The organism is Marinomonas sp. G8-14, assembly GCF_055808935.1.
Genome location: NZ_CM147891.1, coordinates 2093914 through 2206572, shown reverse-complemented (window position 1 = coordinate 2206572; position 112659 = coordinate 2093914). Strand labels below are relative to the sequence as shown.

128 protein-coding genes and 2 pseudogenes (1 of these 130 only partly in view) are annotated in these 112659 nt (G+C 42.8%); 81 read left to right on the top strand and 49 right to left on the bottom strand.

Going from position 1 to position 112659, the window contains the following annotated elements; all coding sequences use genetic code 11:
- Window positions 1–437 carry the final stretch of a UvrD-helicase domain-containing protein gene (locus tag AC0L6V_RS11380; RefSeq protein WP_265218609.1) on the top strand. It extends 1525 nt beyond the left edge of the window, so 437 of the gene's 1962 nt are visible here — the last part of the coding sequence; its start codon lies off the left edge, out of view; the stop codon is at window positions 435–437.
- Between the two features lie 28 nt (window positions 438–465).
- Here the strand turns inward: AC0L6V_RS11380 and AC0L6V_RS11375 are convergent, their stop codons facing one another.
- From AC0L6V_RS11375 to AC0L6V_RS11365, 3 genes are all read right to left on the bottom strand, one after another.
- Window positions 466–735 carry a hypothetical protein gene (locus AC0L6V_RS11375; RefSeq protein ID WP_265218610.1) on the bottom strand — a complete coding sequence of 90 codons (270 nt, stop codon included), beginning with the start codon at window positions 733–735 and terminating at the stop codon, window positions 466–468.
- A 601-nt stretch (window positions 736–1336) separates the two neighbouring features.
- Window positions 1337–2230 carry a DEAD/DEAH box helicase gene (locus AC0L6V_RS11370; RefSeq protein WP_265218611.1) on the bottom strand — a complete coding sequence of 298 codons (894 nt, stop codon included), beginning with the start codon at window positions 2228–2230 and terminating at the stop codon, window positions 1337–1339.
- A complete protein-coding gene (locus AC0L6V_RS11365) occupies window positions 2227–2727 on the bottom strand; it encodes a hypothetical protein (RefSeq protein WP_265218612.1) in 501 nt (166 codons plus the stop codon). The genes AC0L6V_RS11370 and AC0L6V_RS11365 overlap by 4 nt, the downstream gene beginning before the upstream one ends.
- Window positions 2728–2818: 91 nt before the next feature.
- On the opposite strand from AC0L6V_RS11365, the gene AC0L6V_RS11360 reads away from it, so the two are divergent.
- On the top strand, window positions 2819–3028 hold the full coding sequence (locus tag AC0L6V_RS11360) for a helix-turn-helix domain-containing protein (protein WP_265218613.1): 210 nt from the start codon (window positions 2819–2821) through the stop codon (window positions 3026–3028).
- A gap of 223 nt (window positions 3029–3251) precedes the next feature.
- Here AC0L6V_RS11360 and AC0L6V_RS11355 read toward each other — a convergent pair whose 3' ends face one another.
- The 4 genes from AC0L6V_RS11355 to AC0L6V_RS11340 form a co-directional block, all read right to left on the bottom strand.
- Complete coding sequence (locus AC0L6V_RS11355) at window positions 3252–5144, bottom strand: UvrD-helicase domain-containing protein (protein ID WP_265218615.1); 1893 nt, start codon at window positions 5142–5144, stop codon at window positions 3252–3254.
- A gap of 8 nt (window positions 5145–5152) precedes the next feature.
- Window positions 5153–5620, bottom strand: a complete 468-nt coding sequence (locus AC0L6V_RS11350; protein WP_418139036.1) for a hypothetical protein — start codon at window positions 5618–5620, stop codon at window positions 5153–5155.
- Entirely contained in the window at window positions 5601–7106 is a 1506-nt protein-coding gene (locus tag AC0L6V_RS11345) for an ATP-dependent nuclease (protein WP_418139035.1), read from the bottom strand. The genes AC0L6V_RS11350 and AC0L6V_RS11345 overlap by 20 nt, the downstream gene beginning before the upstream one ends.
- A gap of 515 nt (window positions 7107–7621) precedes the next feature.
- Window positions 7622–8434: a hypothetical protein gene (locus AC0L6V_RS11340; protein WP_265218619.1), complete on the bottom strand. Its 813-nt coding sequence runs from the start codon at window positions 8432–8434 to the stop codon at window positions 7622–7624.
- A gap of 617 nt (window positions 8435–9051) precedes the next feature.
- On the opposite strand from AC0L6V_RS11340, the gene AC0L6V_RS11335 reads away from it, so the two are divergent.
- The 3 genes from AC0L6V_RS11335 to AC0L6V_RS11325 all read left to right on the top strand — a co-directional run bounded on the left by AC0L6V_RS11335 (window position 9052) and on the right by AC0L6V_RS11325 (window position 10007).
- The gene (locus AC0L6V_RS11335; RefSeq protein WP_265218620.1) at window positions 9052–9204 is read left to right on the top strand and encodes a hypothetical protein; all 153 of its coding nucleotides are present in this window, start codon (window positions 9052–9054) and stop codon (window positions 9202–9204) included.
- A gap of 54 nt (window positions 9205–9258) precedes the next feature.
- The gene (locus AC0L6V_RS11330; protein WP_265218622.1) at window positions 9259–9696 is read left to right on the top strand and encodes an MbcA/ParS/Xre antitoxin family protein; all 438 of its coding nucleotides are present in this window, start codon (window positions 9259–9261) and stop codon (window positions 9694–9696) included.
- 65 nt (window positions 9697–9761) lie between these two features.
- A complete protein-coding gene (locus AC0L6V_RS11325; RefSeq protein WP_265218623.1) occupies window positions 9762–10007 on the top strand; it encodes a hypothetical protein in 246 nt (81 codons plus the stop codon).
- Between the two features lie 40 nt (window positions 10008–10047).
- On the opposite strand, the gene AC0L6V_RS11320 is transcribed toward AC0L6V_RS11325, so the two are convergent.
- On the bottom strand, window positions 10048–10644 hold the full coding sequence (locus AC0L6V_RS11320; RefSeq protein WP_265218624.1) for a hypothetical protein: 597 nt from the start codon (window positions 10642–10644) through the stop codon (window positions 10048–10050).
- Between the two features lie 178 nt (window positions 10645–10822).
- On the opposite strand from AC0L6V_RS11320, the gene umuD reads away from it, so the two are divergent.
- The 6 genes from umuD (at window position 10823) to AC0L6V_RS11290 (ending at window position 14021) form a co-directional block, all read left to right on the top strand.
- Entirely contained in the window at window positions 10823–11269 is a 447-nt protein-coding gene (gene umuD, locus AC0L6V_RS11315) for a translesion error-prone DNA polymerase V autoproteolytic subunit (RefSeq protein ID WP_100637257.1), read from the top strand.
- On the top strand, window positions 11269–12477 hold the full coding sequence (gene umuC / locus AC0L6V_RS11310) for a translesion error-prone DNA polymerase V subunit UmuC (RefSeq protein ID WP_428981168.1): 1209 nt from the start codon (window positions 11269–11271) through the stop codon (window positions 12475–12477). Before umuD ends, umuC begins: the two co-directional genes overlap by 1 nt.
- Entirely contained in the window at window positions 12474–12539 is a 66-nt protein-coding gene (locus tag AC0L6V_RS11305) for a DUF4113 domain-containing protein (protein ID WP_428981177.1), read from the top strand. Before umuC ends, AC0L6V_RS11305 begins: the two co-directional genes overlap by 4 nt.
- Window positions 12540–12608: 69 nt before the next feature.
- Window positions 12609–13031 carry a hypothetical protein gene (locus tag AC0L6V_RS11300; RefSeq protein WP_265218625.1) on the top strand — a complete coding sequence of 141 codons (423 nt, stop codon included), beginning with the start codon at window positions 12609–12611 and terminating at the stop codon, window positions 13029–13031.
- Between the two features lie 262 nt (window positions 13032–13293).
- Window positions 13294–13551 carry a type II toxin-antitoxin system prevent-host-death family antitoxin gene (locus AC0L6V_RS11295; RefSeq protein WP_265218626.1) on the top strand — a complete coding sequence of 86 codons (258 nt, stop codon included), beginning with the start codon at window positions 13294–13296 and terminating at the stop codon, window positions 13549–13551.
- Window positions 13552–13637: 86 nt separating this feature from the next.
- Window positions 13638–14021 carry an MbcA/ParS/Xre antitoxin family protein gene (locus tag AC0L6V_RS11290; RefSeq protein ID WP_265218628.1) on the top strand — a complete coding sequence of 128 codons (384 nt, stop codon included), beginning with the start codon at window positions 13638–13640 and terminating at the stop codon, window positions 14019–14021.
- Between the two features lie 121 nt (window positions 14022–14142).
- On the opposite strand, the gene AC0L6V_RS11285 is transcribed toward AC0L6V_RS11290, so the two are convergent.
- The 6 genes from AC0L6V_RS11285 to AC0L6V_RS11260 form a co-directional block, all read right to left on the bottom strand.
- Entirely contained in the window at window positions 14143–14397 is a 255-nt protein-coding gene (locus tag AC0L6V_RS11285) for a hypothetical protein (protein ID WP_265218629.1), read from the bottom strand.
- A gap of 187 nt (window positions 14398–14584) precedes the next feature.
- On the bottom strand, window positions 14585–14779 hold the full coding sequence (locus AC0L6V_RS11280) for a hypothetical protein (RefSeq protein ID WP_409419817.1): 195 nt from the start codon (window positions 14777–14779) through the stop codon (window positions 14585–14587).
- A gap of 193 nt (window positions 14780–14972) precedes the next feature.
- A complete protein-coding gene (locus AC0L6V_RS11275) occupies window positions 14973–15305 on the bottom strand; it encodes a hypothetical protein (protein WP_265218631.1) in 333 nt (110 codons plus the stop codon).
- A gap of 9 nt (window positions 15306–15314) precedes the next feature.
- Window positions 15315–15647, bottom strand: coding sequence for a hypothetical protein (locus AC0L6V_RS11270; RefSeq protein WP_265218632.1), 333 nt, complete (start codon window positions 15645–15647; stop codon window positions 15315–15317).
- A 110-nt stretch (window positions 15648–15757) separates the two neighbouring features.
- Complete coding sequence (locus AC0L6V_RS11265; RefSeq protein WP_418139034.1) at window positions 15758–16225, bottom strand: hypothetical protein; 468 nt, start codon at window positions 16223–16225, stop codon at window positions 15758–15760.
- Window positions 16226–16266: 41 nt separating this feature from the next.
- Window positions 16267–17337, bottom strand: coding sequence for a DUF6765 family protein (locus tag AC0L6V_RS11260; protein WP_265218634.1), 1071 nt, complete (start codon window positions 17335–17337; stop codon window positions 16267–16269).
- 152 nt (window positions 17338–17489) lie between these two features.
- On the opposite strand from AC0L6V_RS11260, the gene AC0L6V_RS11255 reads away from it, so the two are divergent.
- Window positions 17490–17555, top strand: coding sequence for a DUF4113 domain-containing protein (locus tag AC0L6V_RS11255; protein WP_409419861.1), 66 nt, complete (start codon window positions 17490–17492; stop codon window positions 17553–17555).
- Window positions 17556–18105: 550 nt separating this feature from the next.
- Window positions 18106–18489, top strand: a complete 384-nt coding sequence (locus AC0L6V_RS11250) for an MbcA/ParS/Xre antitoxin family protein (protein WP_265218635.1) — start codon at window positions 18106–18108, stop codon at window positions 18487–18489.
- A gap of 174 nt (window positions 18490–18663) precedes the next feature.
- Here the strand turns inward: AC0L6V_RS11250 and AC0L6V_RS11245 are convergent, their stop codons facing one another.
- The 4 genes from AC0L6V_RS11245 to AC0L6V_RS11230 are packed head-to-tail and all read right to left on the bottom strand — an operon-like array spanning window position 18664 to window position 23707.
- Complete coding sequence (locus AC0L6V_RS11245) at window positions 18664–20031, bottom strand: site-specific integrase (RefSeq protein WP_265218636.1); 1368 nt, start codon at window positions 20029–20031, stop codon at window positions 18664–18666.
- Window positions 20031–20558 carry a hypothetical protein gene (locus tag AC0L6V_RS11240; protein WP_265218638.1) on the bottom strand — a complete coding sequence of 176 codons (528 nt, stop codon included), beginning with the start codon at window positions 20556–20558 and terminating at the stop codon, window positions 20031–20033. Before AC0L6V_RS11240 ends, AC0L6V_RS11245 begins: the two co-directional genes overlap by 1 nt.
- A 10-nt stretch (window positions 20559–20568) precedes the next feature.
- A complete protein-coding gene (locus AC0L6V_RS11235; protein ID WP_409419815.1) occupies window positions 20569–22545 on the bottom strand; it encodes a site-specific integrase in 1977 nt (658 codons plus the stop codon).
- A 1-nt stretch (window position 22546) separates the two neighbouring features.
- The gene (locus tag AC0L6V_RS11230; RefSeq protein ID WP_418139032.1) at window positions 22547–23707 is read right to left on the bottom strand and encodes a hypothetical protein; all 1161 of its coding nucleotides are present in this window, start codon (window positions 23705–23707) and stop codon (window positions 22547–22549) included.
- A gap of 1122 nt (window positions 23708–24829) precedes the next feature.
- Between AC0L6V_RS11230 and AC0L6V_RS11225 the strand changes: the two genes are divergently transcribed.
- Together AC0L6V_RS11225 and AC0L6V_RS11220 are read left to right on the top strand one after the other, a co-directional pair.
- Complete coding sequence (locus AC0L6V_RS11225) at window positions 24830–25711, top strand: helix-hairpin-helix domain-containing protein (protein ID WP_418139031.1); 882 nt, start codon at window positions 24830–24832, stop codon at window positions 25709–25711.
- Complete coding sequence (locus AC0L6V_RS11220; protein ID WP_265218645.1) at window positions 25712–25948, top strand: YheU family protein; 237 nt, start codon at window positions 25712–25714, stop codon at window positions 25946–25948.
- A 23-nt stretch (window positions 25949–25971) separates the two neighbouring features.
- Here AC0L6V_RS11220 and cysE read toward each other — a convergent pair whose 3' ends face one another.
- A complete protein-coding gene (cysE, locus tag AC0L6V_RS11215; protein ID WP_265219394.1) occupies window positions 25972–26787 on the bottom strand; it encodes a serine O-acetyltransferase in 816 nt (271 codons plus the stop codon).
- Between the two features lie 116 nt (window positions 26788–26903).
- Between cysE and AC0L6V_RS11210 the strand changes: the two genes are divergently transcribed.
- Entirely contained in the window at window positions 26904–27227 is a 324-nt protein-coding gene (locus AC0L6V_RS11210; RefSeq protein ID WP_418139030.1) for a hypothetical protein, read from the top strand.
- A 75-nt stretch (window positions 27228–27302) separates the two neighbouring features.
- Here AC0L6V_RS11210 and mnmC read toward each other — a convergent pair whose 3' ends face one another.
- Window positions 27303–29315 (bottom strand): bifunctional tRNA (5-methylaminomethyl-2-thiouridine)(34)-methyltransferase MnmC2/FAD-dependent 5-carboxymethylaminomethyl-2-thiouridine(34) oxidoreductase MnmC1, encoded by a 2013-nt coding sequence (mnmC, locus tag AC0L6V_RS11205; protein WP_265218647.1) that lies wholly within the window; start codon window positions 29313–29315, stop codon window positions 27303–27305.
- Window positions 29305–29856 (bottom strand): peptidylprolyl isomerase, encoded by a 552-nt coding sequence (locus tag AC0L6V_RS11200; protein ID WP_265218648.1) that lies wholly within the window; start codon window positions 29854–29856, stop codon window positions 29305–29307. The genes mnmC and AC0L6V_RS11200 overlap by 11 nt, the downstream gene beginning before the upstream one ends.
- Window positions 29857–29947: 91 nt before the next feature.
- Here AC0L6V_RS11200 and AC0L6V_RS11195 point away from each other — a divergent pair, with 91 nt between their 5' ends.
- Window positions 29948–30163 (top strand): Rdx family protein, encoded by a 216-nt coding sequence (locus AC0L6V_RS11195; protein ID WP_428981169.1) that lies wholly within the window; start codon window positions 29948–29950, stop codon window positions 30161–30163.
- 155 nt (window positions 30164–30318) lie between these two features.
- On the opposite strand, the gene AC0L6V_RS11190 is transcribed toward AC0L6V_RS11195, so the two are convergent.
- Window positions 30319–30624 (bottom strand): YciI family protein, encoded by a 306-nt coding sequence (locus tag AC0L6V_RS11190; RefSeq protein WP_265218649.1) that lies wholly within the window; start codon window positions 30622–30624, stop codon window positions 30319–30321.
- 2 nt (window positions 30625–30626) lie between these two features.
- Window positions 30627–31163 (bottom strand): septation protein A, encoded by a 537-nt coding sequence (locus tag AC0L6V_RS11185; RefSeq protein ID WP_409419813.1) that lies wholly within the window; start codon window positions 31161–31163, stop codon window positions 30627–30629.
- Window positions 31164–31246: 83 nt separating this feature from the next.
- Between AC0L6V_RS11185 and AC0L6V_RS11180 the strand changes: the two genes are divergently transcribed.
- The 7 genes from AC0L6V_RS11180 to AC0L6V_RS11150 all read left to right on the top strand — a co-directional run bounded on the left by AC0L6V_RS11180 (window position 31247) and on the right by AC0L6V_RS11150 (window position 36645).
- Window positions 31247–32098: a PHP domain-containing protein gene (locus AC0L6V_RS11180; RefSeq protein WP_409419812.1), complete on the top strand. Its 852-nt coding sequence runs from the start codon at window positions 31247–31249 to the stop codon at window positions 32096–32098.
- A 136-nt stretch (window positions 32099–32234) separates the two neighbouring features.
- Window positions 32235–32855 (top strand): L-threonylcarbamoyladenylate synthase, encoded by a 621-nt coding sequence (locus tag AC0L6V_RS11175; RefSeq protein WP_111605355.1) that lies wholly within the window; start codon window positions 32235–32237, stop codon window positions 32853–32855.
- Window positions 32856–32969: 114 nt separating this feature from the next.
- Window positions 32970–33869 carry a 23S rRNA pseudouridine(2605) synthase RluB gene (gene rluB / locus AC0L6V_RS11170; protein ID WP_111605354.1) on the top strand — a complete coding sequence of 300 codons (900 nt, stop codon included), beginning with the start codon at window positions 32970–32972 and terminating at the stop codon, window positions 33867–33869.
- A 29-nt stretch (window positions 33870–33898) separates the two neighbouring features.
- The gene (locus AC0L6V_RS11165) at window positions 33899–34354 is read left to right on the top strand and encodes a DUF1499 domain-containing protein (protein WP_265218654.1); all 456 of its coding nucleotides are present in this window, start codon (window positions 33899–33901) and stop codon (window positions 34352–34354) included.
- 49 nt (window positions 34355–34403) lie between these two features.
- Window positions 34404–35123 (top strand): response regulator, encoded by a 720-nt coding sequence (locus AC0L6V_RS11160; RefSeq protein ID WP_418139028.1) that lies wholly within the window; start codon window positions 34404–34406, stop codon window positions 35121–35123.
- A gap of 6 nt (window positions 35124–35129) precedes the next feature.
- Window positions 35130–36362 carry a histidine kinase dimerization/phospho-acceptor domain-containing protein gene (locus AC0L6V_RS11155; protein WP_418139027.1) on the top strand — a complete coding sequence of 411 codons (1233 nt, stop codon included), beginning with the start codon at window positions 35130–35132 and terminating at the stop codon, window positions 36360–36362.
- A 4-nt stretch (window positions 36363–36366) separates the two neighbouring features.
- Window positions 36367–36645, top strand: coding sequence for an ATP-binding protein (locus AC0L6V_RS11150; protein WP_418139026.1), 279 nt, complete (start codon window positions 36367–36369; stop codon window positions 36643–36645).
- A gap of 102 nt (window positions 36646–36747) precedes the next feature.
- Here AC0L6V_RS11150 and AC0L6V_RS11145 read toward each other — a convergent pair whose 3' ends face one another.
- Together AC0L6V_RS11145 and argF are read right to left on the bottom strand one after the other, a co-directional pair.
- Window positions 36748–37674, bottom strand: a complete 927-nt coding sequence (locus tag AC0L6V_RS11145) for a LysR family transcriptional regulator (RefSeq protein ID WP_321160334.1) — start codon at window positions 37672–37674, stop codon at window positions 36748–36750.
- 81 nt (window positions 37675–37755) lie between these two features.
- Window positions 37756–38661, bottom strand: a complete 906-nt coding sequence (gene argF / locus AC0L6V_RS11140) for an ornithine carbamoyltransferase (protein WP_409419809.1) — start codon at window positions 38659–38661, stop codon at window positions 37756–37758.
- A 242-nt stretch (window positions 38662–38903) separates the two neighbouring features.
- Here argF and grxD point away from each other — a divergent pair, with 242 nt between their 5' ends.
- Together grxD and AC0L6V_RS11130 are read left to right on the top strand one after the other, a co-directional pair.
- Window positions 38904–39233: a Grx4 family monothiol glutaredoxin gene (gene grxD, locus AC0L6V_RS11135; protein WP_111605349.1), complete on the top strand. Its 330-nt coding sequence runs from the start codon at window positions 38904–38906 to the stop codon at window positions 39231–39233.
- 87 nt (window positions 39234–39320) lie between these two features.
- A complete protein-coding gene (locus tag AC0L6V_RS11130) occupies window positions 39321–39944 on the top strand; it encodes a peroxiredoxin (protein ID WP_265218658.1) in 624 nt (207 codons plus the stop codon).
- Between the two features lie 68 nt (window positions 39945–40012).
- Here AC0L6V_RS11130 and gloA2 read toward each other — a convergent pair whose 3' ends face one another.
- The 4 genes from gloA2 to AC0L6V_RS11110 form a co-directional block, all read right to left on the bottom strand.
- Complete coding sequence (gene gloA2 / locus AC0L6V_RS11125; protein WP_265218659.1) at window positions 40013–40402, bottom strand: SMU1112c/YaeR family gloxylase I-like metalloprotein; 390 nt, start codon at window positions 40400–40402, stop codon at window positions 40013–40015.
- Window positions 40403–40424: 22 nt separating this feature from the next.
- A complete protein-coding gene (locus tag AC0L6V_RS11120) occupies window positions 40425–41378 on the bottom strand; it encodes a LysR family transcriptional regulator (protein ID WP_111605346.1) in 954 nt (317 codons plus the stop codon).
- 96 nt (window positions 41379–41474) lie between these two features.
- Window positions 41475–41897 carry a LysR substrate-binding domain-containing protein gene (locus tag AC0L6V_RS11115; protein ID WP_265218661.1) on the bottom strand — a complete coding sequence of 141 codons (423 nt, stop codon included), beginning with the start codon at window positions 41895–41897 and terminating at the stop codon, window positions 41475–41477.
- Window positions 41878–42333, bottom strand: coding sequence for a LysR family transcriptional regulator (locus AC0L6V_RS11110; RefSeq protein WP_418139025.1), 456 nt, complete (start codon window positions 42331–42333; stop codon window positions 41878–41880). The genes AC0L6V_RS11115 and AC0L6V_RS11110 overlap by 20 nt, the downstream gene beginning before the upstream one ends.
- Window positions 42334–42613: 280 nt before the next feature.
- Between AC0L6V_RS11110 and AC0L6V_RS11105 the strand changes: the two genes are divergently transcribed.
- The 14 genes from AC0L6V_RS11105 (at window position 42614) to AC0L6V_RS11040 (ending at window position 57052) form a co-directional block, all read left to right on the top strand.
- Complete coding sequence (locus AC0L6V_RS11105) at window positions 42614–43216, top strand: DUF6198 family protein (protein ID WP_265218663.1); 603 nt, start codon at window positions 42614–42616, stop codon at window positions 43214–43216.
- A 308-nt stretch (window positions 43217–43524) separates the two neighbouring features.
- The gene (locus AC0L6V_RS11100; RefSeq protein WP_265218664.1) at window positions 43525–44409 is read left to right on the top strand and encodes a GGDEF domain-containing response regulator; all 885 of its coding nucleotides are present in this window, start codon (window positions 43525–43527) and stop codon (window positions 44407–44409) included.
- On the top strand, window positions 44406–44678 hold the full coding sequence (locus AC0L6V_RS11095; protein ID WP_418139024.1) for a hypothetical protein: 273 nt from the start codon (window positions 44406–44408) through the stop codon (window positions 44676–44678). Before AC0L6V_RS11100 ends, AC0L6V_RS11095 begins: the two co-directional genes overlap by 4 nt.
- 4 nt (window positions 44679–44682) lie before the next feature.
- Window positions 44683–45309, top strand: coding sequence for an EAL domain-containing protein (locus AC0L6V_RS11090; protein ID WP_265218666.1), 627 nt, complete (start codon window positions 44683–44685; stop codon window positions 45307–45309).
- A 50-nt stretch (window positions 45310–45359) separates the two neighbouring features.
- A complete protein-coding gene (locus AC0L6V_RS11085) occupies window positions 45360–48086 on the top strand; it encodes a hybrid sensor histidine kinase/response regulator (RefSeq protein WP_265218667.1) in 2727 nt (908 codons plus the stop codon).
- A 174-nt stretch (window positions 48087–48260) separates the two neighbouring features.
- Entirely contained in the window at window positions 48261–50045 is a 1785-nt protein-coding gene (locus AC0L6V_RS11080; protein WP_265218668.1) for an ATP-binding protein, read from the top strand.
- A 42-nt stretch (window positions 50046–50087) separates the two neighbouring features.
- Window positions 50088–51422, top strand: a complete 1335-nt coding sequence (locus tag AC0L6V_RS11075; RefSeq protein WP_409419807.1) for a cobyrinate a,c-diamide synthase — start codon at window positions 50088–50090, stop codon at window positions 51420–51422.
- A 6-nt stretch (window positions 51423–51428) separates the two neighbouring features.
- Window positions 51429–52610, top strand: a complete 1182-nt coding sequence (locus AC0L6V_RS11070) for a cobalt-precorrin-5B (C(1))-methyltransferase (RefSeq protein WP_418139023.1) — start codon at window positions 51429–51431, stop codon at window positions 52608–52610.
- The gene (locus tag AC0L6V_RS11065; RefSeq protein ID WP_265218671.1) at window positions 52561–53349 is read left to right on the top strand and encodes a precorrin-6A/cobalt-precorrin-6A reductase; all 789 of its coding nucleotides are present in this window, start codon (window positions 52561–52563) and stop codon (window positions 53347–53349) included. The genes AC0L6V_RS11070 and AC0L6V_RS11065 overlap by 50 nt, the downstream gene beginning before the upstream one ends.
- The gene (locus AC0L6V_RS11060; protein ID WP_265218672.1) at window positions 53346–54011 is read left to right on the top strand and encodes a precorrin-8X methylmutase; all 666 of its coding nucleotides are present in this window, start codon (window positions 53346–53348) and stop codon (window positions 54009–54011) included. Before AC0L6V_RS11065 ends, AC0L6V_RS11060 begins: the two co-directional genes overlap by 4 nt.
- Window positions 54012–54164: 153 nt before the next feature.
- On the top strand, window positions 54165–55283 hold the full coding sequence (cbiE, locus tag AC0L6V_RS11055) for a precorrin-6y C5,15-methyltransferase (decarboxylating) subunit CbiE (protein ID WP_418139022.1): 1119 nt from the start codon (window positions 54165–54167) through the stop codon (window positions 55281–55283).
- Window positions 55252–55527, top strand: a complete 276-nt coding sequence (locus tag AC0L6V_RS11050) for a hypothetical protein (RefSeq protein ID WP_418139021.1) — start codon at window positions 55252–55254, stop codon at window positions 55525–55527. The genes cbiE and AC0L6V_RS11050 overlap by 32 nt, the downstream gene beginning before the upstream one ends.
- Window positions 55524–56264 carry a precorrin-2 C(20)-methyltransferase gene (gene cobI, locus AC0L6V_RS11045; protein WP_265218674.1) on the top strand — a complete coding sequence of 247 codons (741 nt, stop codon included), beginning with the start codon at window positions 55524–55526 and terminating at the stop codon, window positions 56262–56264. Before AC0L6V_RS11050 ends, cobI begins: the two co-directional genes overlap by 4 nt.
- Window positions 56261–57052, top strand: coding sequence for a cobalamin biosynthesis protein (locus AC0L6V_RS11040; RefSeq protein ID WP_418139020.1), 792 nt, complete (start codon window positions 56261–56263; stop codon window positions 57050–57052). The genes cobI and AC0L6V_RS11040 overlap by 4 nt, the downstream gene beginning before the upstream one ends.
- A 60-nt stretch (window positions 57053–57112) precedes the next feature.
- On the opposite strand, the gene AC0L6V_RS11035 is transcribed toward AC0L6V_RS11040, so the two are convergent.
- The gene (locus AC0L6V_RS11035) at window positions 57113–59203 is read right to left on the bottom strand and encodes a TonB-dependent siderophore receptor (RefSeq protein ID WP_321160303.1); all 2091 of its coding nucleotides are present in this window, start codon (window positions 59201–59203) and stop codon (window positions 57113–57115) included.
- A gap of 482 nt (window positions 59204–59685) precedes the next feature.
- On the opposite strand from AC0L6V_RS11035, the gene AC0L6V_RS11030 reads away from it, so the two are divergent.
- Window positions 59686–61437 carry an AMP-binding protein gene (locus tag AC0L6V_RS11030; RefSeq protein WP_265218676.1) on the top strand — a complete coding sequence of 584 codons (1752 nt, stop codon included), beginning with the start codon at window positions 59686–59688 and terminating at the stop codon, window positions 61435–61437.
- A 38-nt stretch (window positions 61438–61475) separates the two neighbouring features.
- Window positions 61476–62372 carry a bile acid:sodium symporter family protein gene (locus tag AC0L6V_RS11025; protein ID WP_265218677.1) on the top strand — a complete coding sequence of 299 codons (897 nt, stop codon included), beginning with the start codon at window positions 61476–61478 and terminating at the stop codon, window positions 62370–62372.
- 76 nt (window positions 62373–62448) lie between these two features.
- Here the strand turns inward: AC0L6V_RS11025 and AC0L6V_RS11020 are convergent, their stop codons facing one another.
- From AC0L6V_RS11020 to yiaY, 3 genes are all read right to left on the bottom strand, one after another.
- Window positions 62449–64035 carry an ankyrin repeat domain-containing protein gene (locus tag AC0L6V_RS11020; RefSeq protein ID WP_409419804.1) on the bottom strand — a complete coding sequence of 529 codons (1587 nt, stop codon included), beginning with the start codon at window positions 64033–64035 and terminating at the stop codon, window positions 62449–62451.
- 119 nt (window positions 64036–64154) lie between these two features.
- On the bottom strand, window positions 64155–66341 hold the full coding sequence (locus AC0L6V_RS11015; protein WP_265218681.1) for an OsmC domain/YcaO domain-containing protein: 2187 nt from the start codon (window positions 66339–66341) through the stop codon (window positions 64155–64157).
- 300 nt (window positions 66342–66641) lie between these two features.
- A complete protein-coding gene (gene yiaY, locus AC0L6V_RS11010; protein WP_265218683.1) occupies window positions 66642–67790 on the bottom strand; it encodes an L-threonine dehydrogenase in 1149 nt (382 codons plus the stop codon).
- A 420-nt stretch (window positions 67791–68210) separates the two neighbouring features.
- On the opposite strand from yiaY, the gene AC0L6V_RS11005 reads away from it, so the two are divergent.
- The 7 genes from AC0L6V_RS11005 to AC0L6V_RS10975 all read left to right on the top strand — a co-directional run bounded on the left by AC0L6V_RS11005 (window position 68211) and on the right by AC0L6V_RS10975 (window position 74960).
- Window positions 68211–68999: a nucleoside-specific channel-forming Tsx family protein gene (locus AC0L6V_RS11005; protein WP_265218684.1), complete on the top strand. Its 789-nt coding sequence runs from the start codon at window positions 68211–68213 to the stop codon at window positions 68997–68999.
- Window positions 69000–69273: 274 nt separating this feature from the next.
- On the top strand, window positions 69274–70281 hold the full coding sequence (locus AC0L6V_RS11000) for a substrate-binding domain-containing protein (protein ID WP_409419803.1): 1008 nt from the start codon (window positions 69274–69276) through the stop codon (window positions 70279–70281).
- A 29-nt stretch (window positions 70282–70310) separates the two neighbouring features.
- The gene (locus AC0L6V_RS10995) at window positions 70311–71318 is read left to right on the top strand and encodes an ABC transporter substrate-binding protein (protein ID WP_265218686.1); all 1008 of its coding nucleotides are present in this window, start codon (window positions 70311–70313) and stop codon (window positions 71316–71318) included.
- Window positions 71319–71400: 82 nt separating this feature from the next.
- Window positions 71401–72213, top strand: a complete 813-nt coding sequence (locus tag AC0L6V_RS10990) for an ABC transporter permease (protein ID WP_265218687.1) — start codon at window positions 71401–71403, stop codon at window positions 72211–72213.
- Between the two features lies 1 nt (window position 72214).
- Entirely contained in the window at window positions 72215–73003 is a 789-nt protein-coding gene (locus AC0L6V_RS10985; RefSeq protein ID WP_265218688.1) for an ABC transporter permease, read from the top strand.
- Window positions 73004–73047: 44 nt separating this feature from the next.
- Window positions 73048–74142, top strand: a complete 1095-nt coding sequence (locus AC0L6V_RS10980) for an ABC transporter ATP-binding protein (protein WP_409419802.1) — start codon at window positions 73048–73050, stop codon at window positions 74140–74142.
- The gene (locus AC0L6V_RS10975) at window positions 74136–74960 is read left to right on the top strand and encodes a phosphodiesterase (protein WP_265218689.1); all 825 of its coding nucleotides are present in this window, start codon (window positions 74136–74138) and stop codon (window positions 74958–74960) included. Before AC0L6V_RS10980 ends, AC0L6V_RS10975 begins: the two co-directional genes overlap by 7 nt.
- Window positions 74961–75039: 79 nt before the next feature.
- Here the strand turns inward: AC0L6V_RS10975 and AC0L6V_RS10970 are convergent, their stop codons facing one another.
- Together AC0L6V_RS10970 and AC0L6V_RS10965 are read right to left on the bottom strand one after the other, a co-directional pair.
- Window positions 75040–75891, bottom strand: coding sequence for an alkene reductase (locus AC0L6V_RS10970; RefSeq protein WP_265218690.1), 852 nt, complete (start codon window positions 75889–75891; stop codon window positions 75040–75042).
- The gene (locus AC0L6V_RS10965; protein ID WP_265218691.1) at window positions 75891–76163 is read right to left on the bottom strand and encodes an oxidoreductase; all 273 of its coding nucleotides are present in this window, start codon (window positions 76161–76163) and stop codon (window positions 75891–75893) included. The genes AC0L6V_RS10970 and AC0L6V_RS10965 overlap by 1 nt, the downstream gene beginning before the upstream one ends.
- Before the next feature lie 113 nt (window positions 76164–76276).
- Between AC0L6V_RS10965 and AC0L6V_RS10960 the strand changes: the two genes are divergently transcribed.
- The gene (locus AC0L6V_RS10960) at window positions 76277–77194 is read left to right on the top strand and encodes a LysR family transcriptional regulator (protein ID WP_409419800.1); all 918 of its coding nucleotides are present in this window, start codon (window positions 76277–76279) and stop codon (window positions 77192–77194) included.
- Between the two features lie 130 nt (window positions 77195–77324).
- Here AC0L6V_RS10960 and zntR read toward each other — a convergent pair whose 3' ends face one another.
- The 9 genes and pseudogenes from zntR to AC0L6V_RS10915 form a co-directional block, all read right to left on the bottom strand.
- A complete protein-coding gene (zntR, locus tag AC0L6V_RS10955; protein WP_265218694.1) occupies window positions 77325–77642 on the bottom strand; it encodes a Zn(2+)-responsive transcriptional regulator in 318 nt (105 codons plus the stop codon).
- A 193-nt stretch (window positions 77643–77835) separates the two neighbouring features.
- On the bottom strand, window positions 77836–78381 hold the full coding sequence (locus AC0L6V_RS10950; RefSeq protein ID WP_418139019.1) for an HAD family hydrolase: 546 nt from the start codon (window positions 78379–78381) through the stop codon (window positions 77836–77838).
- A gap of 53 nt (window positions 78382–78434) precedes the next feature.
- Window positions 78435–78959, bottom strand: a complete 525-nt coding sequence (locus AC0L6V_RS10945) for a hypothetical protein (RefSeq protein ID WP_265218697.1) — start codon at window positions 78957–78959, stop codon at window positions 78435–78437.
- A gap of 29 nt (window positions 78960–78988) precedes the next feature.
- Entirely contained in the window at window positions 78989–79231 is a 243-nt protein-coding gene (locus AC0L6V_RS10940; RefSeq protein ID WP_265218698.1) for a hypothetical protein, read from the bottom strand.
- Between the two features lie 134 nt (window positions 79232–79365).
- Complete coding sequence (locus tag AC0L6V_RS10935; RefSeq protein ID WP_409419796.1) at window positions 79366–81084, bottom strand: putative 2-aminoethylphosphonate ABC transporter permease subunit; 1719 nt, start codon at window positions 81082–81084, stop codon at window positions 79366–79368.
- An 84-nt stretch (window positions 81085–81168) separates the two neighbouring features.
- Window positions 81169–81828: an ATP-binding cassette domain-containing protein gene (locus AC0L6V_RS10930; RefSeq protein WP_418139018.1), complete on the bottom strand. Its 660-nt coding sequence runs from the start codon at window positions 81826–81828 to the stop codon at window positions 81169–81171.
- A 55-nt stretch (window positions 81829–81883) separates the two neighbouring features.
- Window positions 81884–82171, bottom strand: a pseudogene (locus AC0L6V_RS10925) (ATP-binding cassette domain-containing protein); the annotation flags it as partial.
- Window positions 82172–82299: 128 nt separating this feature from the next.
- Window positions 82300–83328, bottom strand: coding sequence for a putative 2-aminoethylphosphonate ABC transporter substrate-binding protein (locus AC0L6V_RS10920; RefSeq protein ID WP_265218699.1), 1029 nt, complete (start codon window positions 83326–83328; stop codon window positions 82300–82302).
- A gap of 183 nt (window positions 83329–83511) precedes the next feature.
- Window positions 83512–84219: a UTRA domain-containing protein gene (locus AC0L6V_RS10915; protein ID WP_265218700.1), complete on the bottom strand. Its 708-nt coding sequence runs from the start codon at window positions 84217–84219 to the stop codon at window positions 83512–83514.
- Window positions 84220–84460: 241 nt separating this feature from the next.
- Between AC0L6V_RS10915 and AC0L6V_RS10910 the strand changes: the two genes are divergently transcribed.
- The 4 genes from AC0L6V_RS10910 to trhA all read left to right on the top strand — a co-directional run bounded on the left by AC0L6V_RS10910 (window position 84461) and on the right by trhA (window position 87235).
- On the top strand, window positions 84461–85228 hold the full coding sequence (locus AC0L6V_RS10910; RefSeq protein WP_265218701.1) for an undecaprenyl-diphosphate phosphatase: 768 nt from the start codon (window positions 84461–84463) through the stop codon (window positions 85226–85228).
- A 140-nt stretch (window positions 85229–85368) separates the two neighbouring features.
- Complete coding sequence (locus AC0L6V_RS10905) at window positions 85369–85833, top strand: hypothetical protein (protein ID WP_418139017.1); 465 nt, start codon at window positions 85369–85371, stop codon at window positions 85831–85833.
- 46 nt (window positions 85834–85879) lie between these two features.
- Window positions 85880–86464, top strand: a complete 585-nt coding sequence (locus tag AC0L6V_RS10900; RefSeq protein ID WP_418139016.1) for an amidohydrolase family protein — start codon at window positions 85880–85882, stop codon at window positions 86462–86464.
- Window positions 86465–86575: 111 nt separating this feature from the next.
- Entirely contained in the window at window positions 86576–87235 is a 660-nt protein-coding gene (gene trhA / locus AC0L6V_RS10895; protein WP_409419793.1) for a PAQR family membrane homeostasis protein TrhA, read from the top strand.
- A gap of 33 nt (window positions 87236–87268) precedes the next feature.
- Here trhA and AC0L6V_RS10890 read toward each other — a convergent pair whose 3' ends face one another.
- Window positions 87269–87667, bottom strand: a complete 399-nt coding sequence (locus AC0L6V_RS10890) for a helix-turn-helix domain-containing protein (protein WP_265218705.1) — start codon at window positions 87665–87667, stop codon at window positions 87269–87271.
- Window positions 87668–87898: 231 nt separating this feature from the next.
- Here AC0L6V_RS10890 and AC0L6V_RS10885 point away from each other — a divergent pair, with 231 nt between their 5' ends.
- The 4 genes from AC0L6V_RS10885 (at window position 87899) to AC0L6V_RS10870 (ending at window position 91162) form a co-directional block, all read left to right on the top strand.
- A complete protein-coding gene (locus tag AC0L6V_RS10885; protein ID WP_409419792.1) occupies window positions 87899–88999 on the top strand; it encodes an EAL domain-containing protein in 1101 nt (366 codons plus the stop codon).
- A gap of 95 nt (window positions 89000–89094) precedes the next feature.
- Window positions 89095–90030: a HAMP domain-containing methyl-accepting chemotaxis protein gene (locus AC0L6V_RS10880; RefSeq protein WP_265218708.1), complete on the top strand. Its 936-nt coding sequence runs from the start codon at window positions 89095–89097 to the stop codon at window positions 90028–90030.
- Window position 90031: 1 nt separating this feature from the next.
- Window positions 90032–90715 (top strand): methyl-accepting chemotaxis protein, encoded by a 684-nt coding sequence (locus tag AC0L6V_RS10875; protein WP_265218710.1) that lies wholly within the window; start codon window positions 90032–90034, stop codon window positions 90713–90715.
- Between the two features lie 153 nt (window positions 90716–90868).
- Entirely contained in the window at window positions 90869–91162 is a 294-nt protein-coding gene (locus tag AC0L6V_RS10870) for a YkgJ family cysteine cluster protein (protein ID WP_409419790.1), read from the top strand.
- Window positions 91163–91195: 33 nt separating this feature from the next.
- On the opposite strand, the gene AC0L6V_RS10865 is transcribed toward AC0L6V_RS10870, so the two are convergent.
- On the bottom strand, window positions 91196–91573 hold the full coding sequence (locus tag AC0L6V_RS10865) for a VOC family protein (protein WP_265218712.1): 378 nt from the start codon (window positions 91571–91573) through the stop codon (window positions 91196–91198).
- A 90-nt stretch (window positions 91574–91663) separates the two neighbouring features.
- On the opposite strand from AC0L6V_RS10865, the gene AC0L6V_RS10860 reads away from it, so the two are divergent.
- Window positions 91664–92017 (top strand): thioredoxin family protein, encoded by a 354-nt coding sequence (locus tag AC0L6V_RS10860; RefSeq protein WP_265218713.1) that lies wholly within the window; start codon window positions 91664–91666, stop codon window positions 92015–92017.
- Here the strand turns inward: AC0L6V_RS10860 and AC0L6V_RS10855 are convergent.
- Window positions 92007–92273: a hypothetical protein gene (locus AC0L6V_RS10855; protein ID WP_265218714.1), complete on the bottom strand. Its 267-nt coding sequence runs from the start codon at window positions 92271–92273 to the stop codon at window positions 92007–92009. The genes AC0L6V_RS10860 and AC0L6V_RS10855 overlap by 11 nt on opposite strands.
- A gap of 132 nt (window positions 92274–92405) precedes the next feature.
- On the opposite strand from AC0L6V_RS10855, the gene AC0L6V_RS10850 reads away from it, so the two are divergent.
- Together AC0L6V_RS10850 and AC0L6V_RS10845 are read left to right on the top strand one after the other, a co-directional pair.
- The gene (locus AC0L6V_RS10850; protein WP_418139015.1) at window positions 92406–92552 is read left to right on the top strand and encodes a hypothetical protein; all 147 of its coding nucleotides are present in this window, start codon (window positions 92406–92408) and stop codon (window positions 92550–92552) included.
- 62 nt (window positions 92553–92614) lie between these two features.
- Entirely contained in the window at window positions 92615–93379 is a 765-nt protein-coding gene (locus tag AC0L6V_RS10845; protein ID WP_418139087.1) for an N-acetylmuramoyl-L-alanine amidase-like domain-containing protein, read from the top strand.
- A gap of 2 nt (window positions 93380–93381) precedes the next feature.
- Here AC0L6V_RS10845 and AC0L6V_RS10840 read toward each other — a convergent pair whose 3' ends face one another.
- Window positions 93382–93789 (bottom strand): DUF2721 domain-containing protein, encoded by a 408-nt coding sequence (locus AC0L6V_RS10840; RefSeq protein WP_265218717.1) that lies wholly within the window; start codon window positions 93787–93789, stop codon window positions 93382–93384.
- A 205-nt stretch (window positions 93790–93994) separates the two neighbouring features.
- Between AC0L6V_RS10840 and paeA the strand changes: the two genes are divergently transcribed.
- From paeA to AC0L6V_RS10755, 17 genes are all read left to right on the top strand, one after another.
- Window positions 93995–95272, top strand: a complete 1278-nt coding sequence (paeA, locus tag AC0L6V_RS10835; RefSeq protein WP_265218719.1) for a polyamine export protein PaeA — start codon at window positions 93995–93997, stop codon at window positions 95270–95272.
- A 39-nt stretch (window positions 95273–95311) separates the two neighbouring features.
- Window positions 95312–95908 carry a glutathione S-transferase N-terminal domain-containing protein gene (locus tag AC0L6V_RS10830; RefSeq protein WP_265218720.1) on the top strand — a complete coding sequence of 199 codons (597 nt, stop codon included), beginning with the start codon at window positions 95312–95314 and terminating at the stop codon, window positions 95906–95908.
- A gap of 202 nt (window positions 95909–96110) precedes the next feature.
- The gene (locus AC0L6V_RS10825) at window positions 96111–96251 is read left to right on the top strand and encodes a hypothetical protein (RefSeq protein WP_265218721.1); all 141 of its coding nucleotides are present in this window, start codon (window positions 96111–96113) and stop codon (window positions 96249–96251) included.
- Window positions 96252–96653: 402 nt separating this feature from the next.
- Entirely contained in the window at window positions 96654–96959 is a 306-nt protein-coding gene (locus AC0L6V_RS10820) for a hypothetical protein (RefSeq protein WP_409419789.1), read from the top strand.
- A gap of 17 nt (window positions 96960–96976) precedes the next feature.
- Window positions 96977–97351 (top strand): hypothetical protein, encoded by a 375-nt coding sequence (locus AC0L6V_RS10815; RefSeq protein WP_265218723.1) that lies wholly within the window; start codon window positions 96977–96979, stop codon window positions 97349–97351.
- A 2-nt stretch (window positions 97352–97353) separates the two neighbouring features.
- On the top strand, window positions 97354–97740 hold the full coding sequence (locus AC0L6V_RS10810) for a hypothetical protein (RefSeq protein ID WP_265218725.1): 387 nt from the start codon (window positions 97354–97356) through the stop codon (window positions 97738–97740).
- Between the two features lie 156 nt (window positions 97741–97896).
- A complete protein-coding gene (locus tag AC0L6V_RS10805) occupies window positions 97897–99480 on the top strand; it encodes an ABC-F family ATPase (RefSeq protein ID WP_265218726.1) in 1584 nt (527 codons plus the stop codon).
- A gap of 134 nt (window positions 99481–99614) precedes the next feature.
- Window positions 99615–100016, top strand: coding sequence for an MmcQ/YjbR family DNA-binding protein (locus AC0L6V_RS10800; protein ID WP_265219400.1), 402 nt, complete (start codon window positions 99615–99617; stop codon window positions 100014–100016).
- 155 nt (window positions 100017–100171) lie between these two features.
- A complete protein-coding gene (locus tag AC0L6V_RS10795) occupies window positions 100172–100360 on the top strand; it encodes a twin-arginine translocation signal domain-containing protein (protein WP_418139014.1) in 189 nt (62 codons plus the stop codon).
- Window positions 100347–102074 (top strand): PhoX family protein, encoded by a 1728-nt coding sequence (locus AC0L6V_RS10790; RefSeq protein WP_265218728.1) that lies wholly within the window; start codon window positions 100347–100349, stop codon window positions 102072–102074. Before AC0L6V_RS10795 ends, AC0L6V_RS10790 begins: the two co-directional genes overlap by 14 nt.
- Window positions 102075–102322: 248 nt before the next feature.
- Window positions 102323–104734 carry a putative bifunctional diguanylate cyclase/phosphodiesterase gene (locus tag AC0L6V_RS10785; RefSeq protein ID WP_409419787.1) on the top strand — a complete coding sequence of 804 codons (2412 nt, stop codon included), beginning with the start codon at window positions 102323–102325 and terminating at the stop codon, window positions 104732–104734.
- Between the two features lie 125 nt (window positions 104735–104859).
- Window positions 104860–105273, top strand: a complete 414-nt coding sequence (locus tag AC0L6V_RS10780) for a VOC family protein (protein WP_265218731.1) — start codon at window positions 104860–104862, stop codon at window positions 105271–105273.
- Window positions 105270–106205 carry a 2-hydroxyacid dehydrogenase gene (locus AC0L6V_RS10775; protein WP_265218732.1) on the top strand — a complete coding sequence of 312 codons (936 nt, stop codon included), beginning with the start codon at window positions 105270–105272 and terminating at the stop codon, window positions 106203–106205. Before AC0L6V_RS10780 ends, AC0L6V_RS10775 begins: the two co-directional genes overlap by 4 nt.
- A 39-nt stretch (window positions 106206–106244) precedes the next feature.
- Window positions 106245–106595 carry a 5-carboxymethyl-2-hydroxymuconate Delta-isomerase gene (locus AC0L6V_RS10770; protein ID WP_265218733.1) on the top strand — a complete coding sequence of 117 codons (351 nt, stop codon included), beginning with the start codon at window positions 106245–106247 and terminating at the stop codon, window positions 106593–106595.
- 109 nt (window positions 106596–106704) lie between these two features.
- The gene (locus tag AC0L6V_RS10765) at window positions 106705–107625 is read left to right on the top strand and encodes a phospholipase A (protein ID WP_265218735.1); all 921 of its coding nucleotides are present in this window, start codon (window positions 106705–106707) and stop codon (window positions 107623–107625) included.
- A gap of 184 nt (window positions 107626–107809) precedes the next feature.
- Complete coding sequence (locus AC0L6V_RS10760; RefSeq protein WP_265218736.1) at window positions 107810–108325, top strand: phosphatase PAP2 family protein; 516 nt, start codon at window positions 107810–107812, stop codon at window positions 108323–108325.
- Complete coding sequence (locus AC0L6V_RS10755; protein WP_265218738.1) at window positions 108322–109419, top strand: MJ1255/VC2487 family glycosyltransferase; 1098 nt, start codon at window positions 108322–108324, stop codon at window positions 109417–109419. The genes AC0L6V_RS10760 and AC0L6V_RS10755 overlap by 4 nt, the downstream gene beginning before the upstream one ends.
- A gap of 74 nt (window positions 109420–109493) precedes the next feature.
- On the opposite strand, the gene AC0L6V_RS10750 is transcribed toward AC0L6V_RS10755, so the two are convergent.
- On the bottom strand, window positions 109494–110417 hold the full coding sequence (locus tag AC0L6V_RS10750) for a dienelactone hydrolase family protein (protein ID WP_265218739.1): 924 nt from the start codon (window positions 110415–110417) through the stop codon (window positions 109494–109496).
- A 273-nt stretch (window positions 110418–110690) separates the two neighbouring features.
- Here AC0L6V_RS10750 and folM point away from each other — a divergent pair, with 273 nt between their 5' ends.
- From folM to AC0L6V_RS10735, 3 genes and pseudogenes are all read left to right on the top strand, one after another.
- Window positions 110691–111413, top strand: coding sequence for a dihydromonapterin reductase (folM, locus tag AC0L6V_RS10745; RefSeq protein WP_265218740.1), 723 nt, complete (start codon window positions 110691–110693; stop codon window positions 111411–111413).
- Window positions 111414–111485: 72 nt separating this feature from the next.
- Window positions 111486–112168: pseudogene (folE, locus tag AC0L6V_RS10740) on the top strand (GTP cyclohydrolase I FolE).
- A gap of 162 nt (window positions 112169–112330) precedes the next feature.
- The gene (locus AC0L6V_RS10735) at window positions 112331–112606 is read left to right on the top strand and encodes a hypothetical protein (RefSeq protein ID WP_111605288.1); all 276 of its coding nucleotides are present in this window, start codon (window positions 112331–112333) and stop codon (window positions 112604–112606) included.
- Window positions 112607–112659: the final 53 nt, after the last annotated feature.

Genomic DNA, 112659 nt, shown 5'->3' with positions numbered 1-112659 from the left:
AAGAAGAGTCTAAGCAAAATAGGTTACGCCGTGGCTTATGTGTACTATTCTCCTCACCTTGGAATCAGTTACAAAAGTACCGCTCATATCTCGCTGGACGCTCAATGCTTGCAACTCATCAGGTAGTCAAGGGCTCTGAATTTTCCCATGTAATGGTTGTGATGGATGATAAGTTGGCGGGAAGTCACATGTTTTCGTATGACAAAATTTTTGGTGGCGTGGAACTCAGTAAGAGCGATACCAAAAACATAGAAGAAGGTAAAGAAACGACCATAGATCGAACTCTTCGCCTGCTTTACGTTACCTGTAGTAGAGCTGAGGAGTCACTTGCTCTTGTGCTTTGGTCCTCAAACCCAAAGACATCCATTGAACGAATCAAGAGCAGTGGTTGGTTCGAAGATAGAGAAATTGAGGCAATAAAGCTGCACGAGTCTTAGTTTAAACAAAGCTTTTCTTTAGAATTGTTTATTCAATATATTTCTTTTCTCTCAGCCAATACAAAGTTTCATCTTGTAGAGAATTACTATAATCTTCGAATGAGCAAATATGTGTAAGTGAGTTAATAAGGGTTTTATTCTTACTATCAAGTTTAATTGCGATGTCTAGCATGCTAACGCTATAAGAGCTGTTGCATGCAGATGCTAAAGCTTGAGCAATTAAACTACTTGAATCACTATGTGGCTGCTCAACTAAAACTAACTTAATTTTTTCAAAAAGTTCCTGCATTGTATTCATTAGTCTTCCTCTTAGAGAATTAATTTTGTTTATTAATTAAACAATAGTAAAAGAATTAAAAATCACAAGGAAATATTGAAATGGACTTCCATTTATTTATAAAGATAGAATTTTTGTCCTGTAAGAGTCTTTACAGAAAGCCATTTTAACAGAATATGAAGCTTCTGATGCTATGTCGTGAAGCCTATCAAACGAATGTGTATGGCTTGATGACGTTGTTTTCATCGTAATAAAGTTGTTTTTTTCTGAGCCTCGAGCGAGTGTATTTGCGTCCGCGTTCTTTACTAAAGCCTGCTCTTCGAGAACTTTTATTCTCATCGAATCTTCAGGTAGGTCCTGGTTAATTCGTTCTGAATATTCAATTAGCTTTGGTTCAGCAAACGCAATCATGGAGCAGGGTTCATCTATTTTTTTGTTTATTCGTAGAATCCGTCCAAGCACTTGGCGAAAGTAAAGCTCTGTTCTCACATTGCTCAGATAAGCGCAGACCTGTAAACGTGGGATGTCTGTGCCTTCACTTACCATGCCAATAGATACAATCCAGTCAATCTCTGAACTTTGAAAGTCTCTGATGTTTTCGTGAGCATCAATTTGATCATAACTAACTACGATAGAGCCTCTCGTTAAAGTTAGTGATAATAAACTGAGATATCCGCCGCGCTTGATCAATAGATGATGCAACAACTAAACCTGCGGCACGAGTGTGTTTTTCTCTAATTCTAATCAGTTCCTCATGGGCATAGGTCATTAGCTGAGTTAGTGAGTCTTGATGAGTCAGTAGTTCGCTATATTTTAGTTTTTCAGCCTCAATTGCCTGGCGAATACTACTAAATTTATGTGTTTTAGAATCCTCCTTAACATCAATCGAGCTATTATCGAGCAATATTAAATTAGGTCTCCTACAAACCTTATCTCTAACTGCATCGCCTAACCCATATACAAAGTCTGTATCAAGCTCTTGAGGCTCTCCAGAATAGCTCTGAAGCGCTATTTTTGTACTGTCTGACCGCCAAGGAGTACCACTCAAAGTTAGAGTCAGGGGATTGCCTTCTGATATTAAAGAAACTAACAGCTGTCCCCATTGATTAGACGTGCTACTTATACCAGAAGCACAGTGATGAATTTCATCAGAGATTATTAGAACACGGTAGTTCTTAATGACATGTGCAAGTTCTTGGTAGGCGTATTGGATTCCTTGATAGGTAATAACCAAGCCCTTTGCGCCTATTCGGCCGTCAAAGCGATCATTCAATATATTGCTGAAGGTTTCTTGAATGCTGTTTTGTATGCTTACAGAGGGGGCGAAGCAAAGAACGAAATCAATGTGGTCAGCATCTAATAAGCTTTTTGCTAACGATGCAGAAAATCTTGTTTTTCCGGCACCTGGTGCAGCAACACACATAAAGTTTTGCTGGCCTTTTAGATAGACTTCTAACGCTTTAGATAAACAGTTTTTTTGCCAAGTTCTTAGTGAGAGATCTTGCATTTTATTCATGAGAGCGCATGCAATATGTTTTGAGTGCTGGTTAGTAAGCCATTCAATGTTATTGCTCGCTTTTTTGCTTCATTTTTCTTAGATGTCAATAAATCAAGTTGAGTGGGCAATATAGATTTCATCTCTTCATAGCCTTGGGCTTCTGCAATGCATAGTTCAAGTTCATACTCAAGTTCAGCCTTCCGCTTAAAGAGCATTTCTTTCTCACTCGCTACAACGGTAATGGGTATAGTTTTTTGATTCTTGGTTTCCTGCAAAATTTTCGCTTTGGCATAATGAGTACTCTTAGCACTCTTTGAGGCAACGACTAATACACCTGATTTAACTAAACGATGAATTTTCAGATAAATAGCATGTCGTGCTTTTTTCATTTCAATAGGGTTGTTCTCGCCGTATTTTTCAACATAGTGTTTGAGTACGTCATTTATAGTGGCTTTTTTTTGTACAGTTGTCTGGAAGAACTCCTCGACAACGTGAGCGATGGGCTTAGATCTCAAAATAACTATCTCGATTTGTAAAAATACGGATTATAGTCCGTGGAGATATAGTCCGCAATTAGCGATTGTATTTCATTTTTGAGATATAAAAATGAGAAACATAGCAAAAGAGGTTGGAGAGCTAATTCGGAGTCAGCGCAAAGCGCGAGGTATCTCTCAAGAAGCTTTAGCGGCAAAATCTAAGATAGACCGCAGTTATATGGGACGAATAGAGCGAGGCGAAGTGAATGTTACGTTAAAAGCTCTGTGGGACATTGCTGCATCGATGGATATTTCGACGAAACTACTGATCCCCGATTGAGAATTCAGCTGTTGCCTTTGATGTTCTGTATTAGTCTCGACTTGATCTGATCTTTCAGTTTCGATGAATAGGTTTGGACTTCATCGGACAGACAGCTATGAGCGAAGAACTGACGGTTGGAATAACTCGTTTTTGGACATAAATGAGTTAAAGCTTTCGCTTAATTAATAGTTAACGAAATAGCAAAGGTATTATAAAACCTCAAATGGGGTGACTAAATTTACTATGCCACTCCACTTGGTGGGATCGCATACTCCTGAACACCAGCGGCCGTCAACAACTCATAAAAATCTGCGACTTTGGTTCGTTGCCCTCTTTGCTGACAATAGGAAAAAATAGCCCTTTGTTTAGCGCGAGACAGTGCTACAAAAAATGTCGATAGTCCTTCCGTATCACCTTGCTTATAGGACCACCAAGCGTTGTCGTCTATCCCCATGAAAATGGTTGTATCGAATTCAAGCCCCTTGCTTTTATGAATAGTCATAAGAGGAATATGGTTCGTGCCTTCAAACTCATCTAGCAAACCTGCCCAAGAGTTCTGAGTATCAACACAGTTTGTAAAAAATTCTTCGAGTGCTGCCAGGTTTATTTCAAGTAAATTTCCTGTAGCGTAACGAGAAAAGGAGCTGCGAAGATCGTCTGAGTTAATAAATTTTATGGTTCGCTCAAACACATCGCGACCATTTTCCCATGTCAGAGGCTGTTGTATTAACATCCGTAGTGTAGAAATGAACTTTGTTAGCTCGCGTTCAACCTGTCGTAGTGCTTTTTCATCTTCCTGGTTCGTATTACGAAGAATTCGAATATCTGATGATAGTTGATTCCACGCTTGTGCATTTCGACGGACAAGTCCCAGCCTTAGCAGAGTAGAGAACAAAATGGTCAGTTCTTCAGCAAGCAAATCTTGTAATGTAGTTTGACCTATTTTCACACTCTCATTTCGTAAGCTCAGTCCATGTTGAGCGAGATAATAAGATAGTTGTTGTTCATAATCTTCTGGTTTTTGACGTACCAGAATAGCGTAGTTTCTTGGATTCAGTGACCTACCTAGCAAGTCATTTGCTATCCACTCAGCCAAATGAGCAGCCTCCTGATTTATATTGTAACTACAACAAATCCAAGCGGCATCACCAGAAATTAAATTGATATTACTTGTCTGAACCTCTCTCACTTCATGGTCAATAGCTTGTGCAATAACATGTTGTATCCTTACCAATTCAGGTGAAGAGCGGTGATTAAGGAGCAAAGAATGTCGATGTGCCGAAAAGTCAGACTCAAATTGATGAAACACATTACCTTTAGCTCCGGCCCAACCCATTATTCTTTGTTTGTAATCTCCTACTGCTGTTACCTCAGCCTCACTTGATTTAAAAACAGAAGATAGAAAATCATATTGAGCAAACGTGGTATCTTGAAACTCATCCACAAACACAATAGGGTATGATGCTCTAATAGATCTTCGAACATGATCGTTAGTGCGAACGATATATTCAGCAAGTCTATTTAGCGCCGGAAATGACACTCTGGAAGCACCGTCGGGGTAGTTTATTTGCTGACTCAACCAAAAATTTAAAAATTCCTCCTCCAACCATGACAATTTGGGATTACCTATACGCACACTTCCGATAAACTGATTCATGTTTTGGAGTCTTTGCGTAAAGCTATAGATACCTACTACGTTCCAAAAATTATTTCTGAAACTACTAATAAGCTGCTTCTCTTGCTGAAAAGATGGAAAAGAGATTTCATATCGCTTTGATGGGCGATGATGTTCAGGCAAGGCCATGCGAAATCGATCTACTAAATTCTTAGTGAATGCGTCAAAAGTCATCGAAATAAAACGATTGCTGAGTTCTTCTGAACAACGCTCTTTCACTCTATCTGAGAGATTTTTTGCGGCATCAGTCTTGAATGAAATGGCCAGAATTTTTTTGTTTGATGGACATAGGCCAGTCTCAAGCAGATATGCAGCCTTTTGCGCTAAAAACTCTGTCTTTCCGGCTCCAGGGCCAGCGATAATGCTTGTGGACTCTCGTTGCCTTAGTGCTTGCCAAGCATTTGGCTCAAGATCGTCGATCCCCTTCGGCTGCCAGTGGTCAGGTCGAATAAACTTCACCTTGCCTCCTAGTTTTGAAGGGTTGTGTGAATAAATTGAACTAAAGCTCGTAGCTCTTCTGGCGCGTTTTGAGCCAACTGATCTGGCGGAATAGAGCCAAGCACTCGAATATGCGTACTTGGTTTTCCTCTTCCTAAGAACAGATATCTGTACCAGCGCAAGTTAAGTACATCATCCGAGTATAAGTCAGGGTGCCCTTCATCTCCCATAACAGCATTGCCTGGATCACCACGCATAGATGGTCCATTAGAACTTTCATCTGGGGCAACTCGATATTGGTCAGGAAAAGCCTTCAACATTGAATAGTCAATGTCTAACGGGCTTGAAAAATAAACTTTGTGCCACCTGAGCCATTGAACCCATTGATCAATGTTATTCCAATCTGAAACCGGATCATTATCAAATGCAGCAAGGTTATGTTGGTACCCTAACGGATTGAGGTTTTGCCCAAATATCTCACTTGGGTCGGTTCCCATACTCTATCAATTTGGCAACTGCATTCTTAATTCTTCCCCAGCCACCGCCGTGCCGGCCCCAATCCAGATCGAGTAATGTGATAAAAGGGATCTGTAAGTCTGTTAGCAAACGCCACATGTGGTTTACATGGCGGCCCCCTAATGGAACCATGGCGACAAAAGATTTATCAATTGGTATGCCCATAGCTTCTGATATAGCAGGAAGAATTACCTCCTCGGAAGCCCCCTCCCCGAGAACCACGACCCTAGCGAAATACAACTCTGGATAGGCTCTCACCGCTTGCTGGATGTACTTTGCAGCTTCATTCTCTTCTTCGGGTAAAGTCAGTTGACGAACAACAGTGGTTTTTGATTCTGTTGCTAACCTGAAGTGCCTTACTTGCGTTGGTTGGATTCTGGCGAGAATGCTCGGCGAATGGCTAGATAGTACTGCTTGTGCTCTCAAGCCATGCACTAGGCTGCTGATCTGGCTTATGATTCGAGATAGATAGTATGGGGCTAGGTTATTCTCCGGCTCCTCAAGCGCCAAAATAGTCAACGAGGGCAAGTGCAAGTCTGCACCAAGAAAATCTTCACTCTCTGGTTGGGCTAAGATCTCGGTTTCAACATCGAGAGTGGCTGAAGTCATGGCGATGTGAAACAGCGAACTTTGGCCATCACTTAGCTCACCGATGCTCCGATCCCGACCACTTTCATCTGGGTGCAGCAGTACCTCTACCTTACGAATAAATTCTTCAAAGCGGAGGTCGACCGGACGAAATTTCGGTGTACTATCAGTTCCAGCAGAGTGCAGCTCCTGCCAACGCTCTGTGAGCTTTCCGGTAACTGTACTGATCGCATTTTCACCTTCAAAAGATTCGTTCAGCTCTGTGGCCTTTTGAGTAAAAGATGACCGAACTTGTTCCGACCAGTTAATAGCCTTCCAAAGTCGACTTTTCAGAAAGACCGATACCTGAGAAACTGCTGACCGTGTAGCAGGTACGTAAATCAACTGGATTCGAGAGCGATCCGCCGGACGTACATTATGAAAATCAGCGTTGCCTGGCTCACCCCATGTAGTAACCGCGCGGAACTGGGTAGTAATATAGCCATCTATTGAGCCATCATCTTCCCATTCTGCATCCAAGCGCAAACGGCATTTCAATTTGCCACCTTCATCTGTCACGCTCATATGGTGAAAGAAGTCTGGTATCACAGAGTGATCTTCGCCATCATCATCCAATTCAGGGAATGCGATGATGGCCTCCAGCGTGAGAGTTCGACGACGTGGAATTTCCTCTTCTGAAGATGGAATATGGAAGTCCTGACGACGAATTGCCCGCTGTTCGTTGGATATGCCGAACATTCGCTGCAAGGCCTGCATCAAGACCGTTTTCCCAGCACCATTTGCTCCGACCAAGGTGGTTAGATCGGGATCGACAGCTATGCTCTGACTCTCTGGTCCGAAGCTTCTAAAGTTATGTAGATTTATTCTCTCGATATGCACAGCAGGTCTCCTCTCCTAAATACCCTCAGATTAGATGGGGCTTCTATTGCAAACTTTCAACTGACAAAGCACGGCCATGTGATCGCGTCTCGGTTACTGGATCAAAAACGGCCACCTTGGGGGGGCCGTAATAAAAGCAACGTTGAAGTCGCTTCTAAGCAGTGTTATCAGGTGAGTTATGCCCCTGACAGCTGTTTCCAGACTTTACGATAGTCATCTCCAGACATCGAAGCACTGACGTCGTATGCCAAGGTGGGAGCAGGCAAAGTCATCACACTAGCTCTCCCTTAATGGCTTTATCTAGAATTGACGGCATCAACTCCTCTAGCTCAAATGAAGCGAACAGGGGCACCACTTTCTTCTCGCTAAATATTAGAAAAAGTAGGGCAAACTGCCTAACGTGGTTTGAGAGGTTATGCGTTGCTGGCACAGTTGCCAACTGTCAGATTAGATTGAGTATTGTTAATCGAACCTGACAGATAAAGTTAAGACTTATTCAGTTTATGGGAAGATGATTACGTAGCTAACATCAGTTTCACCTTTAGAAATGTAAGCTTTCTATCATCATTTTTACAGAACTTAAATTTGCCCTTAGTAACGGTATTGAATCTTTCAAAGTAGTAATCGAAAAGCGGATCATATCTACCCGAATGAATCCAAGTATAGAACTTTGGCAGTTCATAGCCTAATTCTCTACCAAAGTTTGAACTACTTTTCACATCAGAACCAGCTTCTAAATCAACGATGTTCATTGATTGTAGATTGGTCTTAATTTCTTCTATCGTAGGTAGGAGTGATTCTTTATACGAATCAGCCAGATGCAAAAGTTCAGCATCAGTCACTTTTGCTTCAAATATCATAATCAGGTCATCAATCTCACTATTATAATACTCATTATCCAACCGCATTTCTGATTCAGTTCTTAGAACATAGAGCTGTTCTAACGGATCGGATTTAGCCTCAATGATCTGTTTTGAAAGGGCTGTCTGATACTCTTCAAACAAGCTCTGAACCTTTTCAGCAATCACTTCAAGATAGTCATAGCGAGTTGTGAGAAATTTCAATAACTCACTTATGTAGATATTCAGAGTTAAATCTTCTTCACCAATTTCTCTACTGTATAAGTGAACTGTTAAATCAGCATTGTTTAAGTGGCTCTTGAACGGCCAACTAGCAAAGCGTCTCGAGTTAGATTGATTCAACGAGACGGGGTGAGCACCGAAGCTGGCTCTTAGCGTCTTAAAGTAGGTGTTGTCATCTTCATGTTCAAATAGACGCTTAACAAAACTCTTCTTCTCACCCTTGAAGGGTTCTGTTTGTTCATTCACAAAAACTCTATGAAGTTGGGTTACTGACGCTGAGACTAGGTCAATAGATGATATGAGGGAATAGACCTGCATACACTTTACGTCTATGTTGGAATCAAACTCCGGCGCATTCTCTAAGTGTCGCACTGAAACACTGATCCAATCCATACAAGAGCAAACGAGGTTAAAGAGGTTCTTGCCGCCTTTGTCTTTGTAAATCTGATAAACGAACTTTGAGTTAGAATTAACTAAATCTCTAAAATTTGAGATTTTGTCGTCGCTTACGATACCTTTCATTTTAACCACACATATTAATTCTAGAATTGATGTAAGTTACCATCAATAAAAGGACAATTCATTAGTTATGTCTGGACTTCCCAGGCTTTATTTACTAGACACCTCTTAATGTTAAACATCTAGGAACAACCAATGAAATTAGATTTTTTTATAAAATTGGTCTACATTATTGTAGGTTAAGACTATTTTTTAATAGTATTTGTAGTGTCCGCCGTATAGGAAACTGAGATAAGGACTGGAAGTAGGGTTCTACAAAAACTAACATAAACCTACCGAAACGGTAGATACCGCTTATGGATGGAAAATTGCCATTGTTTATAATTTATTCAAGGATTGAAAAGATGACTACTCATAATTACTTTTGTCTAAAGCTTCTTCTTGCTGTTAAATCAATCACTTTTGAGGATATTTCTAAAATTCCTTTAGAGAAGCAGCATCTGATGGCTGAAAGAATTGAAGAGCTGCAAGACTATTTGGAGTCTCAATTTTATTAAAGTCAGTGGTCTAGTGTGTTCAATATGATTAAAAGAATAGCTGATGGATGGCCCATGAAATCGCCTGTAATTATGAAAAATTTTTCACTTGATACTATCAACAATGTATTTCCCAATGTAGATATTATGTCGCCAATTGGGTATTTTTCGATTGTTCGATCGAGGGTTAGTGGTGATCAATTGAAGGCGATTACAGATTTTATAGGGGAAAAAGAGTTGATTGCTCGATCAATCGGTACCACTTCAAATTTAAGTAAGCGTTATCAAACCAAACGCTTATCTTCTGCTGCGACGGACAATCTGATTGACCTGCTACGAGTTTATATCCAAGCTGCAAAAATTTATGAATCAATAGATTTGGCAAAAGAATGGATGCGTTCGTCTATTCCTGCCCTTGGAGGGGAGATTCCAGTGAACATGATCGATTCTCACTCTGGTCGTGAAGTTGTGCGCCAAGTGCTTCGACGAATGGAATTTGGAGAGTATATGTGACGAAGAGGTTGACTCGTCAATAATGCTTACTTCTCCCACGTTAAATCTGCAATTGATAAGTTCCTTTGCCCAAGGTCCCCAAGAAACCTATCCAAGACGACGAAAAGCTCAAACTCATTAACGATGTCGCCAAATCCTTAGGCATAACCGAAAGCATCGCCGTCGTATCCGCCACCGACATCATGGCCATGATCCAAACCATCCGAAACTACCAACAACAACTCGCCAGAATCCAAACCAACCCCGCATGGGTCGACCAAACCATCGAACGCGTCAAAAACGCCACAGGCCGACACTTCGGAGAGGGTTAGAACAGGGAAGAAAAAGGGGCGAAAGCCCCTTGGTGGGTTATTATGTACGTGTTGTGAAGAGTTCTCTTAGAAACTCTTCCTCAATTTTAATAATTTCAAGCCTTTTTTCTATGACATCTTTGAATTCTAAGCGTTTTTTATCAAATAATGTCATGTCTTGCGCTAACTTTAGTGTTAGCAAGCCGTGTGTTTTTTGAGTTGTATAAAGGGTTGTTAGTTTTAAAAAATCATACTGGAAGCTATCAAAGCAATACTGTAGTTTTTGGTGGTTATCATCGAATTCGTTTGTATTCTGAATTTTGGTCGTATCGTTATTGAAAACAGCGATTTTTATTATGATTGACATCAGCTCACGATGCGTATTTCGATATTGCTTAATGCTATCGCTTTTATCTTGCGCTTTTATTTGATCCATCCACACAGTTCTTGCTCTGAAGGCAAGTGCTAATAAACCTATTGTCCCAGCACCTGCCAGCATTCCACCTATATCGGCAAAGGTCACTTTGCTTGTGTCCCAGTATTTGATGTATGCCAAGGTGAAAATCGACCCTACAAACACGCCTGTCAAAATGGCTCCAACAAACTCGACTTGGTCTTTAGCTGCTTTCTTTATTGTGTTCTTGGCTGTCTTGAACATGGCGTCTTCCGTGTGTAAATAGTTGATCTCGCTACTTTACCCTAACGTTCGTCATTCCTGAAATCCCACCTCATTTTTGGTCGCAAAACCGGAAATCCTACCTGTTACAAAAATTCACTTGGTCATTCCCGCTGTCTAAAACTATACTGTATATCTATACAGTATTTTGGTGTTAATCATGCGTGTGACTTATCTTGGTGTGTCTGAGTCGGCGGCGTTTATCGCGGCCAATAGTGTGCGAATCCCTTTGTATGTGGATTCGGTGTCGGCGGGGTTTCCTTCGCCTGCTCAGGACTTTGTTGAAAAATCTTTAGACTTAAATGAGTTTTGTGTGGCGCATCCGAACGCGACGTTTTATGTGCGTGCTCAGGGTGATTCGATGATTGAGGCGGGCATTCATTCGGGTGATGTGTTGGTGGTGGATCGTTCGTTAACCGCGCGTCATGGGGATATTGTAATTGCTTGTATTCATGGGGAAATGACGGTGAAGACGTTGGAGCTGAAGCCCAATGTGTTGCTTCGCCCGAAGAATAAAGCCTACAAAGCGATTCATATTACCGAAGAGTCCGAATTGGAAATCTTCGGTGTGGTGACGGGCGTGGTTCGTAAGTACGAGCGCGGTTGATGAAGACGGTTTTTGCCTTGGTTGATTGCAATAATTTCTACGCCAGTTGCGAGAAGTTGTTTCGTCCCGATTTAAAACACACGCCTGTCGTAGTTCTGTCAAATAACGATGGCTGTATTGTTGCGCGTTCCAAAGAGGTGAAGGCGCTGGGCATTAAGATGGGCGTGCCGATGTTTCAGGTTCAGGACGAGATAAGAAAGCACGGCATTGTGTGCTTTTCGTCGAATTATGCTTTGTATGCGGATATGTCGAATCGGGTAATGACCATCTTAGAAGAGGAAGCGCCACGGCTGGAAGTGTATTCCATCGATGAAGCTTTTATGGATTTAACCGGTGTGGATCATGTGACGGATTTGCTGGCATTCGGCCAACAAGTAAAGGCCAAGGTCGATCAGTGGACGGGCATTACTGTTGGTGTCGGCATTGCGCCAACCAAAACATTAGCGAAGTTGGCTAACCATGCGGCTAAGAAATATCCAGCCACGGGATCCGTGGTGGATTTGATGTACCCAGACAGGCAAAAGCGTTTATTAGCGTTGGTTGACGTGAGTGACGTTTGGGGTGTTGGCCGTCGCACCACGGCAAAGCTAAAGAAGAGAGGAATCAACACTGCATTGGATCTGGCGAATGCTGACCCTAAATCGATTCGAAGCGAGTTTTCTGTGGTATTGGAGCGAACCATTCGAGAGTTGAATGGGGTGTCGTGTTTGGATTTGGAATTGGTCAGGCCAACAAAGCAGCAAATCATTTGCAGTCGCTCATTTGGCCATAAAGTGACAGACAAGCGCGAACTACGGGAAGCAATTGCCAAGTACACAACCAGAGCCGCCGAGAAATTACGCGGTGAAAAACGCTTTTGTCGCGTGGTGAGTGTGTTTGTTCGTACCAGTCCATTCATTCCAAACGAACCGCAGTATTCGAAAACTCTGTCTGCAGAACTGCCTAACCCAACCGACGACACGCGAGACTTATTAGAAGTGGCCGACGTGCTGTTTCGTCGCATCTATCGCTCAGGTTATCGCTACGCCAAAGGCGGTGTAATGTTGGCGGATTTTTATGAACATGGCGCTTTTCAGCAAGATTTATTCCAAGCAGATAATACAAAAATCAACTCAAAAGCATTAATGAGTGTCGTGGACAAAATCAACCACAGCGGCCTCGGCAAGGTTTTTTTGCCTCTCAAGGCGTGTCACCACAATGGTCAATGAAAAGAGAACACTTATCACCAGCGTATACGACCAGGTGGGATGAGTTACCGAAAGTGTATTGACTCGAAATGTAGAAAATGGAAATCAGCGACGAATTAAAAATTTAAATGATAGTGATGGCGGGGTGTTCCATGAATGATGAAGGTACCAATAAAAATGCCAGTAAAGAGTCAGCAGGCAAGATAATAGCAACGGTTGTATTATGGCTAGAGGAACAATGTACACAAGAGCGTTGGGACTTATCAGATGAACAGATGTGTGTTCTTCTAGGTGGTATTACGGTTTCAACTTGGAATCAATGGAAAGAGACCGCACAGATTAATGACAGCCTTCAAGTAGACCAAGACACTATTGATATACTGGCGATGCTGGTAAGTATATACAAGATGATTCACCTAAGTTCACCACCTGGCTTTAAGTATGATTTTTTCAAAAGGCCAATACATCATCCGACATTTAATGGCAAATCAGCCAGGGAGTTTATGCTAGAGAACCCTTCACTTGACGATTTCCTCAAGGTAAGAAATTATTTTCAAAGCAGAGTGTTGTTATAAAAATCTTGATCTAGTCTTGAGTGAGTCTAAAGTTGCGCCTGTTGCTGAAGTGTCGTCTTACTTCTAGCGAAAAGTGCCCAATTATAAGAAAACATATAATTTATAAGAAAAAATATAATTGCATATAATTGGAATACTAGAACAATGATGAGTCATTTTTTGTGGTTTTTTTAGGTGTTCATACTTTGGAGGTCTAGTAAAGTATGGGAAGTTCAGACTGTACTTTTAATAGCACTATTCGTAAGAAAAAAGAGGTGAGCTTATGTGGGTTGTTACTGCTAGTGACTTAAAAGCTAAGGGTGTGGCTGCTGTTGAGGCCGGTTTGTTAGAAGATGAAGAAGTGATTATATCCGTCCGAGGTAGAAATACATATGTAGTGATGGATTTGCATAAATACGCTAAGTTCAGAGAGTATGAGCTTGAGATTGCCTTACTAGAAGCTAGGACTGATATTGAGGCTGGACACTATTTTGATAGCTCTGTGAATGACCATATGCAGCAGATAAGTGAAGAACTATAGGTTCATTTATCCTGATAGCTGGTATGGACCTAGTTTTCTAGACAGTTGATCATCATTGTACTTATCAGTCATGTTAGGGGAGATATATGAGCACTATACGAAAAAATTATGCCGAAAAATGCATTGAGATTCATGATGTTGAGAGCAGTCTTGATCTTGCTATGAATGATTCAAAAGGCAGCCCAGTTGCTGTAATGAAGGACGGTAACCCCGTATTTTACTGTGTTCCTGCTGACACTTATGCCGCTATTTTAGAAGCAGTTGAAGCATCTGAAATGAGAGCGCTGAATGAAAGGGTTCATCAATTGGGTCTAAAGCTGTTTGGTGACGAAGACAGATTGACATCATGGATGAAAAACCCTGCCTTAGCCTTAAATGGTCAGTCACCCGAATCAGTGATGGGGACTAAAGAAGGAATGCAGCGGGTAAGTGACCTTTTGGGAAAAATTGTCCACGGGGTTATAGTTTAAGTAAACAGTGTAGCTATTTGATATCAAAGGTTAAGATGATGGCAAATAGCACGTCATATTTCTTGCTCGTAACGGACTCAGACCTGATTGATACTAGCTGGGCCTTGATCTATCAATGCTTTTAGTTTTCAGCTGCTGAATTAAGAGCTATTTGTCGTTTATTGAAAGCATCAAAATCGGCTGACTCATCTTCATATCGAGCAATAACATTGCTCAAAGCTTCAATGATGATCAGGTTGTCATCATAGTGTTCTATCAAGTCTTCTAAAAGTATGAGGGCTTGTTGGTGCTCATCAGAGTTAGATATACCATTCAGAATAGGCAACTGGGATACTATGGCTTTGGCCATTTGTGTTATTTCATTTGTCACTGACATTTCATTTACCTATGGTTGCTAGGATTAATTGAGGCTTGGTTGATATTTGGTTTTAGCTATCGACTAGACAACCGCTCAATCAATCTGGATCAAATCGCCCAACATCTTCAACGATATCTTTTCGGTCTGTCATAAAGTCGGGGTCCGCTTTTGTCTGGAACGGTTTACTCCCCTTTCTGTGTGTCTCTTAAGCGTCTTTACGAGATCGAACAATAAAAGACAGCTCTAACTCATTGAGTTGATCTATTAGGGCTTCAGCGAGTTCGTGATCCACATTAAGAAACAGCTCATCTGCGTGAGCTGTATGGGAATCTAGCCCTTCAAGTAGTTCTGCTTCACTTATTCGATTTTCATTTACTTCGTTTTTCGCCCGCTTAATCATAATTCTGTCTCCCTCGGCACAGACCTCGATATGTGACCAGCCATTTTTAGCCGCCATATCACGGATTATACCAATTAATTCTGCTTGGGCCTTTAGACTCAGTGCTTCCTCCTCGCTTGCAGCCACCACATTAAATATGTTTAAAAACGATATTGAGGCCATTATTGCGAGGAGCTAAAGATCGAAATTTAAATCATACGATCTTGATTAACTTCTCTAGCACCTTATCTATTAAGCTAGCTACCTGTGACACTGTTTTTAGTGTTGATACATCTTTTTGAATATTCGACCTTGCAGCAGTTACTTCTACCAATAAAGTATCTAAATCAGCGATATTAGTTTGGTTAAGTATGGAATTATTACTGATCAGAGCTATACGAAAATCGATTAACTTTTCACCTAGTTGATCGCACCTTTGATAAAGGTGTTCTAGCTCAGGGCTTGCTATGGTTGAGTTGAGATATGCTTGAAGCTCATCATACAAGGATTGAATCTCTGCTTGGGTTTTTTCATGTGTTTCGTTCATGCATGTGACCTATAGTGTATTTTGGAATTCTTTTAGTTTTTTTAGTTGTGCTTTTGTTATTTCAAATGCACTCGTCAGAGATTCTTTTGAAAACTCGCCATCTTGACTTAGTGACTTAACAAGCACGGAATTGAGATTTTGAACAGCTTTTAAAGAGCTTCGTAAGTTTTCGAATTTAACACTCAGTGCACTGATTTTCGATTTTAAGGTGTAGGCTTTTCTATAGGCCTCAATACGCTCTTCCAATGAATGGGAGAGTGTAGCGCATCTTGCTATATTGTTTAATTCACAACGATCAGGGTTGTTCAGCAGGTACAGTCGAGTTCGAAGCTCTTTCTCCATTGACACTTTTGAGATCATTTCCCATGACTCGAGCCTCATTACTAAGAGATTGAAATGAACTTTGTATTAAGTCATGGGAACCTATCAGAATTTCCTTTAGATTTTGGTATCTAGCTCGTTCCGTACGAGTCTCGTGCTAAAGCATTTATAGCTGTTGAGACTAACTCAATCTTTGAGTTTTCGGACGCTTGATTAGAGGAAAGCTCTGAAATTGATGAAAGGGAGGAATTAAGTTGTTCAGAATATGAATTTAATTCATCATCGTAATTATCAGAAGAGAGAATATATACGCTTTGTGAAAAAGAAAGTAGGTTCTGAAGTAACGCAACTTGTCCTTGATTATTTATCCGTTGAACTACCAAGTTATTACTGGAAATACCTTCCCTAGATGCTTGTGCTAGCATAGCGTCTATACGTGCTTCTTGAGTTTTTTCGTACTCTTTTAGGAGTGCTTCTTCAACTTCTTGTGATTGTTGGGCGTAGTTTTTAACTAAAATCAGTGACTTGTTGGATGCACAGCCAGCTAGGACAACTGATGCCACTAGAACGAGCAGTACTCTTTGATATACAAACTTCATAGATTATGGGCTCTTTTTATTTATTGTGTATTTCTCGGAGGCTAAGCAACACAAATGCCGTAGCTTGGGAGTACATCTCGAATAACCTCCAGCCGATAGGTTTTTAATGCATCATGAAAGTATTTCCAATCTGATGTTAGGAATGACTCGGAATATGGGTATTTGAGGTCGCCGTTGACTTTTCTACCTTCGCCTCTAGCTTTATGTTTCCAGCTCGCCTCACCATCGATTTCAAAATTTAAGTCAACAGATCCAAGATTGAACTTGTCCTCTTTAAGCCACTTCAACCATTCTTTATGACGAATCTCTCCGCTATCATCAGTAATTGTAATTAGAGCGTGTTCAATAAGAGATCTTTGCTTTTGTGTTAAACCTGGTTGATTATCAATATTCATTGTGGAATCTTTCTTCACCCAGCATTGCATTGCCTTGCACATTGCATCTGCTGCCTGTAAAAATATTTCTTTATTATTTCGTTTAATTACCTCTCCCAATCCATTTTTATATTTCCAAGAAGTATAAGGGCGATCGGGAAATGAAAGAGCTGCACCGTGTCCAAGTGGCGAAGATTCGGATACTCCATAACTTACTAACTTATCTGTGACTTTTTGCAAAAGACTAGAAGAGGTAGAGTCTAATTCATCGACCCGATTGACTTCATGAATAACCCCTGCAAACTCTTGATGCGCGAATGTGTCAGCATAGACATGCATAGCGATTCCCATCATTTGAGTCGCATATGGTCGTTGCCAATGTTGAGCCACCATTTTTAACATGTCTCGAGACACTTGACTGTCTGGCTTACATATTAATCTATTTATGAAGCTCCCTTTTGGATTGTCATTTGAGGGAAGCCCAGCATTACCTGGTAAAAAATGAAATGGTATCCAAACTAAGCTGTTATCTAGTTTTTGTGTATTCCGATAGTCGAGCATTTTATGTGCAGAAACAATTCGATCGTACATTGCACCATTATCAAAATGTACTTGTGAATCATTTGTTGCTTCATCTACATATTGTGCCGAATAGGCAACCTTCTCGGCCGTATCATGATCGACACCAGCGTAACGGGCTACGACATAAGTTAGGGTATGATGTCCGTCTATTTGCATTTGACTTTCCTTATAGAAATGAGCGATAGATAATCGCAGTAATATTTATATAGCATAATACTTAGTTGATTGGCTAAGCTTTACGTCGATAACTGTCGATTTTGCCTCGGTAACGTCTTCTTCACCTCGCAGGCGTATCACTACAATGGTCAATGAAACGAGAACACCTATGGTCAGGGTATACGACGAGGTGGGATGAGTTACCAAAGTTTTTTTAATTCAAAATACAGAAAATAGAAATAGGCGATTAGTTAAAAGAAATCAAACTATTATGATTGATTGAGAGGTGTTCCATGAATGAAAACGACACTAAGGCATCAGAAGACAAAATAATAGCAAGTGTTTTTTTGTGACTAGAGAGGCAATGTCTCCAAGAATATTGGGATTTATCTGATGAACAAATATGTACCCTTCTTGGTAGTATTACTGTTCCAACTTGGTATAAATGGAAAGAAACAGCACACATAAGTGGGAGTTTTCAATTAGACCTAGAAACTATTGATAAATTGGCGCTGCTAGCGAGTATTGATAAGATGATTCGTTTGAGTGAACCAAGTGGATATAGCTATGATTTTTTCGAAAAACCAATTAATCTCCCTACTTTTAATGGTAAATCAGCTAAGGAGTTCATGCTAGAGAACCATTCAGTTGACGACTTTATGAAGGTAAGAAATCATTTTCGAAGTAGAGTGCTGTTATAAAAACTTAGCTTTCTAGGATTTTCATGTTAGTCATAATTGTACCTAAAAGTTATATCGAGGGAGAGATATGGGCACTAAACGAAAAAATCATGCCGAAAAATGCATTGATATTCATGATGTTGAGGGCAGTCTTGATCTTGTTATGAATGATTCAAAAGACAGCCCAGTTGCTGTAATGAAGGATGGTAACCCCGTATTTTACTGTGTTCCTGCTGACACCTATGCCGCTATTTTAGAAGCAGTTGAAGCATCTGAAATGATAGCGCTGAATGAAAGGGTTCATCAATTGGGCCTAAAGCTGTTTGGGGACGAAGACAAATGGACATCATGGATTAAAGCACCTGCACTAGCGTTAGGTGGTAAGTCACCAGAGTCGATTATGGTTACTAAAGAAGGAATAAATAGAGTAAGAGATCTTTTAGGGCAGATTAGCCACGGGGTTGTTGTTTAAATCAGCTGTGTAGCGATCAGATAAACTGCAAATAATTACAAGTTGGATTTTTTGCTTGTAACGAACTCAGACGTGATTAGTATTGTTTAGGCTCTGATTTTAATTTTATATATAAAATTATCAAAAACATTTTACTATTATTAATGCTTTATAATCACTTGTATCAAGGCAAAATTAATTAATTTTGGGGTTAAGTGTAGATAGTTCAGATAAAGATTTTAGTAGTAAATCAAGTGCCTCATTTTTATCAATTTCTTTAGATTCTAAAGAGTTAGTAATCTTAATCATATTTTTTATTCTAACTTTTATATGAAATGAAACTTGGTTTTCTTTGATGCTTTGTTTTGAGGTAAAGTCATTAACTTCATTAGCGAGGTGGATATATCTTGATAAAGTATCATTGGATGCATGCATAGTAATTTTACGACATGCGTTTGCAGCAACAGTTAATATATTATGAAAACTGCCAGATTCAGATAGCTTCTTGATTGATTTTGCTATGTTGAGAGTAATGAATCTGTGTCGGAAAGAATGGTTAGAAACATGTCTGAGATCGTCACAGTATTTGCTTTCGTTAATAACTTTCTTGGCATAATTTTTTAAGTACGTTGCCTTAAGTGGCTGGCCATTTCTTGAGTCAACAAATATAGCATCGTGGCTAATATCAGGAAACATACTTTCTACCATTTCAATGTGCCAAAGAAGAATTTGGATATCTTCATTCGTTGTTTGCACCTCTCGCTTTTTACCTTTGTATTTACCTTTCACAATAGGTATATTTCTAATGATAGGTTGTTTATTGCTGCTAAGTAGGCTTGATGCTGTGAGCTTGATCATGGATCTCGTAATTTGATGCACCTCGGTGATTCTAGAGCCTGTTATATCAAGCAAAGTAGTGAGAGCTTGCCACCTACTTATAAGAAATTCATTGATTTCAGGGTGGAAAGAGGTGCAATTAATGGCATCAAGCCACATCTCTACCTCATGGTCGCGAATGAAATCTCCATCAGTACTAATATGAATTAAGCCTTCAAGGCAGTGATGTGTAAGGTATGGGATTTCAATATTGCCTTTTTTTACTCTTTTTCTCTGATAGTGTACTTGATATTTTCCTGTGTTTAATTTCCCATCTGAGGCTAGCATTGCTTCTGGTTTTATATTAGATAAATAGACTATGTACTCAAGAGCTAACCTAGTGTGCTTTATTATCGTATCGTCAAATATTCCCCTTCCTTTTAGATGATCAACATATTCGTATAAAGTAGTATCGTTTACATCATAAATACTAGTGTTTTCATGCTCTAGAAAAGAACAAAATAAATTCAAATTGTATGCTTTTTTAACGACCGTACCTGCAAGAGGTTTGATGTTATATAGACTTGCACCACCTCCAATATTAGTGAGAAATGAGTTTGCATTCCAATCAAAACTTCCACCGTTAGAAATTATCATTGGAAGCTTACATTTCGATTTTTCAGCCATTCTGCCACTATTTAAGATATCCCCAAGGTTTGGTTGGTCAGCTATAACGACAATAGACATTATATAATTTCCCAAATACGTTGTTTCCCAAGTATTTTCACTTGATCTAAGATCAATTTTCTAATCGCATCATCTATTATCTGGTCCTCACTAAAGTTTTCGACTAGATGCATGTAAGCACGATATACTTCTGCAAGTGCTTTTTTAAGCTCTTCGTTTTCTTGTCTGAGTTTTTTTGTTATTTTATCAGTCGATCTATTTGTTAATATTTTTTTCTTATTATTTTTATCATTAGAAAGCCTATTGTTTGTTTTTTTAATAGAGTTTAAAAGTAAATTAAGTTGTTTTTTGTTGTGTTCAGCATGTGCAGTATTCCATGAATACGAAATAACCCCTAGATCATTGTCACTCCATTTGTGCACCGATGATTCGGATATTAAGTCCCCCTTCATATCTAGTGTTTTAAAAATATCTGTATGTGAATTAATTAAATCTAAAAGTTCAGTTTTTTTTGCCATTGAAATCGTAATAGATTTCTTTTTATTTTTAACCGCTGATGATGTTTCACCAATTATGTATTTTGTCATTTTTTAAATCCTATTTTTTAGTGAAGTAAAAGAAAATTCCCTCACCATCAATTCTTAAAAATCTAACTTCTTTCTGATATTTTTCTTTGTGCTCAGAAATCAATCTCTTGACAAGGGGTTCTATGATAATTGATATTTTTGAGGTTTTTCTAGCTTCATAAATTATTTCTTTAATATCATCATCAGCATTTATTTCCTTATTTAAAGAAGCTCCAATTTTGGCAATAGTAACTTCTGCTTCCTCAATCCATTCATCAGTTGGAGCTACTTCAGCATAGTGGAATGTTTGATCTAAGTTAGCATGCCCCATAAACCATGACAGTTCATCAAGTCCTTCTCCATCTGTAAAATTGAAATATAAAACAGCAAAGAATCTTCTGAATTGATGTGTTCTGACATACCATCTTTTACCATTAATCAATGGAGATTCAATCCAATCAAAAAAAATATCTAAACAATTATTTACGAAATCATCACTTAATGACCAATTAAGATGGCTTACTTCCTGGTCATTGGTAAAAGCAGATATTGAACGTGTATTAAGAATACGACTAAAGAGAAATGCATCACCATCATCATTAACAAAATTTCGCCTATTTTCAATTTCACAAACAAATGCAGCAAACTCCAACCCGTAATCGTATATTATGTCTGGTATTGGCCTATTTACCTCTTCAAGTTCCCATCTTTCTGAGGTTTTAGGTATCCTTAAAACTAGATCAAATAGCCCATCTATTGGTGATTGTTTGAAACAGTCACGCTTAAGTGTAAGAAGTGATTTTGATCTGGCTGAAGATACACTGGCAATCAGTATCCAAATAGAAGCTATATATAGCTTCACTGCTAGTTGTATACTTATCCCATTATTAATAGTGTTTATATTAATGTTATTTCCATTACGCCAAGAACGAATTTTTAGATTCTTAAGTGATTTTGGAATGGGAGTTTTTTCATAAGCTATACTTTGATATTTATTTAAATAATGATGGTGTTTTTTTACACAATGAGAATTGATTAATGTATTTTCAGTTTCACTCAATGCGGATATGTATTCCCTAAGCGCTGTTCCATAAGAGCGAGCAAAGTGAAGTGCCGACGATATTGAATGTAGTGCGATATTAACCGGAATTAGGGCGGTCTTATTCGATTCAACCATTTCTTCGAAGAGGTTATTTCCGCTGGAAAAAAGATCTTGAGATGCATGCCTGAATTTATATTTTTGGCTAGGGCGCGCGAGGAATAGCGAATGAAGTTTAGATATTTCGTTAGATATGGTTTTAGCTTTTGGTTCTAAATTTTGATCTATGTCGAATTCTATTGTGCAAGCATTTGAGTATAGCTTTATATAACGATTTTCTAATTTTAAATCTCTTTTTTCCAAATCTAAGTGCTTTGTTAACTTATCTTTCAAACTATATAGCTGTCTAGTTGTTAGTTTTTGTGATTTTTTCAATGAGTTCCAGTCTATTTTGTTTTTATAATCATAGTTTTTTAATATAAAATCTAAAGAGTTTTCAAAAACATTTCGTTCTACCTTAAAAGATAGTAAGTAGCTTTTAAGGTGATTAAAGCTAATTTCAGCTAAACTTCTTATAGGTTTCTTTTTATTTAATTCTTGTAATTCATTTGCATGTTTTATTAGGTGGCATGCAGTTGATAGTATATCAGCGGCTCTTTCTGGTCTTGAAATTTTTCCTTTAGTATTTAAGTAAAGTAGGCTGTTTCTTAAATCATCAAGTAAAGGTTGATTTATTTTGTCCGTTAATAACTCATTTGAAGAGGTTTCTTTAGAAAATGATAGTTTTCTAGAGTTGTTTTTTTTGAAATTCTCAATGTCATAACCAGTTCTCGAAAGCTCCCAAGTATTGTCGAATACACTTTCATTAATCATCCAAGTAGGCTTTGGATAGCAATCTACTTCATTTATATTTCCGGAATAATCTGGATCATATAGCTCTTTATACGGATTGAGTCCTGTATTTTCCATCTTAATTGTCCTCTTTAATATTAAGGTTTTTCTGTGCTTGCCTAAGGAGTTGTTTCATAATGATTGGTCCTTCTGAGATTTTAGATATTGCAGCTAGACAATCATCTTTAAGGTTTTGGTCATCACCTTCTTTTGCATATTTCAATGCCAGCATTATATTTTTAAGAGATACACAAAAATATTTAAGCTCAATGGTTTCACAGTCAGACTTTTGTGTTAATAGGCTGTTATATAGAACTCCTCCCATACCTGGTGTTTCAAAAGCTTTTTTTACATGGTTTGAAAAATTCTCGATAGATATTCCAAGTGAATCTGATGGTGATTCATCATGAGCTACAGCCATGAACAAGAGTATATGTTGGAAAGATCTGATTTTTACTCTATAAACTAGTTCGGTGATGTAGTCTGGGACATATCTTGCGAGAGTTGTTTTAACGGTGTTTCCAAAGTATTGAGCGGTCTTTAGAGAGTCTCCATTGGAGTTTAAATAGATGAGAACCCCTTTAGAAAAGCGAATTTTTTTTAGTGTAGCTGAATTCAATAGTTCACATTTTAGTGCTGCCTTTGTTCTTATTTTATTAAATTCATTCTGAAAAGTTTCAGGTACTGGATTTTGAACTCCTTCCTTTGATGAGCATAACCAAAGTTCTTGTTTTGAGGTAAACTTTCTTGCTCGATCAGTCATCTCAAGAGCCATTTTTAGGCAAGTTGCAGCATCTATATCGTCTTCTAAAATATCTATTGGATTTATCAAAGAGCCATGGGCACTTCTTGTTTTGGACTGTCTGGCTCTAGGCTTTAAAGCCCTTAGTCTTACAGAGCCTTCATCGGTTACTTGTACTAGCTCTTTCCCATTAACATCCGTATTTACTTTCACCTTGTAGAGCGAATATGGATTTATTCCTAGTTCTTCAACAATAATGATTTGCATAGCAGATGCTAACCTAGTTGTTAAGCCAAGAGATTGCTTAACTTCATTAGTGCACACAAGATCATTTATATTATGGTTCACTGTACCATTTATGAAACATTCATAAAAATGATCGAAGTAAGCAATAAGATTACTTATTCTTGTTTTTTTTGATTTTGAGTCGCTATTTCTTAGGAAAGGATTTGTCTCAAATTTTATTTGTTTTTTACCTCTATAACTTCTGGTTTTCAAGACTTTAAGCTCAGGATGCTTAAGAAATTCTTTTTTTCACTAATTGATATTAAGCGTTTTTGATCTTTATAATTACGATAGCCTTCAAAGACTATTTTCCTTGCTTCTTTGAGTAATAATTTTAAGTTGTATTCAATTTCAGATGACAAATCTTTTATGAAAAAAGTTGTGCTCTTGAATAACTCTTTCTCTCTTTCATCGTAAATATTAGTTGCACATAAAATTGGGTTATCTAATCTTGCTTTCTCTGTTTTTGTACATCTTCTTAGGTTGTCAGGAAAGTCTGTTTCTTTTGGTATAAGGTCATGATCACGTAAGACAATGATAGAATTTTTTACGTGCTGGAATTGTCCATAAGCAGTTTGTCTAGAGAGATTTTTCAGAAGATTATTTCGGAACTTGCGTAATGATTCTTCTATTATTATTGGATTTTCGTACCATCTAGGATGCTCAGCTGAAATAAAATTTAAAAAAATATTTAATGGTCTTCTATGTAGTTTTACATATTTGAATTGATATACATGCTCTTTAAGTCTTTGTGCTATCTCTGTTGAGCAGGTTCTTGATAGCGTATCGTAGAAAATTTCATCAGAACTAAGTGTCTTTTTTTTAACCTTACTTAAGAATTCGATTGGTAATACCTGATTCTTATACGTTTCATATGTCGAAGTTGTATTGGGCTTGTCAGGGAGGGGGATATGCTAGCAATGGCGCCTTTTTCTATTAATGCTTTGGTTACGTTATAGAGATGGTTTAATTTGTTTAAGACCGTTAATCTTACGAAATTCTGGCAAAGATGAGTTCGAATATGTTTGAAATCTCTCAGAAGTCCTGAACTGTCATTTTTTCTTATATTCTCGCTGAGAGCTTCAATGTATGAATCTAATAGATTTATGACTTCGCGCTTTCTTACTAGGTTTAAGCTATCAGTATAGTCCTCTATAATTCTGAATGATTCATGTGACAGATGAACTGATAGTTGCTCAAGTTTAAGTTTAGTAGACAATTTAGTTACCTTTTTGAAACTTTCAATAAGTTAATTGTAGGATATAAATTAAAAATAACTTAAAAAATTCAGATATTTATGTAAAATGAAAGATGATTCAAAAGTGACACTTTGACGTGATACCGAAAGTCGTTCAGGTCGTCTTAGACAAACGTTCCGCTGACGCGACAGAGGTGGTGTTTCCAGAAACATGTCCTGTGTGTGGTTCCGACTTAGAGCAAGTAGAAGGCGAAGCTGTTATTCGCTGTACTGGCGGTTTAGTGTGTGGGGCGCAGTTAAAAGAATCCCTAAAGCATTTTGTTTCTCGCAAAGCCATGGACATTGATGGTTTGGGCGATAAGTTGATTGAACAGCTGGTGGACCAAGAACTGGTTAAAACGCCGGTGGATATTTTTACTCTCAGTGAGAAAAAAGACACTCTGTTAGCGATGGAACGCATGGGGCAGAAATCGGTCGAGAAGCTGCTTGCCTCCATTGAGACGGCAAAGAATACACAGTTTAACCGCTTTATTTATGCGCTAGGCATTCGTGAGGTAGGCGAAGCGACGGCTCGCGCCTTAACGACTTACTTCACCGCGCTGGATGATTTGATGGCGGCCGATCAAGATGCTCTGGTTGAAGTGGAGGATGTAGGCTCTATCGTTGCGCAACACGTTAGGCTGTTTTTTGATCAAGAATTAAATCGAGAGACCATTAAAGGTCTGCTAGCGGCTGGGGTGGTCTGGGAGAAAAAGCAGCCAGTATCAACGGATGAATTGCCACTTTCTGGCAAAACCTACGTGGTAACCGGTTCTTTAAGTCAATTTAGTCGTGATCAAGTAAAGGATAAATTGCAGGCATTAGGTGCTAAAGTCAGTGGTTCTGTATCGGCGAAAACAGACTGCTTAGTCGCCGGTGAAAAAGCGGGTTCGAAACTCACCAAAGCCCAATCCCTTAATGTACCAATCATTGACGAAGCGGGGGTTATTGCCCTGCTGAGTCAACATGGAGCAATATAATTGGATACTTTAATACCTTACGATTCGTTGGCCCCAGACACGTTAGAAACTATTTTGGATGATATTGTTTCCCGTGATGGCACCGATTATGGTGATTATGATTTATCTGTGGCTCAGAAGCGTGAACAGGCGTTAGGATCGTTGCGAAATGGGGACGCTGTATTGCTGTTTGATACAGAAAGCGAAACCATTAAGATGATTCCGAAAAGTGAGTTGAATAACTACGATCTCTTCTAAGATCGTAGTTATTCTTAATCTGATTATTCCACGCAATCTCGAACGCAATGATTGATGTTGTGATCCATGACTCTGGATGGCTCTTCACCGGTGTTGCGCCCTACAATTTTCGCAGGTACGCCAGCAACCGTCGTATGGTGTTCGACAGGTTCTAGTACGACGCTACCCGCCCCAATTTTCGCGCCTTCCCCGACTTCAATATTGCCAAGAATCTTCGCGCCTGCGCCAATAAGTACACCGGACCGTATTTTAGGGTGACGATCGCCGTGTTCTTTCCCTGTGCCGCCTAAAGTGACGGATTGCAAAATAGAGACGTTGTCCTCAATCACACAGGTTTCACCCACTACAAGACCGGTGGCGTGGTCTAGCATGACGCCACAGCCTATGGTTGCGGCTGGGTGAATGTCGACGCTAAACACCATGGACATTTGTCCTTGTAAATACAGGGCTAAGCTTTTGCGGTTGTTCTTCCAAAGCCAATTGGCAACACGATAGGTCTGTAAAGCATGGAAGCCTTTAAAAAACAGCAGTGGGGTGGTAAACGTATCACACGCCGCATCTCGTTCTTTTATGGCCAAAATATCTTGCTCGATGCACCGGACAATGCCAGAGTGGGGATCTGCCATGGCTTCTTCAAATACTTCTCGTAATACCATAGCGGGAATTGATATGCTATCCAGCTTGCTAGCCAGCAAAAAGCTTAAAGCGGAACACAACGAATCATGGCGTAAAATAGTTGTATTGAAATAACTGGCTAAAATAGGTTCGTCTAGTGCAAGTTTTTTGGCTTCTGCTTGCAAAGATTGCCATAAATTGTCAGAAGTCACGACATGATGGATTGTTGTACTCAAGGGGTATTCACCTATATCAATTCACGTTTAGAATGTAGGTTATAAGGTTAGGGTTAAACAATACAAGGGGCAATGTGAAGATTGCTCAAAAAGATGGAGATAATATGTCTAAAAAAAATGTTGCTGATGCATTGCATATCTTTTATGAATTAAATGCCGCGTTTTCTGATGCTTATTGGGAGACCAACGATATTAATCAAAAAGATCGCTTTTTTGCGATGAAAAGCATACTGCAAGACGAGCTTGATGAATTGCATAAGCTAAGCTTACAGGATCATGTTTATCCTTATGAGCCAATTAACCCAAGCTTACTGCAGTTGAGTGATAAGTTACGTATATTGCTGCCAGAGCTTAACAAGTATGTGTTTCGCCCACAAACCTCTAGCCGATTTGTGGAGCTTATTCCAAGCGCCTGCGAGCCTCTTTGAGTCGTAACCGACGGGTCACATAAGAGACCACTGCATCCAATTCATTTTGCATAGAAATGGCGTGCAGTGGTAGCGCTATGTATTTTGACTACGTTTCAAGTCGCGAATGATAAAACGACTTGGGTGCAGCTTGTGGCTAATGTTTTGCTCTAAAGGTGAGGGGGTATCCGTGATTAAGCTGGCAATAAAGCAAGCGCTCAGCGGGGTCGAAATCAGTCCCCTTGAACCATGACCAATATTTACGTATAGCTGCTTATTTGGCTCAGCGACTTTGTTAGATTTCCATTTTGCATTTTTGCTCAATCTGGAATAGTGCTGATGATAAATCTCTGCCGATTGTATCGGGCCGACAATCGGAGTGTAATCAGGCACAGCGCAACGAAATGACACCCTACCTTCGCAATCTTTGCTTGCAAATGTATCGCTTTTTAATCCAAGTAGATTTTCGAGAATAGCAAGGTTCCTATTGTGTCCCTCTTCTCGCACAGCGGTATCTTTATCTTTCAAATCATAGGTTGAGCCAAAATGGATCAGGCCCTCGAGCGGTGGTGAAACATAGCCAAATTCACACAATACTTTGTCTATATTGATTTTTTCTGCGGGTTCGCCTTTTTGTCGGCACGCATTGACAGCGTCCTTGACGTTCATTTGTGACACTTGTCCTCGGATCGCATAAATAGGCAAATGGGAAAGGTCGTTGAAGGCTTTGCTATCATTTGCTGTGCATAACACAACATGAGAAAAAACATCGGAGTGGCTGGTTGAAGCGGCTTGCCAGCCCGTTGCCGTGCCATTTTCTTGTTGTTCACTGAGGTATTGCAATTGCTTCAGTTTGGTATTGAGCCGCAGCTGAATGTTTGGGTGAGATAACAGTGTCTCACAAAGTTTTTTCGGTGCTACCCAGCCTGATAGGGGTAATAATAAGCTGTCTTTTCTGTTTGTTGCGGCGTGTAAAATGCTTTGCGGATAGAGTTGCTGGTCTAGCAATTTTTGAAAACGCTCGGCTTCTTTGTCATTTTTGGGAATTTGAATAAGGCCGCATTGATCCCAAAAAGTGCCCACCGTATCCAGTTTGTTGTAGAGTCGGGCCGCATAGAGGTAAGCCGCGAGATAAAAGCGGTTCAGATAGGTGTCTTGTGTTGTTAGTTTGGGGTATAGCATGCCTTGTGGGTTGCCCGAGGCGCCGTCCGCAATGGCGTTATCTTGTTCCCATACTTCTACTTTGATGCCTTGTTTGGCCAGTGCATAAGCGGTATTAGCGCCAGCCAATCCACTGCCAACCACTAATACTTTAGTGACCTCTGACCGCTTATCACAGCGAAGATTGAACCATGATTTACCCTGTGCCATGCGTTCAGACAATGGCGCTGTGGCGGTATTGAGTTCACCGACAGACATTTCTCTTTTTTGTCCAAAGCCTTTTACTTTGCGGACATCAAAGCCAACATTTTTTAATCCTCTGCGCACAATGCCAGCGGCGGTGAAAGTTGAGAACGTGGTGCCTTGGTGGCTAAGACGATGGATATGTTTAAACAGGTTGTCAGACCACATTTCAGGATTTTTGCTGGGGGCGAAGCCATCTAGAAACCACGCATCGACATCGGCATTTAGCGCTGCAAAACCGTCTTCAGCTTCACCAAACCAAAGTGTTAATTGGACTCGACCTTGTTCAAGCTCAATGCGATGAAAACCATGACAAACGTCAGGATAGGCGTTAATTAATGGCTGACTGAAATGCGCTATGGAAGGCCACATTTTTAATGCATCGGCCAACATGGCCTTTGTCATTGGAAACTTTTCCACCGAAATAAAATGCAGCTGTTTATCGTCGGTTGCGCTGTTTAAAAATGCTTGCCAAGCACATAAAAAATTCAGCCCTGTGCCAAAGCCCGTCTCAGCAATGACAAAGGTGTTGTTTTGCATGGACGACCAGCGATCACTCAGGTGATTATTGTTTATAAATACATGGCGCGTTTCTTCGAGACCAGACTCTTTATCAAAGTACACATCATCGAACTGGCTTGAGTGAGGCGCGCCATCGTCTCCCCAACGGATGTCAGGAGGGGAGAGTTGGTAACTAGTTAACACGCGTCACGCTCTCGATAATCACTGGGGTGGTTGGGACATCTTGGTAAGGTCCGACGGTGGATGTTGGTACGGCTGAAATAGCGTCCACTATTTCCATGCCTGAGATCACTTTACCAAATACTGTGTAGCCTGCTGCGCCACGAGTACCATGGTTTAAAAAAGCATTATCAACTTGATTAATAAAAAACTGTGATGTGGCGCTATTTGGATCTTGGGTGCGCGCCATGGCTAATGTGCCTCGATTGTTGGCCAGTTGATTGTCGCCTTCATAAGCGACGGCCTTATGCGTTGTTTTGCGCTCTAAATCGCTGGTGAACCCACCGCCTTGAACCATAAAGCCACGAATCACGCGATGAAAAATGGTACCATTATAAAAGCCTTCATCAACGTAGCGTAAAAAATTGGCGACGGTTTTAGGAGCGGCGGCGTCTTCTAGGTCGACTCGAATGGTACCTTGATTAGTAATAATATCGACTTCAGTGGCGTTGACTTGTGAGCAAAGTGCAAGCAAGGCCAAACTGGTGATAAGAGATTTACGCATGGTGCTACTTCCTTATTAAATGAGTCAGCAATAGTATAAGTTGTGTTATGGCGTGTTAAGACGCCTTGTTAATTTACCGGAGAGAAAGCAAATGCGAACTGCAACCGTTGAGATTGAGTATTGTACATTATGTCGTTGGATGTTGCGCGCCGCTTGGTTGTCTCAAGAACTGCTAACGACATTTGATGATGATATTAAAAGTGTCACCTTGATACCAACCCAAGGCGGGATTTTTAAAGTCAGAGTGAACGGTGAAGAGATTTGGTGTCGAAAAAAGAAGACGGTTTTCCTGAGGCAAAAGTATTAAAACAAAGAATGCGAGATGTAATAGATCCAGAGCGAGATCTAGGTCATTCCGATGTTAAAAAATAACCCATTTTACACAGCCCTTAGCAGAAGCAAGGTCTAAGAACGATTATGTTCCCTCCCTGGGTCTTTGAAGGGGAGGGTTAGGGTGAGGTTTTAGGCGTTTGGAAAAACTTGTTTAAAAGGCTTTACGGTTACCCTTTCATAAACGCCTGCTGCCACATAAGGGTCGGCGTCAGCCCACGCTTTTGCTTCTTCAAGGCTGGCGAATTCAGCAACAACAACGCTACCACTAAAGCCAGCATCGCCTGGGTTGTCTGAGTCAATGGCAGGATTGGGGCCAGCTAACACTAGGCGTCCTTCGTGTTGTAGCGTTTCTAAGCGAGCCAAATGCGCTGGGCGTGCTTGCTTGCGAGCGTTAAGGCTGTTGGCCACATCTTCACCGATAATAGAGTAAAGCATTGTTATTCCTTATTTTGTAAGTGTGATGATAAGTAAATACCTTGTAGTATGATAAATACAAGGGTCATTCCTAATAAACCGAAGAGTTTAAAGTCTACCCAAATTTCTTCGCTGTAAGAAAAGGCAACATATAAATTTGCGCCACCAGAAATCATAAAAAAACCGACCCAAGCAAGGTTTAGCGTACGCCATACTTTAAAGGGAAGTTTTAATGTATCACCCATCATGCGTTGGATAATGTTCTTCTCTCCGATAAATTGGCTACCCAAAAATGCAATAGCGAAAAGGCCGTTTACAATGGTCGGTTTCCACTTAATAAAATCACCATCTCCTAATAAAATGGTTGCTCCTCCTAGCAAAACCACCAATATCAAAGACACGAGGTGCATTTTTTCTATGGTACGGTTTTTGAACCATGTAAAAGCCACTTGAATTAGGGTGGCAGGAATTAAAACAGCGGTGGCAATAATAATATCGCCTGTCATTTTGTAGGTAATGAAAAAAATAATAATAGGAAGAAAGTCAAATAGTATTTTCATATAAAAACTCGGTGAATGTATACTAAAATGTATGTATGCTGTTCTAATACTAAACACCATTCCTATTAAAGAACAGTCAATCTATGCCTGAAGCAGCAAGATATCGAAAAGTCGATTTACATACACATTCCACCTGTTCGGATGGACACTTTTCTCCTACCGAATTGGTGGATTTGGCTGTTGAACAGAGTGTGTCACTGTTCGCTTTAACTGATCATGACACACTCGATGGTCTTTCCGAGGCAAGACTTCGGGCCGCTGAGCATGGATTAAGTTTTATTAATGGTGTTGAGCTGTCTACCCAGTGGAATGGCATTCCTTTGCATATGGTGGCATTAAACTTTTCTGCTGATAATCCGACATTGTTGTCTATTGTCGAAGGCAACCAAGTAATACGTCTTGATCGTGCTCGGCGGATTGCGGATTTATTAGTGAAGCAAGGTTTGCCTGATTTATTTGACGAGGCGGTTGCGCTGGCAGGGAACAGCCAATTAGGTCGGCCGCATTTTGCCTCTTTACTGGTGGAAAAAGGTTTTGTAAAAGATGCTAACAAAGCATTTGATCGTTATTTGGGGAATAAGAAATTAGGGAAGTTGCGTGATGTTTGGCCAGAGCTCGAGCAGGTATTAACCGCATTGGCAGATCAAGATATGGCACTGGTACTTGCCCATCCCAAGCGTTATCCATTGACTGTGACGAAATTGAAACGCTTATTAAGTGACTTCAAAAAGTGGGGTGGAACAGGTGTCGAGATTGTCTCAGGTAATGAGCGTCCTGACAGTGTTCGTTTGCTTGAACGCTTGACGAGAGAGTTCGACTTAAAAGCCTCCGTCGGCAGTGATTACCATGGACCATTTGGTCCTTGGATGCAGGTGGGGAAATTCACTCAGATACATGAAAGTGAAGTGGATTTAGTTTGGCAAACTTGGTCATAGATATGGGGCAATGAGTCGTTTAATGTTGATATCGTTGCTTCTAGTGCTGTTGCATCATGATAACATTCGTCAGTGATCGTATTGGCCTTATGACGATTATGGTGAGTAGTTTGATAATTTTTTAGTGGAGAACAGGTTGAGTCAATTTTTTCAAATACATCCAGAGAACCCTCAAGCGCGCCTAATTAAACAAGCTGCAGAGGTTATTCGTAATGGCGGCGTTATTGCTTATCCAACCGATTGTGGTTACTCACTCGGCTGTCATCTAGGCGATAAGGCTGCGCAGGATCGGATTCGAGCCATTCGCCGCTTAGACGATAAGCACAACTTTACCTTGGTGTGTCGTGATCTCTCTGAAATTTCAACCTATGCTCGATTTGATAACCGTTTGTATCGGTTGTTAAAAAACAATACCCCAGGGCCTTACACTTTTATTTTCAATGCGACTTCGGAAGTGCCAAGACGACTTTTACACCCGAAAAGAAAAACCATTGGTATTCGAATTCCTAAAAATAATATTGTGGCGGCATTATTAGAAGAACTGGGTGAGCCAATTATGAGTGTGTCGCTTATTTTGCCAGGGGAGAGCGATACAATGACCGACCCTTACGATATTCGCGATACGCTCGAACATGCGCTAGATTTAGTGATTGACGGCGGTTTTTGTGGGCTAGAACCAACGACCGTGGTGAAGATGGACGCGGATAATATCGAAGTAATTCGTGTCGGTGCTGGTAATCCTGCGCCATTTCAATAAATTGTTGAATATTCAGCTGTCAAGGCTGACGGTGTGTGGATTATAATGCAAAAAATGGTTAATTAAATTATCAAAACTGGGTTGCTGAGAAGCATTCCCTCTAAGAGGTTCGTAATGGACGAAAAGTTACAAAAAGTATTAGCAAGAGCGGGTCAAGGTTCACGCCGTGAAATGGAAAATCGCATTCGTGAAGGACGTGTATTGGTAAATGGCGAGGTGGCGACATTAGGCGATCGCGTGAGTACCAAAGACACGATTACCATAGATGGTTATGCGATTGTACCAACAGAAGCGGGTGAAAATCGCCGAGTTATTATTTACAACAAACCCGAAGGTGAAGTGTGTACTCGTAAAGACCCTGAAGGTCGCCCAACGGTATTTGATAAATTGCCAAAACTGCGAGGCGAACGTTGGATTGCTGTAGGTCGTTTGGATATTAATACCTCCGGCTTGCTGCTGTTCACGACAGACGGTGAATTGGCAAACAGATTGATGCATCCTTCCACTGAGATTGACCGTGAATATTTGGTGCGTGTCATGGGGGAAGTGACAGAAGAAAATCTTGCCACACTCAAAAAAGGCGTGATTTTAGACGATGGTATTGCGAAATTTACCGATATTGTTGATGGTGGCGGTGAAGGTATTAACCGTTGGTTCTATGTCTGCCTGATGGAAGGTCGTAACCGTGAGGTGCGTCGTCTATGGGAATCTCAAGGTGTGAAAGTGAACCGTTTGAAACGTGTACGCTTTGGCCCTGTTTTCTTGCCATCAAAGGCAAAAGTAGGCCGTTGGGTAGAAATGGAAGCGCCTGATGTTAACTCATTGTGTGCCATGGTAGATCTGAAATTGTCTGAGTTAAAACCTAAAACTCAACAGCAGCAGCTTGAAGTAAAACGCCACAAGAATAAAGCAACGGCCGGCGGCGCTCGTCGTGCAGCGAAAGGGTTTGATTGGCAAAGTAGCGATAAACCTGAGTTTAAGCCGAAAAAACCAGGTAAGAGATCATTTCGTTAATATAAAAAGCAGTTAGGAGTGGTAGAGGCATGGTTCGCTGGTTATTTGCATTGATTGTCATTGTGATCGTTGGTTTCTTTATTTACGTTAAACTAGGAAATAAAATGCCAGAAGACCTTGGTGTAACAGATGGTCTTTTGAAACCTTGCCCTACTTCGCCTAATTGTGTGTCGACTCAAGCGTCACCAGACGATATGGTTCACTATGTAGAGCCAATTATTTATACAGGTGATCGTAAAGCGACTCAGTTAAAAATTGAGTCCTCTATGTTGAGCAAAGGAAGAGTTCGTATTGTCAGTAGTACTCTGGGGTATGTTCATTTTGAAGTGAAAAGCCCTTTTGTGGGGTATATTGATGATGTCGAACTGTATTTTCCTGAGGGCGACAGTGTTGTACATCTTCGCTCAGCTTCTCGGGTTGGTTATTCTGATTTCGGTGTCAACCGCGAGAGAGTTAGACAAATTACAGATCTTCTAGTAAATTGATTTTAAAGTCATTAACCCCAAAGTGATAATAACTGGACGAGGATTGCCCATGAGTGTAGACGACAACAAAAACATTTTGATTGTTGAAGATGATGAGCGTTTAGCGTTGCTGACTCAAGAGTATCTACAGAAAAATGGTTTTAAGGTTGATATTGAACCGGATGGACGTAAAGCTATTTCTCGTATTATTGCTGAGCAGCCTTCATTGGTTATTCTTGATTTGATGTTGCCCGGTGCAGACGGCTTTACTGTATGCAGAAGCGTGCGTAATGACTATAAAGGTCCTATTCTCATGCTGACGGCTCGCAGTGATGATGTTGATCAAATCTTAGGGCTAGAGATTGGTGCGGATGATTATGTCTCGAAACCTGCGAAACCTCGTGTTCTTTTGGCTCGGGTTCAATCTTTGTTGCGTCGTAGTACTCAAGATGTCGATCTATCACTTGATCTTACTAAAGCCGAGCAAAACCTGATATTTGGCCCCTTGACGATTGATAATTCGCGTCGTGAGGCATGGTTGCTTGAGGAAGAGGTTGAGTTGACCAGTGCTGAGTTTGATTTACTGTGGCTATTATCCAGCAACGCCGGTCGTATTTTGAGCCAGGAAGAAATTTTTGGTGAATTGCGTGGCATTGAGTACGATGGTCAAGATCGTTCTGTGGATGTAAGAATTTCCCGTATACGCTCAAAAATAGGGGATGATCCTATACATCCTCGTCGTATTAAAACCATTCGTAGTAAAGGTTATTTATTCGTAAAAGAAGTGTAAAGCGCCATGCAGGCTGAAATGTGGCGTTTGTACCGACATCTGGTTTTTGGTGGTGTCGTTATTGTTGTCTGCTGCTATGTGGTGATGGAGTTTACACAAATCCGCTTTGGTGCATCAAAGGCAGAACAGTTACTGTGTGTTGATGCCGAGTTTAGTTCGGCTTTACTGCTGTCAGGCGTGAGTCAAAAACTTCCAGATTCGCAATTCACTTGGACGCTAGCGTCCAAAGAATTGCCCTCAATTTCTAGCATTCCTTCCTTAATCGCTAATAAAACATGGCTTAAATTTCCAGATAGCAGTTATCAGCTCACCTTTGGTGAACCGGATTCTCCGATGTTGGTTGGGCGTGTGACGCAAGGTAACCAGTTGTTTAAACTGGAGTCTTTAGTTAAGTTTTTTTTGCAGACAGATCAGATCAGCCATCAAGATAAAATAGACCTGATAGAGGGCATGACTTGTCTTTCTATGAAGAAAATATCCACTGGTGTATCGGACTCTGTGACTGGTGTGGCGTTAGTTCATGGTGCATACAGTGAATATGGTTTTGTGTGGCAAGATAAAACCGCTGACGAGTCTGTGTATTTGTCTGTTGCCTATAATGATAGCCTTTCACTAACATTGGTTGTGGTTCTTGTTGTTGGTATTGGTATCACCATTATGCTGTTGTTGATTTGGCGTGAACTGGTTTCGTTGGATTTTAAACGCAAAACCTTCGAAAGCATTACTCGTCAAATTGCTCGCGGTCGAAGCAGTTTGCCAAAAGGCATTCCTGACAGCAGCGGTACCTTGAAAGAGTTGGCCTATTCTTTTGACTCTATGTCTTCTCATATACAGCGCTTGTTGAAAGTTCAACGAGAAATGATCAACGCTATTTCTCACGAGTTAAGAACGCCAATTGCCCGATTGAGGTTTGGTCTAGAGGTCATGAAGGATGAAGTCAATGACGATGTGGCGAAAACCATTGAAGCATTGGAGGGGGATGTTGAAGAGCTTAATAAATTGGTTGATGAAGTACTCACCTACGGTAAATTAGAGGGTGGATCACTGGCTCTGAACTTTAAAGAACTTTGTATTGCTCAACTTGTTGATAATATTTTGCAGCATAATCATTTGTTACTTCAGCATTTAAATGTTGAAGTGCATATTGATGAAAATGATCTCGTTTTGGCCGATGAGCATCATTTAAGCCGAGGCTCTGCAGAACCTCATTTTGAATGCTTCAAAGTACGCGAACAGTAAGATTGTGATCACCTTCTCACAGGATGAAGAGCGTTGGCAGTTAGACATTGAAGACGATGGCCCTGGTATTGCGTTTGAAGACAGAGATAAAGTCTTTATTCCTTTTCAGCGTTTAGATAACAGTCGCACACGAGCGTCGGGCGGGTATGGGTTAGGTCTGGCAATCGTTCAGCGTATCGCCTTCTGGCATGGCGGTGCGGTACTGATCGATGCGAGCGAGTCTGGTGGGGCTAAGTTTAGTTTGATTTGGTCGCGTAATCAGCATCAGAAGACATTATCCTAATGCTGGATCTGCAACGAATACTGCACTTTGCCAATATTTTGCCTTGTCTTGACTGCGCCCGTGACATCGTTTGAAAGTGAAACTGGGTTTTGAGTGATGTTGTTAAAGTTCGGGCGCTAGAATTCCTTTTAAGTTTTTAAAGCAAGTCTTTGATGCCGTGGAGATGAGATCTTCCATGTAAGCATTCTCGCGCTGATCTTTTCTTATTGCCAAGTAGAGCTTGCACCAAATCCCTTCTTCACCTAATGATTTGGTAATCACGTATTGTCGATTGGTGTACTCTGTTAAGGCCCAGTTTGGCAAACAACATACACCACGTCCACTGGCGACTAACTGCATCATCATTAAGGTGAGTTCACTGTGACGGATTTTGGCTGGTGATACGTCTGCTGGGTTTAAGAAGTGTTTGAAAATGTCCAATCGTTCGGTTTCTACCGGATAGGTAATCAGGGTTTCTTTTTCAAAGTCTTCTGGTTTTAAAAATTCTTTTTTTGCCAGTGGATGGTGTCGAGATAGGGCAACCTGAGATTCATATTGAAATAACGGAATGTATTCAATATTAGGAATATCTTGGGGGTCCGAGGTGACGACTAAATCTAAATCGCCGCGGGCAAGGGCTGGCAAGGGCATAAAACCAAAAGCAGTGGAAAGATCGAGTTCCACATCTGGCCAATGTTCACGGAAATGGTCAATAGTAGGCATTAACCATTCGTAACAGCTATGGCATTCGATAGCAATGTGTAGGCGGCCACTTTCGCCCTCTGCAAAACGCTGAATATCACGTTGTGCTGAGCGAAAAGAAAGCAACACATCGTCGGCCAATTGCAATAAACGTAGTCCCGCACTGGTAAAGCGAACGGGCTTGGTTTTGCGAATAAACAGCGGACAGCCTAATTTTTCTTCAAGATCTTTGAGTTGATGCGAAAGCGCTGACTGTGTTAAGTGAACGCGTTCAGCGGCTTCAACTAAGCTGCCTGTTTCTCTGAGTGCGGTCAGTGTTTTTAAATGCCTAACTTCAATAATGCTCATAGTGATTCGCTGTTGATGAGTTTTTTCAATCTTTGAGTTCAAAAAAAGCTCGCTAACGAGAGGGCGAGCGAGCCTATTTTGTTATTGGCACAACAAAAATTCAAGTAGTGCTTTTTGTGCATGGAGACGGTTTTCGGCTTCATCCCAGACCACACTGTCAGGGTGATCAATGACATCCGCTGATACTTCTTCGCCGCGGTGAGCAGGAAGGCAGTGCATAAAGAGTGCGCCCTTATTTGCCTTAGCCATTAGTGCAGAATTGACCTGGAAGCCTGCAAAATCTTTTAAACGCTGTTCTTGTTCATCTTCTTGCCCCATCGATGCGAAAACATCGGTGACAATTAAATCCGCACCTGTTGCTGCTTCGTGGGCATCATGCAGAACTTTTACCCGGTCGCTGTGTTGTGCCACCAAATCCGCATTCGGTTCATAACCTACAGGGCATGCTACAACTAATTGGAAATCCAGCAAAACCGCCGCATTAATGTAGGAGTTGCACATATTATTGCCATCACCGACCCAGACGACTTTTTTGCCTTCGATCGAACCTCGATGTTCTTGATAAGTCTGCATGTCAGCAAGCAGTTGGCAAGGATGATAGTCATCTGTTAGTGCATTGATAACTGGCACAGAGGAATATTTAGCAAAAGTTTCAACGGTTTTATGGTCAAAGGTGCGTATCATGACAGCGTCGACCATACTGGAAATGACGCGTGCGCTGTCTTCAACAGGCTCACCGCGACCAAGTTGGGTGTCACGGGAAGAAAGAAACAATGCGTGACCACCAAACTGGGCCATGCCTGCTTCAAAGGAAACTCGAGTTCGCGTCGAGGATTTTTCAAATATCATCGCTAAAACTCGGTTTTTTAGCGGTTGAAATAGAGTGCCTTCATGATGGATTTTCTTAAGCTCAGAAGCTCTCAATAGTAACTGTTTTAACTCGTCGGAAGTTAGATCCTTCAGAGTAAGAAAATGTCTGGGCGACACGCTAGGACTCCTTGATAGTCTTTTGAAAAAGGGAATCGACCAATTTAATACACTCAGGTAGGCGAGTAAAGGGTAATTATCAAGAGAAAGTGCAAAGGAAAGCTTCGTCTTGGGGTTGTAAATATACCACTAGACCCCATAAACTGAGCCAAGTTTAATGATTTTAATCGTCTTTGATTAAGTAAGGGAAGAAGCAGGGCCTTTTCCTGATCAATTGACCGCAGCGCAGTGAGGTTTTTAGCATGAGTAATACAATCGAAACAATTAAAGAGCAAATTAGCACGAACGATATTTTGCTATACATGAAAGGCAATCCTCGTGCCCCTCAATGTGGTTTTTCATCACAGGCGGTACAGGCATTAATGTCTTGTGGCGAGCGTTTTGCGTTTGTGAACATCTTGGAAAATCCAGACATTCGTGCAGAACTACCAAAGTTTGCAAATTGGCCGACATTCCCTCAGCTTTGGGTCAAAGGTGAGTTGATTGGTGGTTGTGATATCATCGTTGAGATGGCCGCTAATGGCGAACTGCAGGCTTTAATCAAAGAGGCTGTAGGGTCTTCCGAAGAATAAGTTTTTGGGTTGCTTAGGGATCTAAGTGACAGTATCGCGTTAAACACTAGCCTTATAAATTAAGCAATAAAAAGGAGACGTATAAAGATGTCTATTTTAGTTGGTAAAAAAGCCCCAGATTTTACTGTTCCAGCTGTATTGGCAGATGGTCAAATTGTTGATTCTTTCAACTTAGCTGAAACGATCAAGGGCAAATATGCGATTGTGTTTTTCTATCCGTTAGACTTCACATTCGTATGTCCTTCAGAAATCATTGCCATGTCTCACCGTATGGATAAATTCCGTGAAATGGGCGTAGAGGTTATTGGTGTGTCTATCGACTCTCACTTTACTCACAATGCTTGGCGTAATACGCCGGTTGAGCAAGGTGGTATCGGTGCTGTTGAATACACGCTAGCGGCTGATATGGATCATGCGATTGCCAAAGCTTACGGTATCGAGTCTGAAGGTGGTGATTCTTATTACCCAGCTGGTGTTGCGATGCGAGCTTCTTTCGTAATTGACCAGAAAGGTATCGTTCGTTCACAAGTTGTAAACGATGAGCCAATTGGCCGTAATATGGATGAATTGGTTCGTATCGTCGATGCGCTTCAGTTCTTCGAAGAGCACGGTCAAGTTTGTCCAGCTGGCTGGAATAAAGGCGACAAAGGTATGACGACTTCACCTGAAGGTGTTGCTGCTTACCTTGCAGAAAGTGCTAAGTCTTTGTAATTGACTCGTTTTGCATTTTAAAAAACGCACGCTACTTTTTGTAGCGTGCGTTTTTTTATGAGCGGATTTTATTCTTCATAAAGTTCGAGTGGTAAACCATCTGGATCGGCGAAAAAAGTAAAGCGCTTACCTGTTAGTTCATCCAAGCGAATATCCTCTGTGGGCACGTCTTGGCTGTTTAAGTGATGAATGCAGGCTTCCAAGTCTTTTACCGCAAAGGCAAGGTGTCTTAAGCCCTGTGCTTCTGGTCGAGAGGGGCGCGCTGGTGGTGAAGGAAAGGAAAAAAGCTCGATTTGTTGATTGTTACTAATGGCCAAATCTAATTTATAGGACCGGCGAGCGTCTCGGTAGGTTTCATTAATAATGGGAAAGCCAAGAATTTGCGTATAAAAATGCTTTGAAACCTCATAGTTAGAGCAAATGATGGCGATATGATGAATATGAGATATCTGAAGCATAATGCTAACCTTCTTTGATAAGTTATTGTTTACTTTGTTCTTTTAGCTCATTGGCGACATCAATGACTTGTCGTCTGAACCAAATATGGCTGGCATCGTGATGCAGCAATGGGCTCCAAATCATTTTTAATTCAATTTTAGGTATTTTGAAGGGTGGCTCTAATATTACTAGGTCTGGATTTTTTCTGTTTACCATGGCGACTTTTCTGGGCAGTGTGGCAATCAGATCTTGCTCCAGAGCCAAATGCATGGCGGTATGGTAGCTTCGGGTAAATACACGAATGCTGCGTTTATGATTCAGTGCTTGCAGCGCTTCATCAACCCACCCTAGCTTTTGGACATCGGTTGGATCCATGCCGACGCCTACGCCAAAGCCTGTTTTGCTCACCCAGATATGCTGTGCCTGTAGGTAAGCGTCAATGTCGAAATGATCTTTAACGGGATTTTTTGAACTCATCATGCAGACAAAGGTGTCGAACCAGACACTTTTTTGATGGAAAGATTGGGGCAGTTCCTCAAAACGGTTGATCGCCATATCAATTTTACCCGCTTCCACATCGTGAAAGGTCACATCGCTTGGGGTCATAATGTCTAGGGTAATGCCCGGCGCGTATTCTCGTAGGCGGTTTAACAGCCGTGGAATGACCGTTGAAGCTGCGTAGTCACTGGCCATGATTCTGAACACCCGTGTACTGGTGCTCTCGTTAAAATCAGCTTCAGGTTGCAAGGCCTCTTCTAGCTCAAGTAAGACTTTGCGTACAATCGGTTGTAAGCGTAATGCTTTTTCGGTGGGCTTCATGCCCTCACTGGTACGAACGAGTAACGGGTCATTTAATAAATCGCGTAAACGTTTTAATCCATTGCTCATCGCAGGTTGGGTAATGTTTAGCTTATTTGCTGAGCGTGTGACATTGCATTCTCTGAGCAAGACATCGAGATAAATAAGAAGATTAAGATCGATTTTATTAATGTTCATACTTGTTATGTCACTCGTGATGTTTGTTTATACAGATAAATAAAGAGAGAGATAAGCAAGCATCGTACAGATATAAAAACGGCCTGCTTATCATTCTCAGAGCGTCGACAAAATTGGAGCGGCACAGCATAGGTCAATAAAACGCTGCGCATTTTGTGTTAAGGCGGTATTTTTAGGAGTCACAATCAATAAGTTCCGGTTGAGTTCCAGTGGGGTTTGGTAAAGGCGAATGAGTCCAGCGTTGAGTTCCTGTGAAATCGCCATTCTTGACAAGCAACCTAAGCCCATTTGATGAATAACCGCTTGTTTTACGGCTTCCATGTGTGCCAAAGATAATACTACATTCAGTTGAGGAATTTCAGCGGCGGTGGCTTGCTCCAAAATATTACGCGTACCGGAACCTGACTCGCGCATTACCCAACTGGCTTGTTTTAGATCTTCCCAAGAAAGATGCTCTGGACGGTCTTCTTCTGTGGAGCCAAATACCACCAGTTCATCTTTAAGCCATACTTGTGTCATGAGACTCGGCATGTTGGCAGTAGCCTTCAATAAAACCTACTTCAGCTTTGCCCGTGAGCAATTGCTGAATCACACTTTGTGTATTGCCTATGTCCAGATTAAATCGAATATTAGGATGTTGTCGTTTGAAAAGGGACATTTGTTTGGGCAGTAAATAATTGCCAACACTGACGCTGGCGGCAAGATGCAGTGAGCCACTTAATTCATCTTCGTTGCCCATGCTTTCAATTTGTTCTATTTGGCTGAGCACAGCGCGTGCTTGCGGCAGTAAGTGTCTAGCTTGAGGGGTGATTTGTAAGCGTTTACCGTGGCGACGAAAAAGTGGCCGTCCTAACAAAGCTTCAAGTTCCCTGAGGGCTTGGCTTGCTGCAGGTTGGCTAATAGAAACCAATTCAGCCGCCGCCGTAACGGAGCTCCGTATGTACAACGGCTTCAAATATTTGTAATTGTCTAAGTGTTATTCTCATTAGGTAATTGTAGCTCTGTTTCTATTTTGATGAGTAGTGCTATTCGCTATGTACGTTGTAAATAGGAGAAGCGATGAAAAAATCCAGACAATTGGTTGTTTATTTTACTTTTATGGTATGAAATATGCTTCGATTTTGAGTGAAATACTCAGTCTGTATTTGGTCTGTGTTATTTGCTTCCACAAGGAGCAACTTTACAACCCTTTTTTATTAACCAAAAGTTAATATCGCTCTTGTTAAGGATTTTTTATGAAAACTACCCACCGTTGGCTTTCTATTTTAGAAGGCTGTCTTTTGGTTGCCTTAGGTTTGCATATACTCAACTCGTCTGGTTTGCTGATAAGTGGCACGGCTGGTGTCGGTATGATCTTGTTAAGATTAACGGATTTGTCTTTTGGTCAGTTGTTTTTCTTACTCAATTTACCTTTTTATATATTGGCTTGGTACACACTCGGTCGAGCTTTTACGATGCGAACGTTCGTGAGCGTTAGCCTGTTGTCAATATTGACTGAGCTGATGAAGGAACATGTGTATTTGTCTATTCATCCGGCGTTATCTGGTGCATTAGGCGGCCTGTTGGTTGGATTTGGATTGATTATTTTGTTTCGCCACAATGCGTCTTTAGGTGGGCTGAATATTTTATCCGTTTACTTGGAGCGACGCTTTTCGATTCACGCTAGTAGAACGACCCTCGTTGCCGACATCCTTGTTTTGGTTGCTGCTATTGCGTTTCTTGATATCGGTCATTTGGTTTATTCTCTGCTGGCGTTCTTATTATTAAGCTCTGTTGTGGGTCGTTATCATCGGCCACCTAAATGGGCGCAAATAGCGGTAGTAGAAAGTAAGCCTTAAAAAAATCTACTTGGTCTTTGTATTTAAAAAAGGCTTTATTATGGTGCAAGCAGCTTTGCTATTGTGCCAAATGGGTCTTTTAAAGAGAAATATTTTGCCTAAAAATGCTGATGTAGCCTGTTGGATGTTTTTTTATATTGCTAACGAGATGGATATTTTGTAAGAAACAGGGTTAATATTTGGGGCGTGGTTTAATTGGTTAATTATGGCATTCTAATGACGTTAATTAAGAGGCTTTTGCTCTGGTTGACGATTGAGGTAGAGCGCTCATTAGGTAATTGTCAAATTAAAAAAAGGCATGGATAGGTATGAAGCACCCCCCAACAGTGTTAATTGTCGATGATGTACCAGAAAATTTACGCGTTCTTAAGGATGTGATGGATGCATTGGATTGCCAGATTGTCGTCGCGAATTCGGGTGAGAGAGCATTAGAGCTGTTAGAAAGAACGCAACCATGCCTTATTTTATTGGATGTTATGATGGGGGGGATCGATGGGTTTGAAACTTGCCGTCGAATTCGAGTCCACCCTTTACATAAAGATGTGCCTGTTATTTTTGTAACAGCCTTAGCTGACGATATCAGCCGAGGTTTTGCGGCAGGTGGTAACGACTATATTGGTAAACCGATTCGTATTGAGGAAGTGCGCTCCAGAGTTCAGCATCAATTGGAAAAGTTTCAATTGGTCAATGAATTAAAAGAATTAACGTCCTCATTAGAAGAAAAGGTACGAGAACGTACGGCCGATTTAAACCTTGTCAATCGAAACTTGCGTAAAGAAGTCAACGAAAGACGGTACATGCAAGATCGACTAAAATACCTAGCACAACATGACTTTGTGACCCAGCTTTACAATCGTGATGCGTTAGATGAGCACATTTCTTATCTTATATCCGGCATTCAAGCCAAAACTTCTCAATTTACACCCTATTTTATTCTTATTGATATTAATGAGTTTCGCCTAATTAACGACTCTTGCGGTTGCATTGCTGGTGATGAGTTATTACATCAATTGGCTTCTTTGATAAGTGAACTTACCGATCCTCAGCGTGATTTTTGCGCACGCTTAAGTGGCGATAAGTTTGCGATAGTAATGAGCAAGGGGGGAGTCAAGGGGTGGAGTCTTTTTTTCGCTTATTGCAGCAAGGCATCAAAAGTTTTTCGTTTGTCTGGGATGAACGTCACTTCCGAATGAGCGTGACTCAGGTGGCTATCCCAGTCACGCTTGATATGGTGTCATTTGAGCAAGTGGTGATGTTGGCGGACGAAGTGTGTTATTCAAGCAAAAAATCTGGGGTGCATTCTCGGATCGTTAAAAACGCGAAAGACCTTGCCTATGAAGAGCATCGTGGCAATTTAAACTGGGGATTACGCATCATTGATGGTCTTGAAAAAGACCTATTTGAAGTGCATTTTCAACAGGTGTGTTCTTTAATACAAGACGAGTTCCAAAAAGAAAATTGAGATATTGGTTAGACTCAAAGATGAAGAAAACGGCGGGCTAATTTACCCCAATGACTTCATTCGAGCCGCTGAGCGTTTTGGCATAGTGTCAAAGATAGACCGTTGGGTGATTAGCCACACCATGCGCCAGTTATATGAACAACCTAGTTTGTGGGAGTCGATTGATCAGGTCGCTTTGAACGTCTCTGCTTTGTCGGTACGTCAAGTCGACTTTGCTGAATTCATCGTACAAGAATTAAAGCGTTATCAATTAGCCGGCCATAAGTTTTGTTTTGAAATTACCGAAACGGAGGCGCTTAATAACTTTGCTGATGCGAGGCGCTTTATGTCTGTATTGCATGAGCATGGCTGTAGTATTGCCTTAGACGACTTTGGTACAGGGTTTTCGTCGTTTGCTTACTTAATGGATTTGCCATTTGATTTGATCAAAATAGACGGCATGTTTATTAAAGATATGCACATTAATAAAATCCATCATGGGATGGTCGATTCGATTGTAAAATTAGCCAAAATGCTGAATAAGCCTGTGGTGGCCGAGTTTGTCGAAAACCAAAAAATAGTCGATGCATTACAATTGTTGGGTGTTGAATGGGGGCAAGGCTACTTTTTTCATAAACCGGAAAAGCTTTAGGGCAAAAAGTCAGCCTATAAATCATGATGAAAGGTTAGGGGATTCTTTACATGGATATCGAGTTGCCTATGATTTTCAAAGCTTTAGTTGTTTTGTTTTTCGCGACTGTGCTGGTGTTGGTGGCGTTACAGCTGGCTTTTCTACTGCGCTTTAAATTGCTGCAACGCCGATATTCTCGAGCTATTTTAGCCACTAATGCTGGTGTGTGGGAATGGTTTCCCGAAACTGGCCGCTTGTATGCTTCCTCCGAATTTTTTATGCAGTTGGGGTTTGAAGAAAGCCGAACCCCGAAACATCTTGACGACTGGTTGGCCTTTTTGACGCCAGAAAACCAAAGCACATTCCATTTATGGAAAGACGCACTATTAGAGCAAGAAGCTCATCTTGTCCCTAAATCCACGCGTTTACAAATTCGAAACCATCAAGATGAATGCTTTTGGATAAAAATGCGCGGCAGTGTAACGCGTAGAGACAGTCACAATAGAGCGCTAAGTGTGGCGGGGATTTTTGAGGAAATCGGTCATCTTGTTGAAACGGAAAATGCATTAATTCTGGCGCGGGAAGAAGCGAGACGTCGAGAATTAACATTATCGTCTTTACTCAATAATATTCCTGATATTGTTTGGTCCAAAGATGAGCATGGGCGTTATTTGGATTGCAACCAAGCTTTTCTAGATTTTAATCACCTGTCCGCGGATGACATTAAAGGCAAGACGGATTTGGATTTAAACCTTGACGGTAAAGGTCAGTATTATCAACGTCGGGACGATGAAGCGTTAAAAACTGGTTTAACTTTACACGAGCAAACATGGGGCGACTCTAATGATGGCAGCGCACCTCGTTTATTTGAAGTTTATCGAGTACCGGTTATCGAGCCGTCAATTCACTTCCGTGGGACTTTAGGTATTGCCACAGACATTACTGAACGTCATCTGCTTATCAATCAACTGAAATTATTCAAAAGCTTTGCCGACAATTCCGCACAAGGTTTTGCTATGGCGACGTTAGATGGAAAAATTTCCTATTTTAATGAAAAGATACGTACTCTTTTGGGGGTGAAAGAAGAAGCGAATGATGCGTTTCTACAATCTCTGAATTACCTAGAATTCTACCCGGAGGTGAGTCAAAAGTTTCTCAAAGAAACCGTGATTCCTTATGTAAAAGAGCATGGTGTCTGGCAAGGAGAGTTACAGGCCAAAAGCCTAGATGGTCACATTTTTTCGACTTACGAAACGTATTTCTTATTACGTGATGAAGACGGCAAGCCGATTTCGTTTGGTGACATCATGAGTGACATCACCGAGCAGAAACAAGTTTCTTTGCAATTGGAGCAAGCAAAAGAAGCTGCAGAGCAAGCTAACCAAGCCAAGAGCCATTTTTTGGCAAACATGAGTCACGAAATTCGCACGCCTTTAAACGCCATTATTGGTTATGCCCAGCTGATTAGCGAAGACAATCAATTAACCAGTCTTTCACGTACTCGATTTTTATCGATTGCTAGCGCAGGTGAGCGTTTACTAGCACTTATTAACGATATCCTAGACATTGCCCGTATTGAATCCGGTCGGCTTGTTTTGCATGAGCAGAAAATCAATCTATGTCGTGAAATTAGCCAAATTGGTAGATTATTTCAGGGACAGGCTCAGACGAAGGGACTGGATCTTATTGTGCAATGCGACGTTGATGATCAGCAGCTTGTGTGGATGGATCCGATCAAATTTCAGCAAATTATCACCAATTTATTGGGCAATGCCGTTAAATTTACTTCTCAAGGTTACGTTAAAGTCATCGCACGAATAGAAGATGAACGCATTCATATCATTATTGAAGACACCGGCCCTGGTATAGAAAATGAGTTAATGGAGCATTTGTTCACGCCTTTTGTTCAAGGAAAAGCGGGTGAGGCCTCCGGTGGAACGGGGCTTGGATTGGCGTTATCGACAACCTTGGTGAAACTGATGCAAGGCTCACTATCCGTAAAAAGCAGTGAAGGTATTGGAACTCAGATTATGGTGGATCTGCCTTTGGCAAAAGTCAGTAAAAATGACCTAGAGGATATCGATGAACAAAGCGCATTTTTAAACATGCGTTTGAATGAGCCGATTCGAGTTTTGGTGGCTGAGGATGATGATTGGTCGCGGGATATTTTGGTGTCTTTATTGGAGAAAGCAGGGTGCCAGATTGTTGAAGCGGCCGACGGCGAGCAGGCAATCAAAGCGTTCAGAGCGAATCCGCCAGATTTGGTCATGACAGACATACGGATGCCCAATAAGACCGGTATTGATCTATTAAAAGTGATTCAGCAAGAAGATCCGCAGCGAAAAATACCTGTTATAGCTATAACAGCATCGACATTGGTGCATGAACAGCAGGCGTTGCTCGATGAAGGCTTCTGGCAAGTGATTGCGAAACCGTATCAAATAGAATTGATTTTCAAGGCATTAGTGACGCACCTAGACGTTCGCTTTGTACCCTTTTTGGATTCTAAAGCGGTGTTTAATGGCAGAGGTTTAGACGAATCGAATCAAGAAAACGCAGGTGAGGTTGCTCCTTTGTCAGTGCAGTTATTAACGGTAGAGGATTGGCAACCATTATTGCTTGCGGCGCAAAGTGGGAATATGCAGGCAACGGAAGACGCTTTTGATACGTTATCGGCTTTACTACCAACGGCGTATCAAAAGAGGATTCGCTCGGCCATTGAACAATTTGATTTGGGGCGAGTGGAGACCTTGGTTGCGCAATACTCAGATCCATCAATAGTCCATTCAGACAAATAGTCCTCATTATATTGTTGTTACACTTATGCGTTTCGTTCAAGGCATGTTGAAACCTTTCGGTTTGACGCCAATCTAATACATGGATAAGGTCAGACAAGACAAATCATAGGGAAAACGCCTACAATAAAGGGTGATTTTTCTTTTTGACCTTAACGAACCACAACAGGTAGTTCCATGACCCGTTTAGCCTCCAGTGACTTTCCTTTTACCGCAGTAGCAGGGCAAGAGCCGCTTAAACTGGCATTGATTTTGTGTGCGATTAACCCACATATTGGTGGTGTTTTGATCAGCGGTCCACGAGGATCGGCCAAGTCTACCTTGGCTCGCGGTTTGTCTGGGGTCATGCCATCGCTAGACGGCGAACATTTAGCCCCTTTTGCGACTTTGCCACTGGGGACCAGTGAAGACCGTTTGCTTGGCGCGCTGGATTTAGAGCACGTTTTGCAAGACAAACAGGTCGCTTTTAAGCCCGGATTGTTGAGCAAAGCCCATGGCGGCGTGTTGTATGTGGACGAAGTGAATCTGCTGGCGGATCATTTGGTCGATCAACTTTTGGATGTGTCGGCCAGTGGTGTGAATCGTATTGAACGTGATGGTATCAGTCATGAACACGCAGCGCGTTTTTTATTAGTGGGTACCATGAACCCTGACGAAGGTGAATTGCGTCCACAGCTAAAAGACCGCTTTGGTTTAATGGTGGCCTTGAGCAATCAATATAGTCTTGAAGAGCGTGTACAGATCGTACGTTTGCGCGATGAGTATGACCAAGATCCCCAGGCATTTTGTGACGCTTTTAAGTATAAACAACGTAATTTAAAAAACAGTATTCGCTTAGCAAGACACGCCTTAGAACAGGTGCGTTGCTCTGACGAGTTGCGTTTGGAAGTAGCAAGGCGTTGTCATTTAGCCAATATTGATGGCGTGCGTGGCGATATTGTTTGGATTCGAGCGGCGATGACTCATGCCGCTTGGCGTGGTGCAAAAGCCGTCGTCTTGGACGATATTCAAGCTGTGGAAGAGTTGGTATTGAGACATAGACGCCAAGTTAAAACACATAATCAGTCATCGCCTCCAAGCCCACCGCCGTCTCGTCGTCCTGATAGTTCGCGTTCGTCTTCGCAAAACAAAGGTAATCAGCCACAAGGTCAAGAAAGTTCTCAAGATAATCAGACAAATGAGCACAATGGTTCCGGTGAATGGGGAAGTATGGAGCCGCACGCGCTTGCTAGTAGTGCACCGATTAACGTGGGGGTGCAAATCGAGTCAAACGGACAAAGCTCAACACTTGCTCGTGTTGATGGGGTGGCGCCAGGAAAGCGCAAAGGCAAGCAGCTGAGTGGTTATCGTCCTGATGTTGCGCACCCTGTAGAGAGTTCGTCAGCCGATGGCATTGATTGGTTTCGTAGTATTATCAGTCAGCCACAAGCTTGGCCGCCGAAAGAGCTGATTCATAAACCGGCTAAAACAGGGCAGGCCGTTTTGCACTTGGTGTTGTTAGATACCTCGGCGTCAACTTTGAGCCAAGGCGTGTTTGCTCAAGCCAAGGGGGTAATTTTAGACATTGCCAACCGTGCCTATTTGGCCCGAGAACAGATCGCTATTTTAGGTTTTGGGCAAGACGGTGTGGCGTCGATTTTGCCCAAAGTTCGTGCTCCCAAAGAAATTGCCGATTTATTGGAAGATTTGGGCGCGGGTGGTGGTACGCCGTTTCGTGTTGCCATAGAAAATGCCAGTCAGTATTTGGCCCAACAACACAAGGCAACGACGGGTTTAAACAGCCAAACTTACATATTGACCGATGGCCGCACCCAAGCGGATGTGTCAGATCTTGTTTTACAGGGCAATACGGTGTTGATCGATACTGAAAATGCGCCAGTTAAGCGTGGTCGAGGTCAAGATATTGCCCAGCATTTGGGTGCGCAATACGTATTATTGAGTTCTTTATTAGAGAACTATTAAAAAACTTTTAGAGAACTGTTAGACACTTTTAGAGACTGTTTTATGACCACTTCTGTCGTTCATTGTCCCGCGCTATTTTTGACGGCGCCCGCGTCGAATCAAGGGAAAACTACCATTACCGCGGCCTTAGCACGTTATTTTACCAATAAGGGCAAAGTGGTTCGCGTCTTCAAAACGGGCCCAGATTACCTTGATCCACAAATTTTAGCGCAAGCTTCTAAGCAGCCAGTTGAACAGCTTGATATTTGGATGGCAGGGGAAGACTACTGCCAAGACAAACTGTACCAAGCGGCACAAATAGCGGATTTGATCTTGATAGAAGGCGCCATGGGCATGTTTGATGGCGAACCCTCTAGTGCCGATTTGGCGGCGCGTTTTGGTATTCCCATGGCGATTGTTATGGACGTTAAAGGCATGGCGCAAACCGCAGCAGCAGTAGCGACAGGCTTGGCAAATTTTCGTGATGACGTGCAAGTGGCCGGCTTGATTGCTAACCGATGTGGCAGCGAACGTCATGCTGAATTGATTCGCGATGCACTGCCTGCAAGCCTGCCTTTGCTTGCGACGTTAAAGCGTGATGACGAGATTACCTTGCCTGAACGCCATTTGGGTTTGGTGCAAGCGGACGAAGTGAAAGATGAACTAGAAATTCGCTTTGAAGCCGCTGTGGAATGGTTACAAAAAACGCAAGATACCGGTTTGTTAAGCTTGCCAAATGCGGTGCCTTTTTACTCTGCAAACCAAGTAGACGCTGAACAAACCATCGAGCAACACTTGTTAGGCAAAACCATCGCGGTGGCCAAAGACGCGGCCTTCAGCTTTATCTATGATGCTAACCTAATTGCGTTGAAAAGCTTAGGCGCGGAACTGGTGTTTTTCTCTCCCTTGCATGATCAAGCTTTGCCTAAGGCCGATGCCCTTTGGTTGCCGGGTGGTTATCCTGAGTTGCACAGCAAAACTCTGTCTGAGAACACCGCCATGCGTCAAGCCATTCAAGATTTTTATCAGGCAGGCAAAGGCATCTTGGCGGAATGTGGTGGCATGCTTTATAGCTTAGAGACGCTCACAGATTTAGAGGAAAACGAATACCCTATGTTGGGAATTTTAGCAGGCCAAGGCGCGATGCGGGGGAAACGTGGTTGCCAAGGTATGCAAACGGCCGTGACGCCGCAAGGGGACATTCGCGGGCACGCTCACCATAGATCTCGCAGCGCCAATACGCCTGTACCGGTCGGCTATGGTCGTCGACAAAGACACCCAGCCCCAGGGGAAGCGATTTATCAGCAGAAAGGTTTAACCGCCAGTTACTTGCATCTGTTTTTCCCGTCTAACCTTGATGCGACCGCTAAGCTCTTTTTAGCGAATTCGCAGGACTAGCGAGTTATGTGGCCAGAAAGTGCAGAATCCCCCGCGCCGCTGCGTACGGGTTTAACCACTGGAACGTGCGCGACAGCCTGTTGTGTTGCCGCCGCACAAGCACTTTTTGCGCAACAACAAGAGGCCAGCGTGAGTGTCACTTTACCCAAAGGCAAAGTGGTTGATTTGCCTATTATTGAATACCAAAAAATAGACGGTGGCATCAAAACCGCCACCATCAAAGACGCTGGAGACGACCCAGACGCGACTCATGGCGCGACCTTGTTTGTCGAACTGAGATTATCGTCAGAGCAAGGTGTGCGTTTTCATGCGGCGCAAGGCGTTGGCACAGTGACGCGAACCGGATTGCTGCTTGATGTGGGCGAAGCCGCGATCAATCCTGTGCCGCGTAAGATGATGACCGAACACTTAGAAGGCTTTGCGCAAACCTACCAATATGTTGGCGGTTTCGATGTGTCCGTTGGTGTGGTCAATGGGGAACAAATCGCGCAAAAAACCATGAATCCACGTTTAGGGATTGTAGGCGGCTTATCGATTTTAGGCACCACAGGCATAGTACGGCCTTTTTCCTGTGCGGCTTACATTGCTTCTATTCATCAAGGCATCGATGTAGCGCGAGCGAATCAATTGACACACATTGCGGCCACGACCGGTAACGCCAGTGAAGACGCGATAAAAAGCCATTATCAGCTGGATGACATGGCTTTGATTGAAATGGGTGACTTTGTCGGCGCTGTGTTAAAGCACATTAAAAAAGTCGAAGCCACCGCACCCGCTCAACTGACTAAGTTAAGTATTTGTGGGGGCTTTGGTAAAATCAGTAAGTTGGCTCAGCATCATATGGATTTAAACAGTCGAGTATCCAGCATCGACCTTGGTGCCTTGGCACAATTGGCCGCCAGTTTGGGCGCCGATGACACCTTACAAGAACGCATGGCAAACGCCAATACCAGTGTAGAGGCCTTGTCATTTGCCATGTCAGAAGGTTTGCCACTGGCTGATGCTATTTGTCAGCAAGCCTTAGACTTTGCCAGAAAATACATTCCTGTCCACATAGAACTGGAAGTCTGGGCGATTGACCGCAAAGGCCAATTTGTTGGCAAAGCGTTGGATTCCACTAGGAAAAAAGGCACGAGCCATGAAGATTTTATTATTAGGCGGTACTGCCGATGCACGCCACTTGGCTGACGCATTACACAAAGAGGGTTTAAGCGTCATTTACAGCTTGGCGGGGTTGGTTCGCGTGCCCAAGGTGGACTGCCAATTGGTGGTCGGCGGATTTACCCAATTTGGTGGTTTGGCTCAGTATTTAACAGACCATAACATTGGCGCGATATTAGATGTGACCCATCCTTACGCGCAAACCATGAGCAGTAAAGCCGTAATAGCAGCCAAAGAAGTCGGCATTCCTTGCTGGCGTTTTCATCGTCCTGCTTGGCAACAAGAAGAGGGCGATCGTTGGCAAGATTATCAGGACGAAGCCGATTTATTGGCTCAGTTAGCGGGCTGTCGTCGGCCATTGTTAAGCGCTGGACAAATGAGCGAAGCCTTACTTGAGTGTATTTTGCAATTGCCCAGTGTCGAACGCATTGTTTGGCGAACAGCGGTTGAACCCAAGTTTTCTTTGCCAGACAACATCCATTGGATAAAAGCCATTGGGCCATTTGCCTTAGAAGACGAGCGTCAATTATTAGTGGATCATGGCATCGACGTCATCGTCAGTAAAAACAGCGGCGGTGCGGCGACCTATTCAAAGCTCGAAGCAGCGCGCGAATTATCCATTCCCGTTTTATTGCATGCTCGCCCCCTCTTGTCAGAAGCCGAGCGTGAATTTAATGACACAGAAGCATGCCTGCAAGCTTGTCTAGCTGCTTGGGGCAAGGCTTCTACCCATTTTAAGCATCAACAAAAAAGCAGCCAACAGTGACGCCTTCAGACGACTATCAATACAACTATCAATACGAAAATAACCCTCAAGCCATTGAGAGTGAGAGCTTTCGTCAGATCCGTGAGTTAACGGATTTGTCTGGCTTGAGCCAAGATCAGCAACAAGTGGTGATGCGCGTGGTGCACAGTTTGGGTTTGCCAGATGTGGCTGAGCAAGTACGCTTCAGTGCCAATGCCACTCAAGCCGGACGTGAAGCGTTAGCCAATCATTGTGCGATTTTGTGCGACGTGGAAATGGTCAAGCAAGGCGTGACCAAACGCATGATAACGCGAGAACCCTTGTGTTTTTTGAACGATGCACGTACAGCAGAATTGGCGAAAAGCAAAGGTGAAACCCGTTCTATGGCCGCGTTGAGTTTGTGGCAAAATGACCTTGCTGGCAGCGTGGTATTGATCGGTAACGCACCAACCGCCTTGTTTCGCTTGTTGGAAATGATCGAGCAAGGCGCGCCAAAACCGGCTTTGATTATTGGCATGCCGGTGGGGTTTGTCGGTGCGGCGGAATCGAAAGAGGCGCTTTGGCAGGCACACGAAAAGCTCGGTATTGAATGTATCACCTTGCTCGGGCGCATGGGCGGCAGTGCGGTCACCTCGGCCAGTTGCAATGCTTTGTTGCGTTGTAATATTGGCGAGTATTATTAATGCATTCCATGAGCCTTGGTATTCAATGCACTTGCGCCTGTTTCGCAAGCTCAACGCGTCAGCGTGAATCAAATACCAAGGTTCTTGTTATCCGTTTTTTACTCTCGTTAATCCACCTAGCTTAATTGAATGGCATTGAATGGAAGTAGGTTTATGAAACACACACAAATGCCAATCCATGTTATCGGTTTGGGCGTTAATCAAGTAGCGCATTTGGATGATGCGGCGCAAGCTGTCTTAGCGAGCTTGTCGGTGAATGATGTTGTTTTAGGTTCCCCACGTCAGCATGAAACCATTTCACACTATTCTCATCTGGCTCGTCGTGAAGATCTGCCCAAACTCAGCATGTTGAAAGACGCGTTTGCCGCTTGGCAATCTGAAGGCGTAGAACAAGTGGTCGTATTGGCCTCTGGCGATCCTTTGTATTACGGTATAGGCGCTTGGTTAATGCGCACTTTTTCTCTTGAGTCTTTGCGCTTTTACCCGAATGTTTCGAGCATTCAAATGGCGTGTCATCGTCTCGGTTTATCCTTGCAAGACGTGCAAGTGGTGAGCTTACACGGTCGTCCATTGGTGTCTTTGCGTCGTCATTTGCAGTCGAATAAAACCTTAGTATTGCTGACCGATCAATACAGCCAGCCGAAACATATCGCCGAAGAGTGCATAAAAGCAGGGCTGGATCAAAGCGAGATTACCGTGTGTGAAGCCTTGGGTTATGCGCAAGAACAAGTCCGTACTTTTGTTGCAGAATCTTTGATGGAAACCGCGTTAGAATGTGATCCGCTCAATGTGATTGTTTTAAAAACCAGCCAGCAAGCCTCACTTTATCCTAGCGCGGTTGGTATTCCCGATGCGTCTTTTGTGACAGATAAGGGCGATGGCAAAGGCATGATTACCAAGCGGGAAGTGCGCTTGGCGATTTTGTCTTACATGAATATCGAGCAAGGCGATACGGTGTGGGACATTGGCGCGGGTTGTGGTGGCGTGAGTGTGGAAATGGCCTATTGGCATCCGCGCAGTCAGATCATTGCCATTGAACATCACCCAGACCGTTTGGCCTGTTTAACGGCTAACCAAGCGCGTTTTGGTGTGGTGCAGAACTTGTCTATTATCGCAGGGAGAGCACCGGATGCGCTGGTGGATTTACTTGCTGGCAATTTGCTTGCTGGTAACAACGCACAACACGGCAAACCCAATAAAGTATTTATTGGCGGCAGCGATGGCGAGTTGAGAGGCTCTGATGGCTCAAGTGTGGGAGTTGTTGCCTGTTGACGGCAGTTTAATGGTCAGCGCTGTCACCGAAGAAACTAAATACCAAGTTATGCAATTCGCCAAACAGCGTGACGACGCGCAAGATGCAGACGAACAAAGCTTGCAAGTGTCCGTTGCCAAAGGCGAACGATTGGCAGGACAGCGATTATTTCGTCCCAGTTTACCAGTCATGCTTTATCATTTTAGAAAAATGACGGCCACCACATCGGCCATCAATAGCAATCATAAGGAAAACGTACAATGAGTGCCTTGGAAGTATCGCAAAAAACAGGCCGATTCATTGGTGTGGGCGTCGGCCCCGGTGATCCAGAATTGATCACTTTAAAAGCCTTGCGCCTGATTCAGCGCGCTAGTGTGGTGAGTTATCTTGCTAACGACGAAGGCGGCTCTCAGGCGAAAACCATCGCCAGCGAAGCCTTTGCAGGCGTTACTCATGCGCAGAACGAAATTGCTATTGTGATGCCGATGTCGACGGATCGATCATTGGCAAACGAAGCGTACGATAATGGCGCAAAAGCCATTGCCAATGAATTATTACAAGGTAAAGACGTGGTTTTCTTGTGTGAAGGCGATCCGTTGTTTTTTGGCTCTTTTGCGTATTTACTAGAGCGTCTAGAAGGCGATTTCCAATGCCAAGTCGTGCCCGGTGTGTCATCTATCAACGCCGCATCGTCCGCCTTGAATCATCCGCTAACCGTGCTAAAAGAATCTTTTGCCGTCGTTAGTGGGCGCCATACTGCTGAGCAAATTGATATGGCCTTAGCACAGCACGACAGTGTGGTTATCATGAAAGCTGGGCGTGCGCGCCCGCGTATTCTCATGGCGCTGCGCAAAACCAACCGCATGCAAGATGCGAAATATCTGGAATACATTGGCCGTGAAAACGAACGTATTGTGCGCGATGTATCCACCTTAGAAGACAAGGCTGGGCCGTATTTTTCCTTGTTCGTGGTGACCAAAAGCGAGCGGGGCACAAGGTGATACGCTTTATTGCATTAACGCCCGCAGGCGAACGTCTAGCGAATGCGCTTTTGTCTAATCGTCAGCGCAATCATTGGCCCGATGCGGTCGTCAACTACAAGCCAAAACCCTTTGCTGAGTTTGTTCAAACAGCATTTAAAAACGGTGACTGGCTGGTATTTATTTGCGCCACAGGCATTGTTATGCGCACCCTCGCGCCCGTGCTGCAAGACAAGTATCAAGACCCGCCAGTGTTGGTATTGGACGAGGAAGGTAAGTTTGTCATTCCGTTGTTATCGGGTCATGAAGGTGGTGCGAACGAGTGGGGCGCGCAAGTGGCAAACTCCCTTGGCGCACAGCTGGTGATGACCACAGCGAAACCTTACTTGAATCCTATTTATACCTTGGGAATGGGCTGCGAACGCCATTGCCCTTTGGAATTTCTCGAAAGCCTCATGCTCGACTCTCTAGCGCAAAAAGGCTTAACGCCAAACCAAATCCACTCTTTAAACAGCATCGACATCAAAGCCGACGAGACCAACCTCATCGCCCTCGCAGCAAAATACCACTGGGACTTCAACACCTACAGCGCCCAACAACTCGCCCCCATGGAACCACTGCTCAGCACCAAATCTGACTATATTTTCAACACCGTCGGCGTCTATGGCGTCGCCGAATCCTCCGCGTTGTTAGCGGCTCAAATGGCAACGGGTACAGAGCCAGAGCTTATCTTAAATAAAATCAAAAACGCCAAAGCGACCTGCGCGGTGGCGAGAGGGTTTGATTCAAGGGGGAGAAAATCAAAATAGTATAAAAAACAACCATTTTGATTCCTTGAATCCCCCTTGAACTCTTGACCCTTTTAATACTTACCAGCGATATTTTGTACTGAGTACGATGGATCTTGATTGACCGTAGTAACAGTAATAATCACAAGCAGAAATATATTCTTTATCTATTGCGTTGTTGATGTTGAGCTGTGCACTCCATTTATCATTAATAGTGTAGGAGGCCATTATATCCAGTAAGGTAACACTAGGGACAGTGAGGTTGCTGTTTTCTGGGTTATCTTTTGATTCGCCAACATAACGTATACCGCTACCAAAAGACCACGCTGGCATGTTAAATGCGGCGCCCTTTACACTCAACCAAGCGGATGCCATGTGTCTTGGAATCATCCCTGCTTGTTTTTTCTGATTATCTGCTGTTTTGTTCGTTTGGGCATCGGTGTAGGTGTAAGTAAGACTGAGTTTGGTATTGCTTGTAATAGCCGCCGTACCTTCTAACTCAATGCCTTGAGAGGTCACTTTACCTGCTTGTGTTGTCACATTGTTTTGAGTGACTAGTGCATTTTTTTGTGTCAAGTCGAACAATGCTAGGTTTATATAGCCATCAATGCTCTCTGGGGTATATTTTACACCAAGTTCAACTTGCTTACCTTCTAGGGGTTTATAAAGTTGGTTGGTGGTAGTGTCTATTGTTGTGAGTACGTCGAATGACTCTGCATAACTTAAATAGGGTGATAAACCATTGTCCGCTATGAACATCACGCCCGCATTGGTTGAAAATTCTTTGTCGCTACGAGATTCTTCCTTATTGCTCGTTTTGTTGTGGTTTGTGGTCTTTATGTCATCGTATCGTCCGCCAATCAGACCTATCCACTGTTGGTCGAGTTTGATTTGATATTGAGAATAGAGACTGGCTTGGGATTTTTCGATATTACGGTCAATGTTGTTCGCTGAGTTGAGCGGATTGTAATTTCCATATACAGGGTTGTAAGGGTTGATACTCCCAAAGCTATAGTTATCTTGCTCAATACCATCTGTCTCATGACGCTGAAGGTCTAAACCAATTAAGAGGGTGTTTTCAATTCGGTCTGAAGACCATTCGGCAACGGCTTGGTTGTCAAATGTTAAGCTTTCGTTGGTGCCATCGCGAAAAACAATCCCTCGACCAATAGAGGTAGTATTTACATCCGCGTTTGGAAAAGCGTAGGAGCTACGAAGGTACAAATCGTTGTAACCGTAATTGAGCTTTTGAGACAGTGTCCAAGTCTCGTTTACATCGTGTTCAAGGAGATACCCTAAAGAAGCTTGCTTGCGTTTGTATTTATCGTAATCAGGTTCACCTAAGTTGGTAGATGGCGAAATTGCGCCATTTGAAGAGCGTATAATGGTTCCCGCTGCGGGGAAGAAAGGGTTGGTTGGTGTGCCGTCATCTTCTAAAAACGTCGCTAGAATTGTAAGGCGCGTTTGCTCTGAAAGCGCTAACGTTACGCTAGGTGCTAAGTAATGGCGCGTATTTTCAGTCCCATTCAGTTGGCCGTCATTTTCCTTAAAAGCCCCTACTATTCTGTATTTCACCTTATTACCAGATTGTAATGAATCAGAAATATCAAAGGTAACAGCATGATAGTTGTTATTACCTACCTCGAGTTGGAGTTCTTTCTGAGTTACGTCTGTTGGTTTTTTCTGTACGGCATTCACAAGGCCACCTGGAGGTGCTTCGCCATATAGAATAGAGGATGGGCCTTTTAGTACTTCTATTTTTTCTAGTCCGTATGGCTCTAACAGCCAAGTGTAGTAACCATCTCGGAAGAGCCGGCTGCCGTCCAAATACGTTGCGGCATCAAACCCTCTGACTTTAAACCAATCTGTATCATTATCAGCCCCGTATGGTTGTGATAAAACGCCTGATGTATAGCGTAAAGCTTCGTCCAATTTTTGAGGCGCGTGCGTTACTAGGTCTTCTTGATTAACCACAGACAATGATTTGGGGGGTTCTTGTGCGGGGCTATCGACTTTTAATACAGAAGTGCTGACTTCTATTGTGTCAAAAGTATAACCGCTATCTGAATTTTCTTCTGCAGAAAATGCGCCACTGCTTGTGACGATTAGGATGGAGGGTAGAAATGTATTTCTAATTTGTCTATTCAGTGATGTTCTTGAGGTGTGTGACATGGTGATGGTATTCCCAGTGATTCTTTTATCGTGCTTTAGAATGTTATATAAGATTAATGCTAGTAATGCTAATGGTTTTCATTATCTCATTATTTTGATGTAGTAGTTTGTATTTTTATGCTGATATTAAATATCTTTATGCGCTTCAAAGAGGGTTTGTGCGTGGGGAGGTTTGAAAATAGAGTAGGTATTGCTGGCAAAACAGCGGAGAGGAACCGGAAATAAAAACAGATAAAAATCAATGAGTCTTACAGCTTGCTTCCCTTAAATGACATGCCTAACTTGATTATTGAAAGGGTGTGTACTTTCTTTAAAGTGTTGATTTCTTAGTGTCTGGTGCTTGTATAACATCTTGTTTTCGATGATGGTTTAATTTGATGGTTGTCCTACTGTTGGAAGAACTGTTTTCGTTTTTCGGTGTCGAATAATAATAACAATATGAGTCTGTTGATGAATCAGGACTCTGCAAAGAGAGGGCTTTCATGTCAAACGATCATATTTATGACAGCGCACCTTGGACTCCGTTTTATAGTATGGCGACCAGCGCTGACCATGTCACGGATCAACCCCAAGAAAAGCATTTTTCCAGTATCCCTGCGATGGTTGTGGCAGCGGCACAAAATTATAAAGAGCAGAAAGCGTTTACTACCTGTATGCCCAATGGCATGAATGGCCATCTTACTTACTCACAAGTCGATGAAATGTCAGATGCCTTTGCTGTTTACCTGCGTGAAACGCTGGGTCTAAAAGCGGGCGATCGGGTGGCGGTACAAATGCCAAACTGTTTGGCTTTGCCTGCTGCTGCCTTTGGTATTCTCAAGGCGGGTTGCGTGTTGGTCAATGTGAACCCTCTGTACACACGACGAGAAATGACACATCAGTTTAATGATTCTGGCGCAACCGCTCTGGTTATTATTGATATGTTTGCTGATAAGTTAGAAGATATCTTGGCGAACACCGGAGTTAAACATGTTGTCTTAACTTCTATCTCCCAATGGTTTTCGCCACTTATTCGTGGTGTTTTAAACCTGGTGCTGAAGTATTGGAATAAGGCCATTCCAAGGCATAATCTTAATGCGCAATGGTTGGACGCTGCCATTGAGGCAGGTCGCAAAACTCAGAAAGAACAAAACCTTGATGTTTCTGCTTATTGGCAAGGTCTGCAACGGGAAGAAACGGCCTTGTTGCAATACACTGGCGGCACGACAGGCGTGAGCAAAGGTGCTGTGTTAACGCACGGGAATTTACTGAGTAATCTTGAACAGGTTAACTCGGTGGCAGGCAGTCACATTGAGGCGGGTAAAGAGTGTATTTTAACCGCTTTGCCTATGTATCATATTTTCGCTTTTACGGTGAATTTATTGGCCTTTTATCACAAAGGCGCTCACAACATATTAGTTCCTAGTCCTCGTCCTATTCAAAACTGCCAACGAGCATTTGATAATTACCCCATTACTTGGATATCAGGTGTTAATACACTGTTTAACGCCTTGTTAAACGAAGAATGGTTCACGGTTTATCCTCCTAAAACGATGAAGGTCGCTTTGGCTGGTGGGGCGGCATTGCATAAATCTGTCGCAGCACGTTGGCGCTCTGTAGTGGGGACACCCATCGCAGAAGGGTATGGATTAACCGAAAGCTCTCCTGTTATTTGTTTTAATCCGATTGGTCATGAACGAGAGAACAGTATTGGTATTCCTGCGCCTTTAACTGAGGTGCGTATAGTCGATAACAACGGCGCCACGGTAGGTTTGGGAGACGCTGGGGAAATTATTGCCCGTGGTCCTCAGATCATGAAGGGCTATTGGAATCGTCCAGAGGAAACGGCACAGGTCTTAAAAGACGGTTGGTTATATACGGGGGATATCGGCACCATGTCCGAAGACGGTCATTTTCATATCGTGGATCGTAAAAAGGACATGATTTTAGTGAGCGGTTTTAATGTGTATCCCAATGAAGTCGAGGACGCGATAGCACGATTATCTCAGGTGCAAGAATCCGCCGTCATTGGTGTACCTGATGACCTAACGGGTGAAGCGGTTCATGCTTATGTGGTGTTGAGGGAATCGGGTCTGAGTGCTCAAGATATTATCAAGCACTGCAAAACAGAATTAGCGGCGTATAAAGTGCCCAAAAAAATTGTTTTCAGGGAGGATTTGCCAAAAACACCGGTTGGTAAAGTATTGCGTAAAGACGTTCGTGCCTTGGCTGTTAAAAGTGAAAAAGCAGCTTAACAATAATGATAAAAATCTGGTATCGGAGATAGGGCGATATGTTAAGTCCATTTGAAGAAAGTTTATTATCCATCATGATGGTGATCATTATGTTTGGTATGGGGGCGTCGCTAACGTTTAAAGACTTCAAGTTATCCATGCGTCATCCACAAGCGATTGGTATCGGTTTTTTATCGCAATATTTGCTTATGCCCTTTATCGCGTTTGCCCTTGCTTGGCTCCTCAATTTGTCGACGGAGCAGACGGTAGGATTGGTGCTGATGGGATGCATGCCAGGTGGCACTACATCGAATATTTTTGCGTACTTTTCCAAGAGTTTACTGAGTTTGAGTATCATGATGACGATTTGCTCAACACTGGCAGGATTCATTTTAGTGCCTATATGGATGGCGCTCTACACGCAGGGTATCGATGATGCCTTTAGGATTCCGCCGGATCAAATCGCGCGGCTGTTATTTTTACTACTTATTCCCACTTTATTAGGTATGTGGTTAAGGCGGAAAAATGCGAACGTTGGCGCGATTATTGAGCTTATGGGCGGCTTACTCGGGGCGGTAGTGATACTCTTTCTAGTGGTGACTTGGGCGCCACGTAATTGGCGATTACTGATGGAAACCAGTTGGCAAGTTTACGCCGCTGTGATTTTACTTGGCTTGGTTGGCTTTTTATTTGGTTATCTATTTTCGAGAGTGATGAAGTTGAGTACACAAAAAGCACGCACCGTTTCTTTGGAAACAGGCATTCAAAATGGACCTTTAGCCGCCCTTATTGTCATCATGACGTTTGCAGGTGAAACACAGCAGCTCATTTTGTTGATACCGGTAATGTATTCGCTTTTTATTGTATTGAATTCTACTTGGGTAACGGTTCTTTATCGCAAAATTACTTATCGTGAAGAGCAGGCAAGAGATCAAGCGAAAGTAGAACCTTCTTAATATTTTATAGATAAAGAGACAGTGTCAATCGACACTGTCTCTTTATCTTGATTGCTGCAATTTTTCCATTGTCTACCTATTCTTGTAGACAATTCACTGATCCGCAGGCTTGGTCACAGGCGGTGTGCACTTGTTCGAATCGTTGGTAGTCATTGCAAGAATATGCGGTGGCAAAGTCTATCATCGCGGTACGGCACTGTTGGGTTTTGTAGCGTAAGGGGATGTCGTTGCTTACGCCTGAGGGGCAGCTTACACGGTAACTTTCTGTTTGAAAACTGGCAGATGTGATGGAAGGTACTGTGTTATTTTGTGTGGCGGTATTTGCTTGAGCCTGTTGGCGTTGTTGCGCTTGTTGAATACCGCCAGCACGTCCATCCGTCATTATATCGGCAATGCCACCGCCGACAATGTCCACCACGGAACTTGAGTCAACGCCAGTATTGCTGGCGGCTGCCCCCACTGCGGTGAGTCCCGTTATGGCGATTACCTTACCAAAGACATTGCCTGAATCTGTTTGTTCTTGCTGTTTTGCTTGGGCGGTTTGTTGTTCTTGTTGACGGCGACGTTGATCGTCTAAAGCAACAATTTGCTGTTGGGTTCGTTCCATTAACCCCGTCACTTGTGCTGGAGTTTGCGCCGTGCTGGTTAGTGCTTGAGGGTTTGCGCCTTTAGTAATCAGAAAGTTGACCAGTTCTGGATTTCCGTATGTGTGATTTAAGTGCATGTGATAGGTATGTAAGGGCGTCCAGCCTGCGATGGGCTGATCATTCTGTATACTATAGCTGAAGGTGGCTGTGGTATTAACATTCGCACCAGCATCGATGAGTACCTTCGCCATTTCTATGGCACGTTGTCGGCTGCTGTCATCTGGTGTGTAGGTTGGCAAAAAGTAAAGAGGCGTAGCGTCCAGTAAATAGCTGTAAAATGGTGGTCCTCCGGCTAGATTGTAATAGCGGCGATTCGCCGGTGTGCTAAAACGGCTGTTAGGATCGGTCCCTTGTGCCAATAGCCATTGCATCATTTGTGGCTTTCCTTGACTGGCAAGTGAAATGATGAGGGGAGGAATGTCTGTATTCAAGTCGGCCTGCAAATTTCCACCCATAGCCAATAAATGCTCTGCCAGTTGAGGGCTTTCACCGTAGATGGTGGCGATTTTTAAAGCGATGTTCAGTGTCGTTGGGTTGTAGTCTGCGCCAGCGCCAGCGCTTACCAAGCGTTCAAACGATGTCATGTTGCGTACCAACATGGCAGGGGTGATTTGGGCACGATTATCAATCGTCGATCCTATCGGTGGCAATGGCATTAAAGCGTAGGCGGCAGACAAGGGTGACGGTTTGGTGAAGTCGCTTTGTGGGTAGCTAATAAACAGACGATTAGGTATCGGTTGGTTGGGTTGAAACCCCTTTGCTAATGCGGCATTCAGTAACGCAGGACGTTGATCCCAGAGACCAATGATACCACCTAAAGTGATTTGCTCTGAGTTGCTTGTTGTATTAATGATCTTTACGGCTTGAGTGTCTGTGGCATCTTTAAAGGGCTCACCCAGTTGATAGATGGCGACGTATTGGCGAGTTTGGGCATCTAGCCCTGACATGGCACAGCCAGACAGGAATAGCATGACAAATAGCAGTATGGCCGAACTATTTATAAGACGATAGACCATATCGAGCCCCTCAGTTTTTGATATAAAAATCATAAACCAGAGGGGCTGAAAATACCACTTATCGGCTTGGCTTAATCGAAAGGGTGTTGGCTTCCAACAGGCCTTTTTGATTCGTAGTGTTATTTAGCTGCGTTGGCTTTACGAGCTTGGTGTAGTTTTTTATAGCTTTCGATTAGGCGTAGGTGCGGTTCAATACCTTCGAGTTGCATGCTGGTTTTGCTCAAACCGTAAAAACGTACCTCGCCTGTGACGGAACCCACGACGTTTTCCATTACTTCTTTGCCGAACATACGGGTAAAGTTATGCATAAAGTCGTCCAGTTCTAGGTCTTCATCTAGGGTGACTTCCAATACACAATTCATCGCTTGATAGAAGAGACCGCGTTTTGCAGTGTTGTCGTTAAACTGTAGAAATTCGCTAACCAACTCGAGAGCTTCTTCGTGTTCACCAAGCGCCAAATAGATGAGGATTTTCAGCTCCATGATGGTCAGCTGCCCCCAGACGGTATTGTCATCGAATACGATGCCAATCAGAGTGGCAATGTCTGTGTAGTTGTCCAGTTGGCTTTCTTCAAGACGATTTACTAATTTAGCGAGCTGTTTATCACTGAGTATATGCAGGTTTAAAATGTCTTCGCGATAATCCAGCGCTTTGTTGGTGTTGTCCCACACTAGGTCTTCTACTGGGTAGACTTCGGAATAATCGGGCACCAGAATCCGACACGCTGAGGCGCCTAAATCACTAAGTTCGGCCACATACACTTCTTTGCCTAGGTCCTCTAAGATGCCAAATAGGGCGTCAGCCTCTTCTTGGCTGGAGCCAGAAAAATCCCATTCACAGAAGTCGTAGTCGTGTTTGCTGCTAAAGAAGCGCCAAGAAATGACGCCTGTTGAGTCAATAAAGTGCTCGACAAAGTTTTCTGGCTCGGTCACGGCCAGACTGTTAAATGTCGGCTTGGGTATGTCGTTTAAGCCTTCAAAGCTGCGTCCTTGTAATAATTCCGTGAGGCAGCGTTCTAGGGCCACTTCCAAGCTTGGATGGGCACCAAATGAGGCAAACACGCCGCCCGTTTTTGGGTTCATCAGGGTGACATTCATCACAGGGAATTGGCCACCAAGCGAAGCGTCTTTTACCACAATAGGAAAGCCTTGTTCTTCCAATTCTTTGATGCCCGCAAGGATGCTCGGGTATTTTTCTAACACAGCCATGGGGACATCTGGCAAGACAATTTCGTCTTCAATTATTTGGCGTTTTACCGCACGCTCTAGAATTTCCGACAAGCATTGAACTTGCGCTTCTTGCTGGTTGTTGCCCGCGCTCATACCGTTACTGAGGAAGAGGTTTTCGATCAGGTTGGATGGGAAATAAACCGTTTCACCATCGGATTTACGTGTATATGGAATGGTGCAAATTCCGCGTTTTTTATTGCCAGAATTTGTGTCGATTAAGTGCGAGCCGCGAAGCTCATCGTCTGGGTTATAAATAGCCAAGCAGTAGTCATCTAAGATGCCTTCTGGTAAGGAGTCGTCTTTGGTGAGGGCAAACCATTTTTCATTTGGATAATGCACGAATTCGCTGTTAGCGACGTCGGTGCCAAAGAATTGATCATTATAGAAAAAATTGTTGTTCAAACGCTCAATGAACTCACCCAGAGCGGAACACAGCGCACTTTCTTTGGAGGCGCCTTTGCCATTGGTAAAGCACATAGGCGATGCGGCGTCACGAATATGCAAAGACCAAACATTCGGCACTATGTTGCGCCAAGAGGAAATTTCAATCTTCATGCCGAGGTCGGCGAGCATGGCGGTCATATTGGCAATGGTTTGTTCAAGCGGTAAGTCTTTACCAAGAATCACCGTGCTTGCCGTAGCGTCGAAGTTGCCCATCAACATAGCGTTAGCGTCTGCGTCTAGGTTGTCAACGGTTTCAATTTTAAACTCAGGCCCAGTCTGTACCACTTTTTTTACGGTACAACGATCAATAGAGCGCAAAATGCCTTCGCGATCTTTATCAGAAATGTCGTCTGGTAACTCGACTTGAATTTGGAAAATCTGGTTGTAGCGATCTTCTGGATCCACAATGTTATTTTGTGACAAACGGATATTATCCGTTGAGATGTCACGTGCTTTGCAGTAGACCTTGACAAAATACGCTGCACACAATGCGGAAGACGCTAAAAAATAATCAAATGGACTTGGCGCAGAGCCATCGCCTTTGTAGCGAATCGGCTGGTCGGTGATCACAGTAAAATCGTCAAACTTGGCTTCAAGTCGTAGATTGTCGAGAAAATTAACTTTGATTTCCATTGAATTGGGTGTCCGTTGAATAGGAGATGTGTGTGCAGCTGGCTGACCAGATGTTATTGAAGAATTATCGGTGATAAGTAAGGTAGAGTAAAATTAAATCGTGCAAAACTACATTGATTTAGCTTCTGACACCGGCAATTTGTTATGTCTTTAGAGTAGTGATTTCGTGATCTATCACTGGTTGAGCTAGAGCTTCTAATAGACTAAATGTGTTATATAAAAAAGCCTTATCGATGCGTGATCGATAAGGCTTTTTTACGGTAACCAATATGTAGGATACATTAACGACAGTGCTAGATGTCACATAGCAGCTTTAAAAATAGCCATCACGTCATCATGGCTTGGTTGGATTGGGTTAGTAAATCCACAAGCGTCTTTCATGGCGTTGCTGGCTAAGGTGGCGAAGTCTGCTTCTTTTGCCCCCAACTCTTGTAAGCCAGCTGGGATATTCACGCTTTGAGACAGCTTGACGATCGCCGCAATGGCTGCATCGGCACCGTCTTTATCACTCAATCCTTGCACATCGACGCCCAATGCTTTGCCGACATCTTTTAGGCGCGGCGCGGCCACTTGACTGTTATAGCGCTGCACATGAGGTAATAACACAGCATTACAAACGCCGTGTGGTAAGTCGTAGAAGCCACCCAATTGATGTGCCATAGCATGCACATAACCCAGTGATGCGTTATTAAATGCCATGCCAGCTAAAAATTGAGCATAAGCCATTTGTGTGCGAGCTTGCATATTACTGCCGTTATGAACGGCTTCGTGTAAGTTATCACGGATCAGTTCAATGGCTTTAATAGCACAAGCGTCGGTGATTGGATCGGCCGCTGTTGATACATAAGCTTCGATGGCGTGAGTAAGTGCGTCCATGCCCGTTGCGGCGGTGAGAGCGGCCGGCATACCGGCCATTAATCGTGGATCGTTTACCGACAAAATGGGCGTTACGTTGCGATCAACAATAGCCATTTTGATGTGACGCTCTTGGTCGGTAATAATACAGAAACGTGTCATTTCAGACGCTGTGCCTGCGGTAGTGTTAATGCTGATCAAGGGGAGTTGAGGTTTTTTAGAAACGTCCACTCCTTCATAGTCGCTAATGTGACCGCCGTTCGTGGCAACCAACGCAATACCTTTAGCGCAATCGTGAGCCGAACCACCTCCGAGAGAAATCACACAATCACATTGGTGAGTTTGCAGTGCCGCTAAACCAGCGTTAACGTTTTCTACCGTTGGGTTAGGTTGTACGCCATCGTACACTAAGCTTTCGATTCCATGGTCTTGTAGCAAGGCTTTGACTTCTGCGGTCACACCTAGCTGGGTCATACCCGGATCCGTCACGATCAGCGCCTGTTTAAAACCAAGACTTTCGATTTGTTCAACCGCGTCATTCAGCGCCTTTTCTCCCATGATGTTTACGGCAGGAATGTAAAATGTGCTGCTCATGGTGTTCCCCTTTTTTAAGTGTATCGGAAGTATGTTCAAACTGTCTACGACACTATTGTGGAGCTGAATGCTATGAATTGATTTGATCTAGAACACGTTATTGGCTAATTGAGCTAAATTTGTAGCCAGAGAGATTTTTTAGCTTATATTTTATGAGCACCAATGAGGTGCGATGTTATGCTAAAAAAATCAATTTCCACTGGATTTTGGGTTAAACCCTTATGTCTTGAGCTTTTCGATATATTGCTATTTTGGTGCAATAAAATGTCTATTTATTCCATTTTTGTGCAATAAAATTTAATTTTAAACCGTATTTAAATTATATTGCGTCACCTTCAAAAGTCTGTAATATGCATATTTCTGACCAATTGGTCATAATATATTCACATTAATCACACAGTATTGAATGGGGCGAAACAAATGCGTAAAACACTTTTAGGCTTGTCTACCATGGTGCTCGCTAGTACCGGTTTTGCGGCAGATTATTCTGATGATATTCATAAGAACGATTATTCTTGGCGTCAATTTAACTTGATGTATGCCTTTGATGAGCTACCTGGTGAATCAAGTCATGACTATCTAGAAATAGAGTTTGGCGGCCGTTCTGGTATTGTTGATCTTTATGGTTATCTAGATATATTCAACGTGACGTCAAGCGACAGCAGTGATAAAGCAGATGACGATAAGATGTTTCTTAAGTTGGCGCCGCGCTTTTCTTTGGATGGTATGACAGGAAAGGATTTATCTTTCGGTGCCGTACAAGAACTTTATGTCTCAACGTTGTTTAGTTTAGACGGTGGACAAGATGGAACCAACAATTCTTTTATTGGTTTGGGGGCAGATGTGAACGTGCCTTGGTTAGGCAAAGTAGGCATGAACATTTACTCTTTGTATGATAAAAGTTTTGGTAACCGCAATGGTTGGAATGGCTATCAGTTTTCAGCAAATTGGTTTAAGCCTATTGTAAACTTTGATAATGGTTCATTTTTAGCTTACCAAGGTTATGTAGATTATCAGTTTGGTATGGACAGCGATTACGTAACAGCGACTGATGGTGGTGCAACTTTCCAAGGTTTGTACTGGCACTCTAAGCAATACGCATTGGGTTATGGCTTAAAAATTTACAAAGATGTTTACGGTATTGAAGACAGTTCTGGATTCAAATCTTCTGGTGTATCACATTACATCTCAGCGACGTATAAATTCTAATACCGCATTAGTGGTAATAAAGGGATAACGCATAAAAACCAATTATCGATTTTAAATATCGATGGTTGGTTTTTTTGTCTATTTTTTAATCTTTTTTATGTCGCGTTTTAGTGATGAAATGATTGTGTTTCATACGCTAAATTCCGTGAAATGGCAGATAAAAAGCGTTTAAAATCTTTTAATTTGCCGTCAAGTGTCTTTTTTTGTCACAAATTCGTCACTTATGATTTCTATACTTCGCTGCATCTAAGGTTGTCGCAGAAGGTGAGTTGTCATGAACATTAAAGATGTCGCTGCATTAGCAGGGGTTTCTCCCGCGACAGTCTCACGGTGCCTAAACAAGACCGCACCCTTAAGTGACGTCGTTCGGGCACGTATTGAAAAAGTGATCGAGTTGACTGGATACGATGCCAATCATTCTTCTAAGCAAGTGGATTGGAATCATAATCCAACCATAGGGGTGATGATTCCCAGTTTGCTGAATCCGGTCTTTTCGGAAATTGTGGCAGGTATTCAGCAACGAGCCCGGCATTTTGGCTACTCTGTCGTTGTGGTCGATACCCAATATGAGCGCAGCCGTGAAAAACAGGCCATTATTGATCTGATTCGCCAACGTGTTATAGGGGTGATTTTGACAACGACGTCAGTAGAAGACAACGAGGCCTTATCTTTACTGCGAGAGTTCCGCTTTCCTTTCTGCTTGGTTCATAACCAATCCTCAGATGAACCGTGTGTTTATGTTGACAACTATCAGGCTGGTTGCGATGTGGCAGAGCACCTGCTGTCTTTGGGGCATCGCAAGATTGGTATGGTCGCGGGGCGTTTTCAATCGTCCGATAGAGCAAAACAGCGCTATTTAGGATTCACTGAGCGGCTCAACAAAGAAGCCGCACTATCCTCAGCACTGTTGATGGAAGTCGATCAATATGCGTTAACCCCTTTCAATCAAACCCAATGGTCATTTTTTGATTCGCCTAGTGCTCCTACTGCGTGGTTTTGCAGTAACGATTTGTTGGCATTGAAGCTAGTAAACCATCTCAAATCCAAAGGTGTCTCTGTACCAGAGTCTGTTTCTGTGATCGGTTTTGATGGCATGGCGTTGGGGCAAATTTTGTATCCACCATTAGCCACGATCCAGGTACCGCATCATGACATGGGACTGTGTGCGGTGGACCTGTTGTTTAACGCTAAGCATAACGCGGCGTTGTCTTTAGCAAGAAAGTTAGATTACCAAACCCACTTTGTGGGGACTGTGGCTGAATGTCAGCCATCCATAATGTGAAGCGTTCTTTAAATAGAGGAGAAAGTTGGATGAGTATCTTTAAAAAAGTGTCGACATTAGCGGTTCTATCGTTGGGACTGACAACAGGAGCGTCCTACGCAGCGGATGCGATTTGTTACAACTGTCCACCGGAATGGGCGAATTGGGGTGGACAGCTTGAATTGATCAAAAAAGAGCTAGGTATTTCTATCCCAATGGATAATAAAAACTCGGGCCAGTCTTTGTCGCAATTAGTCGCAGAGGAAAACAGTCCGGTAGCGGATGTTGTTTATTATGGTGTGTCTTTTGGGATCAAAGCGGCAGAAAAGGGTGTTGTTGCATCCTATAAACCGAAAAACTGGGACAAAATTCCTCAAGGCTTGAAGGACCCTCAAGGTCGCTGGTTTGCGATCCATTCTGGCACCATTGGTTTTTTTGTTAATAAAGACGCGCTTGATGGTAGACCCGTTCCACAATCATGGAACGATCTTTTAAAGCCAGAATATAAGGGAATGGTCGCTTATCTTGATCCGACTAGTGCCTTCGTTGGTTATGCTGGTGCGGTGGCGATTAACCAGTCGTTCGGTGGCGACATGAGTAACTTTACCCCTGCGATTGATTATTTCAAAAAACTGGCTAAGAACCACCCCATCGTGCCAAAACAAACCGCCTATGCGCGTGTTATTTCGGGAGAGATTCCTATTTTGCTTGATTACGACTTCAACGCATACCGTGCCAAATACAAGGATGGCGCAAATATTCAGTTTGTCATTCCTCAAGAAGGTTCTGTTGTTGTGCCTTATGTGATGAGTGCGGTGAAGAACTCACCGCAGCCAGACAATGGCCACAAAGTATTGGATTTTGTTTTATCCGATAAAGGTCAGCAAGTCTGGGCTGAAGCTTATCTTCGCCCCGTTATCGCTTCTGCGATGACGCCTGATATTGAAGCGAAGTTCCTTCCGGCATCAGACTATGAGCGCGCGAAAACCGTCGATTTTGCCCAAATGGCAGAGGCTCAAGGTGATTTTTCTCAGCGCTATTTAAACGAAGTTCGTTAATTCCATGATGGAAAGAGCGGTACGTAGACCGCTCTTTTTTGCACTGGATCCTGTTTAAGTCACCTGGTAATGACATGTTTTTATGAAGCAAAATAAGCAATATCTTCTACTCATTATTCCCGCGCTGATTGTCAGTCTGGCATTTTTTCTATTGCCAATGGCGAAGCTGGTATGGCTTTCATTGGCTGAGCAGCATGGCATTAGCTATTGGTACATCTTGACCAAGCCGATGTATTTAAAAAGCCTTTGGTCGACCTTTCTGCTGTCTGCTGTGGTGACCATTGCTAGTTTGGTGATTGCTACTATTGTGGGGTTGTTTTTGACTCGCTATGAGTTCAAAGGCAAATCGATATTGGTCGCCATGTTGAGTTTTCCGTTGGTGTTTCCCGGTGTGGTGATTGGTTTTTTTGTCATTATGTTGGCGGGGCGACAAGGTTTATTTGCTGAACTTGGCCTTGCTTTGACGGGCGAACGCTGGACGCTTGCCTATTCTATTTCAGGTCTTTTTATTGGCTATTTGTACTTCTCCATTCCTCGTGTCGTGCTTACCGTAATGGGTGCGGCGGAGAAACTGGATCATAACTTGATTGAAGCGGGTCGCTCGTTAGGTGCCAATCGCTGGCAGTTATTGCGAGATGTGACTTTGCCTGCATTAACGCCAGGGTTGATTTCCTCTGGCTCAATTTGTTTTGCCACTTCTATGGGTGCGTTTGGTACAGCGTTTACTTTGGCGACCAACTTAAATGTATTGCCGATGACGATTTATACCGAGTTTACATTGAATGCGAACTTTGCCATGGCGGCGGCGCTGAGCTTGATCCTAGGTTTTATCACGTGGCTGTGTTTGACCATCGCGCGTCGCCAAGGTGGTTCGTCATTAGGAATGGGAGGCTGATATGAAAAAGGGTGTGTATTTTTATCTGCAGCTTACTTTCACCTTGCTTGTTTGTGCTTTCTTGATTGTGCCGATTTTTATGTCGATTACGGCAGGCCTGACCAATAACTATTTTGTTGGAATCAAGAGCGGTTTGACCTTTCGTTGGGTTGAGCAGGTGTGGGCACTGTATTCCGATACCATTTGGTTAACCATGGGAATTGCCTTGGTGACTACTTTGGTGAATCTCTGCGTAGGCGTGCCTTGTGCCTATTATTTAGCCCGAACACGCAGCAAATTATCAGCGTTTTTGGATGAATGTTTGACGCTACCCATCGCCATTCCTGGTATGGCTATTGCGCTTGGTTTGATTTCTGTTTATGGCGGTATCAGTGAGTTTCGTATGAGCTGGCTCTTTATCTTAGTTGGGCATGTGATTTTTACGTTGCCGTTCATGGTGAAGTCGGTATTGGCGGTTTTACAAAGTATCAATTTTCGCGTTTTGGAAGAAGGTGCTGCTAGTTTGGGAGCAAGCTTCTGGCAGCGTTTTTTTCATGTCATCGTGCCCAATTGCAAAACAGGTATTGTCAGTGGCGTCTTAATGACACTGACCTTGTCCGCTGGGGAATTTAACCTGACGTGGATGTTGCATACACCACTGACTAAGACCTTGCCAGTTGGTTTGGCGGATTCATATGCCTCCATGCGGTTGGAAGTCAGTTCAGCCTATACGTTGATTTTTCTAGGAATGATTTTGCCTTTATTGATCGCGGCGCAATGGCTGAATCGCAAACCTAAACGCACGGCTTAATACGAATTTAGCCGCATCTACGAATAAACAAGATGAGTAACATAATGAAAAATGTATCAACAAGTGTGGCGATCACCTTAAAGCAGGTTCAGAAAACTTTTCCAGATGGCACGCTGGCCCTGCAACCCTTGGATCTACACATTGAAAAGGGTGAAATTTTAGTTTTACTTGGGCCTTCTGGTTGTGGCAAAACCACGACGTTGCGCCTTATCGCTGGCTTAGAGTTTTGTGATCAAGGCGGCCAAATTTTGTTTGGTGAAAGAGATGTGACCAATATTGCCATCGAACAACGTCGAGTCGGCATGGTGTTTCAATCCTATGCCTTGTTTCCCAATATGAATGTGAGCGAGAACATCGCTTATGGTTTACGAGTACGCGGTGAAAGCAAAGTGTTAAAAGAGAGAAAAGTCCAAGAAATGCTGACTCTCTTTGATTTGGAGCCTTATGCCGAGCGTGGTATTGATCAACTGTCTGGGGGGCAGCGTCAGCGAGTCGCTTTGGCGCGAGCCATTATTACCGAACCTGAAGTGCTCTTGCTCGATGAGCCTTTGTCTGCCTTGGATGCCTTACTGAAAAAACGCTTAAGAACGGACATTAATGCCTTGTTGAAACGTTTAGGCATCACGGCCGTCTATGTAACTCATGATCAAGAAGAAGCCATGGCGATGGGAGATCGTATTGCTATTTTGGATCACGGTGACATTGCGCAAATTGGCACAGCTGAGGAAATTTATTTGTCGCCTAAAAGCGAATTTGTCGCCAACTTTATTGGTCAGATGAATCATTTCGATGGTCTGTTGCATGGCCAAGCTCTGTCGTTTAAATCAAATTTCATTGCGTTACCTGAAGCCTTGTATTCCCCCCATAAAGAGGGCGAACGGCTGCGTTGTATGACTCGTCCTGAAGACATGCGTTTAATAGCATTTGAAGACGCTACCCTAAAAGGTGCGGTCTTTCATAGTGTGTTTTTAGGAGACAGAACACGTGTATTGGTAAGTGTTGAAGGTGTGACCGAATTGCTGCATGTAGATTGTTTTGAACGAAAACGTTACAGCAGAGGAGATCGAGTCGGTTTATTGGTTCCGCCTTTGCGCGTGGTTCTGTTGCCAACAAAGGAAACGGAGGATATGTCATGTTGATCGCACAATTGACAGATTTACATATCAAAAAAAATGGCAAAATAGCCTATCAAAAAGTGGATACCTTACAGTGCTTAAAAAATGCCGTGAGCCATATCAATGCTTTAATACCTCAACCTGATTGGGTGGTAGTAACCGGTGACTTAGGCGATTTTGGTACCCCTGAAGAATACGATGTCTTAGTGCCTGAGCTGAAAAAGCTCAAGGCGCCTGTCAAAGTGATTCCAGGGAACCATGACCACAGAGATCACCTTCGTGCTGCCTTTGAAGGATTTGCAAGTTTTGATCACCCTGAATACTGCCATTTTTCCCAATTAGTCGATGGCTACCATTTAATTGGTCTAGATTCCTCTGTTTTGGGTAAACCTTATGGGAAACTGGCGCCAGAATCGTTAGCTTGGTTGGATGCCAAGCTTTGTGAACAAAACGCATTGCCGACAATGATTTTTCTTCATCATCCGCCGATGAAGGTAGGCATTGATCATATGGATGTGCAAAAACTTCTCAATGACGATGATCTATGGCAGGTGCTTCAACATCATGAGCAAGTCAAAGGCTTGGTAGCTGGGCATTTACACCGTGCTATATACGCCACATGGAATGGCTTGCCGGTTTGGGTTGGACCATCTCATAGTCATGCCGTGACCTTGGACTTAAACCCCAATGCGCCATCGAGGTTTTCCCTTGAACCGCCTGCTATTCAGTTGTTCAAGCTTGAACTAGACAGCGTGGTTAGTCATATCAGTTACATTGAATCAGCAGAAAAGTCAGCAGGACCGTTTCCTTTTTTCGACGAGAACAACAAGCTGATTGATTGAGATCGTATCAGCTTTATTAGTTTGAGAGCTTGTCATATTGAATGACAGGCTCTCGCTTTATGACAGGTGAGTTTTTGGATTAGATATTATCTTCTCCCCACGCTGGGTAATCACTGTATCCTATTTCAGAACCGCTAAACAGCGTCGATCCGTCAAAGGAGGCAAGTGGTAGGTTTTGCTCTAAACGTCTGGGTAAATCTGGATTCGCTATAAAGTCTCTCCCAAAAGCAACTAGGTCAGCATAGCCATTTGAGATGACCCATTCCGCGCTAGGAAGGTCGTATTTACCAGCAACTATTATTAGACCACTGAAATTTTGGCGTATTGTTTGTCTAAACGATTCAGTGAACGTTGGTGCATCGTCCCAATCAGCCTCGACAAGGTGTAGATAGGCAATGCCTAGACAATTTAAGAACTCAGTGGCGTCGCTAATTGTTGGTAAAATATCTGGGCAATTCATACCTCGTGCGGTTAAAAACGGCGCTAAGCGGATGGCTGTGCGCTGTGGACCTATTTGGTCGGCCACTGCAATAACTACTTCTTTTAGGAGACGCAGACGGTTTTCTCGTGAGCCGCCATATTCGTCGTGTCGAATGTTGGAGGTGGTGCGAAGAAATTGATCGATCAAATAACCGTTTGCTCCGTGAATTTCAACACCGTCGAAACCTGCATCCATGGCATTTTGTGCCGCATGTCGAAAATCCTTGATGATGGCTGCAATTTCTTTTTTGCTTAATGCTCTAGGAGTTGGGCAATCGACCATGATTCCTCTATTGGTGGTAGGGTCTACTTTCCATATTTGTCCTTCGAATGGCACTGCGGATGGCGCCACAGGCAAATCTCCTTGGTGAAAATCTGGGTGAGACATACGGCCAACGTGCCAAAGTTGTAGAAATATTTTACCGCCTTTGGCATGAACCGCTTTCGTCACTAAGCGCCATCCTTCCACTTGTTCTGCACTGTGAATTCCAGGGTAAAAGAGTAGCCTTTTCCTTGCGGTGATATTTGTGTTGCTTCGCTAATAATAAGCGCTGCTGATGCGCGTTGTGCGTAATAGATCGCATTCATTTGATTCGGTACATCTCCAGGTTGAGTGCTTCTAGCGCGAGTCATTGGCGCCATAACAACACGATGTGGTCGTTCTTGTCCTAAAAATGTTAGCGGTGAAAAAAGTGTTGTCTGAGTGGTATTGTTCGTTGGCATTTTGGTTATCTCCTAATGAATAAATGACTATCTAAGGGAATATTATTCATCTGTTTTATATTTTTGATAATTGGTCTATTGTTTGAGCTATTATCAAATTATTTGGAATAATGATGCAGAATATTGGTGATATTAGACTGTTTGTCGAAGCGGCAAACTTAGGAGTTATCTCGGCGGCGGGTCGCAAGTTGGGATTGTCGCCAGCCGCTGCGAGTGCGCGGCTTAATAATCTTGAAACGCAATTAAAGTCTCGATTGTTTGAGCGGACAACGCGCAGCCTTCGTCTTACTGATGAAGGCAAAGCTTTTCTGTTGTATTGCCAACAAGGCTTGCAGGCGCTTGATGATGGTTTTGCTTTTCTAGAAAATCGCACTCAGGCTGTTAGTGGTCGAATTCGTATATCAGCCACATCAGACTTTGGCCGACATATGCTTACTGGCTGGCTGGATGAATTTAATGCGATTTATCCTGATGTGCAGTTCACTTTGTTACTGTCTGATTCTTTATCCAGCTTGCATCGAGAGGATATTGATTTAGCCATTCGTTTTGGCGAGCCTCAGGATAGTTTGTTTATTACCCGTAAATTAGCGAAAAATAGACGTGTATTGTGTGCCTCTCCTGATTACCTTAAAAGATTTGGCTATCCCCAATCCCCTGAGGACCTTGTTCGGTTCCCTTGTATTGTCTTAAGTTCGAATAATGGCCCGATCATTGATTGGCGCTTCACTAGCTCAGAGGAAGTAGAAAGTGTCCGGGTTTCGATGGACAATGCACGAGAAACGAATGATGGCGCGGTAGCTCGTCAGTGGGCGATGGATGGTCATGGAATTGTCCTAAAATCTATTTGGGATGTGGCGAAGGATATTCATGAAAAGCGTTTGGAAATAGTATTACCAGAATGGACCTCTGCTGAGGTTCCTGCTCATGCTTTGTATCATCGTAATCGCTATATGCCAGCGAGAGTCCGAGCGTTTCTTGATTTTCTACTTAAGCGTTTTGATGAAGAATCACAGCGTTTATTGCCTATTTAATCGTGGTGGTGTTCATGGCGAACATCTTCTGTATTGGATTCTAGCGCTTCGAGTATGGTGCAATGTTCGGCGCTTTCTGTGCCGCCACAGCACGCATCGGACAGGCGTTGTAACGATGTTTGGAAACGTATCAGTTCAGCGAGTTTTTTTCTACTTCTGAGAGTTTTGTATCCACCAGCACTTTTACATCGGCGCAGGCATTGTTGGCTTTGTCGATTTCAATCGATAACAACTCTCGGATTTCGGCAAGAGTAAAGCCAACCGATTTTGCTCGTAAGATAAACTGCAGAATCTCTTTGTCTTTTTCTGTGTAAAGACGATAGCCAGATTCAGAACGATGGGAAGGCGTCAGTAAGGCGTTTTTTTCATAGAATCGTAATGTGTCATGGTTGATTCCACAGGCTTTAGCCAGTTCACCAATTTGGTACATTTTCGTTTCTCCTGTCATTTTTCTCCTTGAGTATAACGCCTTGTCGCGCTAAAGCACGACATCACAAAAAGAGGTCGCGCCTTTAGGCTTGCTTGATGCTTATTGTCTTAGGCTGATTATGGGCCAGTTTTTGGCTTGTGCGGTGGCTGCCAAAATAGGATCAGGGTCTACTGCTACGGGGTAAAGGGCTTTTTCCAGCAGTGGGATATCATTATGGGAGTCGCTGTAGAAGTAGGTGTCTGTCATCTCGTAGCCCTGTTCTTGATGCCCATTGTAGCGCACGGGTGACTTTGCCTTCTCGAAAGGTGGGAACGCCCGTTAATTCACCAGTAATGTGACCATTTTTGATTTCAATATCAACGCCTAACGCATGTTTTACGCCTAGGTAGCGGGCAATAGGTGCCACGAGGTGAATGCCTGTGGCAGAAATAATGACCACCTCGTCGCCAGCGTCTTGGTGTTGTTGAATTAACGCTTGGGCTTTGGGCAGCGTCATAGACACCACAACATCCTGAATGAAGCGCTCAATAAAAGCCGCTATTGTTTCTGCGTTTAAGCCAAATAAAGGCGACAAGGTATAACGCATGTAATCTGCAAGGTTTAAATTGCCTGCATCATAGTCTGCCATGTAAGCATGATTGACAGCCAAAAAGTCGCTCGGAGTGGGCAGTTCATTCGCGGCCATGTATTCCGCAAACGCTTGGGCGGTATCGCCTGCGACCAGTGTGTTATCAAGGTCAAAAAATGCCAGTGCCATTGTGCTTCCTTATTGATGTGTTAAGTAAATAGGTCAGTGTGAAACGAAATTTGCTAGCCCAGTGCTACGGCGATTAGACCAATAAACGTAATGGCAACGCCGATTATTTTGGGGCCTTTTAGTGACTCTCCAAAGCCAATCACCGCGAAGAGTACACCTAGTGGAATGCTTAATTGCCGAAACGCCACCACGTAGCTGACGTTATCCACAAAGGCCATGCTTAAAATCACCAGAGAGTAGGTTCCTAACATGAGCGCCCCAGTAAACAGCGCTGCGCGCCATTGGGTTCGACTCAGAAAGGACAATTCCGTACGCTGTTTTTGCGTGCTTAATACAATGGTTATCATCCAAATAACGGAAAACGCACTTTGCAAGGCGACATAGACCAAAGCCACTTCACTGGCGCTGGCGATCGTATCGCCTGCGTCGTTGGTTAAGCCTCGCATTAGTTGTGTCGCACGATTGTCTACTAAAGAGTACCCAGCGGTCGCAAATGCCGCGACCAGGGCAAAAGCCGTCGTGCGGTTTTGATAGTTGGAGAGTTTTAAGGCTCGAAAGCTTGGTAAGGGGATAAACAAACAGCCAATTACGATGAATACGATTCCAGCTACCGCTTGCGCGGAAACGTTTTGCTGTTGACCAAGAAAAAGCTGGAAATGCACACGACGATTAAGGGTGAGGAACGAGCGATAGGGTAAGCAATCGACATATCGCCAGCTTTATACGCTTCAGCCAATCCCCATAAATAGAAAGACTGAAATAACCCTGTTAACAGCAGCAAGATCAAAATGTCGTTATTGAGGGCCAGTATCAGTGACCAGTGGTAAAACACCACTGGGGAAAAAACCACGGTGCCCGCCACCATAGTGAGAAAAAAGAATCCCAAGGTGGGGCTGGTTTTTTTCCGAAGAAATTCCAGCCCGCGTGCATAAAGGTGGAAATAAGCACCAAGATAATGGCGGTTATCGTCATGTAAAGCGACTCCTAGCGTCGGCGCCAATGCTGCGTATGTTTGAGCAATACGCTGCCTAATAGCCAATGAATCAAGCGGGCGACCATACAGGTCAGCATAATCATGACCGCCATGGCCGCCGCCGGAGCGATATCACCCGCTTCGTCCATGTTTAACACGGCCACAGAGGCCAAATTGGTATTGTATGAGTATAAAAACACCAAGGCTGATACCGTCGTCATGGCATTCACAAAAAGGTAACTGGCTATGTCGAGTACTGCGGGCATACACACCGGCAAGGAGACGCGCCAAAAAGTGAGGATTTGCGGCACTTTAAGGGATGCGGACACGGCTTCAAATTCTGTGTCGATCTGTTTGAGCGCGGTGGTCGCGGTTAAATGACAGACGGTGTAAAAGTGGCTGATAGTGCATACCACTAGAATGGTCATAGTGCCATAAATACCATTGAGCGGGTTGTCTGGTGCGTTGAAAAAGAAGATATAGGCTAGGCCTAAAACCAAACCAGGTACTGCCAACGGCAGAATGGCGAACAGATGGAAAAGCCATTTAAGCACAGCAAAACCGGCCAGTTTTGCGACTAGGTAAGATTGGAAAAAGATAAAAATGGTACCAATAATCGCCGTATAGGATGCCATTTGGATGGAGTTCCAATAGGCTGCCCAACCGCCACCGTCCATAAGGTCAAAGTTATAATTTTTCAGTGATAAGCTTAAATTATAAGGCCAAAAAGTCACCAAAGAGGCGTAAACGGCCATAGCGATAATGCTCACTATAAAGGCCGATATGAAGCACATAAGCCCGAGAAACACCTTATCAACCAAGGGACGAGCGGGTGGTGTCCACGGCACGGCTTTGGAGGTAAGCAGTGCAGACTGACGGCGTTGTAGCCAACGGTCCGTTGCAAAAGTGAGTATCGCAGGTAACAAGAGTATGACACTGACAGCGGCACCCATTTCAAAATTTTGTTGGCCAATGACTTGTTTATATATGTCGGTGGCGAGCACGTTGAATTGACCGCCAATGACTTTGGGCACACCAAAATCGGTAATCACCAGAGTAAAAATAACAAAAGCCACACTGATGATGCCGTATTTAGCAGCGGGCAGGGTGACAGTGAAAAAAGTGCGCATGGGCGATGCGCCCAGTGCTTCTGCGGATTCGTATAACCTCGCGTCGGTGTTAGCGAGGGCGGTTAACATGATCATCAAGGCGTGAGGAAAGGTCCAAAAACAGGAGCCGATAATGATACCGATGGGGCCGTAAATGCTTTCTCCCATCAGTAATTCTTTGAGAATCCCTTGGTTACCAAATAAATACACCAAGCTAATCGCAGGCAGCAAAGACGGCGCTAAGATTGGCAAAACCAACAGGGTGCGAAAGGTGTTTTTTAGCGGAATGCGGGTACGACTAATGGCGTACGCAGCTAAAAAAGACAGACTGGTTACAATGATGGTCGATATTAAAGCAATCGATAACGAGTTACTGACGGAATTAAATAAGCTAGGAGTGGACACAAATTGGGCAAAGTTGGCTAAGCCGACAAATTGTCCGTCGCTGTTTTGCACACTTTTAGACAGCAGAGTATAAAGCGGCAAGACCACACAAATAAATAACCCAAGTACGCCAATGATCAATACACCGCCAAGCGACCATTCATCTAGGCTACGACGTCCAAGCCAAGGTCGTTTGGTTGTCGTGAAGGTGGCTTTATTGGTCATGGTTTGACTCATGCCGCACCCCCAAACACATGCAGACGATCCTGTGGTAACTGACACTGAACGGTTTGGCCTTGTTTTAACTGTAAGTTAGCCATTTCATTCATAGAAATATCGGCCAATATTGGGCGCTTGTGGTTGTCCAGTTTTAATAATGAACGGACCCGTGAGTCCCAAGAATTCTAGATGAATGACCTGAGCGCTGAGCGTATTGTTGTCATGTTGATTGGTTGAGAAACGCACGTCTTCTGGGCGAATTGCTAACTGCGCTTTGTCTCCTAGCATAAGGTGAGTGGATTGATCGCAATGCAGTGTTAATTGACCGGATTGCATCTGTCCCGCGCCTGTGACTTCGGCACTGAGAAAATTCATTTCACCAACAAACTCGGCGACAAAAGGGGAGTGTGGGTGGGCATAAACATTTTGTGGCGAGCCAATTTGTTCGATCACGCCTTGGTTCATCACGACGATTTGATCGGCCATGGTTAGGGCTTCTTCTTGGTCATGAGTCACCATGATGGTTGTGACGCCCAATTTTTCTTGCAGTTGTTTGATTTCTTGACGCAGATGCGCACGTACTCTGGCGTCTAAAGCAGAAAGTGGTTCGTCGAGGAGCAATAATCCGGGGGACGTGGCGAGCGCTCGGGCAAGCGCCACGCGTTGTTGTTGACCACCTGATAGTTGCGCTGGGTATTTGCTTTCGCTTCCTGACAGGCCGACGGTAGCCAATAACTCTTTGACACGAGGCTCGGCGGTCATTAACGGACACCTTTTGGGATACAAGGCCATAGGCGATGTTGTCAGCGACGGTTAAGTTGGGAAAAAGCGCATAGGACTGAAAGACAATACCGAAGTCTCGGTGTTTGATTGGGGCGTGGGTTATGTCCTTACCCGCTTGTAAGAGAACACCTGAGGTTGGCGTGTCTAAGCCAGCAATGATACGCAATAAGCTGGTTTTGCCACACCCTGAAGGACCTAAGAAACAGACAAATTCCCCTTCGGCAATATGTAATGAAACATCTTTCAATGCTTGATGAGAGCCAAAGGATTGATGAATGTTATGAAGTTCCAAATAGGCGTTACTGGATACTTTGCTAGACATAGGTCGCCCTCTATTATAATCCTTGTAAAATACGGTTGATCAAAAAAACGTCAGACCCACATGGTACCGTGCGTCTGACGGGGCTTTCTTGATCCCACTTGTTTCACTCTGTGATTGGCGTGTGGGAATTATTTTGGCTCACTTTTACTGTCATAACGCTGTTGCCATTTTGTTAAAATCGCATCGCGGTTGGCCGCTGACCAGGCAAAGTCGTTTTCAATCATTAGTGCTTCGGCATTGGCTGGGAAGTATTCGACAGGTTGTGCAATGCCTGGCATGGCCACCACAGCATAGCCTTCGTTGTACATTTCATTGGCTTTTTGAGAGGCGGCCCAATCCGCTAGAATTTTGGCTGCTTCAAGCTTGTCAGTACCTTTGATGATGGCCGTAGCTTCCATGTCCCAGCCTAGACCTTCGGTTGGAAAAACGATGTCCAGTGGTGCGCCTTCTTTTTTGGATTTGGCTGCACGAAAAGCAAACGAAATACCAATCGCGGTTTCTCCTGATGCCGCTAACTTACAAGGTTTAGATCCTGAATGCGTATAGGTGCCAATGTTGTTGTGAAGCGCATCCATGTATTCCCAGCCTTTGTCTTCACCAAACAGTTGTAACCAGCTGCTGACGTCTAGATAGCCTGTGCCCGATGAACTAGGGTTTGGCATAACGATGTGACCTTTATAGACAGGGTTTGTGAGATCTTGCCATGAAGTCGGTTTAGGTAAGCCAAGCTTTTCTGCTTCGATTGTGTTGTAGCAGATGGCGGCCATCCATGCGTCCATGCCCGTCCACATAGGATTGTCTGATGTGTCTTTAAATTTAGGGGACAGTTGATCGTAGTTTTTTGGCTTGTAACTTTCGAGCATATTTTCGTTTTTGAGCAGCATTAAGCTAGTCGCCGCTAAGCCCCAAACGACATCGGCTTGAGGGTTGGCTTTTTCTGCTAGTAGTTTAGCCGTAACTATGCCTGTTGAGTCACGTACCCAATTGATTTTGATGTCTGGATAGTCTTGATTGAAGCGAGCCGCATATTTTTTCAAATCTTCCGCTTCTACGGCAGAGTAGACAGTGAGTTCTGTTGTTGCTGCGTGAGCGGCTATGGAAACCATACCGATACCGGCGATAGCACTAAGACTTTTAATTAAGGGCTTAATAGTCATCTTCACTTCTCCATCTTTCATCATTTGACATTGACTTAAACTGGTATATACCAGATTGAGTAAGCAAAATATCAGCCAAATATGTCAAATCGATGACATAAGGGTGAATTTATTTGGCTGTGGCAAGAGAAGAAAGGCCCTTTCCATGGAAAAGGCGCTGGAAGTAGGGTGCTACAAGGTCATTCAGTCTCGGATGGCGATGTTGATCGTAACGGCATCATGCCGCCAAAACTCGTAATCCACCTCGAGTACTTGTTTGTCTGCTGTGTAGTTAATACGTTCGATATGTAGTCCTGGCTGCCCCGCTGAAATGCCCAAATCATTGGCGGCGCTGCTTGGTAACGATGTGGATTTAAAGACCAAATCCATGTCTCGATATTCCCGCTGATAGTTGTTTTTCAATAGCTGACTTAAAGACTGAGTAAGGTCTTCTTTTTCGATGTCGGGTAATAATCTTGTGTTGATGTACATTTTTTCAATCAATACGGGGCGTTGATTGATATAGCGACGGCGATGAAGATATAGAACAGGTGCGTTCTCAGGAATGTTCATTAATTGGGCAATATAGCCGTTGGCGGGTTCAATTTGTTGCATTAATTTTTCTGTATGCGGCACGAACCCTTGTTCAGTGACGTACAAATTAAAACTAAGATGACTGGATGGGTTGTATACCACAGCAGGTGGCGTTACAAACCAGCCTTTACGATTCTGTCGATAAATAAGACCTTCTGCTTCCAGATTTTGTAGCGCTTGTCGAACAGTGATGCGGGTAAGTTTGAATTGTTCCCCTATCTCTCTCTCCGATGGTAACTTGCTGCCTGATTTTAGGGTTTTTAGCTCAATCAGTTCGCGAAAGTAGCTTTGCAGTTGATAGTAGTGATGGGTGGACATGGGGCGTTCCTATGAGAAAACAGCTTTGTACGGCAGGGGTGGAAAAAGCACCGTACAAAATAGCGTTTTGATGATCATAGGTCAAAACAAAGATAATGTTTTCGGGTGAAGCCATGTTGCTCGACTTTTTACTTTTCTTTCACATTTCTTTGTCTATAGTGTTGCCCTTTCAATCTGGCCCATTTCAAAAAAAGCCAAGCATTTTTTACACTTGTTCGAGGAATAACGTAGGTCAACAACGATGGATATATTACAGAGTGGTATTTTAGGTTTGGTGGAAGGGGTAACGGAGTTTTTGCCTATCTCTTCAACGGGTCATTTGATTGTGGTCAGTCAGTGGCTGGGTATGGAGCAAACAGAGGGCAATAAAGCATTTGAGGTGATTATTCAATTGGCGGCGATTTTGGCTGTTATTGCCAATTATAAAGCGCGTTTTACACCTCGGCATTTTCGTTTGTGGTGTCAAGTTTTTGTGGCATTTTTACCGGTTGCTATGGTGGGTTTTTTGTTTCGTCACCAAATAAAAGCCCTGTTTTCCGTGTCGGTTGTGGCCACCATGTTTATTGTGGGTGGTATTGTTTTTTTAATGGTGGAAAGATGGCTTAAGCATCAATCTCCCAGTGTTGAAAACTTAGATAACTTGAGCTTTAAACAAGCTTTGTGGGTTGGTTTTGCGCAACTATTAGCGCTTATTCCTGGTACTAGTCGTGCCGGTTCTACCATAGTGGGGGCTTTATTGGTGGGTTTAAGTCGTAAAGCCAGTGCTGAGTTTTCTTTTTTACTAGCCTTACCGGTGATGATGGCGGCCTCAGGTTATGATTTACTGTCAAACTATCAGGAGTTTGCCGGCGAGCAATGGCAACCTTTGGTTTTTGGTTTTGTAGTTGCCTTTTTTAGTGCGTTTGTGGTGATGAAGTTACTTATGGCATTTTTAGAAAAGTTCACCTTTGTCGCATTTGGTTGGTATCGAATTTTGTTTGGCGTGCTGCTCTTGTTTCTTGCCCAGTGATTATATCACTCCTTACTTTGAATCAATTGGATGTGGTTTAAGATAAACATCGAACAGTGGTTTACACAGAGGCAGAGATGTTTTGTAATGCTTTAAAGTGTTTACCTTATTGAGCCTGTAAGCTGTTGGGAATGTGTGTTATGCATCGTTGTTTACCATGTGGTCTGTTGGTTTCTTTGTTGCTGAGTGGATGTGCGTCTTCCGATAACACGCCAGTTTTGCGTTCATTGGATTCGTTCAAAGGAGAATCCGCTTGTTATGACAGACAAACTGAACCCTACACCGCTGTGGTGGATACGCACTTGCATTATCGTCCGTTTGATGGCCGGGCGATTCCGTTTAATGAGGTGAATGACTACTTATCGCAGACCAGTGTTCGATTTGCTAACGTGTATGGCATCGGGCAAATGTTGCCGTCAGATTCTCTTTGTTCTAATTATTTAAAATGCCCTGGCACGCCCGTGTCGCCTACCACGCGCAATGATTTTGTCAATGCCGCCAATATGCTGGAATACAAACCAGATGATCTTCATCTGACGTTGTCTATGACCTTTACCGATTTGTCAGACCCCGAGTCTCACCGTTGCCCTGATGACGCTTTATGAAAAGGAGTACCCAGGGTTATTTCATTGGATGGGGGAGGTGAATTTGGTGAAGCAAGCGCAATTCAATAATCGTCATAAACCCGCTACTGCACAAAATATCACCCAATGGGCCGGTTTTATGGCGGAGTTAAGAGCGAGAGATTATCCAATCACCATTCATTCAGACATTGGTAATGATGCCTCACCTACCTTATATTTGCCTTTAATGGAGCGGGCGTTAGCCTTGTACCCACATAACAAAATAGTTTGGGCGCATATGGGCTTGTCTTATGAGCAGACAGACATGAAGGCTTCTGAACACATTGCTATTTTATCGCGTTTATTGGACCAATATCCGAATTTGATGATCGACATATCATGGCGAATTTTAGAGGATTATTATTTTAGTAAGGCGGCCAATCAGCCTTTGTATGTGGCTTTTCTTAATCGTTATGCAGAGCGTATTTTGCCAGGCTCAGATTTTGTTGCCTTCCGAGGCAATAATTTTAAGGTTTACCAACAAGAATTAGAGGTCACGAGTCGCATACTTCAATATTTGGATGATAATGCATTTCGCAATATTGCGCTGGGAGAGAATTATTTCAAATTATTGAATCTTGATTATCAGGCTCCTATGGTGTGTAAACGCTAAAAAGTATTGCCGATGGTTTCTTCTGATTTGCTTTATTTATTCAATGTCTTTCGTTGTTAAATACGCTTATTTGTTTCATGCTTTTATTTCTTCACTTAGGAGGCGTTGAGTATGAAAAAGTTTTTTTCTGCGGTCCCCAATCGAGGGCAGTCATTAGGCGAAGAAGTTGCTAATAGTATCAGTCATGGACTGGGGCTAGTAGCGGCGATTGTAGGTACGCCGTTTCTTATTTTAAGTGCTATTGATTACGCTGATCTGAGTTTTCTAGTTGGCGTCAGTATTTTTTCTGGCACGATGATTTTGCTCTATTTGGCATCAACACTTTATCATGCAATGCCAAAAGGTAAGGCGAAATATGTGTTTCGTGTGATAGATCATTCTGCGGTGTATTTACTGATTGCAGGCACTTATACACCGTTTACCTTGGGGGTGTTACAAGGCGTATGGGGATGGTCGCTGCTGGCAGCGGTTTGGACCTTGGCACTGGTTGGTGTGGCTCTAAAAGCCTTTGGAAAGGCATCCCATCCTGCCATTTCTACAACCTTATACGTTATTTTAGGTTGGCTTATCCTTATCGCAATTAAGCCTCTCGTTTTACTAATGGAGCCAAATGGCTTGATTTTGTTGGTACTGGGCGGTGTTCTTTATACTTTGGGTGTGGTGTTTTTTGTGATCGATTCAAAATTACATTACGGTCATTTAGTGTGGCATTTGTTTGTGGTCGCTGGAACGGTTTGTCATTATTTTGCGATTTTTTATTATGGTGCCTAGGCGCATGTTTGGCAAAGACAGGATAGCGTCTTGTTATTGATCCATTTTCGTTTGCCATCTGTGCAATGTTTTCAGTTGTTCGAGCAACAAGGATTTGTTGTTTGGTGTCAGTTCATTAAATAAGCTCAACATCATTCTTGCTTCATAAGTGAAATGAAGGTCGATTGGGTTCCCCGCATGTTTTTCCTTATCATCTTCTTGCTGTAAAAAATTGACTATGTCTTCGGGAGAATGCTCGCTGGCAGCGTATAAAATCGATGGTTTAGTATCTAACGCTATGGCCAGCTTTTGTAAGACTTTTTGTGAGGGCTGCCTTTGACCTTTTTCAATGCGTGAGACATTGCTGGTGGCCATGTCAGCCTCCAGTGCGACTTGTTCTTGAGTCATTTTACGATGGATACGCAAAATTTTAATAACGTGGCCAATATTCATGGCAAGATTATCCGTTTAATTTTGCCTATATGGCAAAACCTGACAGGCAATTTGCTTGACACTTTTTGCCATATAGGCAATATTGGTGACAATTTGTGTCTTAAAGACAAATAAAAGACGGTATTTTGTGTTAATCGAAGCATGCAGTAGAAGGATTGACTTGTGAAAACAGAGAGGATGAATACTGGGCATGATTGGCAGGAGTTACAAGAAACGAATCATGGCTTTATTGTGTTAGACAGTAATGATTTGATTGTTTCTTGTAACGATAAAGCGCAAAAAATGCTGTCTTCTTCCCGTTTTTTTTCAAAAAATGATTCTCTATTGCCTCAGGGGTGCTTTTGGTCTGAAGCCGAACTGCGCACTTATTCTGCTGCTGAATTTAAAAGTATGGCAGGAAAAAGCATCACGCTTTTGTTTACGCCTGCTCACAGCGAAACTTATGAAATAAAGGTTCAAGTGGAAGCTTTTCAATTGCTTGGTCAGCATTTTTGTAGCTTGCTTATTCAGGACGCTTGTCTTACTTCCGATGACTACGCAGGCTCCTACTTAAGTGATGGCCGTCAGCCCTTAAGTATGGCTCAGATGTTAAAAACAGATTTGCAACTGAACAAATTAGTCTTGCATTATCAGCCTCAAATTAATGTGTCGAATAATTGGCTTTATGGTGTTGAGGTGTTGGCTAGATGGCATCATGAAGAGCTTGGTCATGTTTCCCCTGACGATTTTATTGCTTTAGCAGAAAATTTTGGGTTAATTGCTGAGCTGGATTTATGGGTACTTCGTGAAGCATGCCGGCAACTGGCGTCATGGCGTAAAAACAATATACAAGTTCCTCTCATTGCAGTTAACTTTTCCCCTTATAGTTTTAACTCTCCAAATCTTGTCGATACTATTCAAAGTATTTTACAAAAAAATGGTCTTTTTTCTTCTGACCTTGTTTTAGAAATCACCGAAAGTAGAAAAATAACATTGTCTGACTCCTTTATTAATGTGATCGATGACCTTCATTCAATGGGAATTGCAATATCGTTAGATGATTTTGGTACGGGTTATTCCAACCTAAAACGATTACTGAAGTTTCCCGTATCACAGCTTAAGTTAGATAGAGCATTTGTTAGTAAGCTTCCTAGTAAATTATCTAAAGAGTTAAGTGACGTTGTCTTTTCCATTGGTCAAAAAATTGGAGCCGTATCCATTGCTGAGGGTGTTGAAACCTTACAACAATTATCTTATTTAAAAGCAATAGGATACGAAGTCATTCAGGGGTATTTATTCTCTCCGCCGTTATCTGTGTTTAATTTTGAAGAGTGGTATTTAAAAACATACTAGTTTTCAAGACTTCATAAAAAAATACAGTTTTTGTTGTTTTTTTATGTTTTTTTGGTTGTATTTAAACTTGATGAAAAAATTATAGAGGGTGAAAAATGTTAAGGAATACAAATATTCGATCGCGGTTGCTGGTGAGCTTTTCATCGGCAATCATTCTGATGATTATTCTAGGTGGCGTCGGCATCTCTACGATGAATAAGATTCGATCGAATTCAGAATTGATTGAAACAAATATTCTTCCGGCCATTACAAGCTTGGGGGATATGAGTACGGATCTGATGCGAGTAAGGATCTTTACACTAAGACTGTTAACTGCAACAAGCGGAGAAAGTAAAAATGAAATATTGGCAACTATAGAAGCTATAAAAAATAATGTCGCTAAGTCTCGTACTGAATATGAGTCAACGATATTTTTAGATAGTGAAAGACGTTTGTTTGATCGATTTAAAGTCGTAGAGTCTAATTACTATAAACTTCAGTCTGAAGTTGCGAGCTTGTCTGTACAAAATAATAAAGAGGCATATATGGCTCTTGTGCCGGATATGAATCATGCTGCAGATGATATGGTGAAATTGTTACGAGAGATTGTGTCCGCTAATCAGAAAGGGGCTGATGAAGCAAGTATAGACTCGTTAAAAGCATACAATGAAGGGTTTGTTTTAATAAATATCGTTATCGTTATTTCTGTGGCTTTGGGGGTTGCGATTGCTATGGTGTTATCAAGAAGTATTAATAAACCACTTCTAGAAGCGGTAAATTCTGCCGAGATCATTGCTAAAGGGGATTTGACTCAGGCCATTGTACCAGAAGGTAAGGATGAATTGACTCGTTTAACCAATGCACTTAAAGCAATGCAGGGCAATCTACGAGAAGCCATTGTTCACATTGGTGATTCTTCTAGTCAGTTGGCTTCGGCGGCTGAAGAATTAAGCTCTGTTACGGAAAGTTCGTCGAATAGCCTGATGTTGCAAAATAACGAGATTCAATCCGCAGCGTCTGCTATAGCGCAAATGAGCCTCAGCGGTGGATGAAGTGGCTCGAACAGCACAGCAAACCTCAGAAGCTTCTGCTGATTCAGCCACATTAGCGGCAGAAGGTAAAGCACGAGTTGGTGAGACAACGGCTGTAATTCTTGATATGAATAAAGAGATGACAAACAGCACTCGAGTGATTAATCAATTGGCTGAGCAAGTGGCGTCAATTGGTCAGATTTTGGATGTGATTCGAGCTGTGGCAGAGCAGACCAACTTATTGGCCTTAAACGCGGCAATAGAAGCGGCTCGTGCGGGGGAAACGGGCCGAGGTTTCGCGGTTGTCGCCGATGAAGTCAGAAATCTTGCCCATCGTACCCAAGAGTCTACAGGTGAAATAGAGACCATGGTACGTCAGGTTCAGCTTTCGGCCAATGAGGCGGTTACGTCTATGGAAAGCACAAGCCAAAAAACTAATCAAGCACAAACCGTTGCCGCTGAAGCGTCTAAGGCATTAGAGCAAATTACCGCACGCATTATTGCTATCAGTGACAGTAACCACGTGATTGCCAGTGCGGCAGAAGAGCAGTCTAACGTGGCAAAAGAAATAGACGGTAATATCACAACCATTAGTGACTTAGCCGCTCAAACGGTTGTCGGAGCGAATCAGACCAGCGCCAGTACGGCAGAACTGACTCGACTAGCGATAGAGCTTAATGAGCTGGTGGTGAAGTTTAAAGTATAGGTTTTGTTTGTTAAGTAAGGAGGCTCTCGTTGACGAGAGCTTTTTGTTGCCTATACAGATCGACTGTTTGGTTTTTCTTGATATTGGCTGGGTTAATATCTTCTCATTGAAATCCGGTGTATATTGGTTTTTCTTACCAATTTGCAGCCACTTATGACCATTGCTCTTAAAAATATAACCGACTCCGATGTGACATGTTCGCAGTGTCAAGCATGCTGTTGTCGCATGGAGGTGATGATCATCAGTGACACTGGCGTACCTGATAGGCACATATCGGTCGATGAGTGGGGTGGTGAGACCATGCTGAAGTTGGAAGATGGTTGGTGCTCAGCGGTCGACAGAAACACGTTTCTTTGTACGATTTATGAGAATCGTCCATGGATTTGCCGCGAGTTTGAAATGGGCTCTGATGAATGTCGAGAAGAGTTTAATATCATCAAGCAATGACAGACGGTCACTGCTTGATGATAAGTTGCGACCTTAAAGTCTATACATGGCGCAAAGTTTATTACCTGATGGGTCTCTTAAATACGCCAAATACAATTTCATGGTTCCTAATGAGCGAATCCCTGGCGCGTCTTCACAGCTTACTCCGCCATTTGCTATCCCTGCCGCATGCCAAGCATTTACCGTTTCTTCAGATGTGGCTGAAAAACCAATCGTACTACCATTGCCGTGACTGGCCGCTTCGCCATTTATTGGTTTCGTAATCGCAAAGGTACCAGTATCTGTGCGATAAAAGCATCGGCCTTTGGGATCAACAAAGCCTTCGCCATAGCCAAGTGCTTTAAACGTAGCATCATAAAATGCTTTTGACGCTTGTACATCATTGGCGCCTAACATAATGTGGCTGAACATGGTGTTTTATCCTTATTTTATGACTGTTGTTCGATGATGCTTTATCTCACAGCAGTGCGTCTTATTCAAATGCTGAAAAGAGGATTTTTGATGCAGGCAATGACCATAGGTTTTAATTCAGAGTATGCAGAAGAGGCCCCCAGTCTTGAAGAAATTAATGCTTTAAGGGGATATGTTCTGTTGGAGTTTGGTGCGCCTTGGTGCGGACACTGTCAAGCGGCTCGTGACGCCATAGAAGACACAATGAAGTCAAATGCCGAGATGGCTCATATCAAGGTGTTTGATGGTAAAGGGAAACGACTTGGACGGCAATTTGGTGTTAAGCTTTGGCCCACTTTAATCCTGTTGCAGGATGGGCAAGAAGTGAAGCGCATTGTACGTTTTACGTCAAAAGATGAGGTGCGCGAGTTAATGGCGTCTTGCTTCGTTTTGTCTAAACCTTAATGTCAATGAGTCGGCCGATGGTTTTATCGGAGGCGTCGATGACTCTAGCATTGGCTTTTGCTTCTAGCTCACTGCTTTTGGCTTCCAGTAAGCCATCTTGAATGGCGGAGCCATATCTAGAGTTAGCTTGGGTGTTATTTTGACCAAGTGTTTGAGTTGATGCGTTGGCTACTTTTTGGCTGGCGAGGTCTAATCTCTCTTGGCTGCGTTGTAAGCCTTGTTGACCATAGGGGAATGAGGTGTTGTTGATTTGCATAAATAGCCTTTTTATACCTGCAGCATCATTTTTTAACTTGCACTAAATACTAGCATATAAAGAGAGTGTTTTTTAACCAGTGATTGTTTTTTTATGTGTGTGATGGATATCAGTTGTAATGGGGAGGTGTATATGGGTCATAGTATGAAAAGAGCGTTGATGGTTGGCTCATTGGTTTTAGGTATTTTATCTCCGGAAGTGGTATCAGCAAGAGCAACGGATTCTGTGTCGGTTAATGTGATTGATGCGGCCAATAAAGCACTTTTTTTCAGGCTCTAGACAATTATCAAGTTAAACCACATTCCCTGTCTTATGCCGATAAAATGGACGTCTTGAGTCAGGTGTTACTAGGGGCTGTATACGTCGGCGGCAGTGTTGGTGAAGGGAAGCAAGGGAAATATGACCAAGATCCTTTGGTTCGTTTTGATGTATTTGATTGTACTACTTATGTTGAAACTTTGTTGGCAGGCGTTATGTCGACGTCTTCGGCTGAGTTTGATGCTAATCTCATGGCACTGCGCTACAAGGATGGCGAGGTTTCTTTTGTGTCACGTAACCATTTTCCTAGTTTGGATTGGTTTCACAACAATCAAGACAAATTACTGGATATCACGCCAGAAGTGGCAGGAGGCACCGCCCGAGTGGCGCAAACTGTTATTGATAAAGCCACTTGGTATCAGCATCTTACTGGTGAGACTTTAGGCTGTGATGCCACATCTTCTAATAAGTGCGCAACGCTGTTGGGTCAGCTAAAAGCTGAGGGCAGCGCTTTTTCACCAGAACCTGCTTACCTACCTTATGTGCCTTTGACCGCCTTGTTTGTTGGTGCTGAGAGGAGAGTAGACCAAGCTTTACTAGATCGTATTCCTTCAGGCAGTGTGATTAGTATGGTGCGTCCTGATTGGTCATTAAAACAATGGATTGGTACTAATATGAATGTATCCCATCAGGGAATTGCTATTCGTAAGCAGGGTGAGCTTTTCCTTCGACATGCCAGTTTGACACACAAAAAAGTCATGGATGAAAATTTCGCGGAGTATTTTTCTCATTACACAAGTGGGGCCTCTTCACTAAAAGGCTTTAATGTTCACGTATTACGTTATTAACATTATTTTTTGCGATTTTGCTGTTTAAAGTTGGTACTAAAGTATTTCAAATGCAGCTCTAAAGCGTCACATGAGATGGTGATCTCTCTAACCGATAAATACAGAGAGTACATGAGACAAACCAAGCTGGCACCAAAAATATAGCTCCCAGCTTGTTGGTATTCCAAATAGATCGCCATCATCGACAATACGCAAAGAAAGAAACTGATTACCCCTGCTTCCTGCATGCGACGTATCAAATAAATACGTTTACGTAGGTTAGCAATTTGCTCTTTGATATTTTCATCTTCCAGTTTGGGATCAAAGTTACGAATAATGGAGGCCAAGGTGACAAAGCGATTGGTGTAAGCCAGTAGTAATAATGAAACTGCAGGGAATAGCATGGCGGGAGTGGTTAGTGTGATAATCATGATCTACCTTCATGGGAGAGTTAAAAATATCTTATTGCATTATTTTACGGTGTCATCCGTATGTTTAGTATCGTCCATAACCCTTCTGAAAGTATAGAAAATAAGCATTGTATCGATTTAACTACCTTCTATAATGCTGCATTAATAATGTCGGAATGGCTATTTGATAGTTGGTTCCGTCTTTCTAGCAACAAGAGAGATCAAAATGAGTGATATGCTAAGTATTGGCTTGCTGATTATAGCCAGTGCCCTGTTTGCTATGTCTGAAATAGGCATGGCCGCCGCGAGGAAAATCAAACTGCGAGTGCTCGCAGATGAAGGCAACATAAAAGCCCAGGCGGTGATAAAATTACAGCAAAAGCCTGGTGCGTTTTTCGCGATGATTCAGATAGCCTTGAATGCTATTGCTATTTTAGGCGGTATTATTGGTGAGCAAACGTTAACGCCTTATATCAGGCAAGTCGTGAACTTGATTTATTCTGGGCCATTATTAGATCAAATCAGCTTTGTCTTTTCGTTTCTTTGTCTTACATCCTTGTTCATCTTATTCGCTGATTTATTGCCAAAACGTTTGGCGATTATCATGCCAGAAGCAGTGGCTATCCGCATGGTAACGCCCATGCTGTGGGTGACGTTTATACTAACGCCAGTTGTTTTTCTGTTTAACGGCTTAACCAATACCATTTTGCGTATCTTAAATGTACCGATTGAGCGCGAAGAAATCGTTACCACGGAAGACATTGTTGCCATGATGGACGCTGGGGCGGAAGATGGCAGTCTACAGCGACAAGAATATCAGTTAATCGGTAATGTGTTTGAATTAGAAACACGAAGCATTTCCAGTACCATGACGCCAAGAGATCAGATTATTTATTTTGATATTGATGACAGCAGTGAAGAGATTAGTCAGAAAATCATTGATCATCCCCATAATGATTTTTTAGTGTGTGATGGCAGTTTGGATAAAATCCAAGGCATTATAGAATCAAAAGAAATTTTACGTTTGGTATTAAAGGGTGAACCTGCGCATATTAAACCAGAAAAAATTGACAAAGATGTGTTCTATTTGCCTGAAACACTGACTCTTTCAGAGGCTCTAAATGCCTTTAAAGTCGCGCCACAAGCGTTTGCCGTTATTGTTAACGAGTACGCCACAATCGTTGGCATTGTGACAGTAAAAGATTTGCTAGGCGGCTTTATGGGTGGCTTATTAACACCTCATGACGAAGAGCAAATCGTGCAGCGTGACGCGAACTCTTGGTTAATAGAAGGGCTTACACCGATCAATGATGTGATGCGCAGTTTGGGCATTGAAGAGTTTCCAGATCGCACCCAATATGAAACCTTGGGAGGGTTCATTACTTATAGCTTGAAGCGTTTGCCTAAGCGTACTGATTTTTTTGTTCATGAAGGCTATAAGTTTGAAGTATTGGATTTGGAAGGCGTTAGGGTTGAGCAACTTTTAGTCACCAAGCTGAAATAGATCGGATTATTTTTTTGAAATATAACAAGGAAATGTCGTATGCAGTTAGTTGTGGGAACCTTATCTACTTGGTCACTTCGTGCTTTTATATGTGCTCGATTGGCCAACATTCAACCAGATCTTATATTGATAGATTTAGATAAACCTGGTTATAAAGCTGAAGTACTTAAATATTCACCAACAGGCTTGGTGCCTGCGTTGCTGGTTGATGATTTTGTTGTGTGCGATTCTTTGGCGATTGTGGAGTATTTTAATGAATGCTCAGATGGGGCATTGTATCCAAGGGAGCAATCAGAAAGAGCGCAAGCTAGAAGTCTTTGCCTGGAAATGCACTCTGGTTTTGTTAGTTTACGTTCTCACTGCCCGTTTACGCTCGAAGAAATCGAACCTTTGGCTGATTTTAATGGGGTAATACGAGAAGATATTGAGCGCATAAAGGTTATTTTTACGCAGGCTAAGGGTCCCTTTATGTTTGATAAAGCTGGAGCCGTTGATGCTTTTTTTGCGATTTTAGCTTTTCGATTAGATATTTATGGTATTTGTCTTGATGGTAAAGCTGGTGATTATCAACGTAGCTTATTGGATTGGCCTTTATTAAAAAATACAGTGGCTTCAGCTCGTCACTGGTCTAGTTGATCTCATATTAAAGCGTCTGTTTTATGCCTTTTATTGGTTAAAAAAGCCACTTTTCCTCGCTATAAGCATTCTATGTCAAGAACGTGGATCCTTATTCATCGAATGGGGAAAGAGACTTTCTTTAGCTGTTTCTGACGTATCTTTGAATTTTTCAATGCTAGCCTAATGCTTCCCAAATCATCTAAGGATAAGGAGAAGCATTATGTCTCGTTTAATTAAAAAGTTCATCAATGTGCAGGTGTTTAAACGTCATCCCACTAGACATGAGAGCGTGGAAGTAAACAGTGATTTTGATCTGGATGAATGGAAAGGCTGGGATGCTTGGGTCGATGTGAACAAATAGTGTTTCTTACAGGATATACTGATGGGCGGTCAATCTGTAGCAAACAAATAAGTATCTTTATGAGTTCATCCTAAAAAGGCAAACTGTGTAGATGGCACGAGTTTGCCTTTTTTTATTTAAAGGTCTTATCTTGAACATTAATACACTTATTTTAAAGATTGATTATAAAAAAAGGAAAGAAGAGGTGTTTTAGTGAGTGCATTTGACCATGGCTAATTAACCACGTAGTGTAAATAAGGAAAGGTAAGTGAATGTTTTTTTGTCGAGTTTCTTAACTAGAGGCAAAACAAAGAACCTCCCTTTGATCTTTTTAGACTGTTTATTCAGTCAGAAAGAGCGGTCCGTTTTTCGTCGCTATATTGGCGTTGGAAAGAAAATTTTAATTCTAAAGGAGAATGAAAAATGGCTACAACTACCAAAAGCACGACCCAAGCAAAAGCTCATGAAAAAGTAGATAACGCGGCCGAAGCAGCCCATAAAGGGGTTGATAGTGCGGCTGAGATGAAAGCGCAAAGCCAAGAGCGCATTGAAGAAGTGGCTCATCAAATCAGTGAACAAGCTCACAAAATTGCAGATACAGCTAAAAATCAATCGGAAAAAATTTCTTCTGCCGTGGGGGAGTATGCCAAAGAGCATCCTGTTAAGACCATAGGTATTGCCTTTTTAGCGGGTGCTCTAGCCGCTAGTTTGTTATGCAAACGTAAATAAGTATTAGGAAAGCACACATGGAAGCACCTCACTCTGAACCACAGCAAGCTTCATCGGATCTTGATGCGGTGGCTGAAGCCCATACAAGCTGGCTAAAGAGTGTGTTAGGGCTAGGAGCGTTAGAAGCGAAATTATGGGTGGCGTCGAGCGCCCAGCTCCTTGCCTTAATGTGTGGTGTGATTTTTTTGTTGTTAACGACTTGGCTGCTCATTATTGCAAGCAGTGCCGCATTGGCTTGGAGCTATGGTTTTTCTCTTGTCGGTATTTTGTTAACGGCTACCTTGGTGACGTTTTTAAGCTCCCTAGTATTGTTATATTTGGTAAAACGCACACTCAAAAATATGGATTTTACTCGTACTTTGGATGCTATTATCCCGACGGATGAGGACTGATTATGTTTGGTATTAACCGTATGTATAAACAGCGAGATCGGCTGTATTTGCGTACTCAGATCTTGGAAAAACGCGCTAAAGTATCCCGTGATAAGGCCATCGATAATTTGCTTGGCAAAGCCACCAGCCCGGCTGGATTGTTGGCTAGTTTTGTTTTGGGGGCTACAACTCAATTGGACATTACTCGAAACGCCAGAAAAAATCTGCTTAACGGTGCCAGTAAAGAAGTATTAAGCTTTGTGATCGCGCAGCTCACAGCCTATTTAACGCTTGATACCAATAAAGCCGCCACGGAACCGCATAAGTCTGAAGCATCATCAACGACTGTTGAGGATTTTCGAACCATGTCAGAGACAGGAACAGCGTCTTCTTCTGATCAAGGTAAATAAGAAACAGTGGTGTCAAACGTTCAAAAAAACATCACTTAATCCTCGACTTTAGCTGACGAAATCTCTATATTCGCCCATCTTTGTGTTTGTCTTTTGACCCTAATTTAGTGGTCTATATAAACGTTTTTCTTTTCTCTTTGTTTAGGGCTTTTTCCTTTGATCTCCACGGCTAATATCACCATGCAATTTGGCGCAACGCCATTGTTTGAAAACATCTCGGCAAAATTCGGTAACGGTAATCGTTATGGCCTAATTGGCGCGAACGGCTGCGGTAAGTCTACATTTATGAAAATCCTCAGCGGAGCGCTAATACCGACTTCTGGTAACGTCTCTATTACCCCTGGTGAAAAAGTGGGTACCTTAAGTCAGGATCAGTTCGCTTTTGAAGAATACACGGTTGTTGACGCCGTTATTATGGGCGATGTTGCACTTTGGAAAGTCAAACAAGAGCGTGACGCGATTTATGCCAAGCCGGAAATGAGTGAAGAAGACGGCATGCGTGCGGGGGAGTTGGAAGCTGAATTTGCTGAAATGGATGGTTACAGTGCGGAAAGTCGTGCAGGTGATATTCTGTTGGAAGCAGGCATTGCGGAAGAGTTTCATTTTGGTTTAATGAGCCAAGTAGCACCAGGTTGGAAATTACGTGTCTTATTAGCGCAGGCTTTGTTCGCCAACCCCGATATTTTGCTCTTGGACGAACCAACCAACAACTTGGACATTCATACTATTAACTGGTTGGCAGGTGTATTGAATCAACGTAAATGCACCATGATTATTATTTCCCACGATCGTCACTTTTTGAACTCTGTGTGTACGCACATGGCAGACATCGATTTTGGTGAGTTGCGCATTTATCCGGGTAACTACGAATATTTCATGGAAGCGTCGTCTTTGATTCGCGAACAGTTACTAACCGAAAACGCGAAGAAAAGTGCTGAAATGGATGATTTGCAGGCTTTCGTAAACCGTTTTTCTGCGAACGCCTCGAAAGCTAAACAGGCCAGCTCTCGTGCCAAAAAGTTGGAAAAAATTGAATTAGCGGAAGTCAAACAATCCAGTCGTATGACGCCTTCTTTGAGCTTCAAACAAGACAAGAAACTCCACCGTCATGCATTGATTTTAGAAAACCTTGGTCATGGTTATGATGAGTTGCTGTTTACCGGCGGCAATATGATTTTAGAAGCTGGCTCAAGACTGGCAATTATTGGTGAAAACGGCGCGGGTAAAACCACTTTTTTACGTTGTTTGATGAATGAATTACAAGCCAAGCAAGGTGAAATTAAATGGGCCGAAAACGCGGTGATTGGGTATTGTCCACAAGACAGTACTGAGGATTTTGACTGTGACTTAACCTTGTTTGATTGGATGTCAAAATGGCGTACCGCCAAGCATGATGATCTAAAAGTGCGTGCTATGTTGGGACGTTTGTTGTTTACCGCTGATGACTTCAATAAAAAAGTCCGTGTCTGCTCTGGTGGCGAAAAAAACCGTCTGTTGTTTGGTAAGTTGATGATGATGGACTTAAATGTCTTGGTCATGGACGAACCTACGAACCACATGGATATGGAAGCTATCGAAGCGTTAAATAACGCTTTGTTAGAGTTTGATGGTACTTTGATTTTTGTTAGCCATGACAGGGCTTTTGTGTCCTCCTTGGCAAACAGAGTGATCGAAATCAAAGGGAAAAAAGTGATTGATTTCCAAGGCACCTATGATGAGTATCTTGCTCACCAAGAGTAAATGTCTTCACTGTTATTTTTAATAGAAGCCGCTTATCGAGTCATCAGTAAGCGGCTTTTTATTTATACTGCTTGAAAGTTTGTTGAGCGAAGTTTATTTATTCATTAAGAATGTTTTGTAACATGTTAGATAGGATGCTGTCGGTGAATAGTTTAGCGATAAAAAAGTACCTGTTATCAAAACCTGAATCGATTGAAGATTATCCCTTTGATGATCATACCCCTGTATTTAAAGTTCAAGGCAAAATGTTTGCTTTATTAAGTAAGTATCAGGGACGGCTATTGCTCAATCTAAAATGTGATCCTGATCATGCCATTGAGTTGCGCGATGTCTTCAGTGATGTTATTCCCGCTTATCATATGAATAAACGCCATTGGAATTCGCTTATCTTAAATGGCGATTTACCAATAGGGGAAGTTCAACGCCAGATTGATCATTCCTATGCTTTGGTGGTGAAAGGCTTGAAAAAATCAATTCGAGAAGGCTTGGAAGTGCGCCATGGTACATTGGCTTTATACCGCTGCTCTCAGCATTAAAATGGCATGGCTAACATGTTTAAGCGAGCTTTATCATTATAATGTCGTTTAATTGTCATCGTAATGTCATGTTTTGTTTATAGATTTAAGACAACTTCTCTTGCAGGGGAGAAGGCTTTTTTGTGTCAATCTACTAGACAGTATAGGGCAGTATTATGATTATTGAGCAGAAACAGAACTTAAGCTTTGATGAATTAGATGAGCTAGTGCGTCCAGCGCCAGAAGTGGTTGAGTTTGAAGAAGTGGCACATAGAATGGTGTCTCGTCGCGGCTTTTTGAGTGGTGGCGCAGCGGTTGGAGCGAGTGCATTTGTGATGGGCTTCAACAACATTGGCTGCAGGTAAAGCGTTTGCTGCAGCAGAAGCCTCTGAATCTCGCTTAGCGTTCAGTATGGTCAAAGCCAATACGCTTGATACTATTACTGTGCCAGAAGGTTATAAATGGGAGGTTGTAGCATCTTGGGGAGATCCGCTGTTCAGCAATGCGCCCGCCTTTGATCCAATGACTGGTGGCACTGGTGCGTCTCAAGAATTGGCTTTTGGCGACCACAATGATGGCATGGCTTTCTTTGCAAAAGATGGCAAACAAATTATGGCCATCAACAATGAATATACCAATGAAAAAACACTTCATGCGAACCGCGCAGATGGTATGCCAATCAATGCCGATGACGTGCGTAAAAATAAAGCCGCGCATGGTGTATCAATCGTTGAAGTTGATCAACGTGGTGGAAAATGGGGCATTGTTCAAGATTCTCCTTATAACCGCCGTATCACCGCTGACACTGAAATGGATATTACGGGTCCAGCCCGCGGCCATAAGTGGCTGCAAACTTCTGAAGATCCAAAAGGTGTGGTAGCAAAAGGTACTTGGAACAACTGTGGTAATGGACAAACGCCATGGGGTACATACCTTACTTGTGAGGAAAACTTTAACGGTTACTTCTCTGCCAGCAAAGATTTCAACATGCCAGAAGCTTTTAAACGCTACGGTGTGAGTACAGAAGGCCGTTATAACTGGGCTTTGTCAGATGATCGTTTTAACTTAGACAAAGAGCCAAACGAGCCAAACCGCTTTGGTTATATTGTTGAGATTGATCCTTTAGATCCGACTTCTCGTCCTAAAAAACGTACCGCACTAGGCCGTTTCAAGCATGAGAATGCTGAGTTAACCATTGCGGCAAATGGTCACGTAGTCGTCTACCTTGGTGATGATGAGCGTGGTGAGTTCTTGTATCGTTTCGTTTCTAAACACAAATATTTAGCTGGCGGTAATAACCGTGATCTATTGGAAGAAGGTACACTGTATGTTGCCAAATTCCATGACAATAATCGCGGTGAGTGGTTGGCTCTTACGCCAAAAACAACGGGCATGACCGACGCTGAAATTGCTATTCATACGCGTATGGCGGCCTCTAAAGTCGGTGCAACGACGATGGATCGTCCTGAGTGGGTTGCCGCTCATCCGCATAAGGCAGAAGTGTACTGTTCTTTAACGAACAATAAAAACCGCGGCGTGAAACCCAATGCGGGTGGCGATGAGACGCCTGCTACTGGACCTAACCCACGCGTTAAAAATGATTTTGGTCAAATCGTGCGTTGGATGCCTATGAATGAAGACCACACCAGTGTGGAATTTAAGTGGGACTTGTTTGTCTTAGCGGGTAACCCAGCGGTATATACTGACGCGAATGCGGGTTCTAAAAACATTAATCAAGACAACATGTTTAACTCGCCAGATGGCTTGAAATTTGACTCGAAAGGTTTGTTGTGGATTCAAACAGACGGTAATTACTCAAATGAGAAAGGCTTTCAAGGTCAAGGCAATAATCAAATGTTAGTTGGTGATCCTGAGACGGGCGAGATTCGCCGTTTCCTAGTAGGGCCAAAAGAGTGTGAAATCACTGGTATTGCCTGGAATGCGAGTAAAACCACCATGTTTATTAGTGTTCAGCATCCTGGTGAAGATGGTAATTCGAATTGGCCAAATGGCGGGCAATCGGTTCCTCGTTCAAGTGTGGTTGCTATCTCCCGTGAAGATGGCGCTGTCATCGGCTAACCTTTTTTAGTGGCCTACTTGGCCACATTATCCTAGGTTTATAAACCAGCATGTGAACGCATGCTGGTTTTTTATTTGCTCGAAAGAAATCATGATATATATCAGAAAGTGCATAAATTTTTCTTATACTTTGCTTTTTCGTTAGGAATAATCTAGCAATCTTGGTAATGTGCATACTAAGTGCAAGTGTCTTTGTGTGAATATTGTTATGCGATGGTCGTGACGCATAGAAAGCTAAGTGAGTGATAATGGGTGTTGTTCTTTCTAGATCATTATTTATAAAACAAGCAATTTTAACGTTAGCCTTAGCCATCGTTCTGAGCTTGCTAAGCAGCGGTATTCAGTTTCTTGAGGGAATTCGACACCAGAAGACGCAGATTGATCAGAATTTTGATGAGCTGCTTGCTGTGGTTGAAAAGCCATTAGCAGAAGCTGTGTTTCGATTGGATGTTGATTTTGCTCAGCAGCAAATAAATAGCTTGCTGTTGACCCCTTCTATTGCCCATGTAGAAGTCAGAGACGAGCTTGGAGAATTATTTGTAGGCGCGACAGCAGCAGAGCGTCATTTTTCAATATCTCACAGCATAGCGGATTATTTTTTATCTGATTTACAGGCGTACTCGCGAAAGTTACGTCTAGAAAAACCGATTTTTCAAGCTGGACATTTAGTAGTATTGCCTGAAAAACGCTACTTGCTTGCTAAAATATTTCAAGAACACCTGTCGACACTTATTTACAATTTGTTTAAAGACGTACTATTAGCTTCTTTCATTTCATTGTTTTTCTATTTTTTGGTGACACATCCTTTAATGCGCTTAACTGAGTCATTAACGGCGCTTGAACATAACCAGAAGTTACCTTTGTCTAAGGCATTTTATCGTCATCATAGATCCGATGAGCTGGGCCATCTGCATGCCACCTTTGCGCGTTTGTGGAGCAAATTAAGTATGGCTCTGAGTGATTTAGAACGCAGCAATAGTCATACCAAGGCTATGATTGAACACGCTGCGGATGGTATTTTGCTGTTGGATGAGAACAATAACATTACCCTAGTGAACACTGCTGCAGAGTATATGCTCAAACGTAAAAGTGCGGATTTACATTCTCAGTCGCTAGAGTCATTGCATACGTCTGCTTCTTGGGCACCATTTGTTGAGATTTTGATGTCCTTGAAAGTGAACACGCCTATTACAATTGAAACGTTTTACCAGATACAACATGTTGAACTGCCTGTCGAAATACGTCTGGCAAAGTATAAGATACAAAATCAGGTCGAAACTTTACTGCTTATTCGTGATGTTTCCGAACGCAAAGAAACTGAAGCACATATTCACCATCTCGCTTATTATGATCCGATTACGAATTTGCCCAACCGTCAATATTTAGCCGATAAACTTCATGAAGTGCTACAACGTCAACAATCGAGTGTGAACTATTCGGCTGTGGTGTTCATGGATTTAGATCGTTTCAAAACGATTAATGACTCTTTGGGGCATAATGTTGGTGATCAATTGCTGTGTTGTGTTGCTGCTCAACTTTCATTCTTGAAAGAAGACAATATTGTTTTTGCTCGGATGGGGGGAGATGAGTTTGCTTTTTTACTGAATAAGATTGGCGATGATAAAGAGCAAGTAGAAAAAGCCATAAATGGCTTTGCTGATAGTGTGATGTACGCGTGTCAGCAGGTTAAAAAAGCGGGTCATCATGAGGTGCATATTACGGCCAGTCTGGGCGCCACTATTTTTGATGGCAACGAAGGCTCGGCTGAGGTGATTTTAAAGCAAGCGGATACGGCTTTATATCGGGCAAAAGAATCTGGGCGTAACACATTTGCTTTGTACAAACCTGAAATGCAGGCGATTTCAGATGCGCGGCTTGACATGGAAAAAGCCCTACATCATGCGACAGAATTTAAGTTGTTTGATTTATATTATCAGCCTCAAACCAATGATAAGAATGAGTTGATTGGTGCCGAAGCGTTGATACGTTGGAAAGATGAGAAAAAAGGCTTTATTTCCCCTGCTGAGTTTATTCCGGTGGCCGAAGAGATAGGCCTCATTGTCGAAATAGGCCATTGGGTGCTTAATGAGGCATTATCCCAAGTCGCGACTTGGTTGAAAGAGGGAAAATGGCAGCTGTCTTGGCGAATGTCGATTAATGTCAGTCCAATTCAATTCCAACAGGCAGGCTTTTTGCCAATGCTAAAAGCTCAGCTAGAAAAGCACGATGTACCAGCCAGCTGTGTGGATCTTGAAATTACTGAGAACATGTTGTTGAACGATTTGTCTTCTTGTTTGGAGAAAATGAATGCGATCAAAGCGCTCGGTGTTCATCTTTCGATTGATGATTTTGGAACGGGTTACTCGTCTCTTAAATATTTAAAATCTTTACCCATTGATCGATTAAAAATAGATCAATCCTTTGTACGTGATTTGCTGACGGATAAAAGCGATGAAGCCATTGTTCACGCTGTGATTGCCATGGCGAAAGCGCTGAATATTAGCGTGCTTGCTGAAGGAGTGGAAACCTTGCCACACTATGACAGGTTACGTGAGATTCATTGCTTTTTTTATCAAGGGTACTATTTTGGTCATCCTTTGCCACCAAGTGAATTCATTGCTGCGTTTGTTCATGATTTACCCAAACCTCCACTCTCATGACAATGGCAAAAGAGACGCATTTTTTGCCTTAATGCTAAATATATGAAGCGGCAGTAACGCTTCGTGTTTACTTTTGCTGTGTGTGCTGTATTTTCTAACCTCATATCTTGTTGTTAGGAGTACCTATGTCAGCTTTATTTCATTACGCCTTTCACGTCACTTCTTTGGAAGAAACGCGTTCTTTTTACACGCAAGTTTTAGGTTGTACAGAAGGCCGTAGCACAGACACTTGGGTAGATTTTGATTTTTATGGTCATCAGTTATCGCTGCATCTGGGTGAACCCAGCCCAACAACGAATACTGGGAAAGTAGGAGATCATCTTGTTCCTATGCCGCATTTTGGTTTGATTCTGCCATTAGATGAGTGGCAAAAACTCGCCAAACGTCTCACAGAAAGCAATGTCGCATTTGATCTGGCACCCAGCGTTCGTTTTGAAGGTTTGCCAGGTGAGCAGTGGACCATGTTTTTTAAAGATCCAAGTGGCAACGCGATTGAGTTGAAAGGATTTAAAGACTTGGCTCAGGTATACGACAAATGATCCCGTTTGTCAGTCGTATTGACTCAGCCGAGCAGGCCGTGTGGATTAATCAACTTTCAGCGGCTATGCCTGATGAGGTGATTCTGCCATTTTCAGCCTTAACATTAGAACAAAAGCAGCAGTGTGACGTTGCGATTGTTGCCAATCCTAACCCTGATGATTTGCTGGCTCTTCCTTCTTTAAAATGGGTTCACAGTGTTTGGGCGGGGGTTGAGCGCATGATCAATGAGCAGGTCTCTCCAACATTTTCTATTGTGCGCTTGGTCGATCCTACGCTGTCAAAAACAATGTCGGAAGCGGTATTGGCTTGGACATTGTTCCTTCATCGAGATATGCCAGCCTACGCAAAGCAGCAAAGCGAAGGTCTTTGGTGCCCGCGTCCTATGGTGGAGGCAAAAAATCGTCGTTTGGGGGTTCTTGGTCTGGGAGAATTAGGGCGAATGAGTGCACTGCGTCTGGTTCAGAATGGCTTTACTGTGCGAGGCTGGAGTCGCCAGCCGAAGCAAATTGAAGGAATCGAATGTTTTTCTGGTGAGGCGGGGCTAATCCATTTGTTGCAGCAAACGGATATACTGATCTGCTTGTTGCCTCTGACAACACTGACCAAAGGTTTATTGAATCAAAAACGCTTATCCAGTTTACCTGTAGGGGCGAGCATTATTAACTTTGCTCGTGGTGCCATTGTTGATGATAAGGCTTTGCTCACTCTGCTTGATCAAGGGCATTTATCCCATGCGGTTTTAGATGTTTTTATGCAAGAACCATTGCCTTTAGAGCACTCTTACTGGGGACATAAATCCGTCACTGTACTGCCACACATATCAGCACCGACTCATCCTGTTAGTGCCAGTCAGATAGTGGCTTCCAATATACAGCACTATCGTTTAACCGATTGCATTCCATCCGCGGTAGATCCAATGCGTGGATATTAGTTAGCAGGGTGGTTAAAATAAATCTAAATAGGAGCCTTTATGCCACATTGTATTCTTGAGTACAGTCAAAATTTAGAACAAGAAGTGCCGCCTGTCGACCTGCTCGAGGCTGTAAAAGCCGCCTGTATTGCATCGACGCTTTTTACAGCAGAAAACATAAAATTACGCAGTGTTCCGTATAAGAGTTTTTTGACGGCTGGACAAGAAGATGCCTTCATTCACGTCATATTAAGAATGTTATCAGGTCGGACGTTGGAACAACGCAAACAACTTTCCCATTTGGTTCTTGAAGCGTTAACACAATTTTCATTAAAAGATGTTAGCTTTTCCGTTGAAGTGTGTGAAATGGAACGCGATACCTACGCAAAAAAGGTTGTTCTGTCCCAATAACTATGGCGAGTCTGATCGCTAAAAAAGGTTTTAAAGATAATGAAAGCCATTGTGTGTTCAATGATGCTTCTACCAAGTTTACTTTGGGACTCAAGCAGATGCTCAGGAGATGGATAATAGGTCCATTATTCCATCGGACGGCAGTGTTGTAGAAGGGGCGAGTGAGGGGGATGTGCCTTATTCCCCAGAAGAGCCTGCGGTACCTGAATCTATTTCTCAACGCGCGCGAGAAGCAAATGGTCTTTTTCAGCAGCGTGAAAACAGAGAAACAGCAACCTTGAATAATCCGTTTGTTTTAACGCCACATCGGCCAAATTATTTTTTGCCCTTTGCCTATACTTCGAATCCCAATGATCGTTCTTTTTTAGGAGATGAGACGGACGAGAGTTTGGAGAGTGTGGAATTTAAGTTTCAACTCAGTGTGAAGTTTCCTGTCGTTTATGACGTGGTAGGACGCGATACCAGTTTATGGTTTGCATATACACAACAAGCCTATTGGCAAGCTTACAATAGCCATATTTCAGCGCCTTTTCGGGACACCAATCATGAGCCTGAAGCTTTTATTGTTACCAAGCCCAAGCATGGCTTTTTAGGCATCAAGCCTAGCTATATTTCATACGGTTTCAATCATCAGTCGAACGGTCAATCGGGTGATCTCTCTCGTTCGTGGAATCGTTTTTATGTGGACTTTTTATTTGAAACAGGCGATACGGCATTTTCGATTAAGCCTTGGTATCGAATTCCGGAAAGTGCTGACATTGACGACAATCCCAACATAGAAAACTATTATGGCTACGGTGAACTCAATATTATCCATGTGATTGACGATTATAGTATTGATGTTATGTTGAGGAATAACCTTAAATCCTCTGATAACAGAGGCGCGTTACAAGTGGGTTTCACGTTTCCTTTGTGGGGCAAATCCAGAGGTTATATCCAATACTTTAATGGTTATGGACAATCGCTCTTGGATTATAACCATCAGACGCAATCGATCGGTGTTGGCATTATGTTGACCAATTGGTTGTGATGTATGACCTAATGATGATTGTTTTTTAATAATCAATAGACATAAAAGACCTCGCTTTGTCGGGGTATTTTTTTGTCTATTGGTTGTAAATAGGCGCTGTCATGAAGTTGTCATCTTAATGCCACAGAACGGACATTTTACTGGTCTATGTTGAAAGTAAGAGAAACCAGTGAGGGTGATTAGCATGAACATACTTCAAAATATCCACGCATTTGATGTCCAGACGTTTTCCTGGTGTATGGCGCGTAAACACAGAGCGAAGCTGACGACCATCGGGAGAGCTATTTCGTTTTCGGCTGACGGTCCGTTATACGCTCTCGGGGCATTGTTGCTCTGGTGGGCAGGATACGATGTTTTAGTGGCCGTGTTAGCCTTAGGTTTTGTCGTTGAGCGTTTGGTGTATTTTGTACTAAAGCGAGGCTTTAAGCGCAATCGGCCAGCGGATGCTCTGGATAATTTCAGCAGCTTTATTATTCCCTCAGATCAATTTTCCTTTCCATCTGGTCATACCTCTGGTGCATTTTTTATCGCTTTCTGTTTGAGTGAGTGGTTTCCTAGTTTAAATATGATGTTGTACTTTTGGGCGGCAAATGTGGGGTTATCACGTATTTTTCTGGGTGTGCATTTTCCTACAGATACGGTGATTGGCGCTTTGTTAGGCAGCGCTTGTGCTGCGCTAGCAATAGGAGTGTTAGTATGAAAATTCTGTACGGCGTGCAAGGTACAGGGAATGGTCATATCACTCGGGCAAGAGCCATGGCAGCGGAAATGCATGCTGCTGGAATCGAGGTGGATTTTGTGTTTTCAGGACGCGCGCCAGAAGATTATTTTGATATGGCCGTATTTGGCAATTACCGGACATTTCAGGGGCTTAGCTTTGTGGCACGTAATGGGCAACTAGATCTGTATGCTACCTGTCGGAATGCCAATTTTTTAACGCTGTTTCGAGACATTCGTTCTTTGGATACTCGTGGTTATGATTTAGTGATCACGGATTTTGAACCCATTGTGGCTTGGGCGGCTAAGCGTCAGGGTGTTCCTTGTGTGGGGTTTGGTCATCAATATGCCTTCAAATACGATATTCCTCGTTATAAAAAGAACGCTATTGCACAATGGATTATGTCGAATTTTGCGCCTGCCGTCACGCAGTTAGGCGCCCATTGGCATCATTTTGGTCATCCTATTTTACCACCGCTCATTCACGCACAAGCCATGGCGAATAGAGCGCATTCTGATCAAGTTTTAGTGTATCTACCCTTTGAAAACAGTGAAGCGGTTTTAGACTGGCTTGAAGGCGTACCCAATTATCAGTTTCGCTTACACTGCAAAGATATAGAGCCTGGTGTTTATGGAAACGTTGAGGTCTTTCCTTTTGGTCGAGACTTATTTCAAAAAAATTTAAGTGAATGCGAATCTGTGTTGTGTAATGCGGGGTTTGAATTGAATTCAGAGGCGTTACAGCTAGGACGACGCATTTTAGCGAAACCGTTAAAAGGACAGATAGAGCAGCATTCAAATGCGATTGCGTTGGATTTGTTAGGCATTGCTAAGACCAGCAATGTATTAAGCTCTGAGATTATTAAAGAGTGGCTAGAGACAAGTCGAGTGGTGCAAATCTCTTACCCCAATGTCGCCAAAGCAGTCGTTGCTTGGTTGCAGTCTAGCAATGATATTAGTGTTTCTGACTTGTGTGAGTCATTATGGCGGCAAACACCCAATGTACGTGGTATTGATTTTAAGTATGATAAAGACACGCAACCTATTGATGTTAAAAGCGTTACAGCCTGTCACTAATGACAGGCTGTAATTTCATCCCATTTTATTCAGTGTTTAACTGTCTTTTGTTTGCCGTCAAGCTGGCTCATTCTTTAAGCGCGAAGGTTTTGTTCAAAGAAACTGATGGTACGTTGCCACGCCAATTCTGCGTTTTTCTCATCATAGCGAGCCGTTGAATCATTATGAAAGCCATGGTTTGTTTTAGGGTAAACGTAGGCAGTGTAATTTACATTGTTGGCTTTTAACGCTTTCTCATAGTCAGGCCAGGTGTCATTCACTCGCTGATCTAATTCTGCGAAGTGAATTTGCAAAGCGGCTTTAATTTTATCTATATTGCCCTTGGCAGGCGTTCCGTAATAAGGCGCACCTGCCTGAATGGTATCCGGCATGGCCGCCGCCAATGTGTTAGTTAAATAACCACCGTAACAGAATCCGACCATACCCACTTTACCTGTGCCAAATTCGTGCTTCTTCAGTAGAGTGGCTGCGTCCATGAAATCGCCTTCAATCTTGCTACCATCTAAGGTTTTTTGCATTTCGCGGCCCGCGTCATCGTTGCCAGGATAGCCACCGAGAGGAAACAGAGCGTCAGGAGCAAAAGCAATGAAGCCAGCCTTCGCTAAGCGTCTTGCCACATCTTCGATATAAGGATTAAGACCACGATTTTCATGGGCTACTAATACAGTAGGGGCTTTATTATCGGCATTGACATTTTTGGGCATCACTAAATAGCCGCGACCTTTGCCGTGTCCATTAGGCGTATCAAATTCGACATAACTGGCGCGGATCTCAGGATCATTAAAGGACACTTGTTCCGCTAGCGCATAGTTTGGTGTCAACGCACCAGCGACAACAGAAAGGGTTAGCCCAGTCACACTGAGCGTCCCTAAGCGAGATAAGAAGGTGCGGCGGTCTATGTCGCCATGGGCGTATTCGTCGTACCAGTCAAAGGCTTCTTGCGGAATGCTGTTGCTTGATATTGGCCTAGGTGTGTTTTTTTCTGATGATAACGTCATTGCTATGTCTTCCTTACAGGTTGATGAAACTAAGCAGAACATTGTTATAGATTATTGCTGGACTAGATTACAAAAGTAGACACGGTATAGCTGTACTAATGTCTTCTTTAGAAGTGAACAAACAAAAATGGTTCAATAGACATACGTATAAAAAAAGAATCGGATGATGAAGATTGATCTTTTTTTAAAAGTATGCGTAATTAGAGTTTAGTACTCAGTAAATAGTATTTACCAATCTTCTTAATGAAGATAACTCAGTAGGAACGGATACTTATGATGCGTAAAATGCCTATTATTATTACAGGCGGCGGGCAACGTCTAGGTTTAGCCTGTGCGAAGGCGTTACTTGCGCAGGGATATGACGTCATTATTACCTATCGAAAAGTACGAGAAAGTATTGTGGCGTTAGAAGAACAGGGGGTGACTTGTATTCAAGCCGATTTTTCAACCGCATCTGGCGTTGATGAATTTGTGGCGAACATACTCAGTCGCTACTCAGCATTAGGTGGCATTATTCACAATGCGTCTGAATGGGCACCGGAGGAAGGGTGTGCAGACACTGCCTTATTAATGGAAAAAATGTGGCAAGTGCATGTATTTGCACCTTATCGTATAAATCTGGCCTTTGAAGCATTATTATGTGCAGGTTCTGAGCAAGATGGGCAAGCAGACATCATTCATATGACGGATTATGTGGTAGAGAAAGGCAGTGATAAACATATTGCCTATGCAGCGAGTAAAGCGGGTTTGGCTAATTTAACTTGCTCTTTTGCTAAACGCTTTGCGCCTAAAGTAAAAGTGAATGCGATTGCACCATCATTGTTGATGTTTAATGAAAGCGATGATGACGAATACCGTAATAAAGCATTGAATAAGTCACTGCTTCGCAAAGCGCCAGGAGAACAAGAAGGCGTCATGGCTGTGCAGTATATATTAGGCAGTCGCTATATGACAGGTCGAACCTTGTCACTTGATGGGGGACGTCATTTGGTCTAATTAACCAAATAGCACCTCTTTTTTGAACGCCTCCATGTCATGTGACAGGGTTAAGCAACTTAGGACAAATATATGAAAGCTAATACAGCTGAACAAACCAATTTACATCGTCCCGTCTTGTCTGATGCGGCGATAAAAGTACGTGATGCTCTTATCAATAGCGGTTTAGAAACCCCGATGATTGATAATGGTTTAACCAATGAAGAAAAATACCAGCGTATTAAACACTCGTTTGAAGATATTGTGACAACGCTCGGCTTAGATCTGAGTGATGATAGTTTGGCAGAAACACCACACCGAATTGCTAAAATGTATGTAAAAGAGATTTTTTCAGGTCTGGATTATGCATTGTTTCCCAAGATCACCGTCATTGAAAACAAGATGCAAGTGGATGAAATGGTCAAGGTGAGTGATATTAGTTTTACCAGCACCTGTGAACATCATTTTGTTACTATCGATGGGTTGGCGAAAGTCGCTTATTTGCCGAAAACGAAGATTATCGGTTTGTCGAAGATCAACCGTATCGTGCGCTTTTTGCACAGCGTCCACAAGTTCAAGAACGTCTGACTCAGCAAATTTTGGTAACGTTACAAACTTTACTAGAGACCGACAATGTTGCTGTCAGTATCAGTGCTGTACATTATTGTGTAAAAGCGCGTGGTGTTATGGATGCTAGCTCTTCGACACAAACCACCGCTTTGGGTGGATTGTTCAAACGCAGTGATAAAACCCGTGGGGAGTTCCTTGCCAGATAGGTTGGCAAGATACGCTGCTAAGGCAACCGGATTCACTGAAAAGCATCATAAGTACTCAAACGAAAAGAGTCTGTTTAATACAGGCTCTTTTTTTATGTCATAAATTCAGGCAAAGTGACGCAGCACAGATAGGATAAACCTTTACATTTGAGGCTTTAAGGCATGACAGATAAGAAAACAGTGTGGTTTCCAGCGAAAGATAATGGCTGGGGGTGGGGAAAACCTAACACTTGGCAAGGTTGGCTGGTATTGGTGTTGTATATTGTTAGCGTGGCCATCGTCAGTTTCGCCGTTGATCCTAAAGAAGCGCTTCTTAAATGGGCTGTGCTGGTTGCCAGTATGACTTTCGTTCTATTGTTGGTGTATCTCTGGAAAGGGGAAGCCCCAAATTGGAAGTGGAAACCGATCGAGAAAGATAAGCGCCGATGGTACAAGTAGCAGATCTTTATCTTAAGTCAATTTAAGTGAATTTAAAGATTTTATTGAAAACA

Excerpts from the sequence above, each read along its gene's own strand:
- AC0L6V_RS11375 (WP_265218610.1), bottom strand. The coding sequence starts at position 735 with ATGAATACAATGCAGGAACTTTTTGAAAAAATTAAGTTAGTTTTAGTT.
- AC0L6V_RS11370 (WP_265218611.1), bottom strand. The coding sequence starts at position 2,230 with ATGAATAAAATGCAAGATCTCTCACTAAGAACTTGGCAAAAAAACTGT.
- AC0L6V_RS11360 (WP_265218613.1), top strand. The coding sequence starts at position 2,819 with ATGAGAAACATAGCAAAAGAGGTTGGAGAGCTAATTCGGAGTCAGCGC.
- AC0L6V_RS11350 (WP_418139036.1), bottom strand. The coding sequence starts at position 5,620 with ATGGGAACCGACCCAAGTGAGATATTTGGGCAAAACCTCAATCCGTTA.
- AC0L6V_RS11335 (WP_265218620.1), top strand. The coding sequence starts at position 9,052 with ATGACTACTCATAATTACTTTTGTCTAAAGCTTCTTCTTGCTGTTAAA.
- AC0L6V_RS11330 (WP_265218622.1), top strand. The coding sequence starts at position 9,259 with ATGAAATCGCCTGTAATTATGAAAAATTTTTCACTTGATACTATCAAC.
- AC0L6V_RS11320 (WP_265218624.1), bottom strand. The coding sequence starts at position 10,644 with ATGTTCAAGACAGCCAAGAACACAATAAAGAAAGCAGCTAAAGACCAA.
- umuD (WP_100637257.1), top strand. The coding sequence starts at position 10,823 with ATGCGTGTGACTTATCTTGGTGTGTCTGAGTCGGCGGCGTTTATCGCG.
- umuC (WP_428981168.1), top strand. The coding sequence starts at position 11,269 with ATGAAGACGGTTTTTGCCTTGGTTGATTGCAATAATTTCTACGCCAGT.
- AC0L6V_RS11300 (WP_265218625.1), top strand. The coding sequence starts at position 12,609 with ATGAATGATGAAGGTACCAATAAAAATGCCAGTAAAGAGTCAGCAGGC.
- AC0L6V_RS11295 (WP_265218626.1), top strand. The coding sequence starts at position 13,294 with ATGTGGGTTGTTACTGCTAGTGACTTAAAAGCTAAGGGTGTGGCTGCT.
- AC0L6V_RS11290 (WP_265218628.1), top strand. The coding sequence starts at position 13,638 with ATGAGCACTATACGAAAAAATTATGCCGAAAAATGCATTGAGATTCAT.
- AC0L6V_RS11285 (WP_265218629.1), bottom strand. The coding sequence starts at position 14,397 with ATGTCAGTGACAAATGAAATAACACAAATGGCCAAAGCCATAGTATCC.
- AC0L6V_RS11280 (WP_409419817.1), bottom strand. The coding sequence starts at position 14,779 with ATGATTAAGCGGGCGAAAAACGAAGTAAATGAAAATCGAATAAGTGAA.
- AC0L6V_RS11275 (WP_265218631.1), bottom strand. The coding sequence starts at position 15,305 with ATGAACGAAACACATGAAAAAACCCAAGCAGAGATTCAATCCTTGTAT.
- AC0L6V_RS11270 (WP_265218632.1), bottom strand. The coding sequence starts at position 15,647 with ATGGAGAAAGAGCTTCGAACTCGACTGTACCTGCTGAACAACCCTGAT.
- AC0L6V_RS11265 (WP_418139034.1), bottom strand. The coding sequence starts at position 16,225 with ATGAAGTTTGTATATCAAAGAGTACTGCTCGTTCTAGTGGCATCAGTT.
- AC0L6V_RS11260 (WP_265218634.1), bottom strand. The coding sequence starts at position 17,337 with ATGCAAATAGACGGACATCATACCCTAACTTATGTCGTAGCCCGTTAC.
- AC0L6V_RS11250 (WP_265218635.1), top strand. The coding sequence starts at position 18,106 with ATGGGCACTAAACGAAAAAATCATGCCGAAAAATGCATTGATATTCAT.
- AC0L6V_RS11245 (WP_265218636.1), bottom strand. The coding sequence starts at position 20,031 with ATGTCTATTGTCGTTATAGCTGACCAACCAAACCTTGGGGATATCTTA.
- AC0L6V_RS11240 (WP_265218638.1), bottom strand. The coding sequence starts at position 20,558 with ATGACAAAATACATAATTGGTGAAACATCATCAGCGGTTAAAAATAAA.
- AC0L6V_RS11235 (WP_409419815.1), bottom strand. The coding sequence starts at position 22,545 with ATGGAAAATACAGGACTCAATCCGTATAAAGAGCTATATGATCCAGAT.
- AC0L6V_RS11210 (WP_418139030.1), top strand. The coding sequence starts at position 26,904 with ATGTCTAAAAAAAATGTTGCTGATGCATTGCATATCTTTTATGAATTA.
- AC0L6V_RS11200 (WP_265218648.1), bottom strand. The coding sequence starts at position 29,856 with ATGCGTAAATCTCTTATCACCAGTTTGGCCTTGCTTGCACTTTGCTCA.
- AC0L6V_RS11195 (WP_428981169.1), top strand. The coding sequence starts at position 29,948 with ATGCGAACTGCAACCGTTGAGATTGAGTATTGTACATTATGTCGTTGG.
- AC0L6V_RS11190 (WP_265218649.1), bottom strand. The coding sequence starts at position 30,624 with ATGCTTTACTCTATTATCGGTGAAGATGTGGCCAACAGCCTTAACGCT.
- AC0L6V_RS11185 (WP_409419813.1), bottom strand. The coding sequence starts at position 31,163 with ATGAAAATACTATTTGACTTTCTTCCTATTATTATTTTTTTCATTACC.
- AC0L6V_RS11180 (WP_409419812.1), top strand. The coding sequence starts at position 31,247 with ATGCCTGAAGCAGCAAGATATCGAAAAGTCGATTTACATACACATTCC.
- rluB (WP_111605354.1), top strand. The coding sequence starts at position 32,970 with ATGGACGAAAAGTTACAAAAAGTATTAGCAAGAGCGGGTCAAGGTTCA.
- AC0L6V_RS11165 (WP_265218654.1), top strand. The coding sequence starts at position 33,899 with ATGGTTCGCTGGTTATTTGCATTGATTGTCATTGTGATCGTTGGTTTC.
- AC0L6V_RS11160 (WP_418139028.1), top strand. The coding sequence starts at position 34,404 with ATGAGTGTAGACGACAACAAAAACATTTTGATTGTTGAAGATGATGAG.
- AC0L6V_RS11155 (WP_418139027.1), top strand. The coding sequence starts at position 35,130 with ATGCAGGCTGAAATGTGGCGTTTGTACCGACATCTGGTTTTTGGTGGT.
- AC0L6V_RS11145 (WP_321160334.1), bottom strand. The coding sequence starts at position 37,674 with ATGAGCATTATTGAAGTTAGGCATTTAAAAACACTGACCGCACTCAGA.
- grxD (WP_111605349.1), top strand. The coding sequence starts at position 38,904 with ATGAGTAATACAATCGAAACAATTAAAGAGCAAATTAGCACGAACGAT.
- AC0L6V_RS11130 (WP_265218658.1), top strand. The coding sequence starts at position 39,321 with ATGTCTATTTTAGTTGGTAAAAAAGCCCCAGATTTTACTGTTCCAGCT.
- gloA2 (WP_265218659.1), bottom strand. The coding sequence starts at position 40,402 with ATGCTTCAGATATCTCATATTCATCATATCGCCATCATTTGCTCTAAC.
- AC0L6V_RS11120 (WP_111605346.1), bottom strand. The coding sequence starts at position 41,378 with ATGAACATTAATAAAATCGATCTTAATCTTCTTATTTATCTCGATGTC.
- AC0L6V_RS11115 (WP_265218661.1), bottom strand. The coding sequence starts at position 41,897 with ATGACACAAGTATGGCTTAAAGATGAACTGGTGGTATTTGGCTCCACA.
- AC0L6V_RS11105 (WP_265218663.1), top strand. The coding sequence starts at position 42,614 with ATGAAAACTACCCACCGTTGGCTTTCTATTTTAGAAGGCTGTCTTTTG.
- AC0L6V_RS11100 (WP_265218664.1), top strand. The coding sequence starts at position 43,525 with ATGAAGCACCCCCCAACAGTGTTAATTGTCGATGATGTACCAGAAAAT.
- AC0L6V_RS11095 (WP_418139024.1), top strand. The coding sequence starts at position 44,406 with ATGAGCGTGACTCAGGTGGCTATCCCAGTCACGCTTGATATGGTGTCA.
- AC0L6V_RS11085 (WP_265218667.1), top strand. The coding sequence starts at position 45,360 with ATGGATATCGAGTTGCCTATGATTTTCAAAGCTTTAGTTGTTTTGTTT.
- AC0L6V_RS11080 (WP_265218668.1), top strand. The coding sequence starts at position 48,261 with ATGACCCGTTTAGCCTCCAGTGACTTTCCTTTTACCGCAGTAGCAGGG.
- AC0L6V_RS11075 (WP_409419807.1), top strand. The coding sequence starts at position 50,088 with ATGACCACTTCTGTCGTTCATTGTCCCGCGCTATTTTTGACGGCGCCC.
- AC0L6V_RS11070 (WP_418139023.1), top strand. The coding sequence starts at position 51,429 with ATGTGGCCAGAAAGTGCAGAATCCCCCGCGCCGCTGCGTACGGGTTTA.
- AC0L6V_RS11065 (WP_265218671.1), top strand. The coding sequence starts at position 52,561 with ATGAAGATTTTATTATTAGGCGGTACTGCCGATGCACGCCACTTGGCT.
- cbiE (WP_418139022.1), top strand. The coding sequence starts at position 54,165 with ATGAAACACACACAAATGCCAATCCATGTTATCGGTTTGGGCGTTAAT.
- AC0L6V_RS11050 (WP_418139021.1), top strand. The coding sequence starts at position 55,252 with ATGGCTCAAGTGTGGGAGTTGTTGCCTGTTGACGGCAGTTTAATGGTC.
- cobI (WP_265218674.1), top strand. The coding sequence starts at position 55,524 with ATGAGTGCCTTGGAAGTATCGCAAAAAACAGGCCGATTCATTGGTGTG.
- AC0L6V_RS11035 (WP_321160303.1), bottom strand. The coding sequence starts at position 59,203 with ATGTCACACACCTCAAGAACATCACTGAATAGACAAATTAGAAATACA.
- AC0L6V_RS11030 (WP_265218676.1), top strand. The coding sequence starts at position 59,686 with ATGTCAAACGATCATATTTATGACAGCGCACCTTGGACTCCGTTTTAT.
- AC0L6V_RS11025 (WP_265218677.1), top strand. The coding sequence starts at position 61,476 with ATGTTAAGTCCATTTGAAGAAAGTTTATTATCCATCATGATGGTGATC.
- AC0L6V_RS11020 (WP_409419804.1), bottom strand. The coding sequence starts at position 64,035 with ATGGTCTATCGTCTTATAAATAGTTCGGCCATACTGCTATTTGTCATG.
- AC0L6V_RS11015 (WP_265218681.1), bottom strand. The coding sequence starts at position 66,341 with ATGGAAATCAAAGTTAATTTTCTCGACAATCTACGACTTGAAGCCAAG.
- yiaY (WP_265218683.1), bottom strand. The coding sequence starts at position 67,790 with ATGAGCAGCACATTTTACATTCCTGCCGTAAACATCATGGGAGAAAAG.
- AC0L6V_RS11005 (WP_265218684.1), top strand. The coding sequence starts at position 68,211 with ATGCGTAAAACACTTTTAGGCTTGTCTACCATGGTGCTCGCTAGTACC.
- AC0L6V_RS11000 (WP_409419803.1), top strand. The coding sequence starts at position 69,274 with ATGAACATTAAAGATGTCGCTGCATTAGCAGGGGTTTCTCCCGCGACA.
- AC0L6V_RS10995 (WP_265218686.1), top strand. The coding sequence starts at position 70,311 with ATGAGTATCTTTAAAAAAGTGTCGACATTAGCGGTTCTATCGTTGGGA.
- AC0L6V_RS10990 (WP_265218687.1), top strand. The coding sequence starts at position 71,401 with ATGAAGCAAAATAAGCAATATCTTCTACTCATTATTCCCGCGCTGATT.
- AC0L6V_RS10985 (WP_265218688.1), top strand. The coding sequence starts at position 72,215 with ATGAAAAAGGGTGTGTATTTTTATCTGCAGCTTACTTTCACCTTGCTT.
- AC0L6V_RS10980 (WP_409419802.1), top strand. The coding sequence starts at position 73,048 with ATGAAAAATGTATCAACAAGTGTGGCGATCACCTTAAAGCAGGTTCAG.
- AC0L6V_RS10975 (WP_265218689.1), top strand. The coding sequence starts at position 74,136 with ATGTTGATCGCACAATTGACAGATTTACATATCAAAAAAAATGGCAAA.
- AC0L6V_RS10965 (WP_265218691.1), bottom strand. The coding sequence starts at position 76,163 with ATGCCAACGAACAATACCACTCAGACAACACTTTTTTCACCGCTAACA.
- AC0L6V_RS10960 (WP_409419800.1), top strand. The coding sequence starts at position 76,277 with ATGCAGAATATTGGTGATATTAGACTGTTTGTCGAAGCGGCAAACTTA.
- zntR (WP_265218694.1), bottom strand. The coding sequence starts at position 77,642 with ATGACAGGAGAAACGAAAATGTACCAAATTGGTGAACTGGCTAAAGCC.
- AC0L6V_RS10950 (WP_418139019.1), bottom strand. The coding sequence starts at position 78,381 with ATGGCACTGGCATTTTTTGACCTTGATAACACACTGGTCGCAGGCGAT.
- AC0L6V_RS10935 (WP_409419796.1), bottom strand. The coding sequence starts at position 81,084 with ATGAGTCAAACCATGACCAATAAAGCCACCTTCACGACAACCAAACGA.
- AC0L6V_RS10930 (WP_418139018.1), bottom strand. The coding sequence starts at position 81,828 with ATGACCGCCGAGCCTCGTGTCAAAGAGTTATTGGCTACCGTCGGCCTG.
- AC0L6V_RS10920 (WP_265218699.1), bottom strand. The coding sequence starts at position 83,328 with ATGACTATTAAGCCCTTAATTAAAAGTCTTAGTGCTATCGCCGGTATC.
- AC0L6V_RS10915 (WP_265218700.1), bottom strand. The coding sequence starts at position 84,219 with ATGTCCACCCATCACTACTATCAACTGCAAAGCTACTTTCGCGAACTG.
- AC0L6V_RS10910 (WP_265218701.1), top strand. The coding sequence starts at position 84,461 with ATGGATATATTACAGAGTGGTATTTTAGGTTTGGTGGAAGGGGTAACG.
- AC0L6V_RS10905 (WP_418139017.1), top strand. The coding sequence starts at position 85,369 with ATGCATCGTTGTTTACCATGTGGTCTGTTGGTTTCTTTGTTGCTGAGT.
- trhA (WP_409419793.1), top strand. The coding sequence starts at position 86,576 with ATGAAAAAGTTTTTTTCTGCGGTCCCCAATCGAGGGCAGTCATTAGGC.
- AC0L6V_RS10890 (WP_265218705.1), bottom strand. The coding sequence starts at position 87,667 with ATGAATATTGGCCACGTTATTAAAATTTTGCGTATCCATCGTAAAATG.
- AC0L6V_RS10880 (WP_265218708.1), top strand. The coding sequence starts at position 89,095 with ATGTTAAGGAATACAAATATTCGATCGCGGTTGCTGGTGAGCTTTTCA.
- AC0L6V_RS10870 (WP_409419790.1), top strand. The coding sequence starts at position 90,869 with ATGACCATTGCTCTTAAAAATATAACCGACTCCGATGTGACATGTTCG.
- AC0L6V_RS10865 (WP_265218712.1), bottom strand. The coding sequence starts at position 91,573 with ATGTTCAGCCACATTATGTTAGGCGCCAATGATGTACAAGCGTCAAAA.
- AC0L6V_RS10860 (WP_265218713.1), top strand. The coding sequence starts at position 91,664 with ATGCAGGCAATGACCATAGGTTTTAATTCAGAGTATGCAGAAGAGGCC.
- AC0L6V_RS10855 (WP_265218714.1), bottom strand. The coding sequence starts at position 92,273 with ATGCAAATCAACAACACCTCATTCCCCTATGGTCAACAAGGCTTACAA.
- AC0L6V_RS10850 (WP_418139015.1), top strand. The coding sequence starts at position 92,406 with ATGGGTCATAGTATGAAAAGAGCGTTGATGGTTGGCTCATTGGTTTTA.
- AC0L6V_RS10840 (WP_265218717.1), bottom strand. The coding sequence starts at position 93,789 with ATGATTATCACACTAACCACTCCCGCCATGCTATTCCCTGCAGTTTCA.
- paeA (WP_265218719.1), top strand. The coding sequence starts at position 93,995 with ATGAGTGATATGCTAAGTATTGGCTTGCTGATTATAGCCAGTGCCCTG.
- AC0L6V_RS10830 (WP_265218720.1), top strand. The coding sequence starts at position 95,312 with ATGCAGTTAGTTGTGGGAACCTTATCTACTTGGTCACTTCGTGCTTTT.
- AC0L6V_RS10825 (WP_265218721.1), top strand. The coding sequence starts at position 96,111 with ATGTCTCGTTTAATTAAAAAGTTCATCAATGTGCAGGTGTTTAAACGT.
- AC0L6V_RS10820 (WP_409419789.1), top strand. The coding sequence starts at position 96,654 with ATGGCTACAACTACCAAAAGCACGACCCAAGCAAAAGCTCATGAAAAA.
- AC0L6V_RS10815 (WP_265218723.1), top strand. The coding sequence starts at position 96,977 with ATGGAAGCACCTCACTCTGAACCACAGCAAGCTTCATCGGATCTTGAT.
- AC0L6V_RS10810 (WP_265218725.1), top strand. The coding sequence starts at position 97,354 with ATGTTTGGTATTAACCGTATGTATAAACAGCGAGATCGGCTGTATTTG.
- AC0L6V_RS10800 (WP_265219400.1), top strand. The coding sequence starts at position 99,615 with ATGCTGTCGGTGAATAGTTTAGCGATAAAAAAGTACCTGTTATCAAAA.
- AC0L6V_RS10795 (WP_418139014.1), top strand. The coding sequence starts at position 100,172 with ATGATTATTGAGCAGAAACAGAACTTAAGCTTTGATGAATTAGATGAG.
- AC0L6V_RS10785 (WP_409419787.1), top strand. The coding sequence starts at position 102,323 with ATGGGTGTTGTTCTTTCTAGATCATTATTTATAAAACAAGCAATTTTA.
- AC0L6V_RS10780 (WP_265218731.1), top strand. The coding sequence starts at position 104,860 with ATGTCAGCTTTATTTCATTACGCCTTTCACGTCACTTCTTTGGAAGAA.
- AC0L6V_RS10775 (WP_265218732.1), top strand. The coding sequence starts at position 105,270 with ATGATCCCGTTTGTCAGTCGTATTGACTCAGCCGAGCAGGCCGTGTGG.
- AC0L6V_RS10770 (WP_265218733.1), top strand. The coding sequence starts at position 106,245 with ATGCCACATTGTATTCTTGAGTACAGTCAAAATTTAGAACAAGAAGTG.
- AC0L6V_RS10765 (WP_265218735.1), top strand. The coding sequence starts at position 106,705 with ATGGATAATAGGTCCATTATTCCATCGGACGGCAGTGTTGTAGAAGGG.
- AC0L6V_RS10760 (WP_265218736.1), top strand. The coding sequence starts at position 107,810 with ATGAACATACTTCAAAATATCCACGCATTTGATGTCCAGACGTTTTCC.
- AC0L6V_RS10755 (WP_265218738.1), top strand. The coding sequence starts at position 108,322 with ATGAAAATTCTGTACGGCGTGCAAGGTACAGGGAATGGTCATATCACT.
- AC0L6V_RS10750 (WP_265218739.1), bottom strand. The coding sequence starts at position 110,417 with ATGACGTTATCATCAGAAAAAAACACACCTAGGCCAATATCAAGCAAC.
- folM (WP_265218740.1), top strand. The coding sequence starts at position 110,691 with ATGATGCGTAAAATGCCTATTATTATTACAGGCGGCGGGCAACGTCTA.
- AC0L6V_RS10735 (WP_111605288.1), top strand. The coding sequence starts at position 112,331 with ATGACAGATAAGAAAACAGTGTGGTTTCCAGCGAAAGATAATGGCTGG.